At 64.8% G+C, this 110,348-nt stretch carries 115 protein-coding genes and 1 tRNA gene (1 of these 116 running past the window's edge); 60 read left to right on the forward strand and 56 right to left on the reverse strand.

All coding sequences use genetic code 11. The annotated features are described in order from the left end of the window. The first annotated feature begins 83 nt into the window (after nt 1–83). Nucleotides 84–1,214, forward strand: coding sequence for an IS481 family transposase (locus F3H96_RS18030; RefSeq protein ID WP_149791570.1), 1,131 nt, complete (start codon nt 84–86; stop codon nt 1,212–1,214). A 488-nt stretch (nt 1,215–1,702) separates the two neighbouring features. Beyond that, nucleotides 1,703–2,089, forward strand: a complete 387-nt coding sequence (locus F3H96_RS18035; protein ID WP_149803084.1) for a DUF2794 domain-containing protein — start codon at nt 1,703–1,705, stop codon at nt 2,087–2,089. Nucleotides 2,090–2,186: 97 nt separating this feature from the next. Here the strand turns inward: F3H96_RS18035 and F3H96_RS18040 are convergent, their stop codons facing one another. The 4 genes from F3H96_RS18040 to F3H96_RS18055 form a co-directional block, all read right to left on the reverse strand. After that, nucleotides 2,187–2,783 (reverse strand): GNAT family N-acetyltransferase, encoded by a 597-nt coding sequence (locus tag F3H96_RS18040; protein WP_149803085.1) that lies wholly within the window; start codon nt 2,781–2,783, stop codon nt 2,187–2,189. Between the two features lie 116 nt (nt 2,784–2,899). Next, nucleotides 2,900–3,640 carry a Bax inhibitor-1/YccA family protein gene (locus F3H96_RS18045; protein WP_149803086.1) on the reverse strand — a complete coding sequence of 247 codons (741 nt, stop codon included), beginning with the start codon at nt 3,638–3,640 and terminating at the stop codon, nt 2,900–2,902. Nucleotides 3,641–3,883: 243 nt separating this feature from the next. Next, nucleotides 3,884–6,424 carry an ABC transporter permease gene (locus tag F3H96_RS18050; protein ID WP_149803087.1) on the reverse strand — a complete coding sequence of 847 codons (2,541 nt, stop codon included), beginning with the start codon at nt 6,422–6,424 and terminating at the stop codon, nt 3,884–3,886. Next, nucleotides 6,424–7,122, reverse strand: coding sequence for an ABC transporter ATP-binding protein (locus tag F3H96_RS18055; protein ID WP_149803088.1), 699 nt, complete (start codon nt 7,120–7,122; stop codon nt 6,424–6,426). The genes F3H96_RS18050 and F3H96_RS18055 overlap by 1 nt, the downstream gene beginning before the upstream one ends. Before the next feature lie 82 nt (nt 7,123–7,204). On the opposite strand from F3H96_RS18055, the gene F3H96_RS18060 reads away from it, so the two are divergent. Both F3H96_RS18060 and thpR read left to right on the forward strand, forming a co-directional pair. Beyond that, nucleotides 7,205–7,849, forward strand: coding sequence for an arylesterase (locus tag F3H96_RS18060; RefSeq protein WP_149803089.1), 645 nt, complete (start codon nt 7,205–7,207; stop codon nt 7,847–7,849). Nucleotides 7,850–8,001: 152 nt separating this feature from the next. Beyond that, the gene (gene thpR / locus F3H96_RS18065) at nt 8,002–8,595 is read left to right on the forward strand and encodes an RNA 2',3'-cyclic phosphodiesterase (protein WP_149803090.1); all 594 of its coding nucleotides are present in this window, start codon (nt 8,002–8,004) and stop codon (nt 8,593–8,595) included. Here thpR and F3H96_RS18070 read toward each other — a convergent pair. Next, nucleotides 8,502–9,017 (reverse strand): low molecular weight protein-tyrosine-phosphatase, encoded by a 516-nt coding sequence (locus tag F3H96_RS18070; RefSeq protein ID WP_149803091.1) that lies wholly within the window; start codon nt 9,015–9,017, stop codon nt 8,502–8,504. The genes thpR and F3H96_RS18070 overlap by 94 nt on opposite strands. Before the next feature lie 48 nt (nt 9,018–9,065). On the opposite strand from F3H96_RS18070, the gene F3H96_RS18075 reads away from it, so the two are divergent. From F3H96_RS18075 to F3H96_RS18085, 3 genes are all read left to right on the forward strand, one after another. Further along, nucleotides 9,066–9,359, forward strand: coding sequence for a 4a-hydroxytetrahydrobiopterin dehydratase (locus F3H96_RS18075; RefSeq protein ID WP_149803092.1), 294 nt, complete (start codon nt 9,066–9,068; stop codon nt 9,357–9,359). A gap of 423 nt (nt 9,360–9,782) precedes the next feature. After that, nucleotides 9,783–10,145 (forward strand): YkvA family protein, encoded by a 363-nt coding sequence (locus tag F3H96_RS18080; RefSeq protein WP_149803093.1) that lies wholly within the window; start codon nt 9,783–9,785, stop codon nt 10,143–10,145. 258 nt (nt 10,146–10,403) lie between these two features. After that, nucleotides 10,404–10,910, forward strand: a complete 507-nt coding sequence (locus F3H96_RS18085; RefSeq protein ID WP_149803094.1) for an invasion associated locus B family protein — start codon at nt 10,404–10,406, stop codon at nt 10,908–10,910. A 57-nt stretch (nt 10,911–10,967) separates the two neighbouring features. Here the strand turns inward: F3H96_RS18085 and F3H96_RS18090 are convergent, their stop codons facing one another. Together F3H96_RS18090 and F3H96_RS18095 are read right to left on the reverse strand one after the other, a co-directional pair. Continuing rightward, nucleotides 10,968–12,308 carry a chloride channel protein gene (locus F3H96_RS18090; protein ID WP_149803095.1) on the reverse strand — a complete coding sequence of 447 codons (1,341 nt, stop codon included), beginning with the start codon at nt 12,306–12,308 and terminating at the stop codon, nt 10,968–10,970. Between the two features lie 143 nt (nt 12,309–12,451). After that, the gene (locus F3H96_RS18095) at nt 12,452–12,751 is read right to left on the reverse strand and encodes a hypothetical protein (protein WP_149803096.1); all 300 of its coding nucleotides are present in this window, start codon (nt 12,749–12,751) and stop codon (nt 12,452–12,454) included. A gap of 227 nt (nt 12,752–12,978) precedes the next feature. On the opposite strand from F3H96_RS18095, the gene rlmN reads away from it, so the two are divergent. Further along, nucleotides 12,979–14,208, forward strand: a complete 1,230-nt coding sequence (gene rlmN / locus F3H96_RS18100; protein WP_149803097.1) for a 23S rRNA (adenine(2503)-C(2))-methyltransferase RlmN — start codon at nt 12,979–12,981, stop codon at nt 14,206–14,208. Next, a complete protein-coding gene (locus F3H96_RS18105; protein WP_149803098.1) occupies nt 14,205–14,672 on the forward strand; it encodes a hypothetical protein in 468 nt (155 codons plus the stop codon). The genes rlmN and F3H96_RS18105 overlap by 4 nt, the downstream gene beginning before the upstream one ends. Before the next feature lie 79 nt (nt 14,673–14,751). Here the strand turns inward: F3H96_RS18105 and F3H96_RS18110 are convergent, their stop codons facing one another. Continuing rightward, the gene (locus F3H96_RS18110; protein WP_149803288.1) at nt 14,752–15,393 is read right to left on the reverse strand and encodes a LysE family translocator; all 642 of its coding nucleotides are present in this window, start codon (nt 15,391–15,393) and stop codon (nt 14,752–14,754) included. Between the two features lie 167 nt (nt 15,394–15,560). Here F3H96_RS18110 and F3H96_RS18115 point away from each other — a divergent pair, with 167 nt between their 5' ends. Further along, nucleotides 15,561–16,784: an argininosuccinate synthase gene (locus F3H96_RS18115; RefSeq protein WP_149803099.1), complete on the forward strand. Its 1,224-nt coding sequence runs from the start codon at nt 15,561–15,563 to the stop codon at nt 16,782–16,784. Between the two features lie 285 nt (nt 16,785–17,069). On the opposite strand, the gene F3H96_RS18120 is transcribed toward F3H96_RS18115, so the two are convergent. Further along, a complete protein-coding gene (locus F3H96_RS18120; protein ID WP_149803100.1) occupies nt 17,070–17,873 on the reverse strand; it encodes a lytic transglycosylase domain-containing protein in 804 nt (267 codons plus the stop codon). A gap of 456 nt (nt 17,874–18,329) precedes the next feature. On the opposite strand from F3H96_RS18120, the gene F3H96_RS18125 reads away from it, so the two are divergent. From F3H96_RS18125 to rpsP, 5 genes are all read left to right on the forward strand, one after another. Further along, the gene (locus tag F3H96_RS18125) at nt 18,330–18,935 is read left to right on the forward strand and encodes a DUF1236 domain-containing protein (protein WP_149803101.1); all 606 of its coding nucleotides are present in this window, start codon (nt 18,330–18,332) and stop codon (nt 18,933–18,935) included. Nucleotides 18,936–19,207: 272 nt separating this feature from the next. After that, a complete protein-coding gene (locus F3H96_RS18130; RefSeq protein ID WP_149803102.1) occupies nt 19,208–20,158 on the forward strand; it encodes a type II CAAX endopeptidase family protein in 951 nt (316 codons plus the stop codon). Nucleotides 20,159–20,442: 284 nt separating this feature from the next. Then, complete coding sequence (gene ffh, locus F3H96_RS18135) at nt 20,443–22,035, forward strand: signal recognition particle protein (protein ID WP_149803103.1); 1,593 nt, start codon at nt 20,443–20,445, stop codon at nt 22,033–22,035. A gap of 8 nt (nt 22,036–22,043) precedes the next feature. Beyond that, nucleotides 22,044–22,370 carry a chorismate mutase gene (locus F3H96_RS18140; RefSeq protein WP_149803104.1) on the forward strand — a complete coding sequence of 109 codons (327 nt, stop codon included), beginning with the start codon at nt 22,044–22,046 and terminating at the stop codon, nt 22,368–22,370. Nucleotides 22,371–22,482: 112 nt separating this feature from the next. Then, complete coding sequence (gene rpsP / locus F3H96_RS18145; protein ID WP_149803105.1) at nt 22,483–22,884, forward strand: 30S ribosomal protein S16; 402 nt, start codon at nt 22,483–22,485, stop codon at nt 22,882–22,884. 93 nt (nt 22,885–22,977) lie between these two features. Here the strand turns inward: rpsP and F3H96_RS18150 are convergent, their stop codons facing one another. Both F3H96_RS18150 and F3H96_RS18155 read right to left on the reverse strand, forming a co-directional pair. Next, entirely contained in the window at nt 22,978–23,241 is a 264-nt protein-coding gene (locus F3H96_RS18150; protein WP_149803106.1) for a YMGG-like glycine zipper-containing protein, read from the reverse strand. Between the two features lie 111 nt (nt 23,242–23,352). After that, a complete protein-coding gene (locus F3H96_RS18155; protein WP_149803107.1) occupies nt 23,353–23,763 on the reverse strand; it encodes a DoxX family protein in 411 nt (136 codons plus the stop codon). Nucleotides 23,764–23,905: 142 nt separating this feature from the next. On the opposite strand from F3H96_RS18155, the gene F3H96_RS18160 reads away from it, so the two are divergent. Then, a complete protein-coding gene (locus F3H96_RS18160; protein ID WP_149803108.1) occupies nt 23,906–24,313 on the forward strand; it encodes an ACT domain-containing protein in 408 nt (135 codons plus the stop codon). 2 nt (nt 24,314–24,315) lie between these two features. On the opposite strand, the gene F3H96_RS18165 is transcribed toward F3H96_RS18160, so the two are convergent. Both F3H96_RS18165 and F3H96_RS18170 read right to left on the reverse strand, forming a co-directional pair. Further along, entirely contained in the window at nt 24,316–24,837 is a 522-nt protein-coding gene (locus tag F3H96_RS18165) for a GNAT family N-acetyltransferase (RefSeq protein WP_244620058.1), read from the reverse strand. 95 nt (nt 24,838–24,932) lie between these two features. Next, complete coding sequence (locus F3H96_RS18170) at nt 24,933–25,967, reverse strand: aspartate-semialdehyde dehydrogenase (RefSeq protein ID WP_149803109.1); 1,035 nt, start codon at nt 25,965–25,967, stop codon at nt 24,933–24,935. Nucleotides 25,968–26,396: 429 nt separating this feature from the next. On the opposite strand from F3H96_RS18170, the gene F3H96_RS18175 reads away from it, so the two are divergent. Beyond that, on the forward strand, nt 26,397–28,241 hold the full coding sequence (locus F3H96_RS18175) for a DEAD/DEAH box helicase (protein ID WP_149803110.1): 1,845 nt from the start codon (nt 26,397–26,399) through the stop codon (nt 28,239–28,241). Between the two features lie 342 nt (nt 28,242–28,583). Here F3H96_RS18175 and leuB read toward each other — a convergent pair whose 3' ends face one another. The 6 genes from leuB to leuD all read right to left on the reverse strand — a co-directional run bounded on the left by leuB (nt 28,584) and on the right by leuD (nt 32,999). Further along, nucleotides 28,584–29,687: a 3-isopropylmalate dehydrogenase gene (gene leuB, locus F3H96_RS18180; RefSeq protein WP_149803111.1), complete on the reverse strand. Its 1,104-nt coding sequence runs from the start codon at nt 29,685–29,687 to the stop codon at nt 28,584–28,586. 260 nt (nt 29,688–29,947) lie between these two features. Next, nucleotides 29,948–30,298: a VOC family protein gene (locus F3H96_RS18185; RefSeq protein WP_149803290.1), complete on the reverse strand. Its 351-nt coding sequence runs from the start codon at nt 30,296–30,298 to the stop codon at nt 29,948–29,950. A gap of 61 nt (nt 30,299–30,359) precedes the next feature. Continuing rightward, a complete protein-coding gene (locus tag F3H96_RS18190) occupies nt 30,360–30,743 on the reverse strand; it encodes a RidA family protein (protein WP_149803112.1) in 384 nt (127 codons plus the stop codon). A 108-nt stretch (nt 30,744–30,851) separates the two neighbouring features. Then, complete coding sequence (locus F3H96_RS18195; RefSeq protein ID WP_149803113.1) at nt 30,852–31,133, reverse strand: hypothetical protein; 282 nt, start codon at nt 31,131–31,133, stop codon at nt 30,852–30,854. Between the two features lie 244 nt (nt 31,134–31,377). Further along, entirely contained in the window at nt 31,378–32,328 is a 951-nt protein-coding gene (locus F3H96_RS18200) for a hypothetical protein (RefSeq protein WP_149803114.1), read from the reverse strand. A gap of 65 nt (nt 32,329–32,393) precedes the next feature. Continuing rightward, the gene (gene leuD, locus F3H96_RS18205; protein WP_149803115.1) at nt 32,394–32,999 is read right to left on the reverse strand and encodes a 3-isopropylmalate dehydratase small subunit; all 606 of its coding nucleotides are present in this window, start codon (nt 32,997–32,999) and stop codon (nt 32,394–32,396) included. Between the two features lie 272 nt (nt 33,000–33,271). Here leuD and F3H96_RS18210 point away from each other — a divergent pair, with 272 nt between their 5' ends. The 4 genes from F3H96_RS18210 to F3H96_RS18225 all read left to right on the forward strand — a co-directional run bounded on the left by F3H96_RS18210 (nt 33,272) and on the right by F3H96_RS18225 (nt 35,097). Next, nucleotides 33,272–33,697 carry a GNAT family N-acetyltransferase gene (locus F3H96_RS18210; protein ID WP_149803116.1) on the forward strand — a complete coding sequence of 142 codons (426 nt, stop codon included), beginning with the start codon at nt 33,272–33,274 and terminating at the stop codon, nt 33,695–33,697. A gap of 105 nt (nt 33,698–33,802) precedes the next feature. Beyond that, complete coding sequence (locus tag F3H96_RS18215; RefSeq protein ID WP_210248157.1) at nt 33,803–34,117, forward strand: metalloregulator ArsR/SmtB family transcription factor; 315 nt, start codon at nt 33,803–33,805, stop codon at nt 34,115–34,117. Beyond that, nucleotides 34,114–34,563 (forward strand): SRPBCC family protein, encoded by a 450-nt coding sequence (locus F3H96_RS18220; RefSeq protein ID WP_149803118.1) that lies wholly within the window; start codon nt 34,114–34,116, stop codon nt 34,561–34,563. The genes F3H96_RS18215 and F3H96_RS18220 overlap by 4 nt, the downstream gene beginning before the upstream one ends. Nucleotides 34,564–34,656: 93 nt before the next feature. Beyond that, nucleotides 34,657–35,097, forward strand: coding sequence for an SRPBCC domain-containing protein (locus tag F3H96_RS18225; RefSeq protein ID WP_244620059.1), 441 nt, complete (start codon nt 34,657–34,659; stop codon nt 35,095–35,097). A 46-nt stretch (nt 35,098–35,143) separates the two neighbouring features. Here the strand turns inward: F3H96_RS18225 and F3H96_RS18230 are convergent, their stop codons facing one another. From F3H96_RS18230 to F3H96_RS18240, 3 genes are read right to left on the reverse strand one after another with little or no spacing between them, the layout of a single operon-like run. Further along, the gene (locus tag F3H96_RS18230; RefSeq protein WP_149803120.1) at nt 35,144–36,310 is read right to left on the reverse strand and encodes an FAD-binding oxidoreductase; all 1,167 of its coding nucleotides are present in this window, start codon (nt 36,308–36,310) and stop codon (nt 35,144–35,146) included. A 28-nt stretch (nt 36,311–36,338) separates the two neighbouring features. Next, nucleotides 36,339–37,910, reverse strand: coding sequence for an ATP-binding protein (locus F3H96_RS18235; RefSeq protein WP_149803121.1), 1,572 nt, complete (start codon nt 37,908–37,910; stop codon nt 36,339–36,341). Then, entirely contained in the window at nt 37,898–38,596 is a 699-nt protein-coding gene (locus F3H96_RS18240; RefSeq protein ID WP_149803122.1) for a response regulator transcription factor, read from the reverse strand. The genes F3H96_RS18235 and F3H96_RS18240 overlap by 13 nt, the downstream gene beginning before the upstream one ends. A gap of 481 nt (nt 38,597–39,077) precedes the next feature. On the opposite strand from F3H96_RS18240, the gene F3H96_RS18245 reads away from it, so the two are divergent. Together F3H96_RS18245 and F3H96_RS18250 are read left to right on the forward strand one after the other, a co-directional pair. Further along, the gene (locus tag F3H96_RS18245) at nt 39,078–39,956 is read left to right on the forward strand and encodes a CoA ester lyase (RefSeq protein WP_188131447.1); all 879 of its coding nucleotides are present in this window, start codon (nt 39,078–39,080) and stop codon (nt 39,954–39,956) included. A 76-nt stretch (nt 39,957–40,032) separates the two neighbouring features. Then, entirely contained in the window at nt 40,033–40,239 is a 207-nt protein-coding gene (locus F3H96_RS18250) for a DUF1737 domain-containing protein (protein ID WP_149803124.1), read from the forward strand. Nucleotides 40,240–40,324: 85 nt separating this feature from the next. On the opposite strand, the gene F3H96_RS18255 is transcribed toward F3H96_RS18250, so the two are convergent. Next, nucleotides 40,325–40,762, reverse strand: coding sequence for a metallopeptidase family protein (locus F3H96_RS18255; protein ID WP_149803125.1), 438 nt, complete (start codon nt 40,760–40,762; stop codon nt 40,325–40,327). 183 nt (nt 40,763–40,945) lie between these two features. Between F3H96_RS18255 and F3H96_RS31145 the strand changes: the two genes are divergently transcribed. From F3H96_RS31145 to F3H96_RS18270, 3 genes are read left to right on the forward strand one after another with little or no spacing between them, the layout of a single operon-like run. After that, the gene (locus tag F3H96_RS31145; RefSeq protein WP_149803126.1) at nt 40,946–42,025 is read left to right on the forward strand and encodes a hypothetical protein; all 1,080 of its coding nucleotides are present in this window, start codon (nt 40,946–40,948) and stop codon (nt 42,023–42,025) included. Continuing rightward, complete coding sequence (locus F3H96_RS18265) at nt 41,967–43,457, forward strand: DUF6504 family protein (RefSeq protein ID WP_149803127.1); 1,491 nt, start codon at nt 41,967–41,969, stop codon at nt 43,455–43,457. The genes F3H96_RS31145 and F3H96_RS18265 overlap by 59 nt, the downstream gene beginning before the upstream one ends. Continuing rightward, entirely contained in the window at nt 43,454–46,780 is a 3,327-nt protein-coding gene (locus F3H96_RS18270; protein WP_149803128.1) for an error-prone DNA polymerase, read from the forward strand. Before F3H96_RS18265 ends, F3H96_RS18270 begins: the two co-directional genes overlap by 4 nt. 215 nt (nt 46,781–46,995) lie before the next feature. Here F3H96_RS18270 and F3H96_RS18280 read toward each other — a convergent pair whose 3' ends face one another. The 4 genes from F3H96_RS18280 to F3H96_RS18295 all read right to left on the reverse strand — a co-directional run bounded on the left by F3H96_RS18280 (nt 46,996) and on the right by F3H96_RS18295 (nt 50,040). Then, nucleotides 46,996–47,241, reverse strand: a complete 246-nt coding sequence (locus tag F3H96_RS18280) for a Trm112 family protein (protein WP_149803129.1) — start codon at nt 47,239–47,241, stop codon at nt 46,996–46,998. 231 nt (nt 47,242–47,472) lie between these two features. After that, complete coding sequence (locus F3H96_RS18285) at nt 47,473–48,144, reverse strand: LON peptidase substrate-binding domain-containing protein (protein WP_149803130.1); 672 nt, start codon at nt 48,142–48,144, stop codon at nt 47,473–47,475. Between the two features lie 307 nt (nt 48,145–48,451). After that, complete coding sequence (trxA, locus tag F3H96_RS18290; RefSeq protein ID WP_149803131.1) at nt 48,452–49,444, reverse strand: thioredoxin; 993 nt, start codon at nt 49,442–49,444, stop codon at nt 48,452–48,454. A 95-nt stretch (nt 49,445–49,539) separates the two neighbouring features. Then, nucleotides 49,540–50,040 (reverse strand): prolyl-tRNA synthetase associated domain-containing protein, encoded by a 501-nt coding sequence (locus F3H96_RS18295; RefSeq protein ID WP_149803132.1) that lies wholly within the window; start codon nt 50,038–50,040, stop codon nt 49,540–49,542. Nucleotides 50,041–50,249: 209 nt separating this feature from the next. On the opposite strand from F3H96_RS18295, the gene F3H96_RS18300 reads away from it, so the two are divergent. From F3H96_RS18300 to F3H96_RS18315, 4 genes are all read left to right on the forward strand, one after another. Further along, nucleotides 50,250–50,324: transfer RNA gene (locus F3H96_RS18300), tRNA-Gly, on the forward strand. Nucleotides 50,325–50,684: 360 nt separating this feature from the next. After that, nucleotides 50,685–50,885: a type II toxin-antitoxin system VapB family antitoxin gene (locus F3H96_RS18305; protein ID WP_149803133.1), complete on the forward strand. Its 201-nt coding sequence runs from the start codon at nt 50,685–50,687 to the stop codon at nt 50,883–50,885. Next, complete coding sequence (locus F3H96_RS18310; protein ID WP_149803134.1) at nt 50,882–51,262, forward strand: type II toxin-antitoxin system VapC family toxin; 381 nt, start codon at nt 50,882–50,884, stop codon at nt 51,260–51,262. The genes F3H96_RS18305 and F3H96_RS18310 overlap by 4 nt, the downstream gene beginning before the upstream one ends. 207 nt (nt 51,263–51,469) lie before the next feature. Continuing rightward, nucleotides 51,470–51,865 (forward strand): hypothetical protein, encoded by a 396-nt coding sequence (locus F3H96_RS18315; RefSeq protein WP_149803135.1) that lies wholly within the window; start codon nt 51,470–51,472, stop codon nt 51,863–51,865. A 212-nt stretch (nt 51,866–52,077) separates the two neighbouring features. Here F3H96_RS18315 and F3H96_RS18320 read toward each other — a convergent pair whose 3' ends face one another. Beyond that, nucleotides 52,078–52,374, reverse strand: coding sequence for an adenylate cyclase (locus tag F3H96_RS18320; protein ID WP_149803136.1), 297 nt, complete (start codon nt 52,372–52,374; stop codon nt 52,078–52,080). 163 nt (nt 52,375–52,537) lie between these two features. Continuing rightward, nucleotides 52,538–52,978, reverse strand: a complete 441-nt coding sequence (locus F3H96_RS18325; RefSeq protein ID WP_040987948.1) for an Lrp/AsnC family transcriptional regulator — start codon at nt 52,976–52,978, stop codon at nt 52,538–52,540. A gap of 132 nt (nt 52,979–53,110) precedes the next feature. Here F3H96_RS18325 and rocF point away from each other — a divergent pair, with 132 nt between their 5' ends. Continuing rightward, complete coding sequence (gene rocF, locus F3H96_RS18330) at nt 53,111–54,043, forward strand: arginase (RefSeq protein WP_149803137.1); 933 nt, start codon at nt 53,111–53,113, stop codon at nt 54,041–54,043. Between the two features lie 2 nt (nt 54,044–54,045). Then, complete coding sequence (locus F3H96_RS18335) at nt 54,046–55,104, forward strand: ornithine cyclodeaminase (protein ID WP_149803138.1); 1,059 nt, start codon at nt 54,046–54,048, stop codon at nt 55,102–55,104. Between the two features lie 210 nt (nt 55,105–55,314). Here F3H96_RS18335 and F3H96_RS18340 read toward each other — a convergent pair whose 3' ends face one another. From F3H96_RS18340 to F3H96_RS18360, 5 genes are all read right to left on the reverse strand, one after another. Beyond that, nucleotides 55,315–56,316 carry a substrate-binding domain-containing protein gene (locus F3H96_RS18340; RefSeq protein WP_149803139.1) on the reverse strand — a complete coding sequence of 334 codons (1,002 nt, stop codon included), beginning with the start codon at nt 56,314–56,316 and terminating at the stop codon, nt 55,315–55,317. A 66-nt stretch (nt 56,317–56,382) separates the two neighbouring features. Further along, nucleotides 56,383–57,399, reverse strand: coding sequence for an ABC transporter permease (locus F3H96_RS18345; RefSeq protein ID WP_149803140.1), 1,017 nt, complete (start codon nt 57,397–57,399; stop codon nt 56,383–56,385). After that, nucleotides 57,396–58,898, reverse strand: a complete 1,503-nt coding sequence (locus tag F3H96_RS18350) for a sugar ABC transporter ATP-binding protein (RefSeq protein ID WP_149803141.1) — start codon at nt 58,896–58,898, stop codon at nt 57,396–57,398. Before F3H96_RS18350 ends, F3H96_RS18345 begins: the two co-directional genes overlap by 4 nt. Before the next feature lie 131 nt (nt 58,899–59,029). After that, nucleotides 59,030–60,001 (reverse strand): sugar ABC transporter substrate-binding protein, encoded by a 972-nt coding sequence (locus F3H96_RS18355; protein WP_149803142.1) that lies wholly within the window; start codon nt 59,999–60,001, stop codon nt 59,030–59,032. 106 nt (nt 60,002–60,107) lie between these two features. Then, the gene (locus F3H96_RS18360) at nt 60,108–60,962 is read right to left on the reverse strand and encodes a LysR family transcriptional regulator (protein ID WP_188131449.1); all 855 of its coding nucleotides are present in this window, start codon (nt 60,960–60,962) and stop codon (nt 60,108–60,110) included. A gap of 121 nt (nt 60,963–61,083) precedes the next feature. Here F3H96_RS18360 and F3H96_RS18365 point away from each other — a divergent pair, with 121 nt between their 5' ends. Together F3H96_RS18365 and F3H96_RS18370 are read left to right on the forward strand one after the other, a co-directional pair. After that, entirely contained in the window at nt 61,084–61,728 is a 645-nt protein-coding gene (locus F3H96_RS18365) for an NAD(P)H-dependent oxidoreductase (RefSeq protein ID WP_149803144.1), read from the forward strand. After that, nucleotides 61,725–62,051, forward strand: coding sequence for a multidrug efflux SMR transporter (locus F3H96_RS18370; RefSeq protein ID WP_210248158.1), 327 nt, complete (start codon nt 61,725–61,727; stop codon nt 62,049–62,051). Before F3H96_RS18365 ends, F3H96_RS18370 begins: the two co-directional genes overlap by 4 nt. A gap of 3 nt (nt 62,052–62,054) precedes the next feature. Here the strand turns inward: F3H96_RS18370 and F3H96_RS18375 are convergent, their stop codons facing one another. Beyond that, entirely contained in the window at nt 62,055–62,930 is an 876-nt protein-coding gene (locus F3H96_RS18375; RefSeq protein WP_149803145.1) for an SDR family oxidoreductase, read from the reverse strand. 141 nt (nt 62,931–63,071) lie between these two features. Further along, on the reverse strand, nt 63,072–64,091 hold the full coding sequence (locus F3H96_RS18380; RefSeq protein WP_149803146.1) for an LLM class flavin-dependent oxidoreductase: 1,020 nt from the start codon (nt 64,089–64,091) through the stop codon (nt 63,072–63,074). A 242-nt stretch (nt 64,092–64,333) separates the two neighbouring features. On the opposite strand from F3H96_RS18380, the gene F3H96_RS18385 reads away from it, so the two are divergent. Beyond that, nucleotides 64,334–65,089, forward strand: a complete 756-nt coding sequence (locus tag F3H96_RS18385) for a COG4280 domain-containing protein (protein WP_149803147.1) — start codon at nt 64,334–64,336, stop codon at nt 65,087–65,089. Beyond that, nucleotides 65,086–65,301: a hypothetical protein gene (locus F3H96_RS18390; RefSeq protein WP_149803148.1), complete on the forward strand. Its 216-nt coding sequence runs from the start codon at nt 65,086–65,088 to the stop codon at nt 65,299–65,301. Before F3H96_RS18385 ends, F3H96_RS18390 begins: the two co-directional genes overlap by 4 nt. 194 nt (nt 65,302–65,495) lie before the next feature. On the opposite strand, the gene F3H96_RS18395 is transcribed toward F3H96_RS18390, so the two are convergent. Then, nucleotides 65,496–66,128, reverse strand: coding sequence for an isoprenylcysteine carboxylmethyltransferase family protein (locus tag F3H96_RS18395; protein ID WP_149803149.1), 633 nt, complete (start codon nt 66,126–66,128; stop codon nt 65,496–65,498). A gap of 341 nt (nt 66,129–66,469) precedes the next feature. Here F3H96_RS18395 and F3H96_RS18400 point away from each other — a divergent pair, with 341 nt between their 5' ends. The 5 genes from F3H96_RS18400 to F3H96_RS18420 all read left to right on the forward strand — a co-directional run bounded on the left by F3H96_RS18400 (nt 66,470) and on the right by F3H96_RS18420 (nt 70,686). Continuing rightward, entirely contained in the window at nt 66,470–67,255 is a 786-nt protein-coding gene (locus tag F3H96_RS18400; RefSeq protein ID WP_149803150.1) for a hypothetical protein, read from the forward strand. A gap of 127 nt (nt 67,256–67,382) precedes the next feature. Next, on the forward strand, nt 67,383–67,748 hold the full coding sequence (locus tag F3H96_RS18405) for a metalloregulator ArsR/SmtB family transcription factor (RefSeq protein ID WP_149803151.1): 366 nt from the start codon (nt 67,383–67,385) through the stop codon (nt 67,746–67,748). Next, the gene (locus tag F3H96_RS18410) at nt 67,726–68,220 is read left to right on the forward strand and encodes an SRPBCC domain-containing protein (protein ID WP_188131450.1); all 495 of its coding nucleotides are present in this window, start codon (nt 67,726–67,728) and stop codon (nt 68,218–68,220) included. The genes F3H96_RS18405 and F3H96_RS18410 overlap by 23 nt, the downstream gene beginning before the upstream one ends. A gap of 363 nt (nt 68,221–68,583) precedes the next feature. Next, the gene (locus F3H96_RS18415) at nt 68,584–69,261 is read left to right on the forward strand and encodes a winged helix-turn-helix domain-containing protein (RefSeq protein ID WP_149803152.1); all 678 of its coding nucleotides are present in this window, start codon (nt 68,584–68,586) and stop codon (nt 69,259–69,261) included. A gap of 45 nt (nt 69,262–69,306) precedes the next feature. After that, nucleotides 69,307–70,686, forward strand: coding sequence for a HAMP domain-containing sensor histidine kinase (locus F3H96_RS18420; RefSeq protein ID WP_149803153.1), 1,380 nt, complete (start codon nt 69,307–69,309; stop codon nt 70,684–70,686). Between the two features lie 314 nt (nt 70,687–71,000). On the opposite strand, the gene F3H96_RS18425 is transcribed toward F3H96_RS18420, so the two are convergent. After that, entirely contained in the window at nt 71,001–71,870 is an 870-nt protein-coding gene (locus F3H96_RS18425; RefSeq protein WP_149803154.1) for a helix-turn-helix domain-containing protein, read from the reverse strand. A 106-nt stretch (nt 71,871–71,976) separates the two neighbouring features. Here F3H96_RS18425 and F3H96_RS18430 point away from each other — a divergent pair, with 106 nt between their 5' ends. The 5 genes from F3H96_RS18430 (at nt 71,977) to F3H96_RS18450 (ending at nt 78,259) form a co-directional block, all read left to right on the forward strand. After that, a complete protein-coding gene (locus tag F3H96_RS18430) occupies nt 71,977–73,245 on the forward strand; it encodes an ABC transporter substrate-binding protein (RefSeq protein ID WP_149803155.1) in 1,269 nt (422 codons plus the stop codon). A gap of 137 nt (nt 73,246–73,382) precedes the next feature. Beyond that, the gene (locus F3H96_RS18435) at nt 73,383–74,243 is read left to right on the forward strand and encodes a sugar ABC transporter permease (protein WP_149803156.1); all 861 of its coding nucleotides are present in this window, start codon (nt 73,383–73,385) and stop codon (nt 74,241–74,243) included. After that, complete coding sequence (locus F3H96_RS18440) at nt 74,240–75,076, forward strand: carbohydrate ABC transporter permease (RefSeq protein WP_149803157.1); 837 nt, start codon at nt 74,240–74,242, stop codon at nt 75,074–75,076. Before F3H96_RS18435 ends, F3H96_RS18440 begins: the two co-directional genes overlap by 4 nt. A gap of 12 nt (nt 75,077–75,088) precedes the next feature. Further along, nucleotides 75,089–76,174 (forward strand): sn-glycerol-3-phosphate ABC transporter ATP-binding protein UgpC, encoded by a 1,086-nt coding sequence (gene ugpC, locus F3H96_RS18445; protein ID WP_149803158.1) that lies wholly within the window; start codon nt 75,089–75,091, stop codon nt 76,172–76,174. 54 nt (nt 76,175–76,228) lie between these two features. Then, nucleotides 76,229–78,259 (forward strand): aldo/keto reductase, encoded by a 2,031-nt coding sequence (locus F3H96_RS18450; protein WP_149803159.1) that lies wholly within the window; start codon nt 76,229–76,231, stop codon nt 78,257–78,259. Between the two features lie 383 nt (nt 78,260–78,642). Here the strand turns inward: F3H96_RS18450 and F3H96_RS18460 are convergent, their stop codons facing one another. Then, nucleotides 78,643–79,071 carry an Lrp/AsnC family transcriptional regulator gene (locus F3H96_RS18460; RefSeq protein ID WP_149803160.1) on the reverse strand — a complete coding sequence of 143 codons (429 nt, stop codon included), beginning with the start codon at nt 79,069–79,071 and terminating at the stop codon, nt 78,643–78,645. Between the two features lie 122 nt (nt 79,072–79,193). Here F3H96_RS18460 and F3H96_RS18465 point away from each other — a divergent pair, with 122 nt between their 5' ends. Beyond that, nucleotides 79,194–80,297, forward strand: coding sequence for a saccharopine dehydrogenase family protein (locus tag F3H96_RS18465; protein WP_149803161.1), 1,104 nt, complete (start codon nt 79,194–79,196; stop codon nt 80,295–80,297). A 100-nt stretch (nt 80,298–80,397) separates the two neighbouring features. On the opposite strand, the gene lpdA is transcribed toward F3H96_RS18465, so the two are convergent. The 4 genes from lpdA to F3H96_RS18485 all read right to left on the reverse strand — a co-directional run bounded on the left by lpdA (nt 80,398) and on the right by F3H96_RS18485 (nt 85,654). Continuing rightward, nucleotides 80,398–81,795 carry a dihydrolipoyl dehydrogenase gene (lpdA, locus tag F3H96_RS18470; RefSeq protein ID WP_149803162.1) on the reverse strand — a complete coding sequence of 466 codons (1,398 nt, stop codon included), beginning with the start codon at nt 81,793–81,795 and terminating at the stop codon, nt 80,398–80,400. Nucleotides 81,796–82,032: 237 nt separating this feature from the next. Then, nucleotides 82,033–83,394, reverse strand: coding sequence for a dihydrolipoamide acetyltransferase family protein (locus F3H96_RS18475; protein ID WP_149803163.1), 1,362 nt, complete (start codon nt 83,392–83,394; stop codon nt 82,033–82,035). Between the two features lie 11 nt (nt 83,395–83,405). Continuing rightward, nucleotides 83,406–84,419 (reverse strand): alpha-ketoacid dehydrogenase subunit beta, encoded by a 1,014-nt coding sequence (locus F3H96_RS18480; protein WP_149803164.1) that lies wholly within the window; start codon nt 84,417–84,419, stop codon nt 83,406–83,408. Between the two features lie 2 nt (nt 84,420–84,421). Next, nucleotides 84,422–85,654 carry a 3-methyl-2-oxobutanoate dehydrogenase (2-methylpropanoyl-transferring) subunit alpha gene (locus F3H96_RS18485; protein ID WP_149803165.1) on the reverse strand — a complete coding sequence of 411 codons (1,233 nt, stop codon included), beginning with the start codon at nt 85,652–85,654 and terminating at the stop codon, nt 84,422–84,424. 548 nt (nt 85,655–86,202) lie between these two features. On the opposite strand from F3H96_RS18485, the gene holA reads away from it, so the two are divergent. Together holA and F3H96_RS31150 are read left to right on the forward strand one after the other, a co-directional pair. Then, a complete protein-coding gene (holA, locus tag F3H96_RS18490; RefSeq protein ID WP_149803166.1) occupies nt 86,203–87,249 on the forward strand; it encodes a DNA polymerase III subunit delta in 1,047 nt (348 codons plus the stop codon). Nucleotides 87,250–87,521: 272 nt separating this feature from the next. Continuing rightward, complete coding sequence (locus F3H96_RS31150; RefSeq protein ID WP_244620060.1) at nt 87,522–87,662, forward strand: GIY-YIG nuclease family protein; 141 nt, start codon at nt 87,522–87,524, stop codon at nt 87,660–87,662. 104 nt (nt 87,663–87,766) lie between these two features. Here the strand turns inward: F3H96_RS31150 and F3H96_RS18500 are convergent, their stop codons facing one another. Then, nucleotides 87,767–88,543, reverse strand: a complete 777-nt coding sequence (locus tag F3H96_RS18500; protein ID WP_149803167.1) for a DUF2182 domain-containing protein — start codon at nt 88,541–88,543, stop codon at nt 87,767–87,769. 13 nt (nt 88,544–88,556) lie between these two features. Further along, complete coding sequence (locus F3H96_RS18505) at nt 88,557–89,183, reverse strand: DUF1326 domain-containing protein (RefSeq protein ID WP_149803293.1); 627 nt, start codon at nt 89,181–89,183, stop codon at nt 88,557–88,559. A gap of 277 nt (nt 89,184–89,460) precedes the next feature. Here F3H96_RS18505 and F3H96_RS30595 point away from each other — a divergent pair, with 277 nt between their 5' ends. Beyond that, nucleotides 89,461–89,598, forward strand: coding sequence for a hypothetical protein (locus F3H96_RS30595; RefSeq protein ID WP_188131451.1), 138 nt, complete (start codon nt 89,461–89,463; stop codon nt 89,596–89,598). A 384-nt stretch (nt 89,599–89,982) separates the two neighbouring features. Here F3H96_RS30595 and F3H96_RS18510 read toward each other — a convergent pair whose 3' ends face one another. The 5 genes from F3H96_RS18510 to mnmE form a co-directional block, all read right to left on the reverse strand. Next, nucleotides 89,983–90,876, reverse strand: coding sequence for a ParB/RepB/Spo0J family partition protein (locus tag F3H96_RS18510; RefSeq protein WP_149803168.1), 894 nt, complete (start codon nt 90,874–90,876; stop codon nt 89,983–89,985). Nucleotides 90,877–90,942: 66 nt separating this feature from the next. Continuing rightward, nucleotides 90,943–91,740, reverse strand: coding sequence for a ParA family protein (locus tag F3H96_RS18515; RefSeq protein ID WP_149803169.1), 798 nt, complete (start codon nt 91,738–91,740; stop codon nt 90,943–90,945). Between the two features lie 4 nt (nt 91,741–91,744). After that, nucleotides 91,745–92,392 (reverse strand): 16S rRNA (guanine(527)-N(7))-methyltransferase RsmG, encoded by a 648-nt coding sequence (rsmG, locus tag F3H96_RS18520; protein WP_149803170.1) that lies wholly within the window; start codon nt 92,390–92,392, stop codon nt 91,745–91,747. Then, on the reverse strand, nt 92,389–94,263 hold the full coding sequence (mnmG, locus tag F3H96_RS18525; protein WP_149803171.1) for a tRNA uridine-5-carboxymethylaminomethyl(34) synthesis enzyme MnmG: 1,875 nt from the start codon (nt 94,261–94,263) through the stop codon (nt 92,389–92,391). Before mnmG ends, rsmG begins: the two co-directional genes overlap by 4 nt. Before the next feature lie 160 nt (nt 94,264–94,423). Beyond that, nucleotides 94,424–95,731, reverse strand: coding sequence for a tRNA uridine-5-carboxymethylaminomethyl(34) synthesis GTPase MnmE (gene mnmE / locus F3H96_RS18530; RefSeq protein WP_149803294.1), 1,308 nt, complete (start codon nt 95,729–95,731; stop codon nt 94,424–94,426). 80 nt (nt 95,732–95,811) lie between these two features. On the opposite strand from mnmE, the gene F3H96_RS18535 reads away from it, so the two are divergent. Continuing rightward, complete coding sequence (locus F3H96_RS18535) at nt 95,812–97,830, forward strand: thioredoxin domain-containing protein (RefSeq protein ID WP_149803172.1); 2,019 nt, start codon at nt 95,812–95,814, stop codon at nt 97,828–97,830. 145 nt (nt 97,831–97,975) lie between these two features. Here the strand turns inward: F3H96_RS18535 and rho are convergent, their stop codons facing one another. The 3 genes from rho to hemE all read right to left on the reverse strand — a co-directional run bounded on the left by rho (nt 97,976) and on the right by hemE (nt 100,986). Next, nucleotides 97,976–99,241 (reverse strand): transcription termination factor Rho, encoded by a 1,266-nt coding sequence (gene rho / locus F3H96_RS18540; RefSeq protein WP_149803173.1) that lies wholly within the window; start codon nt 99,239–99,241, stop codon nt 97,976–97,978. 165 nt (nt 99,242–99,406) lie between these two features. Next, nucleotides 99,407–99,961, reverse strand: a complete 555-nt coding sequence (gene hemJ, locus F3H96_RS18545; protein ID WP_149803174.1) for a protoporphyrinogen oxidase HemJ — start codon at nt 99,959–99,961, stop codon at nt 99,407–99,409. Continuing rightward, the gene (gene hemE, locus F3H96_RS18550) at nt 99,958–100,986 is read right to left on the reverse strand and encodes a uroporphyrinogen decarboxylase (RefSeq protein WP_149803175.1); all 1,029 of its coding nucleotides are present in this window, start codon (nt 100,984–100,986) and stop codon (nt 99,958–99,960) included. Before hemE ends, hemJ begins: the two co-directional genes overlap by 4 nt. 501 nt (nt 100,987–101,487) lie before the next feature. Between hemE and F3H96_RS18555 the strand changes: the two genes are divergently transcribed. The 5 genes from F3H96_RS18555 to dnaQ all read left to right on the forward strand — a co-directional run bounded on the left by F3H96_RS18555 (nt 101,488) and on the right by dnaQ (nt 105,601). Continuing rightward, nucleotides 101,488–102,309 carry a pyruvate, water dikinase regulatory protein gene (locus F3H96_RS18555; protein ID WP_149803176.1) on the forward strand — a complete coding sequence of 274 codons (822 nt, stop codon included), beginning with the start codon at nt 101,488–101,490 and terminating at the stop codon, nt 102,307–102,309. Between the two features lie 384 nt (nt 102,310–102,693). Next, nucleotides 102,694–103,293, forward strand: coding sequence for a Maf-like protein (locus tag F3H96_RS18560; RefSeq protein WP_149803177.1), 600 nt, complete (start codon nt 102,694–102,696; stop codon nt 103,291–103,293). Continuing rightward, nucleotides 103,286–104,119, forward strand: coding sequence for a shikimate dehydrogenase (locus F3H96_RS18565; protein WP_149803178.1), 834 nt, complete (start codon nt 103,286–103,288; stop codon nt 104,117–104,119). Before F3H96_RS18560 ends, F3H96_RS18565 begins: the two co-directional genes overlap by 8 nt. Before the next feature lie 4 nt (nt 104,120–104,123). Continuing rightward, a complete protein-coding gene (gene coaE / locus F3H96_RS18570; protein ID WP_149803179.1) occupies nt 104,124–104,717 on the forward strand; it encodes a dephospho-CoA kinase in 594 nt (197 codons plus the stop codon). A gap of 179 nt (nt 104,718–104,896) precedes the next feature. Continuing rightward, the gene (gene dnaQ, locus F3H96_RS18575; protein ID WP_149803180.1) at nt 104,897–105,601 is read left to right on the forward strand and encodes a DNA polymerase III subunit epsilon; all 705 of its coding nucleotides are present in this window, start codon (nt 104,897–104,899) and stop codon (nt 105,599–105,601) included. 114 nt (nt 105,602–105,715) lie between these two features. Here the strand turns inward: dnaQ and secB are convergent, their stop codons facing one another. Further along, nucleotides 105,716–106,216: a protein-export chaperone SecB gene (gene secB, locus F3H96_RS18580; protein WP_149803181.1), complete on the reverse strand. Its 501-nt coding sequence runs from the start codon at nt 106,214–106,216 to the stop codon at nt 105,716–105,718. A 292-nt stretch (nt 106,217–106,508) separates the two neighbouring features. Further along, complete coding sequence (locus tag F3H96_RS18585) at nt 106,509–107,003, reverse strand: FxsA family protein (protein ID WP_149803182.1); 495 nt, start codon at nt 107,001–107,003, stop codon at nt 106,509–106,511. A gap of 201 nt (nt 107,004–107,204) precedes the next feature. Here F3H96_RS18585 and F3H96_RS18590 point away from each other — a divergent pair, with 201 nt between their 5' ends. The 4 genes from F3H96_RS18590 to F3H96_RS18605 are packed head-to-tail and all read left to right on the forward strand — an operon-like array spanning nt 107,205 to nt 109,947. Further along, nucleotides 107,205–107,912 (forward strand): Tim44/TimA family putative adaptor protein, encoded by a 708-nt coding sequence (locus F3H96_RS18590; RefSeq protein WP_149803183.1) that lies wholly within the window; start codon nt 107,205–107,207, stop codon nt 107,910–107,912. Between the two features lie 22 nt (nt 107,913–107,934). Further along, a complete protein-coding gene (locus F3H96_RS18595) occupies nt 107,935–109,038 on the forward strand; it encodes a murein transglycosylase A (protein WP_149803184.1) in 1,104 nt (367 codons plus the stop codon). Further along, nucleotides 109,035–109,559: a Smr/MutS family protein gene (locus F3H96_RS18600; RefSeq protein WP_149803185.1), complete on the forward strand. Its 525-nt coding sequence runs from the start codon at nt 109,035–109,037 to the stop codon at nt 109,557–109,559. Before F3H96_RS18595 ends, F3H96_RS18600 begins: the two co-directional genes overlap by 4 nt. Before the next feature lie 25 nt (nt 109,560–109,584). Continuing rightward, on the forward strand, nt 109,585–109,947 hold the full coding sequence (locus F3H96_RS18605; protein WP_149803186.1) for a helix-turn-helix transcriptional regulator: 363 nt from the start codon (nt 109,585–109,587) through the stop codon (nt 109,945–109,947). Between the two features lie 200 nt (nt 109,948–110,147). On the opposite strand, the gene F3H96_RS18610 is transcribed toward F3H96_RS18605, so the two are convergent. After that, nucleotides 110,148–110,348, reverse strand: partial view of a hypothetical protein gene (locus F3H96_RS18610; RefSeq protein ID WP_149803187.1) — the 3' portion only. 51 nt of this gene lie beyond the right edge of the window; only the last 201 of its 252 coding nucleotides appear in the window; its start codon lies off the right edge, out of view; it ends in the stop codon at nt 110,148–110,150.

Genomic DNA, 110,348 nt, shown 5'->3' on the forward strand with positions numbered 1-110,348 from the left:
GGGTGTTTGGACCGGGGACATCGCGAACAGGTGTGCGAGGACATCGCGAACAGTTTTGCGCGTTTTGCGCGAGGGGGTTCGGGATGCCATTCGAGGCCAAAAGCGTGATGAGCCAGAAAGAAGAGTTCGTGAGATTGGCGCTGGCGCCTGGCGCTAATGTGAGCGCGTTGTGCCGACGCTTCGGCATTGGTCGGACCTGTGGTTACAAGTTGCTTTCGCGCTATCGGATGGAAGGCGCGGCAGGCCTGGCGGAGCAGTCTCGGCGACCACTGTCGAGTCCGGCACGCAGTGCGCGGGAGGTGGAAGCAGCAGCCGTTTCGGTGCGTGTGGCGCATCCAGCCTGGGGTGGGCGCAAGATCGCGCGGGTGCTTGCCCGCGAAGGTATCGGCACGCCGGCGGCTTCGACGGTCACCGGGATCCTGCGCCGCAACGGTATCGAGCTGGGGGCTTTGGGCGGCGGAGCCCAGCCTTTCATTCGCTTCGAGCATGCCGCCCCCAACCACCTGTGGCAGATGGACTTCAAGGGCCACGTTGCCTTGCGCGCCGGCCGGCTGCATCCGCTTACCGTGCTCGACGACCATTCGCGCTTCTCGATCGCGCTGTCGGCCTGCGCCGACCAGACCACCGAGACCGTAAAAGCCCGGCTGATCGCCGCCTTCCGTCGCTATGGCCTGCCATGGCGCATCGCCACAGATAATGGCCCGCCCTGGGGCGATGGCGGCCGCAACGACTTCACCTTGCTCACCGTCTGGCTGATCGAGACTGGCATTGCCGTCAGCCACTCCCGGCCTTGCCATCCGCAGACGCTCGGCAAGGACGAGCGCTTCCATCGTTCGCTCAAGGCCGAGGCATTGCAGGGACCGCCCTTCGCCAATCTCGCCGAGGCTCAGGATGCATTCGACCAGTGGCGCCACGTCTACAACGCCCAGCGTCCCCACGACGCGCTGGACGGCGGCGTGCCGCTCGATCGCTACCAGGCCTCGCCACGCCAGTATCGCGAAACTGTCGAGCCGTTCGAATATGCCAAGGACGATCTCATCCGCCGCGTTCAGCAGCACGGCTTCGTCTCCATTCTCGGCCGAACCATACGCTTGCGCCGGGCCTTCGCCGGAAAGTCTGTCGCTTTCCGCCCCACCGCCACCGACGGCGTCTTCGACGCCTGGTTCAGACATCAGAAAATAGAAACCATCGACCTCAACACCTTGGTCCGATAGCATGCAAAACTGTTCGCGATGTCCTCGCACACCTGTTCGCGATGTCCCCGGTCCAAACAAAGGGGAGAAGGAAAGGGAGCGCCCGCCACGCAATAAAAAACCGGCGTCAGCTTGCTTCTGACGCCGGTCATTCAGGTTTTGGGATCGTCGCACCTGATTTTTCCAAGGAAAAACCGAGGTTGGTTCGATCCGACGCTGACCCGTGGGCGGGGGGCTTGGGGTTTACGAGCCGGTGCCGGACCGAACCGTCTCAGGCAACGCGGGTAAATTCGTCGGACATTGGGGCATGAGCGCGGATAATTTGTGGCGAGATTGTGGCGGAGCATCACCAATTCCAACACATGTTTCGCAAACGTGACTGGACGTTTGGGAAATCGCGCGACGGCGGCGTGCTTCGCCCGGACCCCTGCAATTCCATCGCGCCCTTGCAATTCCATCGTGAAAGCGCGAACCTTGGCCGGCGCATGATTCAATCGAAGGATCAAGGCATGACCGATCACGGCAGCGGGACGGAGGATGGGGAAGCATCCGGAATATTGATCCCGCTGCACGAGGCGCGCAGCGCACGCCTCGACCAGCCGGTGCGGTTCGATCGGCGCGAGCTCGACCAGATCCTGAGGCTTTATGGACGCATGGTGGCGGCCAATGAATGGCGCGACTACGCCATCGATCATCTGACGGATCGCGCAGTCTTTTCCGTCTTCCGCCGGGCCAGCGAAGTGCCGCTGTTCCAGATCGTCAAGGATCCCAGGCTGGCGCGCCGGCAAGGCGCTTTCGCCGTCATTGCCGCTGGCGGCCGCATCCTGAAGCGGGGCCAGGAACTTGGCCGCGTGCTTGGCGTGTTCGATCCCAAGCTGAAGCTTGTCGAGGCGTGAAGGGAACTGGGGAATTGAAGAACTGAGGAACTGAAGAACCAGAGGGCGGCCATTACGTCAGGCGCTGAACGCCTTTTTTCCTCAGTTCCTCAGTTCCTCAGTTCTTCAATTCCTCAGTTCCCCAATTCCACTCCCCACGAAACTTCCGTTCCGGCAGCGAATCACGGTCCGGCGGCAACTCCGCGCCCCCGTTGAGCGGCAGTTGCATGAACACCGTGTCCAGCCAGCGACCGTGCTTATAGCCCGACCCTTCCAGGCGCCCGCAATGGCGGAACCCGAGCTTCTCGTGCAGCCGCACCGAGGCGTTGGCCGGGTGGCCGTCGCCGATGACCGCGATGATCTGGCGGAAGCCCGCCGCGCGCGCCGTCTTGATCAGCGCCTGCATCAGCAGCAAGCCGACGCCTTGGCCCTTGGCCTCCGGCGCGACATAGACCGAATCCTCGATGACGAATCTGTATGCCGGACGCGGCCGGAACGGCCCGGCATAGGCATAGCCGAGCACGACGCCGTGCCTTTCCGCCACAAGGTAGGGAAAGCCGCCCGCCGCTAAGGTCTCGAATCGATTGCCCATTTCGGCGCGGCTGGGCGGCTCCAGCTCGTAGCTCGCGGTGCCGTGCGTGACCGCATCGGCATAGATTTCGGTGATTCGGTCGAGGTCGGCAGCGGCGGCGGCTCGGATCGCAATATTGCTCATAATTTGTGCAGTCTGTTTTGCTGCCTCGATAACAGCAGAGGAGCGTTCAAAAGGAAAGGGCGGCCGTTGGGCCGCCCTTTCCGAAGTCTATGGTCCAGTGAAGCCAGGTAACGGCCTTAGCGGCGGTCGCCCATGAACTGCAGCAGGAACATGAACAGGTTGATGAAGTCGAGGTAGAGCCGCAGCGCGCCCATGATCGCCTTGCGACCGGCCACGTCGGCGACGTCACCCTCGAAATACATCTCCTTGATCTTCTGCGTGTCGTAGGCGGTGAGGCCGGCGAAGACCAGCACGCCGATCGCCGAGATGGCGAAGCCGAGCGCCGACGACTGCAGGAAGATGTTGATCAGCATCGCGATCAGCAGGCCGATCACGCCCATGATCAGGAACGAGCCGAACGCCGTCAGGTCGCGCCTGGTCGTGTAGCCGTAGAGCGACAGACCGCCAAAGGCCGCGGCCGTGGCGAAGAAGGTCTGGGTGATGCTGGTGCCGGTGTAGACGAGGAAGATCGTCGACAGCGACAGGCCGACCAGGCCGGCATAGACCCAGAACGTGGTCTGCGCCGCCGCCACGCTCATCGACTGGATGCGGAACGACAGGAACATCACGGCGGCAAGCGGCGCCAGGATGACGACCCAGCGGAACGCGCTTGCATAGATGAGCTGGCCGAAGCCGGTCAGCTGTCCGTCGCCGGTGACGGCGAGATGGAAGGCGCCCCAGGCGGCAAGGCCGGTGATGAGCAGGCCAAGCCCCATGAGGTTGTAGACTTTGATCATATAGGCGCGCAGGCCCTGATCGATATCGACGCGCGCGCCGGAGGCGGCGGACGTCTGGTAGTTGCGAATGGGATCAGCCATTGGAAATCCTCTGTTGCTTCTGCCCCGTCCGGTGACAGGTCCCCCTCGGGTGACCCCGTCGGGACCAGGCGCCGCTGGCGGAACTCCAGCATGCCTAGCGCGAAATATGATGGTTCTTGACGTCAAGAACAAGACGATAACGGGCCGTAACCCTTTGTGAGAAGGCAAAAGGCCGATTTTCGGGCCTTCCGGCCGGCAATCTTACAAAGATTTAACCGGACGGGCGGCTGGACGACACCTTGCTCAAAGGTTGCGCAGCACCGGCGCCGCCTTGTGGCCGAGCACTCGCCAGGTGCCGGCAAGGCCGATGCCGACGGTGACCGCCAGCGAAGCCAGGATCGTTGCCACCGCCACTTCCGGCATGAAGTGCGACGGCAGCGTCATGATATGCGCGACCACGAACCAGGCAGCTATGCCGCCGGCGGCAAGCGCGAACAGCGCCGTCGCAAGGCCGATCAGCATATATTCCAGCGAGAAGGCCGCGATCAGGGTGCGCCGCGTCGCGCCGAGCGTCTTCAACACCACCGCATCGTGGATGCGCGCCCGGTTGCCGGCGGCCAGCGCGCCGGAGAGCACAAGCACCGAGGCAATCAACGCCACGCCGGCGGCGGCGCGGGTCGCCGCGCCCAGCTGCGCGACCAGCCGGTTGACGATGTCGAGCGCGTCCTTGACGCGAACCGTCGTCACCGCCGGAAAGGCCCTCGTGACGGCATTGAGCAGCCTTGCGTCGTCGGCCGTGGTGGCGCTCTTGTTTGTCAGCGTCGCCAGCCAGCCATGCGGCGCGCCGGCGAAGGTGTTGGGCGAGAACACCATGACGAAGTTGATGCCCATCGTTTCCCATTCGACCTGGCGGAAATTGGCTATCCTTGCCGTAACGTTGCGGCCGAGCACATTGACGGTGACGGTATCGCCAAGCTTCAGCCCGATCGCCTTGCCTTCCTCGGCCGAGAACGACACCAGCGGCTCGCCGGAATAATCCGGCGGCCACCAGGTGCCCTCTGTCAACGTCGCATTTTCCGGCTGCCTCGCGTCATAGGTCAGGCCACGGTCGCCACGCAGCACCCAGGCGCCGTCGGCGGGGATCTTCACCTTGTCGACGTCGACGCCGTTGAGCGCCATGATGCGGCCGCGCAGCATCGGCACCTTCACCAGCGTCCCTTGCGGCGCCTGCCTGCCGACGAGGCTGGCGAAGGCATCGACGTCGTTGCTCTGGATATCGACGAAGAAGAAGTTCGGCGCCCGCTCCGGCAGGTTGCCGGAGATTTGCCGCCGCAGATTCCCGTCGATCAGCGCCAACGTCACCAGAAGCGTCAGCCCGAGCCCGAGCGAGAGCACCACCGAGGGCGTCAGCGCGCCGGGACGGTGAATGTTGCCCAGCGCAAGTCGCAGCGGAACCGAGCGCACGCGCGGGCTCTTCCTGGCGGCCCATTGCACCAGCACCGCCACCAGCCGCAGCACCAGGAAGGCAAAGACCGTAGCGCCGACGAAGATCGAGGCGATGCGGTAATCGTTGGCCGAAAGGATCGCCAGCGCCGCCAGCGTCACGACGATCGCCAGCGCCCCGCCGGCATAGGGCAGGCGCGGCAGGCCGCGGCTCTCGAACCCCATTTCGCGGAACAGCGCGGTTGCCGGCACGTCGCGGGCGCGGCCGAGCGGCAAGAGCGCGAAGGCCAGCGTCACCAGCAGGCCGAAGAGTGCCGCCATGGCGAGCGCGCCGGGATAAAAGCCGCCTTGCGCCGGCACCGGGATGACCGACTGCAGAAGCGCGCTCGCTACGAAAGGCATCGCGGCGCTCAGGATGAGCCCGAGCACGATGCCGAGGCCCGCAATCAAAAGGATCTGCACGAGATAGACCGTGAAGACGAAGCCGCCCGAGGCGCCGAGGCTCTTGAACGTGGCGATGACCGCGCGCTTGCCGTCGAGATAGGCGCGCACGGCGTTGGCCACGCCGACGCCGCCGACCACCAGCGCCGTCAGCCCGACCAGCGTCAGGAACTGCGAGAAGCGCTCGATGTTGGCCGAGAGCGCGGGGGCCGCGTTGCTGCGCGTGCGGATCGACCAGCCGGCCTGCGGAAAGTCCTTCGCCGCCTGCGCCTGGATTTCCTTGATCCCCGCCTCCGACGTGCCCTCGGGCAGCCTCACCTTATAGGCGTTCTCGACCAGGCTACTCGGCTGCACCAGGCCGGATGCGGCAAGCCCGGCGCTCGAAATCATCAGCCGCGGCGCGAAGCCGAAACCGTCGGACACCGCATCCGGCTCGCTGATCAGCCTGGCCCTCAGCTCGAAAACGGCGCTGCCGAGCTTCAGCCTGTCGCCGATATGAAGATTGAGCCGGTCGAACAACAGGTCGGGCGCCGCGGCGCCGAACACGCCGGACCTTTCGCCGAACAATTGTTCCTTCGGCAGCGCCGGATCGGTCTCCAGCGCGCCGTAGAGCGGATAGGCGTCGTCGACCGCCTTTGCCTCGACAAGCGCCTGGTCGGAGCCGTCCTCCAGTCGCGCCATCGAGCGCATGCCGGAGTTGAGCGACACCATGCCGAGGCTCTTGATGAAGCCGAGCTCGGCGTCCGCAGCGCTGCGCTGGTTGATCTGGAAGCGCAGGTCGCCGCCAAGCAGCGTCTGGCCCTGATTGGCGACACCGGTCGAGATCGCCTGCGCCACCGAATTGACGCCGCCGATCGCCGCGACGCCGAGCGCTATGCAGGCAAGGAAGATCATGAAGCCGGACAGGCCGCCGCGCATCTCGCGCAGCGAGAAGCGGATGGCGAGCTTCAATGTCCGCATCAGGCCGGCACCTTCACCGGCTGCGGCGCGTCCTCGATCCGCCCCGAGCGCATCGACACCTGGCGCGCGCAGCGGGCGGCGAGCGCCGCGTCATGCGTGACCAGCACCAGCGTCATGCCGCGCTCGGCCGCCTTGGCGAACAAAAGGTCGGCGATCTGCTTTCCCGTTGCCTGGTCGAGATTGCCGGTCGGCTCGTCGGCGATGAGGATGCGCGGCGACGGCGCCAGCGCCCGGGCGATCGCCACGCGCTGCTGCTCGCCGCCGGAAAGTTCGCCCGGATAGTGCGTCACACGGTCGCTCAGCCCGACTGCCGCGAGCTCGCGCGCGGCCACGCCGAACGGATCGGCATGGCCGGCAAGCTCCAGCGGCACCGCGACGTTCTCGAGCGCCGTCATGTTGGGAATGAGATGGAAGGATTGGAAGACGATGCCAATGTTTCGTCCGCGAAACGATGCAATCTGGTCCTCGCTTTTGCCGTCGATGAGCTCGCCGGCAATTCGAACCGTACCCGAATCGACCCTTTCCAGGCCGGCAAGGACCATCAGCAAAGTGGACTTGCCGGAACCCGACGGACCGACGATGCCGGTGGCTTCGCCGGCCGCCACGTCGAGGCTAACGCCCTTCAGCACATGGACGGAGGACGCGCCCTCGCCGAGCGTCAGCGATACGTCTCTCAGCGCGATGACGGCTTCTGTCACAATGAAAGCGCCCTATATGTGGAAAAAGGAGACCACCCGTGTCTCCTCCCTTGGATTGTACCGGTCATATGGGGCTCGCCGCATGGCTTTCAAACACCGTTTTGCCGCAGCCCTCTTCCTTTTCCTCGCCATTTGCGGCGCCATTTCGTCGGCGCGCGCCGCCACCTTCACCATCGTCGGCTTCGGCGACAGCCTGACGGCGGGCTTCGGTCTCGGACCCGGTCAGGGCTTCACCGACAGGCTGCAGGCGGCGCTGAAAGCCAAAGGCCTCGACGTTGCCGTCGCCAATGCCGGCGTCTCGGGCGACACCACGAGCGGCGGGCTGGCACGGCTCGATTGGTCGGTGCCGGACGGCACCAGGCTCGTCATTCTCGAGCTCGGCGCCAACGACATGTTGCGCGGCCTTTCGCCCGACATTGCCGAGAAGAACCTCGACGCCATGCTGGGCAAGCTCAAGCAGCGCAACATCCCGGTGCTGCTGGCCGGCATGCGCGCCGCGCCCAACCTTGGCGCCGGCTATCAGAAGACCTTCGACGCGATCTATCCGAGGCTCGCGGCGAAATACGGCATTCCGCTCTATCCGTTCTTTCTCGACGGCGTCGCCGGTCACCCCGACCTGCAACTGGAGGACGGACTGCATCCCAATCCCAAGGGCGTTGACGTCATCGTCGAGCGCATTCTGCCCGCCGTCGAGAAGGCGATCGCCGACAATGGCGGCCCGTCATGAGGAGGCGTCCGTCATGAGGGGCGGTCCGTCGTGAGTCCGGAATGCAACGGTTTCCGTTGCGGAAACCTTGTGGACAACAAACCGCTTGCCCCGCGCGGATATCGATGATTCGCTAAGGGCCGAGAGTTCGATTCGAGGACAGGAGGCTTCACATGCCACGTCTTTTCACCGCCCTCGAAATTCCGCGTGATGCTGCTCTTTCGCTGTCCCTGCTCCGGGGCGGTCTGCCCGGAGCGCGCTGGATCGATGTCGAAAACTACCATCTGACGCTGCGCTTCATCGGCGATGTCGAAGGCCATGTCGCCGACGAGATCGCCAACGCCCTCGACCGGGTTCACCGCCCCACTTTCCAGATGACGCTCTCCGGCGTCGGCGCCTTTGGCGGCAAGAAGCCGCATGCCGTGTGGGCAGGTGTCTCCGCCTCGCCGGACCTGACGGCGCTGCAGGGCGAGATCGACCGCATCTGCCAGCGGCTCGGCCTGCCGGCGGACCCGCGCAAATTCACGCCGCACGTGACGCTGGCGCGCCTGCGCAATGCGAGTCCGCTCGATGTCGCGCAATATCTTTCGGCGCGCGGCAATTTCGCCGCGCTGCCCTTCCGCGTCGGCCGCTTCGTCTTGATGTCGTCGCGCGATTCGGTCGGCGGCGGCCCTTACATCGTTGAGGAGGCCTGGCCGCTGGTCGGCGAAGCGCTGGCATCGAGCCGCTTTGCCAGCGCCTCCGACGCCTCGCGAATCATGCGGTAGACTGAAGCGAAGGCCTCGGCGCCGTCGTAATAGGGATCGGGCACGTCCCGGGCGTTTCCCGTCGCGAAGTCCAAATAGAGCCCGACCCGGTCGCGCGCGCCGGGTGGCGCCAGCGCCTCGAGGTCGCGTACATTCGCCTTGTCCATGCCGAGGATCAGGTCGAAGCGCGAAAAATCCTCCGGCAGCACCTTGCGCGCCCTCTGGCCTGAAATGTCGACGCCGTGCTCGGCGGCAACCGCGATCGAGCGCCGGTCGGGCTGCTCGCCGGCATGCCAGCCGCCGGTCCCGGCCGAATCGAGCACGATGTCCCGGTCCTTGCCGCGCTCGGCGAGGATCGCATGGAGCACGCCTTGCGCCAGCGGCGAGCGGCAGATGTTGCCGAGGCAGACGAACAGAATGGATTTTATGGGCTTTGCGCTCATCGATCCGGCGCTATGGTTGGCTATCGTCGAATAGCACAGGGACCGGACATGAACAGGGAAAAACTGAACAAGGACGCGATCGCGGCCGCGCTTGCCGAGCTCGACGGCTGGTCGCTCGCCGCCGACGGCGCGTCCATCAAGCGCAGCTTCGTCTTCAAGAATTTCTCCGAGGCGTTCGCCTTCATGACCCGCGTGGCGCTGGCCGCCGAGAAGATGGACCATCATCCGGATTGGTCGAATGTCTACAAGACCGTCGACGTGACGCTGAACACGCATGACGCCGGCGGCGTGACGGCGCTCGACATCGAACTCGCCAAGCGGATGAACCGGTATTTCGGCTGAGGGCGAACAGATTCGCTTTTCAAGGGTGGTAACCTTGCTCTACGGGCGATAGCCTGACTTCGTCATCCTAGGGCGGAGCGACGCGAAGCGGAGCGTAGACCCTAGGATCCATGCCGTTACTTTGGCCGAAGAGCGCAGCGGAGCAGAATTCTGCACCGTGAGCGGCGCCCGGGCGTAACGGCATGGATTCTATGGTCTGCGCGCGTCGCTTCGCTCCTTGCTCCGCCATAGAATGACGATGCGAGGAACGTTCCGGCCAATCTCCAACGTTGGCGATTGCCAACTCGGCTTACCCACCGCCAGCGCTGCCGAGTTCGATTTTCCCGGCCAAGCGACCATCGAACACTTGCAGCAGGCCGGTGCTTTCACCACATCTCGTGCGGCAGGCGCCGTGCAAGGACACGCGCGGCCAAGGAGTGGTTGATGGCGCAAGGTGCCGGTTTCGATTTCTTCGGTTTCGGCGACAAGCTCGCCGGCGAGGGCGAGGTTCGCGAGAAATTCTGGCGCACCGCCAAGAAGGCGGCGCGGCAGGTTCCGTTCATGGACGAAGTGGTCGCCGCCTATTACTGCGCCATGGACAAGGACACGCCGCTGCGCGCAAAGGGCATCCTGCTTGGCGCCCTCGGCTACTTCGTCCTGCCGTTCGATTTCATTCCCGACTTCGTTGTCGGCCTCGGTTTCACCGACGACCTTGCCGTGCTGACCGCCGCGATCACCGCCGTCAGCGCCCATATCACCCCTGCCCACAGGCAGGCCGCCAAAGACGCGCTGGCCGACAGGACCTGATCGCGGCTCGGTTTCACGCCCGCAAACAGGCGCGCGCGAAAAGACAAACTCTTGCCGTTTTCGTGGCCTCCAACTCCGCGCCGGGACGTTGCGCCAGAAGCTTTCAACGGTGGCGGCGCGAATGGTGGCGGTTTCCTGGGGTGAGTTCCTTTTCTTCGAGGACAATTCACCGTTTGGTAACCCTGATTAAATCAAAATGAAGCGACGGCAGGACGCCAGGCGCCCCGCCCCCGCACCATTTGGAATACGGGAAGAACGATGCGCGGATTGATTGCTACAGTTTCCAGCCTGGTCGTGATGGCCGCCTTCGCGGCGCCGGCGCTGGCACAGCAGGCGACCAAGATCGGCCAGCACAACGCCTGGGGCACCTACAGCTATCAGTCGCAGGCAGGCAAGGTTTGCTACGTGCTGACGGTGCCCACCGACAAGCAGCCGAAAACGCTCGACCATGGCGACATGTTCTTCTTCGTCAGCCAGCGGCCCGGGCAGCAGGTCTCCTACGAGCCGCAGTTCATCGCCGGCTACAATTTCCAGGAAGGCTCCAAGGCCACCGTCACCATCGACAAGAAATCGTTCTCGATGTTCACCCGCGGCAAGTCGGCCTGGGTCGAGAACGCCGCGGAAGAGCCGGTGCTGATCGCCGCCATGAAGACCGGCACCGACATGAAGGTGCAGGCGAAGTCCGGCCGCGGCAACCCCACCTCCTATGTCTTTTCGCTGAAGGGCATCTCGGCCGCGCTGGCCTCGATCGCCAAGTGCAAGTAGCCGAGGGCAGCATTCGGATCTGATGCAAAGCCGGACCGCAAATCCGGCTTCTTTCAGCTATGCGCCTGCCTCCGCCCTGCGCCGCCTGATCGCCTCGGCGATGAACACGCGCGACAGCGCGTGGTAGAGCGGCTCGTTGGAGATCATCCGCGCCGTGCCGTAACCCAGCACCGCCGCGCACATCAGCGCGATGACATTGTCGTGATTGCCGGTCATTTCGAGGATGATCACGAAGGCCGTCATCGGCGCCTGCACGACACCGGCGAAATAGCCGGCCATGCCGAGCAGCGCGGCCAGGCCGGTGGCGGTGCCGAAGACAAGCCCTAGCGTGCTGCCGAGACCGGCGCCTACGGCAAGCGACGGCGCGAAGATGCCGCCCGGAATGCCCGACACCATCGACAGCACGCCGGCCGCGAATTTTTCGAGGAAGAAGAATGCCGGCAGCGGCGCGCCTTCGATGGCGCCCCGCGCCTGCGTATAGCCCGTGCCGAAGGTGAGGCCGCCCGAGGCAAGACCGATCAGGGCCACCGCCAGGCCGCAGATGCCTGCCACGAGCAGCGCGCGCCACAATGGCTGCAGCGCGTTCCAGCGCCGGATGCGCCGCGTGATCCTCAGCGCCAGCAGCGAGAACAGCGCGCCGAAGCCGCCGCCGATGACGCCGCAGGCGATCACCAGCGGCCAGTCGGCGGCGAAGGCCACCGTATCTCTGGCGACGCCGAAATAGGTGTAGTTGCCGAGCAGGCCCAACGAGGCGAGACCGGCGAGGATCACCGCCGTCAGCACCAGCCCGTTGGTGCGCGATTCATAGGCTCGGCCCATCTCCTCTATGGCGAAGACGATGCCGGCAAGCGGCGTGTTGAAGGCGGCGGCGATGCCGGCCGCCGAGCCGGCCAGGATCAGGCCGCGCGCCTGCGCCATGCCGCCCCAGCGCGCCGCCTGCAGCATCAGCGAGGCGCCGACCTGCACCGTCGGACCCTCCCGGCCGATCGAGGCGCCGCAGGCGAGGCCGATGACGGTAAGCGCGATCTTGCTGGCCGCCAGGCGCAGCGAAAGCAGATGCCCGCGATCCTCGTCGTCGCGCAGGTGGCGCGCGGCGATCGCCTGCGGAATGCCGCTGCCCTGCGATCCAGGGAAGAAGGAATTGGCAAGCCAGGCGCAGACGACGAAGCCGAGCGGCGTCATGATCAGCGGCAGATAGAAGCGCCAGCCGCCATCGTCGCCGGTGACGCTATGGAACAGCGCCTGCGCCCGGTCGGCCAGCATGGCGAACAGCACGCTGATCAACCCGATCGAGACGGCGCCGGCCCAGAAGACGAGCCGCGGCTGCCAGACGCGGCGCGAGGCCCACATCGCCTGCGAGCGCCGCAGCATCGGGTATTTTCGCGATATGCCGGCCATGCCCGCCCTCGTGATCGAAGCTCCAGCCCTATCACAGGCGAAGAGTCGATCAAGGCTTCGGGGCCAAGCCCGCGATCACAGGAGCGTTCACGATCCCGCCGGCTTCTGCGCCGGCGGGAATGTCAGACGAGATCGGGGCAGCCTCACATCGCCATTTTTTCACATTCGGCCTGCGCCTTCTTGGTCGACGTGTCGACCATGTAGGCTTTGCCCTTGGCGTCGGTGATCATCATCATGCAATGCTTGATCGGCTTCGCCATCTTCATCATTTCGGCGCTCATCTTCGCGTCGGGCATCATGGTGCCCATATGCCCGTCGGGCATGATCGCCGTCACCTGCCCACCCTTCATCATTGTCATCGTGCCCATCGTATCCTCGGCAAATGCCTGCGAGGCGCTAAGACCGACAACGACGCCAACGACGGCAAGCTTGATCGAATGCATTTCCGGTTCTCCCATTTTGGAGGGGCATAGTCGCCCCTTTCAGATTTCGCGGATGCATTGCGAGCCGTTACGCCAACACGAATATGTGATCGGTTTCCGCGGCGGGAATGGCGACACCGGCCGCATGTGCCGCCCACATGACTCCGCCTGCAACCTGTGCTATGCGCCGCGCTTCATTTCGGGCACGATGCTGAAATCGGCCGCAAACCGCTTATATTGGCGCAACCATGACCCTTTCATTCGATCTGACCGCCGAGGGCGCACGCAACGCCTTGCGCGCCCGCGCTGCCGAGAAGCCGTCGCTGATCGGCCTGACCCGCGCCGAGCTCGGCGAAGCTCTTGTCGGCGCCGGCATCGTTCCGGAGCGCCAGGCGAAGATGCGCGCCCAGCAGCTCTGGCACTGGATGTATGTGCGCGGCGTCTCTGACTTCGCGCATATGTTCAACATCTCCAAGGATTTGCGCGCCGAGCTCGACAAGCATTTCACCGTCGCGCGGCCGGAAATTGTCGAGGAGCAGATCTCCGCCGACGGCACGCGCAAATGGCTGTTCCGCTTTCCGCCGCGCGGCGCCGGCCGCCCGGTCGAGATCGAGACCGTCTACATTCCCGAGGAAGGCCGCGGCACGCTCTGCATTTCCTCGCAGGTCGGCTGCACGCTGACCTGCTCCTTCTGCCACACCGGCACGCAGAAGCTGGTGCGCAACCTCACGGCCGAAGAAGTCCTGGCGCAGTTGCTCACCGCGCGCGATCGTCTCGGCGACTTCCCCGACCGCGACACCCCCGATGGCGCCATCGTGCCGGCCGAGGGCCGCAAGGTGTCCAACATCGTCATGATGGGCATGGGCGAGCCACTCTACAATTTCGAGGCGGTGAAGAAGGCGCTCTTGATCGCTTCCGACGGCGACGGGCTGTCGCTTTCGAAGCGCCGCATCACGCTGTCGACCTCGGGCGTGGTGCCGGAGATTTTCCGCACCGGCGAGGAGATCGGCGTCATGCTGGCGATCTCGCTGCACGCCACCAATGACGATTTGCGCGACCTGCTGGTGCCGATCAACAAGAAGTTCCCGCTGAAGGAGCTGATCGCCGCCTGCCGCGCCTATCCGGGCCTTTCCAACGCCAGGCGCATCACCTTCGAATATGTGATGCTGAAGGACGTCAACGATTCGCTCGAGGATGCCAAGGCGCTGGTCAAGCTGCTCAAAGGCATTCCGGCCAAGATCAACCTGATCCCGTTCAATCCCTGGCCCGGCACCAACTACCAGTGCTCGGACTGGGAGACGATCGAGAAGTTTGCCGACTACATCAACAATGCCGGCTACGCCTCGCCGATTCGCACGCCGCGCGGCCGCGACATCCTCGCCGCCTGCGGCCAGCTGAAGTCGGAATCGGAGCGCATGCGCAAGGTCGACCGGCTGGCGCTCGAAGCCATGATGATCGCAGGACACGGCGAGGCGTGAGGCGCATCATCGCCTATCTCGTCCGCTTCGCCGTCATCCTGGTCGGCTATGTCGCCGCCGCGCTTGCGGCAAGCGCTTTCCTCAACATCCTGGTCCTCGCGCATCTGGGCTTCACGCCGGCCGATCCGGAGCCGACGGCCACCGCCTCGCTCTATTTCTCGGTGCCCTTCGTGGCTCTGTTCGTCGCCTATTTCGCCTTCATGCCGGCCGCCGTCGTGATCTTGATCGCCGAGATGCTCGGCCGGCGCGACTGGTTGTTCTACGCGCTGGCCGGCGCCGTCATCGCCGTCGTCTTCCTCGGCTTCGTGCATAATGTGGGCGATGCCGACTTCGATGTCACCGAGACCAACGCCCGGCTGGCCGTGATCGGCTCCGGCATGGTCGGCGGCATCATCTATTGGCTCTTTTCCGGCCGCTGGGCCGGAAGCTGGCGCCGCGCGCCGCTGCTCGACCCCGAACCCTGAACTATCTTCTTGGTTTGATGCAATTCCACACGGCGAAGACGCCGAGCAAGCCTGCGTCACAACTTTTCCCGGAATTGCTTTATTTGGCCTGCGCCGTCAGGATCTTGAGCGCGAAGGCCGAGAACACGCCGCCGAACAAATAGTCGACCACCCGCGTGACGCGCGGGCTTGCCTTCATCGCCGCCGAAAACTTCTCCGCAGCCAGCACCATCGGCGCCGTCACCGGGATCGACAGCACGATGAACATCATGCCGAGGAAGAACAATTTTCCGGACGCGTTCGGATCATGCGCGGAAACGAATTGCGGCAGGAAGGTCATGAAGAACAGGATGATCTTGGGGTTGAGCAGGTTGACGCCGAGCCCGGCTGCCCAGCTGCGGAACAGCGAGACCTGCGGTCCCGTCCTCTTCTCCGGCGAGAAGGCCGAACCTTTGGTCACCGCCTGCCAGGCCAGGAACACCAGATAGCCGGCGCCGAAGATCTTCAGCGCGAAGAAGGCCATCGGCGAGGCGACGATCAGCGCCGAGATGCCGACCACCACCAGCGTGGTGTGGATCAGCGTGCCGGTGAGCGCGCCGGCCATGGAAGCGAAACCGGTGGCGCGCCCCTGGCTCAACGTGCGCGAGACGAACAGCGTCATGTCAGGCCCCGGCGTGAGAGCCAGGATGACGGTGGCTATGGCGAACTGGATCAAAGTCGAAGTGTCGGGAATGAAGGACATGGAAGACCCGGGATCGTGATGGCTTGCGAGTTTATAACGCGGCCGCTCCAGTCGCGCCAGCCGCGGGCGTGGCGATTGGCTTCTCCTGCGCACCTTCTTCTCTTGCGCCGCCCGGAAACCCCGTGATACTCGCCCGCGAAGCCTCTTTACCTGCGGAACCGCCAACAATGTCCAAGACCAAAGCCGTGAAGAAAGTCGTGCTCGCCTATTCCGGCGGCCTCGACACCTCCATCATCCTGAAATGGCTGCAGACCGAGCTCGGCGCCGAGGTCGTCACCTTCACCGCCGATCTAGGCCAGGGCGGCGAGCTCGAGCCGGCGCGCCGCAAGGCCGAGATGATGGGCATCAAGGACATCCGCATCGTCGACGTGCGCGAGGAATTCGTCGCCGACTTCGTCTTCCCGATGTTCCGCGCCAACGCCGTCTATGAAGGCACCTACCTGCTCGGCACCTCGATCGCCCGGCCGCTGATCTCCAAGCACCTGGTCGAGATCGCCAAAGAGACCGGCGCCGACGCCATCGCGCACGGCGCCACCGGCAAGGGCAACGACCAGGTCCGCTTCGAATTGTCCGCCTATGCGCTGAACCCCGACATCAAGGTCATCGCGCCATGGCGCGACTGGTCCTTCAAGTCGCGCACCGACCTTCTGAATTTCGCCGAACAGCACCAGATCCCGGTGCCGAAGGACAAGCGCGGCGAAGCGCCGTTCTCGGTCGACGCCAACCTTCTGCACTCCTCTTCCGAGGGCAAGGTGCTGGAGGATCCGTGGAGCGAGCCGCCGGAATTCGTCCACCAGCGCACCGTCTCGCCGATGGACGCGCCCGACGTCGTCACCGAGATCGAGATCGAGTTCCTGAAGGGCGACCCGGTCGCGCTGAACGGCAAGAAGCTGTCGCCGGCCACCATGCTGGCGGCGCTCAACGACCTCGGCCGCGACAATGGCATCGGCCGCCTCGACCTGGTCGAGAACCGCTTCGTCGGCATGAAATCGCGTGGCGTCTATGAGACCCCCGGCGGTACCATCCTGATCGCCGCGCATCGGGCGATCGAATCGATCACGCTCGACCGGGGTGCGGCCCACCTCAAGGACGAGTTCATGCCGCGCTATGCGGAGCTCATCTATAACGGCTTCTGGTTCTCGCCCGAGCGCGTCATGCTGCAGGCGATGATCGACAAGAGCCAGGATGACGTCGAAGGCACGGTGCGGCTGAAGCTTTACAAGGGCAATGTCATTGTCACCGGCCGCAAGTCGAAAAAGACGCTCTATTCCGATGCGCTGGTCACCTTCGAGGACGACCGCGGCGCCTACGACCAGAAGGACGCCGAGGGCTTTATTCGCCTCAATGGATTGCGGCTGCGCACACTGGCGGCAAGGAACCGCAAGGGTTGAAGCTGCTGATCTCCCCCCTCGCGGGGGAGATGTCCGGCAGGGCAGAGGGCGCTGTCCGCCAACCTCTCCTTCGTCATTCTAGGGCGGAGCAAGGAGCGGAGCGACGCGCGCAGACCCTAGAATGACGAAGGATAAGGTCGCCACTTCACGCGCAAGGCCTCCTCTCCTCCTCGGCGACATCTCCCCCGAGGGGGAGATTCCCACTTCCTGGCTTTCGCCAATCTCGAAGCCGAACAACAAAAAGCCCGGCGCATGGCCGGGCTCTCTGTGGAACGGAAATGTCCATCAATCGCCGTCGATCGCTTCGGCGATGCGGGCGATGGCCTGCTGATAGACGCTTGCCGAATTCCAGCCGGCGATTGCGCCCATATTGGCGTCATAGCTCGCGCCGGCCCGCCAGCCGTGTCCCTTGAGGAAGTTGGCGGTTGAGGCGAGCGCCGTGTTGCGGTCGCGCAGGTTTCCGCTGCCGACGCCATATTTCAGCACGTTTCCGGGCAGGAACTGCGTGTGGCCGATCTCGCCATGCATGGCGCCGACCGAGGAGGCGCTCAGCGCGCCGCGATCGACCAGCTTGAGCGCGGCAATGGCATGGGGGGTGAAATAATCCGGGCGGCGGCAGTCATAGGCCAGCGTCAGGATGGCGGACACCGTGTTCTGGTTGCCCATCGAGGCGCCGAAGCCGGTTTCCATGCCCCAGATGGCAAGCAGCACGCCCGGCGGCACGCCATAGTCGCGCTCGATATTGGCGAACATCGCCGCATTCGCCTTCTTCAGCGCACGACCTCTCGAGATGATCGCGGAGGCGCCGCGGCGCTGCATGAAGGCATCCACCGAGCCGCTGAAAGCCTTGTGGATGGCGCGGTCGGCGGCGATCGTCCTTGTCGCGTAGGTCGCCCCGGCCAGGGCCGACAGGCCCCTTTGGCCGACGCCGTTGGCTTTCGCCTCGGCGGCAAAATCCTGCTTCCAGGCTTCGAAGCCGGCCCCATTCTTGCCACAGCTGGCCGCGGCTTCAGCGCCCGTCGCCAGCCCAAGCATCGCCACCACCGCTGCGGCGGCCACGAAAATCCTTCTTTTGGCAAAAAATGCCATCTCGTCGTTCTCCTGGTTGGCTGAATCACGTCCCGGTTGTGAATTTGCCAGCGAAACGCCCGGTTGTCACCGCCCCGCGGGGACGCGCCGCTCGATGCTGGCGAATGGCGTGGAATTTGCTTACGATCAAGCCCTAACTGTGGCGGGCTTGCCTCATCCAGGACGATGATGTCGACGATGACCGGTGTCGATGCTGCTTGCCAAGGGCCAGCCGCCGCGCTGCGCCGCCTCGGTCTGGCCGTCTGTCGCACACCTTGGCTTCGAGTGCCGGCCGGCCTTGCGATGCCGACGTGCCGGGAAATGTCTTTCAATATTAAGCCTGCTCACGCCCTTTTGACCGCTGCGCCGCAAAACCGTGGAACAATTCGTGACGATGCAAAGGGCGGTTTAGCCGGAACGCACAAGCCTCTGTTTTCGTTTCCGAGCCCGAGGGAGCGTTGAAAACGGAGAGAAATCATGAAACGCATGTTGTTTCCGGCGCTTGCCGGTGCGTTGCTCGCCATGTCGGGCGCCGCTTTCGCCGATACCCCCGTCCAGGCGGTGACCGACTTGAACGTGCGCGCCGGTCCCGGTCCGCAATATCCTGTCATCGGCGTGCTGGCGGCCGGCCAGTCGGCCACGCTTGATGGCTGCATCCAAGGCAGCAAATGGTGCACGATCGCCGAAGCTGGCGGCAAAGGCTGGGTCTATTCCGACTATGTGACGGGTGATTTCGGCGGCAGCCGCATCATCGTGACACGCCGCCCGGCCAACGCCGACATCGCAATCGTGGCCCCGCCGACCGACGATGTCTACACCACCGACACCTACACCGGCGCCATCGTTTCCGGCGACGACGCCATCGAGCCGATCGTCAGGCCGCCGGCCGAGGTCGGCACGTATGTCACCACCCACCGTGTCGATCCGGTCTATCTCGAAGGCGAGGTGGTGACGGGCGCCACGCTGCCCGATACGGTCGAGCTGCGGGAAATCCCGAACTACAACTACCGCTACGTCTATGTGAACAACCAGCCGGCGCTGGTCGATCCGGACACCCGGCGCATCGTCTACGTGATGCGCTGACCGTGCTTGTTTGCCGTGAGAAGAGCGGCCGCCAGCGCTGGCGGCCGTTTTGCTTACGCGCCGACGGCTCGGTCTTGCATTTGTTCAACACTCCATCATCGCTTGCGTTCGAGGTTGGCCGAAGCCTTCCAACGTCGTCATTCCGGGGCGGAGCAGGGGCGAAGCTCCGTCGCGAAGCGGTCCATTCAGCCGCGAACTTGATGGCGTAATTGCGCGGTAACCACTGATCCGCATAGATCATGCGGCCTGAAAGCGTTCGGCAGGGGAGCCGCGTGACGATCGAAAATGCAGCCTTCGAGCGCTATCGCCGCTCGCCGAACGAAAAGACCACCTTGCCGCGGCTGCTGTGCGGAACGGCAATCGTCATCGCCTTCTGGATGGCCGCAACGGCCGTGGTGCTCTTTGCCGGCACCTATGCCTACATCGTCTGGCGCCTCCCCGGCCCGTCGACCGGGAAGTACATGCAGGATTTTTTGGCATCGCCGATCGGCATCCTCAGCGCCCTGACCTCCTTCGCCGGCATCTGGATCGGTCTGTTGGTTGCGATGCGGTTGATGCATGGCGAGCCGCTCTCGGCGCTTTTCGGCGCCACCCGCCGCGTCGCGCGCGGTGATTTTCTCAAGGGCCTCGTCGCGGTCCTGATCACCTCGCTCTTCTCCGAGGTGCTGCTCTACTGGCTGCAGCCCGAGATCGCTCGGGGACCGATCGCGCTGTCGTCCTGGCTGCTCTTCCTCGTCCCCATCGTGCTGCTCGCCTTGCTGCAGACGTCATCGGAAGAAATGCTGTTTCGCGGCTATCTGCTGCGCGCTCTCGCCTATCGCTTCAGGAGCCCGCTGATCTGGGCGGCGCTGCCGGGACTGCTGTTCACGTCGCTGCACTGGAGCTCGGCCTCGACGCTCGCCATCAATGCCTGCGTCCTGGTCTCGATCGGCGCCTTTGCCCTGTTGCTCACGCTCCTGGTCTATGCGACCGGAAATCTCGGCGCCGGGCTCGGCGCCCATCTCGGCAACAACCTGACCGGCTTCCTGCTGATCTCGCACCAGGAGGGCTACAATTCCTTCGCGCTGCTCAACGCCAAGCCTCTCGAAGGCCCCGGCTGGACCAACTGGGACGCCGTTCTCATCGCCGCGATCGGCATCGTCAGCACGCTTTTGACGATGTTGCTGCTCTTGCATCGGCGCTCGCCGCTGAAGGTCGGGGCGAGCGGGCAAAGCCTGCCGTGAGCAACCTCGTAGCGCAGCGTTTTGGCCTGGTTTCCAGCCCGAGCCTTGACTCTGCGGCCGATTTCCTGTCTAGACCCGCTGAATTCCGCGACGAACAACTTTCGCGAAAGCCGACCAGGACGCCGAAACCTCTTTTCGAGGCGGTGCTGTAAACAGATCCTGGAGGCCAACACCCGGCAGCGCGATGCGCCCCCGGGTGCTTTTTGGCTTTGCGCTTTTGCTTGGCGACCCGGCGCGAACGCACTACCTCTCGGTCGAAACCGAACCGAGATCAAGGACCGCAGATGTTTGAATCCCTCCAGGAGCGTCTTGGCTCCATCCTGAACGGCCTGACCGGTCGCGGCGCGCTGTCCGAGGCGGATGTCTCGGCGGCGCTGCGCGAGGTGCGCCGCGCGCTGCTCGAGGCTGACGTCGCGCTGGAAGTGGTGCGTTCCTTCACCGACAAGGTGCGCGAGAAGGCGGTCGGCGCCGCGGTGCTCAAGTCGATCAAGCCCGGACAGATGGTCGTCAAGATCGTCCATGACGAGCTCGTCGACATGCTCGGCGCCGAAGGCGTGGCCGTCGACCTCAACGCGCCGGCCCCGGTCGTCGTCATGATGGTCGGCCTGCAGGGCTCCGGCAAGACGACGACCTCGGCCAAGATCGCCAAGCGGCTGACCGAGCGCCAGAACAAGAAGGTTCTGATGGCCTCGCTCGACACGCGGCGTCCCGCCGCGCAGGAGCAGCTGCGCCAGCTCGGCGAGCAGACCAAGGTAGCGACGCTGCCGATCATCGCCGGCCAGAACCCGGTCGACATCGCCAAGCGCGCCGTCCAGGCGGCCAAGCTCGGCGGCCATGACGTCGTCATCCTCGACACCGCTGGCCGCACTCATATCGACGAGCCGCTGATGGTCGAGATGGCCGACATCAAGAAGGTGTCGTCGCCGCACGAGATCCTGCTGGTCGCGGACTCGCTGACCGGCCAGGACGCCGTGAACCTGGCCAAGAGCTTCGACGAGCGCGTCGGCATTACCGGCCTGGTGCTGACCCGCATGGACGGCGACGGTCGCGGCGGCGCCGCCCTTTCGATGCGCGCCGTCACCGGCAAGCCGATCAAGCTGATCGGCACCGGCGAAAAGATGGACGGGCTGGAGGAATTCCACCCCAAGCGCATTGCCGATCGCATCCTCGGCATGGGCGACATCGTCTCGCTCGTCGAGAAGGCCGCCGAGACCATCGACGCCGAGCAGGCGGCAGCGATGGCCAAGAAGATGCAGTCGGGCAAGTTCGATCTGAACGACCTTGCCCAGCAGCTTCAGCAGATGTCGAAAATGGGCGGCATGGGCGGCATCATGGGCATGATGCCGGGCATGGGCAAGATGAAGGACCAGCTGGCCGCCGCCGGCCTCGACGACAAGATGTTCGGCCGCCAGCTCGCCATCATCTCCTCGATGACCAAGGCCGAGCGCGCCAACCCCGATATCCTGAAGCATTCGCGCAAGAAGCGCATCGCCGCCGGCTCCGGCACCGACGCGGCCGAGATCAACAAGCTGTTGAAGATGCATCGCGGCATGGCCGACATGATGAAGGCGATGGGCGGCAAGGGCAAAGGCGGCGGCCTCATGCGCGGCATGATGGGCGGCCTTGCCTCGAAAATGGGCCTTGGCGGCATGATGCCGGGCGGTGGCATGCCGGATCTCTCCAAGATGGATCCGAAGCAGCTGGAGGCCTTGCAGAAGCAGGCCCAGGCCGCCGGTCTCGGCAAGGGCTTGCCGGGCGGGTTGCCCGGTGGGCTTCCCGGCGGAGGCGGTCTGCCGGGCCTGCCCGGCGGCATGAAGCTGCCGGGTCTTCCCGGCCTCGGCGGCGGCGGACTGCCGGGTCTGGGCAAGAAGAAGTGAGGGGGGCAATGAACGAGGAGAAAGACATGGCCGACGCACGCGCCATCCTGGCTGGCTACCGCGCCTCGATCGACAATATCGACGCCGCCCTCATCCATATGCTGGCCGAGCGCTTCCGCTGCACCAAGGCGGTCGGCGTGCTGAAGGCCGAGCATGGCCTGCCGCCCGCCGATCCGGCGCGCGAGCAGCAGCAGATCGCCCGCCTTCGCCAGCTGGCGAAGGATGCGAACCTCGATCCCGATTTCGCGGAGAAGTTTTTGAACTTCGTCATCCGCGAGGTCATCCGTCATCACGAACAGATCGCCGCCAACAACGGCGCTGCAAAAGCCGGCTAACCGGCGCATGTCGTTATCCCAAAAGTGCTTCGCGGTTTTGGGATAACGACATGCGCAAAACAAAGACTCAGCCGCAACCACATCAACGAAATCAGAGCTTTAGGAGAAAACAATGGCACTGAAGATCAGACTGGCCCGCGCGGGCTCGAAGAAGCGTCCCTACTACCACGTCGTCGTCGCCGACGCCCGTTCGCCGCGCGACGGCCGTTTCATCGAGTCGCTCGGCTCGTGGAACCCGCTGCTGCCGAAGGACGGCGAGCGCGTCAAGGTCGACGCCGACCGCGTCAAGCACTGGCTGTCGCACGGCGCCCAGCCGACCGACCGCGTGCTGCGCTTCCTCGACGAGGCCGGCCTCGCCAAGCGCGAAGCCCGCGCCAACCCGAACAAGGCACTGCCCGGCAAGAAGGCGCAGGAACGCGCGGCCCTGCTGAAGAAGGCCCAGGAAGAAGCCGCCGCTGCGGCCGCCGCTGCGACCGCCGCGCCGGCCGAGGCCGAAGCCGCGACCGCCGAGTAATCACGGTCCCTTTCGCTTGCAGAAGCGGCGGGCACGTGCCCGCCGTTTTTCTTCGTCGTATCCGGATTGCGTCGAAACAAGCGACTGGATACCTCAATAACCGGACGGACAGCGCGCCACGTAGACGCGCCCGTATCGGTCGCGATAGCGGCACTGGCCGCTTTCGCTGGCATGGCCGATCAGCGCGCCGGCCACCGCGCCGACCGCGCCGCCGACAACCGCGCCCTGTACCGGATTGTTGGCAACCGCGGCGCCGACCGCAGCACCGCCCAGGCCGCCGACGGCCGCGCCTTTCTCCGTTTGCGAGCAGGCGCCGAGAGCCATCGTCAGCACCAGGATGGTAATTGCTTTCTTCATGGATGTTCCTCTCTCACGCGGATCGCCGTCCTCGCCGCCATGGTCTAAACTCACAGACGGCTAATTTGATCCCGAGAAGAACCAAAATTGCGGGTTGCGTCTCGGCCCGCTCTATCGGCTGAACGGGATCAGTGCCCGCACTCTTGCGTCGCGCAGATAGAGCCCGCCCCACAGGACAACGCCGAGATAGACGCCGAAAAGCGTGTGCGAGAACAGCGGGTTGCCGATCCGCACATGGGTCGAAATCGCGCCGCCCATATAGCCGGTGAGCAGGATGGCGCCGAGCACCGAGGTGCGCGGCAAGGCATAGAGCGCGGTCGAGATCAGCCCGATGACCCCGATCAGCCGCGCGACATTGGCGTCGGCCGGCCAGCCGAGTTCGGTCATGGTCTGGGAGACGACATCTAGCGGCGGCAGCTTGATGACGCCGTCGAAAATCATGAACAGGACGACGGCGGCGCTGAGCACGCGCCCGGTCCACAAGGCGCCTTTTGAAACAGGCGCGGCTTCGGAAATGCTCATTGGTTTCCCTCCGGTTGATTAAGCGCTCGGCTTTCTGCCAAGTTCGAACCAAGGACGCAGAACCACGCGGCGATCCTACAGGGTCCGGTTCGCTTTTTTCAAAGGCGCGGGCCGGAGATTGCGTGGAGTGGAGGGGGGCAAGATGGCCGGCGAGACTGACCTGCAGAGATTGCTCGCGTCGATGACGCCGCGACTGCTTCCCGAAACCTATGTCTTCGCCACGCTGGCGCCGGACGCTGCAGTGCCGGATGGACTGAAACCCGTCATGCAGTTTCGCGAGCGGGAAGGCCTGACGCTGATCGTGACCGAGGCCGAGGCGAAGGCCGCCAGCCTCGCCGGCACGTTCCGCTGCCGGATGATCACGCTCAACATCCACTCCTCGCTGGAAGCCGTCGGCTTCCTCGCCGCCATCACGACGCGGCTCGCGGCAGCCGGCATGGGCATCAACCCGGTCTCGGCCTTCTATCACGATCATCTGTTCGTGCCGGCGGAGCGGGCGGAGGAGGCGCTCGCGATATTGCGCGAGCTGGTGGCGGAAAGCGGTGCCTGAACTCAGCGCCTCATCACATAAAGGATATCCGGCAGACCTTCCTCATTGGTCGAGCCGTCGCCAAAAGCCTCGGCGCGAAAGCCATGGCGTTCGTAGAATCGGCGTGCGCCGGTATTGGCCTGGAAGCAATGGAGCTTGACACTAGGCATGCCGGCCGTGGCCTCGGCAAGCAGCCGGCTGCCGATGCCTCGTCCTGTCCAGTTCGGGTCCAGATAGAGCTGTTCCACCCATTCGCCACTGACGGCGATGAAGCCGACAATCGCTTTGCCGGCTTCGGCCACGATCACCCGCCGGCCGGGCAGGACGATTTCGCGGATGAAGAACAAGTCTTCCTCCGGAGTGTGCAGCACCGGCATCCACTCAAATGTATTGAGCGACGCGCGCATCATTTTGGCGATGGCGGATGCGTCCGAACCGATGGCCGGGCGCAGCAGGATTTCAGGAAAACTGGACATGCCGGCGCCGCCCTCATCCGCCCTTCGGGCACCTTCTCCCCGTAAACGGGGAGAAGGAAGAAGCGCCACAGCCGAAGGCCGCGCCCGCGGCTGCGGACCGCCGGTCGTCCGGCGCGCCCGCGCAGGGCCAGCCGCGATAACGGCGGTGCGGCCCGCGAGCGAGATTAAGCCGCCTTCTTCTTCGGCTGGATCAGGCCGCGCTCGACCAAAAGCTCGGCGATCTGCACCGCGTTCAGCGCCGCGCCCTTGCGCAGATTGTCGGAGACGACCCACATCGACAGGCCGTTGTCGACCGTCGAATCCTCGCGGATGCGCGAGATGAAGGTGGCGTCCTCGCCGGCCGATTCGAGCGGCGTGATGTAGCCGCCGTCCTCGCGCTTATCGAGCACCTGGCAGCCTGGCGCCTCGCGCAGGATGTCGCGCGCCTCGTCCGCCGTGATCGGCTTCTCGAACTCGATGTTGACCGCTTCCGAATGGCCGATGAACACCGGCACGCGCACGCAGGTCGCCGTCAGCTTGATCTTGGGGTCGAGCATCTTCTTGGTCTCGGCGACCATCTTCCACTCTTCCTTGGTGAAGCCGTCGTCGAGGAAGACGTCGATATGCGGGATGACGTTGAAGGCGATGCGCTTGGTGAACTTCTTGACGTCGACCTGGTCGGCGACGAACACCGCGCGGGTCTGGGTGAAGAGCTCGTCCATGCCTTCCTTGCCGGCGCCGGACACCGACTGGTAGGTGGCGACGACGACGCGCTTGATGGTGGCCACGTCGTGCAGCGGCTTCAGCGCCACGACGAGCTGCGCCGTCGAGCAGTTCGGGTTGGCGATGATGTTCTTGCGCGAGAACAGCGCGATCGCGTCAGGGTTCACCTCCGGCACGATCAGCGGCACGTCCGGGTCGTAGCGGAAGGCAGACGAATTATCGATGACGACGCAGCCCTGCTTGCCGATCTTGGGCGACCATTCCTTCGACACGTTGCCGCCGGCCGACATGACGCACAGGTCGGTGTCGGAAAAGTCATAGGTGTCGAGCGACTTGACCTTCAGCGTGCGGTCGCCGAAGGACACTTCGGTGCCCTGGCTGCGCCGCGAGGCCAGCGCCACCACTTCGCTCACCGGGAAGCCGCGCTCGTCCAGAATGTTGAGCATTTCGCGGCCCACATTGCCCGTGGCGCCGACTACCGCAACCTTGAAACTCATAAGGATCTCCTGTCCCTCTCCGCTTGGTTGTTGGAGAAAACCCGCCGGCCTCATGCGGGTTTCGTCCCCCGGGCCGTACCCGGGAGAGGGTGGTTAGGCCAAGGGAATCACACCGTTTTGGTGGTGGTTTTTTTGGCCGTGGTTTTGCTGGAACGGACGGACGCGTCGAGGCGCCCGGCCCAATGGTTCGCATTGAGGCTGGGGGCATCGAATGCAAGAAGAGCCATCAAAAGGCCGCGCATCGAAAAACGATCCCGTTCGACGCGGGCTTTTACGCGGTTTGGTAAAAGAGTCAATTGGCGCCGCCCTGTACAATGCCGGCGTCGCGAAGTAGGAACGGCTGAATTGCCCGCTGATGCGGCGCCGCAGCGCCCTCCGGCAGAAGCCCGTTGCCGGGCCGTAGAAGACTCCTGATTCCGAAAGCGAGAAATGTCCAGTTTCGAAAAGATCGTTCCCGCGCTGGCAGAGGCGCTGGAAAAACGCGGCTATGCCGAGCTGACGCCGGTGCAGAAAGCCGTCCTCGACCTCGGCGGAGCGGATGCGCTGGTTTCGGCCCAGACCGGCTCCGGCAAGACCGTTGCCTTCGGTCTCGCCATGGCGCCGACGCTGCTTGGCCAGGCCGGCCGCTTTGCCGCTGCCGCCGCGCCGCTGGCGCTGGCCGTGGCGCCGACGCGCGAGCTGGCGTTGCAGGTGAAGCGCGAGCTGGAGTGGCTCTATGAGCCGACCGGCGCGACCGTTGCGTCCTGCGTCGGCGGCATGGACATGCGCACAGAGCGGCGCGCGCTGGAGCGCGGCGCCCATATCGTCGTTGGCACGCCCGGACGGCTGCGCGACCACATCATGCGGCAGTCGCTCGACATGTCGGCGCTGAAGGCGGTGGTGCTCGACGAGGCCGACGAGATGCTCGACCTCGGCTTTCGCGAGGACCTCGAATTCATCCTCGACGCCGCGCCCGCCGAGCGCCGCACGCTGATGTTTTCGGCCACCGTGCCACGCTCCATCGCCACGCTGGCCCAGGGCTACCAGCGCGATGCGGTGCGCATCTCGGCCGCCGGCGAGGAAAAGCAGCATCTAGACATCGAATACCGGGCGTTGAACGTCGCCCAGGCCGATCGCGAGAACGCCATCATCAACGTGCTGCGCTTCTATGAGGCCAAGAACGCGCTGGTGTTCTGCAACACGCGCGCGGCCGTCAATCATCTGACGGCGCGCTTCAACAACCGCAATTTTTCCGTCGTGGCGCTGTCGGGCGAGCTCAGCCAGAACGAGCGCAGCCACGCGCTGCAGGCGATGCGCGACGGCCGCGCCAAGATCTGTATCGCAACCGATGTCGCGGCGCGCGGCATCGACCTGCCGAACCTCGAACTGGTGATCCATGCCGACCTGCCGACCAACCCGGAGACGCTGCTGCACAGGAGCGGGCGGACGGGCCGAGCCGGACGAAAGGGCGTCAGCGCGCTGATCGTTCCGAACAATGCCCGCCGGCGCACCGAACGGCTATTGCAGAACGCCGGGCTGACGGCGACCTGGGCAAGCCCGCCATCAGCCGACGACGTACTGCGCCGCGACGACGAACGCATCCTGGCCGACCCCGCTTTCGAAGAGGCGGTGCGCGAGGAGGAACGCGGATTCATCGACACACTGCTCGAAAAGCACGGCGCCGAGCAGGTGGCCGCTGCCTTCGTGCGGCTCTGCCGCTCCAGCCGCTCGGCGCCGGAGGACCTGCTCGACGTCGCGCCGTTCGCGCCGTCGCGTGAGAAATTCGCGCGCGGCGAAGAGGCGCCCGCCCGCCGCGACGATTTCGGCGACAGCGTCTGGTTCTCGCTCTCGGTCGGCCGCCGGCAGAACGCCGAGCCGCGCTGGCTGATCCCGATGCTGTGCCGCACCGGCGGCATGTCCAAGCGCGAGATCGGCGCCATCAAGATGCAGCCGGAAGAAACCTTCGTGCAGATCGCCGCCGACTGGGCCGACCGGTTCCTCGCCGCTATCGGCCCCGACCGCAAGCTGCAGGGCAACATCGCGGTCAGGCGGATCGACGGCACGCCTGACCTGTCGCGCGCCGGCTACCAGCCGCCGAGGCCGGAGAAGAAGCCGCACCGTGGCAAGCGCGCTTTCGACCAGAGCGCCCCCAGATTCGAGAAGCGGACGCCAGGCGAACGACAGCCCGGTGGCGAGGCAAAACCCTGGGCGAAGAAGCCGGGTAAGGCGAAGTTCGACAAGCCAAAATTCGACGGCCCGGCAAAGCACAAGAACGCAAAGAAGCGGCCGGCGTAGGATTGCGACGGGAGTTGGAAGCCGACCCGTGGCGAGCGCCGGCGTTCTCTTTCGGTGGCAATCGCAACCTTCGAGATTGGCCGAAGCGCCCGAACTTCGTCATCCACGGGGAGCGGGAGCGAAGCGGACGCGCAGACCCGAGGGATCCATGCCGTGACCTCGCGCGAATTGTAAAGGCGGTGCAGAACGAGGGCTTTCTGCACCGCTGCGACGCTCACTGGCCACGGAATGGATTCTATGGTCTGCGCTCGTCGCTTCGCTCCTCACTCCGCATAGAATGACGAAGGCGCGGGGTGCGCAATTGCCATCGAGGCGAGGCCGGCTACGTCGACGGTGCCGGGATCAGCCGAGGAACTTGGCGATGATGGCGTCGCCCATTTCGGTGGTGCCGACCTCGGTCATGCCCGGGGAAGAAATATCCTTGGTGCGCAGGCCGTCGTCGAGGACGGCGGCGATGGCCGCTTCGAGCTTGTCGGCTTCCGCCACCATGCCGAAGGAATAGCGCAGGCACATGGCAAAGGAGGCGATCATCGCGATCGGGTTGGCGATGCCCTTGCCGGCGATGTCGGGGGCCGAGCCGTGCACCGGCTCGTACAGCGCCTTGCGCTTCTTGGTCTTGGCATCCGGCGCGCCGAGCGAGGCCGACGGCAGCATGCCGATCGAGCCGGTGAGCATTGCGGCGATGTCGGAGAGCATGTCGCCGAACAGATTGTCGGTGACGATGACGTCGAACTGCTTCGGCCAGCGCACCAGCTGCATGCCGCCGGCATCGGCCAGCATGTGGTCGAGCTTGACGTCGGAATAGCGCGCCTTGTGCGTCTGGGTGACCACCTCGTTCCACAGCACGCCCGACTTCATGACGTTGCGCTTTTCCATCGAGGTGACATGGTTGCGGCGCGTGCGCGCCAGCTCGAAAGCGACGCCCGAGATGCGCTCGATCTCGAACGTGTCGTAGACCTGCGTGTCGATGCCGCGCTTCTGGCCGTTGCCGAGATCGATGATCTGCTTCGGCTCGCCGAAATAGACGCCGCCGGTCAACTCGCGCACGATCAGAATGTCGAGCCCTTCGACCACGTCCTGCTTGAGCGAGGATGACGCTGCCAAAGCCGGGTAGCAGATCGCCGGGCGAAGATTGGCGAACAGCTCCATGTCCTTGCGCAGGCGCAGCAGGCCGGCCTCGGGGCGCACCTCGTAAGGCACCGCATCCCATTTCGGTCCGCCGACGGCGCCGAACAGCACGGCATCGGCCGCCATCGCCTTTTCCATGTCGGCGTCGGAGATCGCCGCGCCATGTGCGTCGTAGGCGCAGCCGCCGACCAGCCCCTCGTCGGTGGCGAAGTTGCTGCCGAGCTTGGCATTCATGGCGCCGATCAACTTCTTGACCTCGGCCATGGCCTCGGGGCCGATGCCATCGCCGGCGAGCAGGAATAGATTTTTCGAAGCCATGGAGAACCGTCCCGGGAGAGAAATTGAACCGGCGCCTTGCTAAACGCCAACTGATTGCGGCGCAAGGGGCGGCCTATCTCCCCCCTGAGATGTCGCCGAAGGCGACAGAGGGGTCGCCGCGCATGGAACGCCGACCTCCATCTGCAGAAGCAGGCTGAGCCCAGTCGGACCGACCCCCTCTGGCCTGCCCGGATATCTCCCCCTCGAGGGGAGAGATTACTCGCTGTCCCGCGAGCATCTCGCAAGAGACCGTAGCGCGCCTACCGGTGCGACAGAATATTCACCAGCCGGCCGAACGGATCGCGCACATAGAAGCGCCGCACGCGCCAGGGTTCGTCGGCCGGGCCGTATTCGATGGCGAAGCCGGCGTCCTTCATGGCCTCGAACGTCGCGTCGACATCGTCGACCTCGATCGACAGGTCCGGGACAGGCGTGCCCGAACCGCCTTCGGCCATGAAGCTGATCTGCACCTGCATCTCCTGCCCGGAACCATAGGTGGCGATCCAGCCCATATCCATGAGCAGATCGAGGCCGAGGACATCCTGATAGAAGCGCTTTGCCGCGGCAAAATCGCGGGTCTCGATATTGGCGACGATGCGCAGGACTTTCACCATGTGTCGATCCTCCATGTCCGCCGTTTGTCCCAACCGCTTTGCTGGCGGGCGACAGGAATCAGACCGTGCGCCTGAGCGCGGTGACCTCGATCTCGATCTTCATCTCCGGCTTGTTGAGCTGGCACACGATCATCGTCGCCGCCGGTCGGATGTCGCCGAACGCCTCGCCGAGGATCGGGAAGACCACGTCAACGAAAGCCTGGTCGGTGATATAATAATGCGCCCGCACCACGTCGGCCATGGCGAAGCCGCCATCGGCGAGCGCCTTGGCGATGGTGGCGAGGCAGTTGCGCGTCTGCGCCTCGACCGTCTCAGGCATCGTCATGGTGGCATAGTCGTAGCCGGTCGTTCCCGACACGAAGCACCAGTCGCCCTGCACCACCGCGCGCGAATAGCCGGCGGTTTTTTCGAAGGGGGAGCCGGTGGAGATGAGCTTGCGCATGGGGTGCCTCGCATTGGTGGGCATCTCCTCTAACCGGGAGGCGCAGTCCCGTCATGGGCCAGCGGGAATTGGCGGTTGTCACGTCAGCGTCGACGTTTGCACCATAAATTACCTTGGTATATCAAGAAGCCTCAATCTCTGAACGGCCTCGTCAATTGCGGCAAGAAAAACATCCAGCTCAATGCAGACACCCGGTATATTCTCGGTATTATAGAATTTTTCCTTGCCGTCCGACAAAAAGGAAAAGACCGAAATATCAATCTTCTCGAAGGAATTCTCCTGGCTAAGTATCAGTCCAATCTCTTTCGACTTGAATTTCACCTCTGCCACCAGGTTCTCATAAGAATTATCTGACATCACCGTAACCTCAAACGGCTCTTCCTTTTCCATCTTGTCCTTCTCACTTTTGCGGTTGTCGGCCTGTGATCCTCGCGCTTTCGTCATTCCTGGGCGGAGCAAGGAGCGAAGCGACGCGCGCAGACCCTGGAATCCATGCCGTGACGTCGAGGCGGCACGGCATTTCAGAATTCTGCACCGAGGCACTCTACGCCCACGGTCACGGCATGGATTCTAGGGTCTACGCTTCGCTCCGCCCTAGAATGACGAAGGCGCGATGGCAGAGTCTCGGCGAACCCTAATTCCCCGACGCTTGCGCGTCGTCATATGCCTTCTTGATATCGGCCGGCCAGTCCTTCATCGAGGGCCAGGCCTGCGGTTCGCCATTGTCGCCGCGGCGGGCGAAATAGACCTTGTGCCCGGCCGGGTCGACGGCCATGAAGCCGTCATTGCCGCCGCAGTCATGCGGCACGCAGCCGGTGGCGTAGAAGACGCCGGACGCCGTCTTTTCGGTGCCGCCGCCGACCAGCAGGCTGGTCGCCATGTCGGGCATGTCGTCGCCGAGCAGCGCCTGGCCGGCCTTGTAGACGGCCTCGTTGTGGAAGGCGTCGATGATGTTGTCGTATCTCGACGGATCGACATCCTTCCAGTCGGTGCCGGGCTCGGGCATGTAGGTCAGATTGCCGGAGGTCGTCAGCCCGGTGGTCGGCGACCATTGCAGCGCCGGCTTGGAGTCGCCCGGCAAAAGATAGGGCACGTAATAGATGGCGCTGTCGGAGATCGCGACCGGCGGCGCGCCGCACTCGTCCTGCTCGACGGTGGTGGTCTGGATCTCGCCGCCTTGCGGCTTCCAGGCGATCAGGCTCGCCGGGCCGCATTGGTTGCCGCCGTCGCCGACGTCGAACAGCGCCACGTTGACATCGCCGATCTTGACGATCTTTTCGAAGAAGACGTCGTAATTGCTGGCGAGCTGCTTGCCGTCATAGGCCAGCACCTTCTCGCCATACTGCTCTTGCTGGGTGACGGTGAACTGGCCGCCCTCGAAGGGGATCGGCGCCTGCTTTTCCTCGTCGGATGCGGCCTGGTCGCTGCCCGATCCCTGGTCTGTCGCGCCCTGGTCGGCCGCCGGCTGGTCGGACGCGGCCGGCGCCTGCTCGGCGGCCGGCGCGGCGGTCTGCGCATTGGCATCGATTGTGGCGAGAAGGATTGCCGCCGAAGCGCAGGCGGCGGCCAAAACCGAGCGTGTCATGACTGTCCCTCCATTCAGCCGCCACGAACCCGGCCGCCGACGGCCGGGCTTACTTGTTCAGCGTGTCAGGCCCAGGGGCGCAGCTCGGCGTTCTTCTTCTCGAAGGACGCGATGGCGCCGGCCTTTTCCAAGGTCAGCCCGATGTCGTCGAGGCCGTTCAACAGGCAGTGGCGCTTGAAGTCGTCGAGGTCGAACGTGACCACGCCGCCGTCCGGCCCACGGATTTCCTTGGCCTCGAGGTCGATCGACAGCGTCGCGTTGGAACCGCGCGAGGCGTCGTCCATCAGCTTGTCCAGGTCTTCCGGGCTGACGGTGATCGGCAGGATGCCGTTCTTGAAGCAATTGTTGTAGAAGATGTCGGCGAACGAGGTCGAGATCACGCAGCGGATGCCGAAATCGAGCAGCGCCCACGGCGCGTGCTCGCGGCTCGAGCCGCAGCCGAAATTGTCGCCGGCGACCAGGATCTGCGTCTTGCGGTAGGCCGGCTTGTTGAGCACGAAATCCGGATTCTCCGAACCGTCTTCGTTGTAGCGCATCTCGGCGAATAGGCCGGTGCCAAGCCCGGTGCGCTTGATCGTCTTCAGATAATCCTTCGGGATGATCATGTCGGTGTCGACATTGACGATCGGCATGGGCGCGGCGACGCCGGTGAGCTTGGTGAATTTATCCATGGTCCTTGCCCGTCTTGTTCTTGGCTTGCGGGGAATTTGCGGGACGGTTTACACAAAGCCGGCGGCAAATGAAAGGCAACTGTTCGTGCACTGCCCTTGGGCCAATGGCGGGCATGGCATGCGAATGTGGCCCGCCCCGTTTCGACCGGGCCTCCAGGCACAGAGCTGGCGCTCTTAGCCCAAGCTACGGGCCGCCGTATCATACCGCGCCGGAGTTTGGGACACTTCAAAAGCGGCTTCAAAATCCTGGCCGGCTGGTGCAGTCTGCGGCCATGGCTGAGCCTTCCAAAGTGCTTTACGCAAGCGAGCCCACGCTCGATGTCGCCGAATTCCGCCGCGTGCTGGTGGAATCCGGTCTCGGCGAAACACGGCCGGTCGATGATGTGGCGCGTCTGAAGACGATGCTGGCCAACGCCAACCTGGTGCTGACGGCGCGCCTCGATATCGAGGGCAAGCCGCTGATCGGCGTTGCCCGCGGCCTCACCGATTTTTCCTGGGTTTGCTACATATCCGAGCTCGCCGTTTCGAAGTCGGCGCAAGGGCTCGGCGTCGGCAAGGGCCTGATGGACGAGGCGCAGCGCCAGCTCGGGCCTTCGGTCGCCATCAGCCTGATCTCGATGCCCGACGCCGTCGGTTTCTACGAGCGCATCGGCATGAGGCGCATGACCGACGCCTTCTGGTTCTCCCGCAAGCGCTGACCTTCCTGACGAGCCAGACCCTCCATGTGGCTGTGGCTGCGGCCGCGCTAATTCTCTTTTTGGACTTGACATGCAACCAAATGGTTGCATATTAGAGAGATGAGCATGGATGCCGTCTTTCGCGCCCTGGCCGACCCAACCCGTCGGCAGTTGCTGGACAGCCTCCATGCCAGGAACGGGCAGACGCTGAACGCGCTCTGCGAACACATGGATATGACGCGCCAGGCGGTGACCAAGCACCTGGCGATCCTCGAGGAGGCGAACCTCGTCACCACGATCCGACGGGGCCGCGAGAAGGAGCACTATCTCAACCCCGTTCCGATCAACGAGATCGCCGAGCGCTGGATCGGCAAGTTCGAGCGCCATCAGCTGGATGCACTGAGCGATTTGAAGAAACGCCTCGAAAGGAAAGAGCCGTGAGCGAGAACAGCTTCGTCTATGTCACCTACATCCGCACCACGCCCGAAAAGCTTTGGACGGCATTGACCGACCCGGAGTTCAACCGGCAGTTTTTCCTCTGCTCCTATCAGGAGAGCGACTGGAAAGTCGGCTCCAGCTGGAAGCTGTTCTTCCCGGACGGCCGCATCGCCGACTCGGGCGAGATCCTGGAGATCGACCCGCCCAAGCGCCTTGTCATCAAATGGCGCAACGAATGGATGCCCGAGGTGAAGGAGGACGGCTACACGCGCTGCACCTTCACCATAGAGCCCGATGGCGAGCTGATGAAGCTTGCGGTCACCCACGAGGCCGACGGCCCGCACAGGCTGATCGCCAACGTCGCCAAGGGCTGGCCGCTGGTGCTGGCGAGCCTCAAGAGCCTGCTTGAGACGGGCAAGGGTTTCGAGCGCCCGCCGACAAAGAACTAAGATTCGTTTCGGATACGAGACAATCTCTGGCAGAGGTGGGTCGTGATGTTTCAATGGTCTTTACCGCAAGCCATGGCGAATGCGGACACGGTCATGGCCTCGGCCGACCTTGCCGCCTCGCCGGCGCAGGTGTTCGCAGCGCTCGTCACCGATGAGGTCGAGCGCTGGTGGGGCTCGTCCGACACTTACCGCATGACCGATTGGACGGCGGATCCTCGCGCCGGGGGAAGCTGGAATGTCCTCGTGAGAACGGCGGATGGTCAAACCCTGCCCGCCAGCGGGACCTTCCTCGAAATAGAAGCGCCGCGCCGGATCGTGCAGACAAGACGTTACGACTGGGACCACCCAACACTCGGCCGAAAGGAAACGACAGTTGCCTATCTGCTGGAGCCGACGGCCGACAGGACGCGCCTCACTATCTGCCACGGCGGGTTCGCGGGGTTCGCGGATGCGGCGGCGGAACATGCCGAAGGCTGGGCGCGCGTGCTTGGCTGGCTGCAGGCGTATTTCGGGGAGCGGCGGCAAGCAGCCTAAGCAACGCGGAGATCCTTCCCGCTGGCGTCGAAGGGAAACTCCAGCCCTAGATCACATTCAACTCCCGGAACGCCCGCCCCTCCGCCACGCGCTCATAGCCGAACGCCCTGCAATCAACCGTCCGGTACTCGCCATGCATGATGAGCTCGGCCAGCGCCTTGCCGACCGCCGGCGCCTGCTGCAGGCCGTGGCCGGAAAAGCCGTTGGCGAAGAGGAAGTTTTCGACCTCCGGATGCGGGCCGATCACCGCGTTCTGGTCGAGCGTGTTGTAGTCGTAGTGCCCGACCCAGGCGCGGGTCGGCTTGATCGCCTCGAAGGCCGGGATGCGGGTGGCTAAAACCGGCCAGATCACCTCTTCGAACAGCGGCCACTCGACTTCGAAATCCGTTGGATCGGGTGCACGATCGCCTTCCTCCGGCTCGGCGCCACCGGTGATGTAGACCGAGCCTTCGGGCCGCACATAGATGCCGGAGGGATCCACCAGGAGCGGCATGTCGGGGAATTTATCGCGCGCCTCGAAGACGAAGACGTTGCGCTTGCGCGGCTCGACCGGCAGCGCCAGCCCGGCCAAGGCGGCCACCTTGCCGGCGTTCGGGCCGGCGGCGTTGACGATGGTGCCAGCTTCCAGCGTCTCGCCATTGTCGAGGGAGAGACTGGTGACGCTGTTGCCGTCGCGCGCAATGCCGGTGACCGACGCCGTGATGAAATCGATCTTCTTGTCACGCAGCGCCTTGCGGAACAGCATCAGCATCGCATGCGCGTCGAACCAGCCCTCGCCGGTCCGGCCAAAGGCGCCGGCGGAAATGCTTTCGACCGATAGCCAGGGGAAGCGGCGCGCCAGCTGCTCGGCGTCCTCGAGCACGATGTCCGCGCCCTCGGCGACCTGCGCCTCATGATTGGCTTTGAGGATCGGCAGCCCGGCCTCGCCGGCGAGGATGAGATAGCCGCCCTCGCGGAAGCCGATATCCGCGTCGGCGCCGAAGGTTTCCTTCAGCCGCCGGAACAGTTTCAGCGTGAACTGCGACAGCCGGATGTTTTCAGGGATCGAGAATTGCTGGCGGATCGAGGCGCAGGACAAGGTCGTCGCCGCGTGAGAAAACTGCGGATCGCGCTCGATCAGCGCGATCGAGCCGGTGAAACCTTCCTCACGCAGGTAATAGGCGACCGAGGATCCGACGATGGCTCCTCCGATGATGACGATGTCGTAGCGCATTTTTTCTCCGATCAATCCGCCCGCGTCTTCACGCAACCGGCAAATCGATCTCGAAGCGCGTGCCGCGTTCGGAGTCAACCAGCCTGATCGTACCATCATGCGCTTTCAGGAGGGCCAGCACGATGCCGAGCCCCATGCCGGTGCCGCCGGTCTCGCGCCGCGTGGTGAAGAACGGCTCGAAGATCTTGGCGCGGTTGGCGGCCGAGATGCCGTCGCCATCGTCGCCGACACGGATCGCCGCCCTGTCGCCGGCGCTTGCCGCGTCGAGCGAGACCAGCCTGGCGCCGTGCCTTGCCGAGTTGTCGATGAGATTGGCAAGCACGATGCCGAGATTCTCGCCCGAGATGCCGAGCCTGATCTCGCCGCCGGCCTCGATGCGCGCCTCCAGCCTGGCGTCGACCGGCAGCAATGCCAGCGCCGCGACGAGCGTCGTGCTTTCGCCGCTGGGCGCCAGGTTTTCGGCGCGCGCCAGGTCGAGCAGCCGGCGCACCAGGAGATTGAGCCGGCCGGCATCGGTGACGATGTTGTTGGAGAAGCGGCGGCGCTCGGCTCCATCCATGGCGTCGCCGGAGTCCCTGAGCAATTCCGCCGCGCCCTGGATCGCCGTCAGCGGCGATTTCAGCTCATGCGAGACATGGGTGGCGAAGGTCTGGATGCTGTCGGAGCGTGCCTGCAGCTTGGTAGCCATGTCGAGGAAGGCCGAGGACAGTTCCGCCATCTCGCGCGTGCCGTGATGGGCGAGCGGCCTGATCGCCTCGCGGTCGCCGGCGGCGATGCGTTTCGTCCGCTCGATCAGCGCATAGATCGGCCGACTGACGGTGCGGATGAACACCAGCGCGATCAACAGCGTGCCGCCAACGATGGCGATCGCCGCCAACGTCACCTTGCCGCGTTCGCCATAGAGATGCTTGACGATGTTGTTCGGCGTTCTCGACAGATAGACGACGCCCGCGACGCGGCCGTCGACTTCGACCGGCATGGCGACGAACACCCGCACCTTGGTGCCGCGGCTCACCGAATAGAGCGGCGGCGTCGGCTGGTCGGGTATCCGCAGCCGAAGCTCGCTGGCATAGGTGCCTGAAAGCGCGGTCCGGACTTCCTCTACCCCGCCGAGCGACCGGCCGATCTCGTCGCCGCCGGCAATCACCACGCCACGCGGGTCGAGCAGGCGGAAGCCGGCGAGCGTCGTCTTCTGCGTCTCGTCGAGGATGCCGTCGAGCTTTGCGCCAATGGCAGCGAAGGCCGGATCGGAGGTGGCCGGAACGGCGGCCGGCCGCATCGGCATCACGTCATCCGAGGCGAGATCGAGGCGCGGCTCGATTGGCTCATAGGGGTAATTGCTGTCCCGCGCGGGATCGGCCGAGATCGGCGAACCAAGCTTGTCCTGGGCAATGCCGGCGGCGCGCACCTCCTGGGCATAGGCGGCCGCGACGACCGCGCCTTGCGCGATCAGCTCGCCCTCTGTCTGGCGGATCAGTTGGTTCTCATAGAGCCGGAAGAAGAACAGGCCGACCAGAGGCAGCGCCATGACCACGATCAGGATGGCGATGACGACGGTGGCGAGCCGCGGCCGCCACCTTTCCTTGCTCAACCACCGCATCGGCCGAGCCGGAAGCCGACGCCATGCACCGTGGCGATCGCATCGAGACAACCGACCGCCGCCAGCTTGGCCCGCACGTTGCGGATGTGGCTATCGACCGTGCGTTCCGAGACATGGATGTTCGAGGCATAGGCATTGGCCATCACCGCGTCACGGCCAAGCACATGCTGCGGACGGGCCAAAAAGCCTTTCAGGATCGCGAACTCGATCGCCGTCAGGGTGAGCGGCTTGCCGTCGAAACGCGCTTCATGGCTTGCCGGGACAAGCATGAGCTTGCCATGCGCGAACTCCCGGTCGTCCGCTTCCTGCTCCACCGCCGCCGGCCGCGCGCGCCGCAGGATGACGTTGACGCGGGCGACCAGTTCGCGCGGACTGAACGGCTTGGTCACATAGTCGTCGCCGCCCATCTCCAGCCCCAGCACGCGGTCGATCTCCTCGTCGCGCGCGGACAGGAACAGCACCGGCACGTCGGATTTTTGCCGCAGCCGCCGGCAGACTTCCAGCCCGTCCATCTCCGGCATGCCGATGTCGAGCACGATGAGATCCGGCGCGCGGCTTTCGACCGCCTGCAGCGCCGCGGCGCCGTCGGCGACGGCATTTGTCTTCATGCCGGCTTTTTCCAGCGCGAAACAGATGATCTCGCGGATATGCGGGTCGTCGTCGGCGACGAGGATGTTGTGCGGCATAGATCAATGGCCCGGCGCGTTGGGTTGGCTGACGGCAGGATTAACAAGCGAGCCGTTTCTGTCGAGATAGCGCAAAAACCGCCGATCGCGAAAGGCCGGATCGCCGATGCGGCGGCAGGAGCCTAAGCCGGGCGATAGCGTTTCATTGCCTCGCGCCCCTCGACAGGACCGGGTGGACGGCATGCGGCGATCTCGGAAGCAAGGGTACGACGCGCGCCGTGGAGCGCGGTTCTTGCGGCTCGACGAGCCACCAGCCTTCATAGCGGAGCCGGCGCGGCAGGGTCCGGCGGGACTTGTGATCTGTTTTCATGCCACCTGTTTCACCGGACGGCGCGGAGACCTCGCGGCGGATTGAAGGAGCTTTTCCGCAACGATGTGCAGATTTTGTGCAGGGCAGGCTGGCGCCAACATCCTCTCCCCCCTTGAGGGGGAGATTGCCTGCGCACTTGCCTCACCCAATCTCACTCGGCATAGATCGGCCATGACCACCGAAACCTACCGCCCGCGCCGCTCGGTGCTCTATGTGCCGGCCTCCAACGAAAAGGCGCTTGCCAAGATCGCCTCGCTTGCCTGCGATGCCGTCATCATCGATCTCGAGGACGCCGTCCTGCCTGCTGACAAAAAAGCGGCACGCGACAAGGTTGCCGGCATTCTCGCCAACCCTGAACGGCGCTGCGAGATGGTGGTGCGCATCAATCCGCTCGCCAGCGAGTGGGGCGACGACGACCTGTTGGCCGTGGCCAGGGCCGAGCCCGGCGGCATCCTTCTGCCCAAGATCGGCACGCCGCGCGACATCCTCGAGGCCGGCGATCTGCTCGATGACAATGCCGCGCCGGACAGTGTGAAACTATGGGCGATGGTCGAGACGCCCAGGGCGCTGCTCAACATCGGCGCCATCGCCGAGCTCGGCCGCGATCCTGCGTCACGTCTTAATTGTTTCGTGGCCGGAACCAATGACCTGGTGAAGAGCACCGGCATTCTGGCGACGCCAGACCGGCGCTATCTGACGCCCTGGCTGATGCAGCTGGTGCTCGCCGCCCGCGCCGGCGGCCTCGACGTCATCGACGGCGTCGCCAATAATTTTCGCGACCTCGACGGTTTCACCCGGGAATGCGCGGAGGGCGCTGCCATGGGTTTTGACGGCAAGTCGCTGATCCACCCCGCCCAGATCGAGCCGGCCAACCGCGCCTTCGCCCCGTCGGCCGGGGCGGTGGCCGAGGCGCAGGCGATCAGGGATGCGTTTGCGCGGCCCGAAAATGCCGGCAAGGCTGTCATTGCGCTCGACGGCAGGATGGTCGAGCGGCTGCATCTCGCCGCGGCCGAGAAACTTCTGGCGAAGGCCGCCGCTGTTCGCGCATGATGCGGGGGCGAGACAGAAACGATTTCCAGGACTGTGAGCGGCTTTTCGTCCGGTCACACCACGACAGGACAAGCCCATGAAACTCTACCGCTTCCTGACCGGCCCGGACGACGCCACCTTCTGCCACAAGGTGACGGCGGCGCTGAACAAGGGCTGGCACCTGTTCGGCTCGCCGACCTATGGCTATGACCAGGAGACGAAATCGATGCGCTGCGGCCAGGCCGTGGTGAAGGACGTCGAGGGCCAGGAATACGGACCCGACACCAAGCTCAGCGACTGGTAGGGATAGCGCGGCGGCCCTCTCACTCGTCATCCCAGGGCGGAGCGACGCGAAGCGGCGCGCAGACCCTAGGATGATGAGGTGCACCTCAACCTGGTGACACCTGATCGGCGGCTTCCTCGATCCGCTCCATGTCGTCGTCCGACAGGCCGAAATGGTGGCCGATCTCATGGATCAGCACATGGGTGACGATGTCGCCCAGCGTCTCGTCGTTCTCCGCCCAGTAATCGAGGATGGCGCGGCGGTAGAGCGTGACGCGGTTCGGGCCCTCGCCGGTCTGGGGGTTCCAGCGCTCGGCGATGCCGCGGCCCTCGAACAGGCCGAGCAGGTCGAACGGCGTCTCCAGCGACAGGTCGTCCATGATTTCGTCGGTCGGGAAATCGGCGATCTGGATGATGATCTCGCCGGTGAGCTTGCGGAATTCTTCCGGCAGGTGGGCATAGGTCTCCAGCGCCAGAAGCTCCATTTCGTCCATCGACGGCGAGAGCTGGTCGTGCCAGGTGCGTGTCTTGTAGATGCGGGCCATGAATTGTCCTTTGAACTCGGCATATAGGCTTTTGCGCGGATCGAGGCAAATGAGCCGGCTGGCCGTCCGCCTTCAGGGTAAAGGGCGAAGGAATAAATTCCTTGTGACTCTGCTTGACTCTTCCGGTCGCCTCTGGAATCTATAAGAACATAACAGGAACAATTGCTGCCGGAAGTGGACGTCATGGCGATGAGCGCCGTGGCGCGGGACACTGTTTTTGCCCTGCGCCGCCAGATCGCGAAGATCGAGGGAACGCTGCCCGAGCGCCTGCAAGCGCCCGGCGCGCTTAAAGCAATTCCAGGAAAAGTGCGAAGCGGTTTTCCGTCGGGAATTGCGGAAAAACAAATATCCACCGATGCCGCCGGCTCCGACCTCACCATCGTCCGGCACGGTCTTGCCGTGGCCTCGGCGGATGCCTTCCTGCAGACCGGCATCGAACGCCTCGACACCGCCCTTGGCGGCGGCCTGCCCAAGGCGGCGCTCAGCGAAATCCATGGCCTGGCAACCCGCGATGCCGGCGCGGTCGCCGGTTTTGCGCTGTCGCTCGCCAGCCTGATCCTCAAGCAGAAGCAGGGCCTGCCGATCCTCTGGGTCGGCACGGCGGAAATTTTTCATGAGGCCGGCCTGCCCTATGCCAGGGGACTCGACACCCTGTTCGGCATCGCGCCTGGGCAATTGCTGCTTTCCGAGGCGCCGAAACTGGTCGACGCGCTATGGATCGCCGAGGAGGCCGCCCGCATGACGGCCTTCGCCGCGGTCATCCTCGAGATCCGCGGCAGCCCGCAACGGCTCGACCTCACCGCCACGCGCCGGCTCCATGCCCGCGCGCGGAATGCCGACCGTCCGGTGCTTTTGCTGCGCCAGGCCGGCGAGGCCGACCCCACCGCCGCTCCGGTGCGCCTCATCGTTTCGGCGGCGCCCTCGGCAAGTCGCGCAACGATCGCCGGTCCGCTCGCCGGCTCGATCGGCCGCCCCGCCTTCAAAGTCGATATCGGCAAGAGCCGCACGGCCCTGCCCGGACAATTCATACTGGAGTGGAACCCCGATGAGCACGCTTTTGCACAAAGAACAGAGAATTCTGTCGCTGTGGTTCCCGCATCTGGCCGCAGAGCGGATCCTGCGCCAGCGTCTGGGGCGGTCCTGGCGTTCCCGGCCGGCGCATCACCTGCCGCCATATCACCCACCGCCATCCCACCCACCGCTCGTGATCAGCCATCGCGACAACAACACCCAGCGCATCGCGGCCCTCGACGAGCGGGCTGAGGCGCTCAAATTGAAACGCGGCATGGGCATTGCCGATGCGCGTGCCATGCATCCCTCGATCGATGTGGTGGAGGCCGACGCGGAAGCCGACCGCCGCCTGCTCGAAGGCCTCGCCGACTGGTGCGACCGCTACACGCCGCTGGTGGCGATCGACGGCGAGGACGGGCTGTTCCTCGACGTCACCGGCTGCACGCATCTCTTCGGCGGCGAGCGCGCCATGCAGGACGAGATCCTCACCCGCTTCTTCCAGCAGGGTTTCGATGTCCGCGCCGGTCTCGCCTCGACGCCGGGCGCCGCCTGGGCGGCGGCGCGCTTCCATGGCGACCGCATCGTGGCGGGCGGCGAGGAGGAGGCGCTTCTGGCGCCGCTGCCGTTGTCGGCGCTGCGCATCGCGCCGGAGACCCGCGCCAGCCTGGAGAGCGTCGGCCTGCGCACCGCCGGCGCGGTGATGGCCGCACCGCGCGCGCCGCTCGCCCGCCGCTTCGGCGCCACCTTGCTTCTGCGCCTCGACCAGGCGCTCGGCCGCCTCGACGAGGCGGTGTCGCCGCGCCTTCCCGTCGCGCCGCTCTCGATCGAGCGCCACCTTGCCGAGCCGATCATGCTCACCGACGACATCGAGCGGCTCATAAGCCGGCTCGCCGTCGCCCTGAAGAGCGACCTCGAACGTCGCGGCGAGGGCGCAAGGACGCTGGCGCTGCTTCTCTTCCGCGTCGACGGCGCCGTCAGCCGCATCGCCGTCGGCACCTCGCGCCCGATGCGCGAGCCGCGGCTGATCCAAAGACTGTTCCACGAACGGCTCACCGCGCTGGAGCAAAATATCGACGCCGGCTTCGGCTTCGATCTCGTGCGGCTGTCCGTGCTGTCGGTCGCCGCCTTCGACATGGCTCAGGGCGACCTCACCGGCGAGGTGGCCGACGATGACGCCGACGTCGCGCTCTTTGCCGACCGCGTCCGCGCCCGCCTCGGCGAAGCCGCCGTGCTGAAGCCGGTCGTCGTCGAGAGCCATCTGCCGGAACGCGCCGTCGCAAACGTGCCTTTCGCGGAAGCGCCGCAAAGGCGCGCGCCGGCGGCCGGCCGGGTGGCGCCGCCCCGAACGGCGCCGCCGATGACCATCTACCCGCTGGAGCGGCCGGTGCGGCTGTTCCGCTCGCCCGAGCCGATCGAAGTGCCGGCGACCGAGATCCCGGAAGGCCCGCCGATGAATTTCCGCTGGCGGCGCGCGCTTTACCGCGTTGCCCGCGCCGAGGGGCCGGAGCGCATCGCCGCCGAATGGTGGCGTCAATTGCCGGGTGAGGAGAAGGCGCCGACCCGCGACTATTACCGCATCGAGGACAGCGAGGGGCGCCGCTACTGGCTCTACCGCCAGGGTCTCTACAGCAGCGCTTCGCAAGCCGCGCCGCCGCGCTGGTTCATGCACGGAGTGTTCGCATGAACGCGCTGACCGCCATCCCCTATGCCGAGTTCGGCATCCAGTCGAACTTTTCCTTCCTGCGCGGCGCCTCCAAGCCGGAGGAGCTTGTGGTGACGGCGAAGTTCTACGGCTTTGCCTCGATCGGTCTCGCCGACCGCAACACCGTCGCCGGCGTCGTGCGCGCCTGGCAGCAGGCCAGGGTCGAGAAACTGGCCTATCACCCCGGCTGCCGCCTGGTTTTCGGCGACGGCACGCCGGACATCCTCGCCTATCCCCGCGACCGCCCGGGCTGGGGGCATCTCTGCCGCATGCTGACCCAGGCCAATCTGCGCGACGAGACCGATAAGGGCGCGACGCTGCTTGAATTGAGCGACCTTCTCGAATGGGGCGATCGGATGTCGCTGGCGGTTCTGCCCGATCTGTCTGGCGCAGACAGTTTGACGATCATTAGCCGGCTTAAGGATCGTTTCGGCCCGGCGCTCCGGCTCGCCGTGGCGCCGGACTATGGGGGCAATGACCGCTTCCGCATCGAGCAGGCCGCGGCGATGGCCGAACACGCGCATGTCCCGCTGATGGCGACCAACGACGTGCTCTATCATGCCGCCGACCGCCGCCCGCTGCAGGACGTGCTCACGGCGATCCGCCTCAATACGCCCGTCTCCGAGGTCGGGCTCGAGCTGACGGCCAATGCCGAGCGCCATTTGAAGCCGCCGCTGGAGATGGCGCGGCTTTTCCGCCGCCACCCGCAAGCGCTGGCCGAGACGCTGCGCTTTGCGGATGAACTCACCTTCGCGCTGAGCGATCTGGAATACAATTATCCGGACGAGCCGACCGAATCCGGCCTCGGCCCGCAGGCCGAGCTCGAACGCCTGGCGCGCGAAGGCGCGGCCATGCGCTATCCGGCAGGTGTCCCCGAGGAGGTGCTCAAACGCATCGACAGCGAGCTCGCCCTGATCGAGCGCCTGAATTACGCGCGCTATTTCCTGACCGTTCATGACATCGTCAAATTCGCGCGCAGCAAGGATATCCTTTGCCAGGGCCGCGGCTCGGCCGCCAATTCGATCATCTGCTTCTGCATCGGCATCACCGAGGTCGGCCCCGAGCGCATCGACACTTTGTTCGAGCGCTTCATCTCCGAGGAGCGCAACGAGCCGCCCGACATCGATGTCGACTTCGAGCATGAACGGCGCGACGAGGTGATCGCCTATATCTACGAGAAATACAGCGCCAAGCGCACCGCGCTCGCCGCCGCCGTCATCAGCTATCGCGGCCGCTCGGCCCTGCGCGAGGTGGCGAAAGCCATGGGCCTTTCCGAGGACGTCCGCAGCGCCCTGTCGAGCACCATCTGGGGCTGGTCGACCTCGGAGCTCGGCGAAAGGGAAGCCAATGCCGGCGGCCTCGACCGCACCGATCCGCTGTCGCGCCAGGTGCTGGAACGCGCCAACGAGATCATGGGCTTCCCGCGACACCTCTCCCAGCATGTCGGCGGCTTCGTCATCACCCGCGACCGGCTCGACGAGGTCGTGCCCATCGTCAAGACGGCGATGGAGGAGCGCAAGATGGTCGAATGGGACAAGGACGATCTCGACGCGGTGAAGATCCTCAAGGTGGACGTGCTGGCGCTCGGCATGCTGACCTGCCTGAAGCGCGCTTTCACCTTGCTCACGCATCACTATCCGCGGGCGCGGGATGCGTTTGGACAACCCTATGTGCTCGCCACCCTTCCGGAAGAGGACAGGCGCGTCTATGCCATGATCGACCGCGCCGACACGCTCGGCGTCTTCCAGATCGAGTCGCGCGCGCAGATGTCGATGCTGCCGCGCCTCAGGCCGCAAAATTTCTACGATCTTGTCATCGAAGTGGCGATCGTGCGCCCCGGCCCGATCCAGGGCGACATGGTGCATCCCTATCTGCGTAGACGGCAGGGCAAGGAGGCGGTCCATTACCCCAGCCCGGAGTTGCGGAAGATCCTCGGCAAGACGCTGGGCGTGCCGCTGTTCCAGGAGCAGGCGATGAAGATCGCCATCGTCGCCGGCGGCTTCAGGCCGGGCGAGGCGGACGAGCTTCGTCGCGCGATGGCGACCTTCAAGCGCACCGGCACGATCGGCAACTACCGCCAGCGGATGATCGACGGCATGGTCGGCAATGGCTATGAGAAGGACTTCGCCGAGCGCTGCTTCAAGCAGATCGAGGGCTTTGGCGAATATGGCTTTCCCGAAAGCCATGCCGCCTCTTTCGCGCTGCTGGTCTACGCCTCCTGCTGGTTCAAGACCTTCTTTCCCGACGTCTTCTGCGCCGCGATCCTTAACGCGCAGCCGATGGGTTTCTACCAGCCGGCCCAGCTCGTGCGCGACGCGCGCGACCACGGCGTCGAGGTGCGTGAGGTCGACATCAACCATTCCGTCTGGGATTGCACGCTGGAGGCGTCGGCCTTCGATCCCTCCCGCATCCTCGAGCGCCACGCCTCGATGCGCGGCGTCATCGAGACGGCGCATGCCGTGCGGCTTGGCTTCCGCCAGGTCAAGGGTCTCTCCGAAGAGCGCATGGATGCCGTCGTCGCCCGGCGCGGCGATGGCTATCGATCGGTCAGGGATGTCTGGCTGCGTTCGGGCCTCGATGTCGGCGAGATCGAAAAGCTGGCGCAGGCCGACGCCTTCCGCTCGATCGGCCTCGACCGCCGCGCCGCCCTTTGGGAGGTGCGCGCGCTCGACGGCAGAAGCGCCGCCGAGAAACTGCCGCTGTTCGATCGGCCGTCACTGGGTGGCCTGCGCGAGCTGGAGCCGGAAACGAAGCTGCCGACAATGCCGCTCGGCGAGCATGTCGTCCACGACTACCGTTCGCTCGGCCTGTCGCTGAAGGGGCACCCCGTCGCCTTCCTGCGCGAACGGCTCGACCGCGCCGGCGTCACGCCCAATGCCCGCCTGCCGTCGGTGCGCGATGGCCGTCGCGTCTCCGTCGCCGGCCTCGTGCTGGTGCGGCAGCGGCCGGGCAAGGGCAATGCGATCTTCCTCACGCTGGAGGACGAAAAATCGATTGCCAACGTCATCATCTGGCCACGGGTCTTCGACCGCTTCCGCTCCGTCGTCATGGGCGCGCGCTTCATCCGCGTCACCGGCAAATTGCAGCATGAATCGGATGTCATCCACATCGTCGCCGACAGGATCGAGGATCTGACGTCCTGGCTGGGCGTGCTGCTGCGCGAGCCGCCCACCATCGAACATCGACCCGCCGAACGTCCCGTACGACCCGCGACCGACACACGCGGCCTGCCGGTCCGCCAGGACATCGGAACCCTGTCGGGCGCCGCGCAACAGGTCATGCCCAAGGGGCGCAATTTCCAGTAGGAATGGAGCGAAAGGCGGGAGCGCTTCGTCATCCACGGGCGGACCAAGGAGCGGAGCGACGCAGCGCAGACCCGAGGATCCACGCCGTTACCGGCGAGCGCCGCCACGGTGCAGAATTCTGCCCTGTTGCACTTCGTGGCCAACGTCACGGCATGGATCCCAGGGTCTCCGCAACGCCGCTTCGCGGCTGCTTCGCCCTGAAAGTCGCAGCTCGCTCAGGACGGCCCGCTGAGCCGCGGCGGTGGGGTCAGCATATCCTCGGCCGAGATCGTGCGCGCCTCGGAAGGCAGCATGATCGGGATGCCGTCGCGAACCGGATAGGCGAGCTTCGCCACGCGCGAAACCAGCTCGTTGCGCTCGGGATCCCAGGTCAGCGGTCCCTTGGTCAGCGGGCAGGCCAGCAATTCCAGAAGCTTCGGGTCGACCGTGGCTTTTCGAGAGTCACGTCCGTCCGCTGACATCGCACTTTCCATTGTCCAATTCCCCGGCTCAAAGTGTGTTAGGTCAGGCCGAGCCGAAAATGGTGGCTTCCGAGAACCGGAGCGGAGCGTACTTAAAAGTACATGAGCACCGGCCTACGCCGACCGTAGCCTTAGTTTAGCTACCGCGCCACTCACGAGTGCTTCGGCCGGCGCAGGCCGGAAGCGCAGGAAGCCGCCATTTGCAGGCCGGCCTCATCTGAATATCAACACCTATTGCAGACTTGACCCAAATTCCTCGTCCTCGCGCGCCAGCGTCATTTCGGTGATGGCGATCAGCGTCTCCGCGCGCGTCTTGAGGTCCGGCGCTTCCAGCAGCGCCTGCTTCTCTGCCGGTCCGTAAGGCGCCATCATCGACAGCGCGTTGACCAGCATGCCGTTTTCGGCGCGGCTGACGCTTTCCCAGTCCGCCTCGAGGTCGTTGGCCTGCAGATAGGCGCGAAAGGCCTTGAGCAGCGCCGGCCGGTCGACCTCGGCGCCGGCCGAATCTTCCTCAAGGTCGGCGAGAAACGGCGCGATTCGGCACTGCCGGAACGGTGTTTTCGCCGCAAGCTCCTGCGTGATGCGAAACCGGCACACGCCCTGCAGCGAGATCAGGTAGCGGCCGTCGCCGGTCTCGGCGAGCGAGATGATGCGCCCGGCGCAACCGACGCTGCACAGCTCCGGCTCGCCATCAGCCCGCAATGCGCCGTCGAGGCTGGGCTGGATCATGCCGATCAGCCGCGAGCCGGCCATCGCCTGGTCGATCATCTGCAGGTAGCGCGGCTCGAAAATGTTGAGCGGCATGCGGCCGCCGGGAAGCAGCAGCGCTCCGGCAAGGGGGAACACCGGGATCGCCGGCGGCAGATCCTTGGCGCGCCGGTAGAGTGCGTTACCGACGCGCATCGCAACCCTCCGCAAGCAACGCCGGCAAGCCCATCAACCTGCAATCTCCTCTCGCGCCGGCAACCCGCCTTCATGGCAATGGGCCGCCAGCCCTGACCATATGTGGCGCCGGCGCGCCGTTGCTCAAGCCTGCCGGCCACGGCAGCCGGCAAAAAACTTCAATTCCAGGAACAAGCGTAGCGGTTTTCCGTCCGGAAACAAAACCTAGAGCACGATGCCGAAAAGGGTGCAGCGGTTTTCGCACGACATCATGCTCTATCTCTTTGATTCAGAGCAGTTCGGCGATTCTGTGAAACGCTGAACCGCTCTACGAGAACAGCAGCGACGACAGCTTGCGCCGCGCCGCCAGCGTCGCCTCGTCGGTCATTCCCCAGGCTTCGAAGAGCTTCAACAGTTGCGCCCTGGCGCCGTCGTCGTTCCACGTCCGGTCGGCCTTGACGATTGCCAGGAGATTGTCGGCGGCCAGCGTTCGCTCGCCGCGCGCATTCTGGATCATCGCCAGGTCGAAGCGTGCCTGATGGTCGGCCGGATTGGCGGCAAGCCGGCGCTCGAACTCGGCCGGGTTGCCCAGGGCCGCCGCTTCCGCCGCAAGCGCCATCTTGGCGCGCAGCGCGGCCAGCGCCGGCGCCTCCTTCTTGTCCTCGGGCGCCCGGGCCAGAACGGCTTCGGCGCCTTCCGCGTCCCCGGCATCGAACAAAATCTCGCCGAGGCCCGCGACCGCCTCGACGGTCTCCGGTGCCTGCTCCAGGATCGCCTCATAGATGTCGGCCGCGGTCTGGACGTCGCCGGCCGTGCGCGCCTCGGCCGCCGCGGCAAGCGCGTCCGCGACCTGCGGCGCGCCGCCGCCCTTGCCGCCGACCTTCTGGATGAACTGGTTGATCTGGCTTTCCGGGATCGCGCCCATGAAGCCGTCGACCGGGTGGCCGTCCTTGAAGGCGATGACCGCGGGGATCGACTGGATGCCGAGCTGGCCGGCGATCGAGGGATGGTCGTCGATGTTCATCTTGACCAGCTTGACCTTGCCGCCGGCGGCGTTCACCGCCTTTTCGAGCTGCGGCGTGAGCTGCTTGCAAGGCCCGCACCACGGCGCCCAGAAGTCGACAAGCACCGGCTGACGGCGCGATTCCTGGATGACGTCGGCAGCGAAGGTCGCGGTCGTCGTGTCCTTGATCAGGTCGGCGGCCGCCGGCGCATCGCCCAGCGAAAGCTTGGCGCGGTCGCCGCCGCCATATTGCACCGTCTGGGCATATGGGCCGCCATTGCCGCCAAACGAGCCGCTGAACGGATTGTTGTCACTCATCGTGTTCGCCCTTTCGGTCGCGCTCGGCATCGCCGCCCGGCGCGTCATTGTCGGATTTCGGAACCGCCCTCCATGTGGCGATCAGCCCCTGAGTTTCAAGATAACGAGACTTTCAAGATAACAGGATCATGGCCGGTTGCCTCGACGAATCTGATCAGATCGGCGGCGGCGATCGAGGTCGTCGCCTCGTTGGTCAGCGGATGGCCGTTGATGACGTCGTGGCTCATCAACTCCTGGTCGAGCACCACCTTGACCTTCGCCTGCGTGTCGTTGATCAGGCCGAACACGGTGACCGCGCCGGGAATGACGCCGAGCAGTTCCATCAGCATTTCCGGCTTGCCGAACGACACCCGCCCGGCGGCGCCGATCAGCTGATGGATCTGCTTCAGATCGACCACGGCCTCCTCGCCGACGGTGACCAGGAAATAATTGTCCTTCTTGTCCTTGAGGAACAGGTTCTTGGTATGGCCGCCGGGAATTTCGCCGCGCAAGGCCTGGGAATCGGCGACCGTGTAGAGCGGCGGATGCCTGACCGTCGAAACGGCAATGCCGAGACCGGCAAGAAAGTCATTGAGCTCGGCTTCGGTCTTCGGCATCGGTCCTCACGCGATCAAACAGGGGTGATGCCGTTTACGGCCAATGCTGCCTTCGGGGCAAGGCCGCCGAGATGGGCCAACGCGAATCCGCACCCCCGCAGCGAACTTCGCCGGGACGGAAGGCCGCTCCAAAAAGACCGTCATTTCCCTGTTGCAATCGCCGCGCTCTTCGGCCATATAGGCGCGGCTTGCGGCCCGAGGCCGCGCGAGCGGGTGTAGCTCAGGGGTAGAGCACAACCTTGCCAAGGTTGGGGTCGGGCGTTCGAATCGCCTCACCCGCTCCAGTTTCCTCAAGGAAGCAAGCGCTATGAAAATGGGCCGGATCGATCCGGCCTTTTTCATATCTGTCGGGCAGCACCTGGACAGCACGATCATTTCTTACCGCGTATGACCTGGAAATCCGGCTTGCCGCAACGTGCCTTGCGGGGCTCGAACGATACCCGACCGACCAGTGCGGGACGGAATTGCCAGGATCGGAGAAGCGCTGCCCGTTCCGCAAGCCGGGGGCCCGCCGGTGCGCTGGTGAGAGGGAGAACTGGGCAGGCCTGCCTCGAGGCAGTCGGCGGACAGGACCATCCGACCATCACATAGTGGCGTTGAAATCAGCACCAAATGATGCCATTTATGGTGCGAGGAGACAGGCCATGCGTTCCACCATCAACATCGACGACAGGCTCATGGAGAAAGCCCGGTCGCTGACCGGGGTGAAGGAAACGGCCGCCATCGTCCGGCAAGCGTTGGAAACGCTCGTGCGTGTCGAAGCCGGGAAGCGCTTGATCGCCCTTGGTGGCACGATGCCTGACGCCGAGGCGGCGCCGCGGCGCCGGAGCGAGGCAGCGGGGTGATTCTTGCCGACACGTCGATCTGGATCGATCATTTTCGTCATTCCGACGCGGAACTGCGCCGGGTCATCGAGGAGGACATGCTGCTTTCCCATCCATTCGTGATCGGCGAGCTGGCGTTGGGCAGCCTGCGCGAACGGACGGCGGTGCTGGCGTTTCTGGCGGCACAGCGGCAGGCTGCCGTCGCTGCCCATGACGAGATCATGACCATGATCGAACACCACCGGCTGTTCAGCATGGGCGTCGGCTATACCGACGCGCATCTGCTGGCGTCGGTATTGCTGGAGCGCGGGGCGGCGCTGTGGACGCGCGACAAGGGCCTGCAAGCAGCGGCGGCGAAAGCCGGCGCTGCCCTGCACGCGCCGACTGCCGCCTCCTGAAGCGACGGCAAGCGATTCAACGCCGGATCACATCGGATAACGTTTGCGTTCCATCTCCATTCCAACGCCGGAGCGGCCTCTATATGCCCTTTCCGGGGCCGAGAACCGCCGGCGGTGAATGGCCTGCACCGCGACACGACGCGACCGGACGGCCCTTTTCGGAAAAAGCGGTTTTGCCGCGTCTTTCCATCGCAGGGAGATGTCATCATGCATTCCTTCATCCCAAAAATCATCGCGGCCGCATCGATCTTCGCGGCCATACCGCTTTCGAGCGCCTATGCCGTGCACCGCCACCATAGGACGCAGGTCGACACCACGACCACCGCATCGGTGCCGGTCAATCCGGAAGCGAAAGCGGCGCTAGCCCAGTTGCTCGGCATCAAGCAGGGTATCCGCGCGGCCAGGGAGGCCGGCAAGATCACACAGGATCAGGCCCGCGAGTTGATGCAGCAGGCGGATACCATCCAGCACGCCGCGTTGACTTCCGGCGACCGTTCGACGCTCGGGCAGATCAATCAGCTGGATCAGCGGCTGCAAAGCGCCACCGGCCAAGGAACCTATATGGGCGACGGTGCCGACGGTGGTTACTATCCGAACGGCTGACAGATATACGCCGTTCGTCAAGCGGCGGCCGGTGTGATCAAACCTTGCTTGAGCAATTCCAGGAAAAGCGACACGGATCAGGCTCGGCGGCCTCGCCGTAGCCTTGCCCCAGGAATTGGGTCAAAACAAAGAGAGAGCGTTTCGCGTTTACGTGAAACGGTGAAAAGCTCCAGGCCTCACACCGGCGCTGCCGCTATGCGCGATCCCGTCGCTCAGTGATTGTGCGACTGCTGGAACCCGGCCACGTCGTACTGCGATACGCTCTTCGGGTTCTTCGAATTCTGCGGCTGGGTGCCCGCGTAATGCGTTCCCGCATTGCCGTCCGGGTTGAAGGCTGAACCCGGGGCCGAGGCGGCGTGACCCGGCGTGGCGTCCCCTGTCTGAGCGGTGCCGATGGTCTGGCTGGGTTGACCAGTGGTCCCGGTTACGGTGTGGACGTTGGCGGCCAGGGCCGTGCCGGCAGAGGCCATGAACAAGCCGGCAATCATGGGCGTGAGGAGATGCTTCATCGTGTTCTCCTAAAAGCATCGGGTTTCAGGAGGGGCTCTCGGGTCCTTGGGAGCGCCCGGCGAGTAGACATGCCCCACAAACGCTTTCGCGCCGCGAATCATCCAGACCTCGCGAAACCGTGATGTCACGCGGGCCGGCCGACCGCCCTCGCCGACCATGCACCTACGCCAGCCGCGCCCTGGTCGTGCGCGGTGTCGCCAGCAAGAGGCTGGTCTCGCTGCCCGTTATGCCGGGGATCAGCCGGATGCGGCGCAGCACGGCGTCGAAATCGGTCAGCGTGGCGGTGCCGAGCTCGACCACCAGGTCCCAGCGGCCGTTGGTGGTGTGGATGGTCGAGACCTCGGCGAGGCCGCCAAGCGCCTTGACCACGCGGTCAGCGGCATGGCCTTCGATCTCGATCATCATCACGCCGCGTATGCGTTGATCGACCGCATCGGCGCGCAGCACCACCGTATAGCCGATGATCTCGCCGGACTTTTCCAGTCGCTCCATGCGTGCCCTGACCGTCGCGCGCGAAACGCCGAGGTCGACTGCGAGATCCGACACACTGCGCCGCGCATCGTGCCGCAGAAGCGTGACCAGTCTTTCGTCAAGCGCATCCATGATTGCTCACTTTGGTCAAATTGCCTGCTCGAAATGATAAATCAGCCTTTTCGAAAAGCCAATTTTGCCTGTTCAAACCGCCAGCGGCTGATGATCCAATCCACTCAGTCAATCTAAAGGGCAAAGAGAATCATGCGCTGCAGGATCGTTGGTGCGCCGGTGCAGGATGGCGCGGGCAGGATGGGATGCGAGATGGGGCCGAGCGCGTTGCGCACGGCGGGCCTTGTCTCGGTGCTGGCTGAACTCGGCCATGAGGTCGAGGATTGGGGCGCGGTCGAGAAGGCCGCGGCGCGCCCGGTGGCCCATGGCAACCTCGCCTTGAAGGCGCTGCCGGAGATTTCCGCCTGGACGGCGGCGATCGCCGAGACGGCCTACGCGGCTTCGATGGAAGCGATGCCGATCTTCCTCGGCGGCGACCATTCGATCTCCGCCGGCACGGTCTCCGGCGTTGCGCGCCGCGCTGCCGAACGTGGCCGGCCGCTCTTCGTGCTGTGGCTCGACGCGCATCCGGATTTCCACACGCTCGACACCACCACCAGCGGCAATCTGCACGGCGTGCCGCTCGCTTATGCCAGCGGGCAGCCGGGTTTCACGGGCTATTTCCCGGACCTGCCTTCGGCCGTCGACCCGGCCCGCGTCTGCGCGCTCGGCCTGCGCAGCGTCGATCCGGCCGAGCGTCGCGCGCTCACCCAGGCCGGCGTCACGGTGCACGACATGCGCGCCATCGACGAGCACGGCATCGCGCCCTTGCTGCGCGCCTTCCTGGCCCGCGTCGAGAAGGAGAACGGGCTCTTGCATGTCAGCCTCGATGTCGATTTCCTCGACCCCTCGATTGCGCCGGCCGTCGGCACCACCGTGCCCGGCGGCGCCACCTTCCGCGAGGCGCATCTGGTGATGGAGATGCTGTCCGACAGCGGCCTGGTTTCCAGCCTCGACCTGGTCGAACTGAACCCGTTCCTCGACGAGCGCGGCCGCACCGCCACCCTGATGGTCGACCTCGCCGCCAGCCTGATGGGCCGCCGCATCATGGATCGCCTGACCCGCAGCCATTCCGGAAGCCTCTGACCATGACCCAGCCGTCTCGCCTTGCCATCGTCCCCTTCGTCAGCGTCGACCGCATGATGAAGCTGGTGCTCGCCATCGGCGTCGAGCGCTTCCTGACCGAGCTTGCCGCCTATATCGAGGAGGATTTCCGCCGCTGGGAACTGTTCGACAAGACGCCGCGCATCGCTTCGCACAGCCATGACGGCGTCATCGAGCTGATGCCGACCAGCGACGGCAAGATGTACGGCTTCAAATATGTCAACGGCCACCCGAAGAACATGCGCGAGGGCCGCCAGACGGTCACCGCCTTCGGCGTGCTTGCCGATGTCGGTTCCGGCTATCCGATGCTGCTCACCGAGATGACCATCCTGACGGCGCTGCGCACCGCGGCCACCTCCGCCGTCGCCGCCAAATATCTGGCGCCGAAGGGCTCGCGCGCCATGGCCATCATCGGCAACGGCGCGCAGTCCGAGTTCCAGGCCGTCGCCTTCAAGGCGCTGCTCGGCATCGACCGGTTGCGGCTTTACGATATCGATCGTTCGGCCTCCGAAAAATGCGCCCGCAACCTCGCCGGCAAGGGTTTCGACATCACCATCTGCTCGACCGGACAGGATGCGGTGGAAGGCGTCGACATCATCACCACGGTGACGGCCGACAAGCAGTACGCCACCATCCTCACCGACAACATGGTCGGCTCCGGCGTCCACATCAATGCGGTCGGCGGCGACTGCCCCGGCAAGACGGAGCTGCATCGCGACATCCTGTTGCGCTCCGACATCTTCGTCGAGTTCCCGCCGCAGACGCGCATCGAGGGCGAGATCCAGCAACTCGACGCCGACCATCCGGTGACCGAGTTGTGGCAGGTGATGACCGGCCAGGCGCAAGGCCGCAGGGCGCCGGAACAGGTCACGCTGTTCGATTCCGTCGGCTTCGCCACCGAGGATTTTTCGGCGCTGCGCTATGTCCGCGACCAGCTGCAGGCGACCGGCCTCTATGAGGAGCTCGATTTGCTCGCCGACCCTGACGAGCCGCGCGACCTGTTCGGCATGCTGCTCAGGGCCGCCATCGAGCCGGCGGCGTGACCAGAGTTCGGATGGATAGACGCAAGCTATCGGCAGTGCCGAAGACTTCGCTCTCCGCTTGCTAGAGCATGATGCCGAAAAGTGTGAAGCGGTTTTCGGACGACATCATGCTCTATCTCTTTGATTTAGAGTCGGATTCAGATTTCAGGTCGACTCGACCTGAAATCATCCGGCTCTAGCCCAGCGCGCCAGCGCCGGCAACTACCCACCCTATCGGCGCGGCGGCGCGCAGCTTTCCCTTTCCACCAGCACCGGCGCCAGCACCTCGCGGCGCGAGGGCGCTTCCGGCTCGCTGAGGCGCTCGAGCAGCAGGCTCACCGCCCGCGTGCCGATCTTTTCGACCGGCTGCGCGATCGTCGTCAGCGGCGGCCAGGTGGTGACGGCGTAAGGGATGTCGTCGAAGCCGATCATCGACATGTCGTCGGGGACCCGCAAGCCGCGCGAGCGCAGCAAAGTCAGTGCGCCCATGGCCATCAGGTCGTTGCAGGCAAACAGCGCCGTGATGTCCGGCGCCTGCGCCATCAGCTGCTCCATCGCCAGGCGGCCACCGGCGAAATGATAGTCGGAATCGACGATCGAGGATGGCCGCAGCTCGAGTCCTGCCTCCTCGAGCGCGCGCACGAATCCACGCAGGCGGGCCGGGCTGGAGCTCGAGTCGCGCGGGCCGCCGATGACGCCGATCTTTCGATGCCCGAGCCCGACCAGATGCTTCCCGGCGAGATAGCCGCCATGGACATGGTCGACCAGCACCGAATCGACATTGACCGACTGGATCTCGCGGTCGAGCAGCACCGCCGGCACGCTGGGCAACAGGCGGGCGAACACCCGCGCATGGTCGGACGAACCGGCGAAGATCAGCCCGTCGATCTGCTTGGCCATCAGCACCGAGAGATAGCGCTCCTCCTTTTCGGCGTTGCCGTCGGAGTTGCACAGGATCACCGTGTAACCGGAAATGAAGCCGGCATCCTCGATCTGCCTGGCCACGCTGGCGAAGAACGGGTTGGAATTGTCGGGCAAGAGCAGGCCGATGGTCTTGGTCTCGCCGCGCCGCAGGCTCCGCGCCACCGAGTTCGGGCTGTAACGCAGCGCCGCGATCGCCGCGCGCACGCGCTCGGCCGTTTCCGGCTCGACATGGCGCGTGCGGTTCATCACATGCGAGACGGTTGCGACGGACACCCCCGCATGGCGCGCGACATCGGCAATCGTCGTCATAGGCTATCTCTTTGACTTAGAGACGGATTCAGATTTCAGGTCGAATCGATCTGCAATCATCCGGCTCTAGCGAATCTTGCGCAACAGCCTCTCCCGGTACGCGTCTAGGATGACCGCGAGCACGATGACAAGGCCGATCACGATGGGTTTGAAATTGTCGCCGACGCCGAGCAGCTGCAATCCGGTGCTCAGCACCTGCAGGATGCAGGCGCCGACCAGCGTGCCGATGATCGAGCCCTTGCCGCCGCTGAGGCTGGTGCCGCCGATGATGACGGCGGCAATCGCATTGAGCTCGTAGCCGACGCCGGCGATCGGGCTGCCGATGTTGAGGCGCAACAGATAGACCATCGCCGCGACGCCGGCGGTCAGCCCGCTGATGGTGAAGGCCGCCACCTTGTAGTAATCCGGATTGTGGCCGGACAGCCGCACCGCTTCGTCATTGGTGCCGACGGCGAAGATCATGCGGCCGAAGACGGTGAAGCGCAGCACGAACCAGCCGGCCGCGATCACCAGCACCGCGACCAGGAAGATCGACGGCAGGAAGCCGCCGATGATCAGGTTGCCGAAATCGACGAAGCTCTGCGGCAGGCCGGTGATGGTCGAATTGTCGCTGACGACACGGGCGGCGCCCGCGGCCATGTTGAGCATGCCCAGCGTGACGATGAAGGAGGGGATCTTCCAGCGCGTCGAGATCCAGCCGTTGAGGAAGCCGCAGGCAGCGCCCGTCGCCATGCAGGCGAGCAGCGCCAGCGTGATCGCCACCGCCGGCGACAGGTTTTCGTCGATCATGACGGTCGCGCCGACCACGGTGCAGAGCGCCAGCACCGAGCCGACCGAAAGGTCGATGCCCCCGGTGAGGATGACGAAGGTCATGCCGGCCGCGAGCACCGTGTTGATGGCGATCTGCACGAAGATCTTCAGCGCGTTGCCGGGCGTCGCGAAATACGGCGCGCTGACCGAGAAGAACAGCGTGATCAGCACCAGCGCCAGAAGCACGCCGGCATCGCGCACGAGGAAGCGCAGGAACTTCGCCTTGGCCGGTGAAACAGGCGCCGAAACGATGGGTTCGGACGTCTCGCTCATGGTCGCACATACTCCTGATAGGCGAGCGACAGGATGCGCTCCTGGTCGAATTCGGAGCGCGGCACCTCGCCGACGATCTTGTTCCTGGAAAAGACGATGATGCGATTGCACATGCCCATCAGCTCGGGCAGGTCTGACGATACCATGATGATGCCCTTCTGCTGCGCCGCCAGCATCCACAGAAGCTGGTAGATCTCGCGCCGCGCGCCGATGTCGACGCCGCGCGTCGGCTCGTCGAGGATCAGCGTCGAGGTGCCGCGGAACAGCCACTTGGCCAGCACCACCTTCTGCTGGTTGCCGCCGGAGAGATTGCGCACCGCCTGCTCGATCGAGGCCGCCTTGACGCGCAGCTGGCTGACCAGGTCGTTGGCAGCCACTGCCTCCGCCCTTCGGTTGACCAGCCCGTGGCGCGAGACCTTTCCGAGATCGGTGATGGTGATGTTCTTGTCGACGGCCATGTCGAGCAGCAGGCCCTGGCCTTTGCGGTCCTCGGTGAGTAGGCTCAGCCCATGCCGCACCGCGTCCTTGGGTGCGGCGATCGCCACCGGCCTGCCGTCGATCTCGATGACGCCGTCGAGCTTGGGATCGGCGCCGAACAGCGCCCGCATCGCTTCCGTGCGGCCGCTGCCGACGAGGCCGGCGACGCCAAGGATTTCGCCACGCTTGACGTCGAAGGAAATGGCGGGCGTCGCCGCATCGCGCTTCAGATTGGCGACGCTGAGCGCGACCTTGCCGGGCACGATCGAGGCATCGAAACCATATTCATCGGCGATGTCGCGGCCGATCATCATGCGCACCAGGTCGGGCACGGTGAGGCCCCCGAGATCGCGGCTCGCGACCAGCCTGCCGTTGCGCAGCACCGTGACCCGGTCGCCGATCTCGAACACTTCATGCAGCCGGTGCGAGATGTAGATGATGGTGACGCCTTTCGCCTTCAGCCGCTTGATGATGGCGAAGAGCCGCTCGATCTCGGGCGGCGTCAGCGTCGCCGTGGGCTCGTCGAGCACCAGCACCTTCGAGTCATAGCTCAGCGCCTTGGCGATCTCGACCAGTTGCATCTGCGCGACGCCCAGTGCCTCGACCCGCGTCCTCGGGTCGATGTCGAGGCCGACTTCCTTCAACAGCGCCACGGCGCGGCTGTTGAGCGCCTTTCGGTCGACGATGCCGAAGGCGCGGCGCGGCAGGTTTTCCAGCATCAGATTCTCGGCGATGCTGAGATAGGGCAGAAGGTTGAGTTCCTGATGCACGATGCGGATGCCGCTCTGCTGCGCGTCATGCGGCGTCCTCGGCTGGTAGGGCTGGCCGTTGAAGGCGATCGCGCCCGAGTCCGGCTGGTAGATGCCGGCGAGCAGCTTGATCAGCGTCGACTTGCCGGCGCCGTTCTCGCCCAGGATGATGTGGGTTTCGCCGCGCGCGATCGACAGCGACACCTCGCTCAGCGCGACGGCGCCGGGAAAAATCTTTCCGACCCCTTCAAGGGAAAGAATCATGTCGGTCATGCGGCAATCCTGAACGGCGCTCTTCTACCGCAACGGCGATACGGGCACGCGGCCATCGCCGCCGGCAGCTTGCCGGCGACGATGGCGAGACGAGCGAAACGCCGGAGGGAGTGCCGGCGCCCATGCTCGCCTCAGGCGGTGATCAGCTTGACGTCGGTCTTGACCCAGCCGGAGAATTTCTCGCCGGCAAGCTCGCGCAGGCCGTAGTCGATGCCCATGGCCGCCATCTGCGCGCCATACTGCTCGACGGTGGCAAGCATCTTGCCGCTCTTCAGCAGCGGGCCGACGGCCGGGATGTTGTCGAAGCCGACCACCTTGATCTGGCCCGACTTGCCGGCCGCGTCGATCGCCTTGACGACGCCGAGGGCCATCGAATCGTTGGCCGCCATCACGCCCTGGATGTCGGGATGCTGGGTGAGGAAGTTGGTCATCAGCGTGTTGGCTTCCTCGGTCTCCCAATGCGCCGTCTTGGAGTCGAGCAGCTTCAGTCCGTACTCCTTCACCGAATCGTCGAAGCCGAGTTTGCGCTGCTTGGCGTTGTCGGCCTCCGGATTGCCCTCGAGGATGACCACCTTGCCGCCCTTGCCCAGCGCCTTGCCGAGCGCATCGCCGGCGAGCTTGGCGCCGGCGCGGTTGTCCGGACCAAAGAAGGCGAGGTCGATGCCGGCCTTCTTTTTGGCTTTCTCGTCGAGCGCGACGTCGATGTTGATGACCTTGATGCCGGCCTTCAGCGCCTTGGCGATCGGCGTGACCATCGCCTTGGAATCGGCCGGCGCCACGACGATGATGTTGTACTTCTGGGTAATGAAGTTCTCGATAGCATCGACCTGCGCTGCGAAATCGCGCTCGTCCTTCATGCCGACGGCAGCGAAATCGAACTTGTCCTTGTTCTTTGCGGCATACGCCTCGGCGCCGGCTTGCATCTGCTTGAAGAACTCGTTTGCCAGGGACTTCATGACCAGGCCGACCTTCGGCTTGTCGGCGGCGAGAACCGGGCCGAGCGGCAAAGCGAGCGCGCCGGCGGCGAGCGCGCTGGTCTTCAGGAATTGGCGACGCGAGAACGAACCCAGGTCGAGCCCATGCGTAGTTGAAACCTTGCTCATGCTTTCCTCCTCTTTGGCTGAGCCGTAATCGGTTACGCAACCGATTACGCGGGAGGGTATGCCCCTCATTTGGCGAGTGTCAATATCAGCCCGGAGGCGACCTGGATCAGCCCGGCGGTGGGCCGGCCGAGTTCAGCCGTCCCCGCAACCACTTGGCCGAAAAATCGCTGAAGGCCCGCACCCGGGGATTGCCCTTGAGGTCAGGGTGGTAGAGCACCCACACCTCCGAGGCGAGCGCGTCGATGGTATCGCCGACGCGCAACAGCCGGCGCGTGGCGCCGAGATAGTCGGGCAGCAGCGCCTGCCCCCAGCCGGCCTCGGCCGCCGCGGCGGCGGCGGTGAGGCTGTTGACCCTGAGCCCGATCTCGCCCTCTGCGACATTGGCCTTCAGCCATTGCGCCGCCGGCAAGGCGGACAAGGTCGCGTCGAAACCGATCCAGCCGGCGGCGGCCGACATATCGCTGGCGTAGGCCGCGTAGGAAAAGCGCGCCACACGCCGCCCGGCCAGCGTCTCCGGCGGCGCCAGCGTCGGCCGGATGGCGACGTCGGCTTCGCGCCGGCCGAGATCGGCAAAGCTGTTGTTGACCTCCAGCGACAGCGCGATGCCGGGATGCGCGGCGCTAAACGCTTTCAGGCAGGCGCAGGCGATGGCGAGGAGGGTGTCGGCCGTCGTTACGGTGAGCGGCCCGACCAGGCGATCGTCCTGTGCCGCCACGCGCCGTTCCACTTCGGCGAGGCGGTCGCGCAATTCCTCCGCCGCCTCGAGGAAGGGCTCGGCCCTGCCGGTCGGCACGAGAGCGTCGCCGGCGCGTTCGAACAGCACACCTCCCGTACGCTTCTCCAACTCCCTGAGTTGCCTGTAGATCGTCGCGATATGCGTGCCGAGCCTTGCCTGCGCGCCGCGGACCCCGCCCGCCGCCGCGATCGCTGCCACCAGCCGCACATCGTCATAGTCGATCATCTTCGCATCCATGCGAATGAGAGTGGCACGATTGCTGAATGCGCTCGCACAATTGCGAACATATATCGCACTCAGCTGACACCACCAGCCCGACCGGGGCCAGCCTGACTGGAGAACGACATTGAGCCGCATCCTGCACATCGAAGCCTCGCCGCGCGCCGACCGCTCCTGGTCGAGCAAGGCGGCGGCAAATTTCCTCGCGCAGCTGAAGGAACGACTGCCAACGGCCGAGATCGACCATTTCAACATCTGGACCGCCATCCTGCCAAGCTTCGACGGCGCGGCGATCGACGCCAAATACGCCAGGCTGTCCAACACGCCGCTGACCGATGCGCAAAGCCGGGCGTGGAAGCTGATCGGCCATTATGTCGCCAGGCTCGACGCCGCCGATGCGATCCTGATTTCGACGCCGATGTGGAATCTCGGCGTTCCTTATCGGCTGAAGCACCTGTTCGACCTGGTGACCCAGCCCGGCCTCAGCTTCTCCTTCAACCCGGCGACCGGTTACACGCCGCTGCTGCGCGCCCGCCCGACCGCCGTGCTGATGGCGACCTCCGGCGACTTCACCGAAGGCCCGAGCTACGGCCGGCCGGACCTCGCCACGCCCTATCTGCGCACCGCGCTTGCCTTCATCGGGCTGAAGGACGCGGCAATCGTCCATGTCTCGCCGACCATCGGCCAGCCGGAAGCGATGGATGCCGGTGCCAGGCGGACCGAAGGCGAAGTGCGCCGGCTCGCCGCAAGCTTTGCCGGGAGGCTCGCATGAGCCCGTCCATGGCATGGCTGCTGCTGATCGTCTCCGGCATCACCGACGTCGCCTGGGCGCTGGCGACCAAGAAGTCGGCCGGCTTCTCCGAGCCGCTCTGGGCCGCCGTCTCGCTGGTGCTTTTGGTCGTCTTCACAGCACTTTTGACCAAGGCGCTGACCGTCCTGCCGCTCGGCACCGCCTACGCGGTGTGGACCGGTATCGGCGCGGTCGGCTCCTTGGCCGCCGGCGTCGTGCTGTTCGGCGAAAGCACCGACGCCGTGCGCCTCACCTTCGCCGCCGTGACCATCCTCGGCGTGGTCGGCCTGAAGGTGAGCTCGTGAAACCTATCCGGAAAATGCCCGCGCATAGGTCCGGGCAAATTCCGCGAAACTGGTCGGCCGCACCCCGAAGGCGTCGTGCGTCGCGAGATGGACACGCGACTTCGGCCGCCTGAGACGCTCTTGCAGCTGCTCGCCGAGCGCATCGACGAAATCCGCAGGGGCGCCGCTAGCGAGCAACGCGCGGCGGCGTTCGTCCCAGCTGATCGGGACATATCTGACGGGCCTTCCCGTGGCGGCCGATATCCGTTCCGCCACCTCGTGCATCGTCAGCGCTTCCGGCCCTGTCATGTCCAGGCTCTCGCCCTGGTGGCCTCCATCCCGCAGCAGCCGGCAGGCGACCTTTGCGATGTCTTCGATGGCCACTGGCGCGAGCTCGATGTCGGCCAAGGGCAGCCGCAACTCGCCATCCCGGCTCATCGTCGAGGTCTCCCTGAGATAGACCTGCATGAACTGCGAAGGCCGAAGATGCGTCCACGCCGGGCCGGCGGCTTCGAGATGGTCTTCGATCTCTTCATGCATGCGCGTGAAGCGGAACATGGCTGGATCGAAGCCGACCCCGGACTCCGCCCCGGAGAATTTGACGACGTGCTGGACACCGACCTGCCGGCACAGGTCGATGAAGCCGCATTGTGTTTCGCGCATGTCCGGTGTCCCCGACGAGATCAGCAGCACCCTCGTGACGCCCCCTAACGCTGCCTTGACGTCGTCTCCACCCCGCATGTCGCCTTCGATGGCGTCGATGCCCGCCAACTTGTCGAGCCCGGTGGCCGACGCCTTGCGAGCGCTTCTTATCAGCGCCCTTGCCGGCACATGGTTCTGCGCCAGCTCACGAACAATCATCTGACCGCTCAAGCCGGTCGCGCCCGTCACCAATATCATTCGTCTTTCCTTTTCGCGGCCGGCCGAATGCGGCAGGCAGAACGCCTCGCCTTGCCAAGACGCTATGGCGAATGAAAAGGATTCTCGACTGCGGAAAATTTTCCAGCCGCGGCCCCAGCCGGCCGCGGCTGGATCAGCGGATCACCGCCAGCCCAGCGCCGGCGCGACGTGCTTCAGGATCGACTCGATGACATGGGCGTTGTAGTCGACGCCCAACTGATTAGGCACGGTGAGCAGCAGCGTGTCGGCCTCGGCGATCGCCTCGTCCTGCTTGAGCTGCTCCACCAGCTCGTCCGGCTCGGCGGCGTAGGTGCGGCCGAACACGGCGCGCTTTTCCGGCTCGATATAGCCGAAATGATCCTGGCCCTCGCTGCCGCCGAAATAGGCGCGATCCATGTCGTTGACGAGAGCAAAAATGCTGCGGCTGACCGAGACGCGCGGCTCTCTCGCGTGGCCGGCTTCCTTCCAGGCGGCGCGGTAGGCTCTTATTTGCTCGGCCTGCTGGATGTGCAGCGGCTGGCCGCCCTCGTCGAATTTCAGCGTCGAGCTCTGCAGGTTCATGCCGAGCTTGGCCGCCCATACGGCCGTGGCGTTGGTGGCCGCGCCCCACCAGATGCGTTCGCGCAAGCCGGCCGAGAACGGCTCGAGCCGAAGCAGGCCGGGCGGATTGGGAAACATCGGCCGCGGGTTGGGTTGCGCAAAGCCTTCGCCGCGCAACAGGTCGAGGAAGATCTCGGCGTGGCGGCGCGCCATGTCGGCGTCGCTCTTGCCCTCTTCCGGCACGTAGCCGAAATGACGCCAGCCGTCGATGACCTGCTCGGGCGAGCCGCGGCTGATTCCCAACTGCAAACGCCCGCCGGCGATCAAGTCGGCCGCGCCCGCATCCTCCGCCATGTAGAGCGGGTTCTCGTAGCGCATGTCGATGACGGCGGTGCCGAGCTCGATGCGCTTGGTCTTCGCGCCGGCCGCGGCAAGCAGCGGAAAGGGCGAGGCGAGCTGCCGGGCAAAATGGTGGACGCGGTAATAGGCGCCGTCTGCGCCGAGTTCCTCGGCCGCGACCGCGAGGTCGATCGACTGCAAGAGCGCATCGGCGCCCGAACGTGTGCCCGACTGCGGCGAGGGCGACCAATGCCCGAAGGACAGAAATCCGATCTTCTTCATATGCTTCATTCCTGCTGGAGCGGCCCGTTGACTGCTCAAATTCATTGTTGCTCCAGCAGATAGCCAGGGCAGTGCCGCGATACAACGGACACCGAATGGATACAGACCGTCAATCAGTTCCTCGAAACGGCCGGTGCCGTCCTCGCGCCAGAGCGCGATCGGCTCGCCCGCGGCATTCCCGCTGCCGCCGGAGCGCTGTATCGTCCTTGCCAACCGATGATTCCCGAGCACAGGTTGCCTCCATGCATGGCCTGACACCTATACTGTCCACCGTGACGGCCTCTTTCCTGGCGTCCTTCGTCGAAGTCGTCGAAGCCTTCACCATCGTGCTCGCCGTCGGCGTGACGCGCAGCTGGCGCCCGGCGCTGACCGGCGCCGGGCTGGCGCTCGCCTTGCTCGCGGCGCTGGTGCTGGCGTTCGGCCCGCTGCTGGCGCTCGTCCCCCTCACCGTGCTGCAATTCGTGGTCGGCGTGCTCCTGATCCTGTTCGGCATGCGCTGGCTGAGGAAGGCGATCCTGCGCAGCGTCGGCGTCATCGCGCTGCATGACGAAGAGCGAACCTTTTCCCAGGAGACGGCTGCGTTGCAGCGGCAGGCCAACGACCGCCGCGCCGACTTTCTGGCGGCCGTCGCGTCGTTCAAGGCGGTGCTGCTCGAGGGCGTCGAAGTGGTGTTCATCGTCATTGCCGTCGGCGCCGCGCACGGGCAGACGCTTTATGCCGGCCTCGGCGCGCTGGCGGCCTTCGTGCTGGTGATGCTGATCGGCCTTGCCGTGCATCGTCCTTTGGCGCGCGTGCCCGAGAACGCGCTGAAATTCGTCGTCGGGCTGATGCTGACCAGCTTCGGCGTGTTCTGGACCGGCGAAGGCCTCGGCGCCGCGTGGCCGGGCGCCGATCTCGCGCTTCTCGCCATCTTCGCCATCATTGCCGCGGCGTCCTTCGCCATCGTGCGCTGGCTGCGCGGCGCTTATCCCGCACCCGCCGAAGGACTTGCCCGATGACCGTGATCCGTCTCGTCTTCAAGGAGCTCGTCGGCATGTTCGTCGACGACGGCAACCTTGCCCTGCTGGCGCTGATCCTGATCGCCCTGATCACCGCCGCGGTGAAGCTGATGGCGCTGCCGCCGCTCATTGGCGGCTTCGCGCTGCTGGTCGGCTGCCTGGCAATTCTTCTGGACAGCGCGCGCCGCGCCGCCCGTGGCAGGTCGCGCTGATCAGCGTTCATTTTCTGGGAAATCAGCGCAAACGCTGGAGACTGCCGGAAGCCTCTCACCTCGTCATCCACGGGCGGAGCGACGCGAGCGGAGCGCAGACCATAGGATGACGATCGCGATGGGCGTTTCGGCCAATCTCCAACGTATGCCGCCTGCCAGGCAAACATAGCCGTCGGTCATTCTGCGCCGGAGACCTAATAAACCGTGAAGAGCGTCGGCAGGTCGCCGCTGAGGCGCAAATACTCGACCGACTCGATGACTGGAAACAGCGCCAGGAAATAGAGCCCGTCGCGGAACGTTCTCCTTAGCGCGCCCGTCGAAACCAGCCACTGGTCCTCGTCGCGGTAAAGCAGCGGGTTCGGCCAGAAGCGGGGCGTGCGTGCGGCATAGGCCGCGTGCACGGCGCCGAACTTGCCGGCGAGGTACTCGGCCTCCTTGCGCGCCGTGAACCGGAACACGAGGAAGCTGGCCAGACCGAGCATCGCGGCCGCCAGCACCGAACCGAACATCAGCCCGATGCCGGCCGTGCCGACGGTCGAGAAGAAATAGAGCGGATTCTGCGTCATCGAGAACGGGCCGGACACGATCAGCTCGTCATTCTTCCGGCCGCCGACGAACAGGATGCTCCACAGCCGACCAAGGAAGCAGGCCAGCACCATCGCAAACCCGATCGTCTCCAAGGCTTCGTGCCCGTTCGATCCTTCGGCCAACGCCGGCTTGCTGAACAGGAGCAGGATGACGGCAAGTGCGGCCGCCACCTGCACGACGATCAGGCGCTTGCGCTGGCGGAACGCCTGCGGCACCGATTTGAGGGAGGTGTAAGCCATTCTCTGTCACCGCTCCGGCGCCGGTACGGCGCCGAGCCTGTCTAGCCCTTTCGCCGCGCGATGACGAGGCCCGGCCGAAGTTTTTGCCCGATCTTACGAATTTGTAAGGACACGGACAGGCTGCGGTGAATTCACCCGCCTAACCTGACGATCGCCGCGCCGAATTTGCGGCGGCTTGAAAGGGCGCCGATGGCCGGCCCCCAACGTCAGGATCAAGTCATGAACAAATTTGCCCTTGCCTTCGCCATTGCCGCCGCCGCGATCACCGCGCCGACGATTTCTTCGCCCAGGCCATGAAGAGCCTCGGCAAGGTAAGCCCCAGCCCAATGATGGATGCCGCCATGACCGCAACGATCTACGAGCACGAGTGCGAATTGAACAGGGTCCCGGAAGTCACCCTCGATTTCTGGCTGATCAAGATCATGGCGGTGACCATGGGCGAGACGGCGGCGGACTATCTTGCCGTCAATCTCGGCCTCGGCCTTACGGTCACGGCGTTGATCATGGGCGGCATCCTCATTGTCGCGCTCGTCCTGCAATTTGCCCGGAAACGCTACGTGCCCTGGGCCTACTGGCTGGCCGTCGTCCTGATCAGCATTGTCGGCACCTTGGTCACCGACAACCTCGTGGACGCTTTCGGCATACGGCTGGAGACCGCGACGATCGTCTTCTCGGTCGTGCTGGCACTGACTTTCATGGTCTGGTACGCGCGCGAAAAAACGCTCTCGATCCATACCATCTTCACCACCAGGCGCGAAATCTTCTACTGGCTGGCGATCCTCTTCACCTTCTCGCTCGGCACCGCCGCCGGCGATCTGGTCGCCGAGCGTTTCGACCTGTGTTATCTCACCACCGGCCTCATCTTTGGCGGCCTGGTCGCGGCGATCGCGTTCGCCCATTTCTTCCTCGGCCTGAACGGCATCCTCGCCTTTTGGCTCGCCTATATCCTCACCCGGCCGTTCGGCGCCTCCCTGGGCGACCTGCTCGCGCAGCCGGTCGAACATGGCGGCATGGGCTTCGGCACCACTTTCACCAGCCTGAGTTTCCTCGGCTGCATCGTTACCATCGTTCTTTACATGACGCTGAAAAGCCTGATCGACGAGGACGAACAGGCCCTGCTCGACTAGAGCCCGCTGAGATCTCCTTGAGTTTGAAGGCGGCGCGAGATGCGCTCGGTTTGGGAGGCGGCCGGCAACCCGGCGCGGCCGCTGCCCCCTTGCGCACCGTTCATCCGTGCGCTAGATACTGAACTATATGGTTCAGTATTCGAAAACCCATCTCGATGCCTCGTTCGCCGCGCTCTCGGACGCCACCCGGCGCGGCGTTCTGGAGCAGCTCGGACGGGCGGACGCCTCGATCACGGACCTCGCCGAGAAGTTCCACATGACCCTCACGGGTATGAAGAAGCACGTCGGCGTCCTGGAGCAGGCGGGGCTCGTCACCACGCGCAAGGTCGGGCGGGTGCGAACCTGCAAGCTCGGCCTGCGCCGGCTGGAGGAGGAGACGGCATGGATGGAGAGCTATCGCCGGCTTTGGGACGCACGCTTCGATGAGTTGGACAAGGTCGTCGAGGAATTGAAACGCAAGGAGGAAGTCGATGGAACAACGCAGGGAAAGTGAACCCGCCCGCACAACGGTGGCTCGGAAGTCCGATCGCGAGCTGGTCGTTACCCGAACCTTCAACGCGCCGGCGCGCATCCTGTTCGAGGCGTGGACCACGCCCGAGCTGTTCAAGCGGTGGTGGGTGCCGAAGTCGATGGGCATGGTCCTGCGTTCCTGCGAGATGGATGTTCGCGTCGGGGGAAGGTATCGTTTGGTGTTTGGCCACGATGCCTCGAGCACGGACGAGTTCTTCGGCAGATATATCGAAGTGATACCGCACTCGCGCCTCGTCTGGACCAATGACGAAGGCGGCGACGGTGGACCCGTCACCACGGTGACCTTCGAGGAAAAGGGCGGCAAGACGCTGCTGGTCATGCACGAGCTCTATCCCTCGAAGGAGGTTCTCGACGCTGCCGGCACAGGGGCGGCCGATGCGATGGGCGAGACGTTCGAGCAACTGGACGAGCTTCTCCTCACCCTGGAGCGCTAGAGCATGATGCCGAAAAGTGTGGAGCGGTTTTCGGACCACATCATGCTTCATCTCCTTGAACTGGAGGCGGATTCGGATTTCAGGTCGATTCGACCTGAAATCATTCGGCTCTAAGGTGACGGTCATCAGGTCATCGCTCTCGTGGTCGGCCGCCTGGCTCTTCGCGCGGCCTCGTCTGCTCGCGATGGATCTGGGGTCGCCTAAAACGCCTCTCGCAAAAATGTGTAGCGGTATTCGGTCTGGAAATGCGTAAAAACAGTTGGTTAGAGCCAATTCCTGGAAAAGCACGCGGCGATTTTCCGGCAGGAATTGCGGCAAAAGCCGCAGCCGTCGAGGCTGAGGCGGCAAGGACAGCACAGGGCGATGCGACTTCTGCTTGTTGAAGACGATCCGAGAACCGCCGACTATATCGTCAGGGGGCTGGCCGAGGCCGGCCATGTCTGCGATTTGCTGCGTGATGGTCATGACGGCCTCTTCGCCGCGACCCGCGAAGCCTACGACGTGATCGTCGCCGACCGCATGGTTCCGGGCCTCGACGGCCTGTCGATGATCAAGGCCGTGCGCGCCGCCGGCGTCCGCACGCCGGCGATTTTCCTGACCTCGATCGGCGGCGTCGACGACCGTGTCGAGGGGCTGGAAGCGGGCGGCGACGACTATCTGGTCAAGCCGTTCGCCTTTTCGGAACTGCTTGCCCGCATCCATGCGCTCGGCCGCCGGCCGGCGGCCCAGGAGCAGAAGACGACCCTGCGCGTCGGCGACCTCGAGATGGACCTGATCCAGCGCCGCGTGACTAGGCAGGGCCAGCTGATCGACCTGCAGCCGCGCGAGTTCAGCCTGCTCGAAGTGCTGATGCGCGGCGAAGGCCGCGTCATCACTCGCACCATGCTGCTGGAGCGCGTCTGGGATTTTCATTTCGACCCCAAGACCAGCGTCGTCGAGACGCATATCAGCCGGCTGAGGGCCAAGGTCGACAGGCCGTTCGAGGTGCCGCTGATCCACACCGTGCGCAACACCGGCTACAGCCTGCATGTTCCGGCCTGATCCTGCATCCGCAATGGCGCGGCGACCAACAGCGTTCGCGATCGGATGAGCGAGACACGCTCCCGCCTGCTGCGCAGCACGCCGTTCAGGTTGGCGCTGACCTTCGCCTTTCTGTTCCTGCTGGCCTTCATCCTGTCCGGCGCGATCGTTTATCAGTTGATGAGCGCCTCGCTCGCCAGGCAGCTCGATCAATCGATCAAGGAGACCTACTCCCTGATCGCCGCGACCTATGCCGAGAGCGACGAGGAGGATCTCGTCGCCACCGTCAGGGACCACGCCCAGTTCAGTCAGGATAAGGACGAGATCTTTTCCCTCACCGATCGGGACGGCAACCGCCTCGCCGGGGATTTCGCCGCCTCCAGCCTGCCGAACGGCTTTTCCATGTTCGCCGCCAACTTGCCGGGTGTGCCGCCCGATACCGAATATCGCGCCTATTCGGGCATGGTCGGCGCCAACAACCTGACGGTCGCCTTCTCGCTGTCGGAAACGGAGGATCTCGAAAGGATCGTGTTGATGAGCTTCGGCTGGGCGACGCTCTTCATCACCGGCCTGGCGATCGTCGGCGGCGCGCTGCTTGCCTCGCGGGTGCAGCGCCGCCTGGACGGCATCGCCGACACCATGGTCGACGTCTCGCATGGGCGCCTCGATACGCGCATTCCGCTGATCGGCAATGGCGACGACATCGACGCCGTCTCGGCCCAGGTGAATGCCGCCCTCGACCGCCTGTCGGCCCTGGTCGACGGCATGCGGGAAGTGAGCGCCAACATCGCCCATGATCTCAAGACGCCGCTCAACCGGCTGCAGATGATCCTGGAATCCGCCGCCGACAAGACGGCGTCGGGCGAAGATGTCTCCGCCGAACTGACCGACGCCCGCACTGAAAGCCAGCAGATCAACAGCACCTTCGACGCCCTTCTTCGCATAGCGCAGATCGAAGCCGGCGCCCGCAAGGCGCGCTTCGTCGATCTCGATGTCGGCCCGGTGGTCGAGACCATCGGGGAAGTCTACGCCGATGTCGCCGAGGATGACGGCAAGTCCCTTTCCACGAAGATTGTTCCGGATACGAAATGGTATGTTCACGGCGACCGGGACCTGCTGATGCAAATGCTCGCCAATCTGGTCGAGAACGCGCTCCGGCATTGCCCGCCGGGCACGGCGATCGAGCTTTCGGTGACCAGGGAGGGCGAAAGAATTCTGATGCATGTCCGCGACAACGGCCCCGGCATTCCGGCGGCGGAGCGCGAAAAGGTCTTCCAGCGGCTCTATCGGCTCGACACAAGCCGGACGACGCCCGGCAGCGGCCTCGGCCTGAGTCTCGTCAAGGCGGTTGTCGACCTGCACGGCGCCACCATCGCGCTGGAGGATCGCAATCCGGGCCTGGGCGTTACCGTCGGCTTTCCGGCCGTGCGAGTCCCAGAAGCCTGAGGCAGTACACGAAAGGTCGCAGCCGCCCAACGTCGTCATTCTAGGGCGGAGCAAGGAGCGGAGCGACGCGCGCAGACCCTGGAATCCATGCCGTGACGTTAAGGCGTTGCAGCGGTTACAGAATATTCTGCACCGTTGCGCTCCCCGGCAGAGGTCACGGCATGGATTCTAGGGTCTACGCGGTACGCTTCGCTTTCCGCTCCGCCCTAGAATGACGACGGGTGGGCGTTTTCGGCCAATCTCCAAGGCATGCCACCTGCCAATGCAAGGCGCGTCGGCAGGGAGACTCCTGCCGGCGACGACTGTTGGCCATCTTACCGCGCGACACCCGCCCGTCGGAAATCGGAAGGCGACATGCCGGCGAGCTTGCGGAACGATTTGTTGAAGGCGCTGAGCGAGCCGAAGCCCGACTCCATCGCCACCCTCAGCACATTGGCGTCCTCATGCATCAAGAGTGCTTGCGCGTAGCTCAAGCGCAGCAGACTGACATATTCGTTGAGCGTCATGCCGGTCGACTTCTTGAACAGGCTCATCGCGTATTTGGGGTGGATGTCGGCGGCCGAGGCGATGGTCACGCTGTCGATGTCGTAGAGGAAATTCTCGGCGATGAAATCGCACATGCGCCCGACATTGCGCGAGGATTGCTGGTCGAAGGCATTGCCGGTCCCTTGCCCGGCCGCGCTTTCCGGCACCAGGCGATAGGGCTCGAAGCGCACCCGCTCGAGTCTGAGCAACAGCTCGTTGACGGCGTGCTCGGCCCTGGCCGAATCGCCCGAGCGCGCATAGCCGTTCCAGCGTTTGAAATTATCGTTGTCTGACTGGTCGGTCGCGTTGGTCACCAGGGTCGCGCCGGTCATCAGCCGGTGGCGGATGTCGGCCGGCAGGTGCAAGCGGAAGAAATGCACCAGCGGCAGATGCGCTCCGGCGTAGACGGCGTCGTCGGTGAGGTCGTCCATCTGGTGCGGCAGGCCGCCCCAGAACAGGCACATCTCGCCGGCCGACAGCGAAATCTCATGATCGTTCATCAAGTAGTGCACGCTGCCGCGAACGATGAAATTCACTTCCACCTGGGCGTGCCAATGCGGCTTGAGCATAACCAGCGGCTGTGTGTGGAACATCTGCAGCTTTAGCGGCATGCCTTCCACGCTGCTCGCGCCAGGCTGGTAAAACGGACGCTCCGGCATCTTACTTTCCGCCAACTTCTTCTTCCCTCCGACGGGGACAAGCCTTCCGCGCCGCATAGTCTAGCCACGCTCACACTGAGAGAGCAAATGAAATGGGAGGATTTCAATGCGCACGACACTGACCTGCGCCGCGCTTATGCTTGGCCTGGGCTCCGGCCCGGCCCTGGCGCAGTCCGGCGAGATCACCATCTGGAGTTGGAACATCGCGGCTTCGTCGCTGAAGTCGACGGTCGAGGGTTTCAACAAGAAATACCCCGACATCAAGGTCACGGTTCAGGATCTCGGCAACCAGCCGACCTACGACAAATCGATCGCCGGCTGCGCCGCCGGCGGCGTCGGCCTGCCCGACATCGTCTCGATCGAGAACGGCGAGGCCGAGAACTACTGGAGCCAGTTCCCGGACTGCTTCGTCGACCTTCACACGCTGGGCTACACGGCGGAAGACCAGAAGAAATTCCCCGATTTCAAGCGCACCGAGCTCGAGGTCGGCGACAAGGCCTATGCCATGCCCTGGGATTCAGGCCCGGTCGCCGTCTTCTATCGCCGCGACTTCTATGAGAAGGCCGGCGTCGATCCGGCCTCGATCAAGACCTGGGACGATTTCATCGCCGCCGGCAAGAAGATCCAGGCCGCCAATCCGGGCGTTACCATGACCAATGCCGATTTCAACGGCGACACCGAATTCTTCCGCATGATCTCCAACGAGCAGGGCTGCGGCTATTTCGCCGAGGACGGCCAGTCGATCACCGTGGCTGAGCCGAAATGCGTCGACGCCATGACCAAGGTCAAGGAGATGAAGGACGCCGGCATCGTGTCCTCGGCCGACTGGTCGACCAAGATCACCAACAACACCGCCGGCACCGTCGCCAGCCAGGTCTATGGCGGCTGGTATGAGGGCACGATCCGCACCGAATCGCCGAAGGAGAGCGGCAAATGGGGCGTCTACCTGATGCCGAGCCTGACCGCCGACGGCCCGCGCGCCGCCAATCTCGGCGGGTCGTCCTTGGCCATCACCTCGGCCTCGAAGAACAAGGAGGCCGCCTACGCCTACCTGAAATACACGCTGGAGACCAATGAGGGCCAGATCACCATGCTGAAGGATTTCGGCCTGGTGCCGTCGCTGATCTCGGCGCTCGACGATCCTTACGTCGCGCAGGGCCAGCCCTATTGGGGCGACCAGGCGGTCTGGAAGGATATCCTGGCCACGCTGCCCAAGGTGGTGCCGAGCCGCGGCACCCAGTTCCAGAGCGACGCCGAGATCATCCTGCGCGCCGTGCAGACCAAATATCTGGCCAACGGCTATCCCGACGCCAGGGCGGCGCTCGACGACGCCGCCAAGCAGATCGCCGCGGCGACCGGCCTGCCGGTGAAGTGACGGCAGTTTCCTTCTCCCCTTGTGGGAGAAGGAAAGACAGGGCAGCGCCGAGATCGACAATTGGCGCTGCTCCAGCATTCGAAGCATGAACAACACCGCGCCCGCCAAGAAGGCGCCACCGGGAAAGGAGGAGGACGATGCGCACCCAGAACGCCACGGCGTACCGCTTCCTCACGCCTTACCTCCTGATCTTCGCTATCTTCTGGGTCTGGCCGATCATCTCCTCGTTCCTGATCTCCTTCCAGGCGACGCGCACCGTGCCGTGGCGCTTCGCGCCGACCTTCAACTGGGGCCGCCTGATCGGCGACCCCGCCTTCTACAATGCGCTGAAGAACACGCTGCTGATCCTGGTCATCCAGGTGCCGGTGATGATCTCGCTGGCGATCGTGATGGCGGTGCTGTTGAATTCGCCGCTGCTGAAGGCGCGCGGCCTATACCGTTTCGCCTTCTTCGCCCCGGTCGTGGTCGGCGAGGTGGCCTATTCGGCGGTCTTCCGCCTGATGTTCAGCCTCGATTTCGGCATCATCAACAAGCTCCTGAACAGTGTCGGCCTGCCCAAGGTCGACTGGTTCTCCAACGTCACGCCGGCCATGGCGCTGATCATGATCGCGGTGACCTGGCGCTGGGCCGGCTACAACGCCATCATCATCCTGGCCGGCCTGCAGTCGATTCCCGACGACGTCTACGAGGCGGCGACGCTCGACCGCGTCAGCAGGGTGAAGCAGTTCTTCCACATCACCTTGCCGCTGCTCAAACCCGTCATCGTGTTCTGCGCCGTGCTGTCGATCATCGGCACCATGCAGTTGTTCACCGAACCGTTCCTGATCACCGAACGCGGCGGGCCCGGCGGCGGCACCGAGACGCTCGGGCTGCTGCTTTACCGCCAGGGTTTTCGCTCGCTCAACTTCGGCTACGCTTCGGCCGTCGCCTACACCATGGCCGGCCTCGCCATCGCCATCACCCTGGTGCAGCTCTGGCTGACGAGGGAGCCGAAATGAGTTCGCGCTCGCAAGCCCGGCTCGGTCGCAGCCTTCTGCTGCATCTTGTCCTGACGCCGCTGGCGCTGATCTGGCTGTTCCCGCTGTGGATGATGGTGGTGTTCTCGACCATGCCCGACAACGGCATCTTCAGCCCGGACATCGAGCTTCTGCCGCACGGCAATTTCATCGACAATGTCAACAATCTGCAGCGCGACACCAATTTCGTCGGCGCCATCGGCATCTCGGTCTCGGTGGCGGTGACCTACACCTTCCTGTCGGTGCTGCTCACCTCGATGGCCGGCTGGGCGCTGGCGCGCTACGAGTTCCACGGCAAGGGCGCGGTGGTGGCGATCATCTTCGGCACCATCACGCTGCCCTATGCGGTGGTGCTGATCCCGCAATTCATCATGGTGGCGCGCGACTTCGCGCTTGCCAACACCTGGATCGCGCTGATCGTGCCGCCGCTGTTCAATTCGCTGGGCGTTCTCTTCATGCGCCAGGCTTTCTCGATGATGCCGGCCGAACTGTTCGACGCGGCGCGCGTCGAAGGCGTCAAGGAATGGCGCATCTTCCTGTTCGTGGCGCTGCCGCTGGCGCGCCCGATGCTGGCGGCTTTGGCCATCATCCTCTTCCTCGCCTCGTGGAACAATTATCTCTGGCCGCTGCTGATCAACAGCCAGCCCGGCGCGATGACCGCGCCGGTGGCGCTCGGCACGCTGATCGGCCTGACCAAGGTGTCATGGGGCGGCATCATGGCCGGCGCGGTGATGCTGACGGTGCCGATGCTCATCGTCTTCGTGCTCTTGCAGCGCCACTTCATCGCCGGCATCGCCGCCGGCGCGGTCAAATAGGTTAGGAGGCAGATGGCGGCCGTCACCCTCACCAATGTCGTAAAACGCTTCGGCGGCTTCGAGGTCGTCCACGGCGCCAATATCGACATCGCCGACGGCGAGTTCGTCGTCTTCGTCGGCCCGTCCGGCTGCGGCAAGTCCACGCTTCTGCGCATGGTCGCCGGCCTGGAGGACATCAGCGGCGGCAAGATCGCCATCGGCGGCAAGCTGGTGAACGATGTCGAGCCGGCCGACCGCGGCATCGCCATGGTGTTCCAGTCCTACGCGCTCTATCCGCACATGACCGTGGAGCAGAACCTCTCCTTCGGGCTGCGCATGAACGGCAACCCGAAAGCCGACACCGAACGGCGGGTCAAGCGCGCCGCCGAGATCCTGCGCATCGACGAATTGATGCAGCGACGGCCGAGGCAACTGTCCGGCGGCCAGCGCCAGCGCGTCGCCATCGGCCGCGCCATCGTGCGCGAGCCGCAGGTCTTTCTCTTCGATGAGCCGCTCTCGAATCTCGACGCCGAGCTGCGCGTCCAGATGCGGGTCGAGATCTCGCGCCTGCACAAGGAACTCGGCGTCACCATGATCTATGTGACGCACGACCAGACCGAGGCGATGACGCTGGCCGACAGGATCGTCGTACTGAAAGCTGGCAATGTCGAGCAGATCGGCGCGCCGCTCGACCTCTATGACGATCCGGCCAACCGTTTCGTAGCCGGCTTCATCGGCTCGCCGAAGATGAATTTTCTCAGCGCGAAGGTCGTCGAGATATCCAACAGCGCCGCGATCGTCGAGCTCGTCAACCACGGCGGCGCGCGGCTGCGCAAGCCGCTCTGCGAGGCGTCGCCGGCCGTTGGCGCTGAGGTCGTGCTCGGCGTCCGGCCGGAGCATTTCTTCGAGGCCGGCGAGGGCGATTGCGACATTCCGGTCAAGGCCGACGTCGCCGAGCATCTGGGCTCCGTCAGCTACGTGTATGCCAATGCCGGGCCCGAGGAACTGATCGTCGAACGCGAGGCCTCGCGGCAGCGCGCCAGCGGCGATCACTTCGCGGTATCGATCAAGGCGGAACGCGCGCTGCTCTTCGACAAGACAGGCGCAAGGATCCGCTGACCTTGCATCCCGCCCGATCGCGAAGGCGTGGCGGCGACCCATGGAGAATTCGACATGACATCTAAGGGAAAAATCCGCTGGGGCATTCTCGGACCCGGCAGCATCGCCAAATCCTTTGCCGGCGGCGTGGCGCAGTCGCGCACCGGCGAACTGGTCGCGCTCGGCGCTCGCAATCCTAGCAAGCCGGGCCTCGCCGAAGCTTTTCCGGGCGCCCGCATCCTCGACGGCTATGACGCGCTGCTTGCCGACAAGGAGGTCGACGCCGTCTACATCTCGATCCCGCATCCCGGCCATGCCGAATGGGCGATCAAGGCGGCGGAAGCCGGCAAGCATGTCTTATGCGAAAAGCCGCTGGCGCTGACCGCCTTCGAGGCCGACGCCATGATGCATGCGGCGCGCAAGGCCGGTACCTTCTTGGGCGAAGCCTTCATGTACCGGCTGCATCCACAGACCCTGAAGCTGGTCGAGCTGATCCGGTCCGGCGCCGTCGGCGAGGTCCGCATGATCAAGTCCAGCTTCGGCTTCGCCATGCCGGGCTTCATGCCCGAGCACCGGCTCTATGCCAACGAGCTTGCTGGCGGCGGCATCCTCGATGTCGGCGGCTATCCGGTGTCGATGGCGCGGCTGATCGCCGGCGCTGCCGCGGGGCAGCCTTTCCTCGAGCCCGACAAGGTGGTCGGAACGGCCCATCTCGGCCAGTCCGGCGTCGACGAATGGGCCTCGGCTTTGCTCCACTTTCCCGGCGGCATCGTCGCCGAAGTCTCCTGCAGCATTTCGCTCAACCAGGACAATATGCTGGGCACCTTCGGCACCAAGGGTCATATCGAGGTGCCGGATTTCTGGTTCGCCGGTGGCAACCGCGATGTCGGACCGGGCCGGATCGAGGTGATCCGGTCCGGGGCTGCTCGAGAAGTGATCAGCCTCGACGAGACCCGACACCTTTATTCCTTCGAGGTCGACGCCGCCGGCGAGGCGATCCTGGCCGGCCGGCAGGAATTCGCCTGGCCGGGCATGGGCTGGGCCGACAGCCTCGGCACGCTGCGCGTGCTCGACAGATGGCGCGCGGCGGTCGGGCTGGAATACGAGATCGAGAAGCCGGCCAGGCGCGTCAACACCATCTCCGGCCGGCCGCTGCGCACCGATGGCAAGGCCATCGGCAAGCGCGCCATTCCCGGCCTGCCGCGGCAGGCCTCGCTTCTGGCGCTCGGCTTCGAGGACTTCCGCACCTTCTCCTCGGGCTCGATCCTGCTCGACGCCTATTTCGAGGCCGGCGGCAATCTGTTCGACACCGGCTTTGTCTATGGCGGCGGCTATACCGAGGCGCTGCTCGGCCAGTGGCTGACAAATCGCGGCGTGCGCGAGCAGTCGGTTGTCATCGCCAAGGGCGCGCACTCGCCGCTCTGCTATCCCGATGTGATCGGCAAGCAGCTCGCCCAGTCGCTCGACCGGTTGCAGACCGATCATGTCGACATTTATTTCATGCACCGCGACAATCCGGACGTGCCGGTCGGCGAATTTGTCGACGCGATGGACGCAGAGGCCAAGGCCGGGCGCATCCGTGGCCTGTTCGGCGGCTCCAACTGGACGATGGAGCGCATGGACGCGGCGATTGCCTACGCTGAAAGGAACGGCAAGCAGAAGCCCGGCGCGCTTTCCAACAATTTCTCGCTGGCCGAGATGCTGGAGCCGATCTGGGCCGGCTGCGTCACCTCCTCCACCGACGCCTGGAAGGCCTGGCTGACGGCAAGGCAGATGCCGAACTTCGCCTGGTCGAGCCAGGGCCGCGGCTTCTTCACCGAACGCGCCGGCCGCGACCGGACCGACAATGAGGAGCTGGTGCGGGTCTGGTATTCGGAAAAGAACTTCGGCCGCCGCGAGCGGGCGATCGAACTGGCGCGAAAGCTCGGCAAGAGCCCGATCCACGTCGCGCTGGCTTACGTGCTGGCGCAGCCTTTCCCCTCCGTGCCGCTGATCGGCCCGCGCACGTTGGACGAATTGGAGGACAGCCTGAAGGCGCTGGATATCAAGCTGACGCCGGAGGATGTGGCGTGGCTGGACAATGGGCCGGAGCGGAGAAGGGCTTAGATCAGGAGGAAAAACGCGAACGCCTCGTTCCTTCGCGCCCCCCTCTGGCCTGCCGGCCATCTCCCCCACTTGGGGGGAGATCAGACGTCGCCGGCGATTTCGCCAACTACCAACGTTGGAAGATACGGCGGGGCGCCGAAACAGCCAATCTCCCCCCAAGTGGGGGAGATGCCCGGTAGGGCGGAGGGGGCGCTGTCCCGCCAACCTTTCCTTCGTCATTCTAGGGCGGAGCAAGGAGCGAAGCGACGCGCGCAGACCCTAGAATGACGAAGGATACGCCGCAGCTTCACGCGCGCGAACCCTCTCTGTCACCTTGGCGACATCTCCAGGGTGCTGGCGCCGCCATATGCGATTGCCCTACCCGCAAGGGGAGATTTGGCCCCTCACCGATCCACCCGTGTCGACAGAATGATCGACGAGGACGTCCGCTCCACCCCGTCCATCGCGCCGATCTGGTCGAGCAGCGAATCGAGGTCCCTGATCGACGGCGCGTCGACGATGACGATCATGTCGAAATTGCCGCTGACCGAATGCACGGTGCGGACCGGCGGCATCGCCTCCAGGCTGCGCACCACTTTGTCGGCGAGTTTCGGCGTGACGGTGAGCAGCACATGCGCCTTGACCAGCCCCTGCTCGTAGTCGGACGCCAGCCTGACCCCGTAGCCGGCGATGATGCCGCGCTGCTCCAGCCGCTCGATGCGGCTCTGCACCGTCGTGCGCGATACGCCGAGCTGTCTGGCGAGTTCGGCCGTCGAGGCGCGGGCGTTGGCGCGCAGCAGGGTAAGCAGGGCCTGTTCGGCGCTTGTCAGCATTTCGACGAATCCTTTCGTCATATCGCTCGAAGATTGACGTCAGTCTGCCAGATTCCACGCTTCCTTTCGACAGGCAAGCTGCGATGATTCCCGCCAACGCGAAATTGGCAGGGGTATTGACCATGAAGAACATCGTTGTCGTCGGCGTCGGCAAGATCGGCTCGACCATCGCCGAAATGCTTAGCGCCACGGGCGATTATCAAGTCACGCTCGTCGACCGCTCGGCCGCCCAGCTTGCCGCCGCCGAATTGCCGGCCGGCGTCGAGACGCAGGAGCTCGACATCGCCGCCGCCGGTGAACTCGAGCGAGTCCTTGCCGGCAAGTTTGCGGTGCTGAGCGCCGCACCCTTCCACCTCACCACCCGCATCGCCGAGGCGGCCGCCGCGACCGGCGTGCATTATCTCGACCTGACCGAGGACGTCGTCTCGACCCGCCGCGTCAAGGAGCTGGCGCGTGAGGCCAAGAGCGCCTTCATCCCGCAATGCGGCCTGGCGCCCGGCTTCATCTCGATCGTCGCCAATGATCTCGCCAGCCGCTTCGATACGCTGGAAAGCGTGCGCATGCGCGTCGGCGCGCTGCCGCAATATCCGTCGAACGCGCTGAACTACAACCTCACCTGGAGCACCGACGGCGTCATCAACGAATATTGCGAGCCCTGCGAGGCGATCGTCGAGGGCGAGCTGATCGAGGTGCCGCCGCTGGAGGAGCGCGAGGAATTCTCGCTCGACGGCGTCACCTACGAGGCCTTCAACACCTCCGGCGGGCTGGGCACGCTCGCCGAAACGCTGAAGGGCAAGGTGCGCACGCTGAACTACCGCACCATCCGCTATCCCGGCCACGCGGCGATCATGAAGGCGCTGCTCAACGACCTCGGGCTGCGCCACCGCCGCGACGTACTGAAGGACATCTTCGAAAGCGCGCTGCCGGCGACACTGCAGGACGTGGTCATCGTCTTCGTCACCGTGTCGGGCCGCAAGAACGGCAGGCTGCTGCAGGAAACCTACGCCAACAAGATCTATGCGCAGCGCGTCGGCACGATTGTGCGCAGCGCCATCCAGATCACCACCGCCTCCGGCATCTGCGCCGTGCTCGACATGCTGGCCGACGGCTCGCTGCCGTCGAGGGGTTTTATCCGCCAGGAAGACATTGCCCTCGACGCCTTCCTCGCCAACCGCTTCGGCCGCGCCTATGCCCAGCATGAGATGGTGAGCCGGCTGGCGAGCTGAGCTGCACAGCTCCCCCTTCTCCCCTTGCGGGAAGGGGAGACGCCCGGAGAAATAAGTTCGCACCCTTCCTCTCCCCCTCGAGGGGGGAGATTACGTGCCGCTAAACATGCAGCGCGTGACCCAACGCCTTCAGCGCCGCTTCCTGGAAGCCTTCGCCCTGCGTCGGATGCGCGTGGATGGTGCCGGCGATGTCCTCCAGCCGCGCGCCCATTTCGAGTGCCAGCCCGAAGGCGGCCGACAGTTCCGACACGCCCTGGCCGACCGCCTGGATGCCGAGCACCAGATGGTTGTCGGCCCGCGCCACGACCCGCACAAAACCATCCTCGCCTTGCTTCGTCATCGCCCGGCCGTTGGCGGCGAAGGGAAACTGGCCGATCTTGATCTCGCCGGCGAGCGCCTTCGCCTCTTCCGGTGACAGGCCGGCGGTGACCAGCTCCGGATCGGTGAAGCAGATCGCGGGAATAGCGCGCTTGTCCCAGCTTCTTTTGTGGCCGGCGACGATCTCGGCCACCATCTCGCCCTGCACCATGGCGCGATGCGCCAGCATCGGCTCGCCGGTGACGTCGCCAATCGCATGGATGCCGCGCATCGACGTCCGGCACTGGTCGTCGATGCGAATGAATTTGCCGGCCATGTCGAGGTCGATCTGCTCCAGACCCCAGCCTTCGGTGAGCGGCTTGCGCCCGACCGTGACCAGGATCTTGTCGGCGGCAACCTTGGCGTTCTTGCCGTCCGCCGTCTCGACCAGCAGCGCATCGCCCTTGGTCGACAGGCCCTTGGCCGTGGCGCCGGCCATCACCTCGACGCCGAGCTCGCCGAGTCGCTTCAGCACCGGCCTTGTCAGCTCGGCATCGTATTGCGCGAGCACACGCGGCAAGGCCTCGACCACGGTGAAATGAGAGCCCATCTTGGCGAAAGCCATGCCGAGCTCGAGCCCGATATAGCCGCCGCCGACGACGGCGAGCTTCTTCGGCACGTCGCCGAGCGCCAGCGCCTCGGTGGACGAGATGACGGGACCGCCGAAGGGCAGGAGCGGCAGTTCGACCGGCGCCGAGCCGGTGGCGATGACGATCGTCTCGGCGCGGATGACCTGCGTGCCGGTCTCGGTCTCGACCTCGACCGTCTTGCCGTCCCGGAACGTCGCCCAGCCCTGTACGGTCTTCACCTTGGCCTTCTTGAGCAGTCCGGCGACGCCGCTGTTGAGCCGGCTAACGATGCCGTCTTTCCAGCTGACCGTTTTGGCCAGGTCAAGCGTCGGCGCGGCGACGGCTATGCCGAGCGCGCTTTTGCCGCCGGCCATATGCGCGACCTTCTCGAACTCCTCCGCGGCATGGATCAGCGCCTTGGAGGGAATACAGCCGACATTGAGGCAGGTGCCGCCCGGCTTGCCAGCCTCGACGATGACCGTATCGACGCCGAGCTGGCCGGCGCGGATGGCGCAGACATAGCCCCCCGGCCCGGCGCCGACGACAAGCAGCTTGCAGGAGATTTCTTTCATGGGCTTACGCTCTTCTTGATGGCGAAGGTCGCGGCGCGCCTCCTCCTTCTCCCCTTGTGGGAGAAGGAGGATCGGCGCGATAGCGCCGAGACGGATGAGGGGTGTTCCAGCGGAGTGAGACGATGGCTTTCCCTGGAGCACCCCTCATCCGTCGCCTTCGGCGACACCTTCTCCCACAAGGGGAGAAGGGGGAGCCCGTATCCCGGCGCCGCGACGTTCGAGACCAACCCCATCACCTCAATCCACGAAAATCAGCGCCGGCGTTTCCAGCAGCGCCTTGATCCGCTGCACGAAGACCGCGGCATCCCAGCCGTCGATGACGCGATGGTCGAAGCTGGACGACAGGTTCATCATCTTGCGCGGGATAAACTGGGTGCCGTCCCACACCGGCCGCACCATCATCTTGTTGACGCCGACGATCGCCACTTCCGGGTGGTTGATGACCGGCGTCGTCGCCACGCCGCCCATGGCGCCCAGCGAGGTGATGGTGATGGTTGAGCCGGAGAGCTCGTCGCGTGTCGCCGTGCCGGACTTGGCCGCCTCGGCCAGCCGGTTGACCTCGGCAGCGCTATCCCACAGGTCGCGCGCCTCGGCATGCTTGACCACCGGCACCACTAGCCCGGTGGGCGTCTGCGCGGCGATGCCGATATGGATGCCTTCATGCTGGTGGATGATGCCGGCATCGTCGTCGAACAAAGCGTTGAGGTTCGGCTGGTCGGCGATCGCCTTGACCATCGCCCGCATCAGGAACGGCAGCAGTGTCAGCTTCGGGCGGTCTTGCCGCTTCTCCTTGTTGAGCGCGGCGCGCAGCTCTTCCAGCGCGGTGACGTCGATCTCCTCGACATAGGTGATGTGCGGAATGCGCGATTTGGCGAGCGACATTTTTTCGGCGATCTTGCGCCGCAGACCGACGACCTTGATGTCCTCGACGCCGTCCTTCGGCGCAAGCCCGGTCGCGCGGGCAAGCTGCGGGCCGCGCGCGAGGAACGCGTCGATGTCCTCATGACTGATGCGCCCGGCCGGGCCGCTGCCCCCAACCTGGCGCAGATCGATGCCGGCTTCCCTGGCGCGCAGCCGCACGGCGGGCGAAGCCAACGGCTTTTCCCCTTCGGTGCGCGGCGCGCCCGACGTCGCTACACCCCGGGACATCGGCGCCGTGCCCCCGCCCCTGGCCCCTCCCGACAAGGGGGATTGCGGCGCAGGCTCACTCTTGGACGCAGACGGTTTTGCCGGCGACGATGACACCGGTTTCGCTTCGGCGGCCGTGGCGCCTTCTCCTCCCCCTTGTGCGGAGCGGTTAGGAGTAGGTGCCGCCATGCCTTGCGGCGGTTTCGCACCGCTCACGACATTGCCTTCGCCGGCTACCTTCAGCCGCACGATCGGCGAGCCGATCGCCACCGTGTCGCCGATCTCGGCGCCGAGCCACAGGATTTCACCGTCGACCGGCGACGGGATCTCGACCGTCGCCTTGTCGGTCATGACGGCGGCCAGCACCGCGTCCTCGCGCACCAGGTCGCCGATCTTGACATGCCATTCGACGAGCTCGGCCTCGGCGACGCCTTCGCCGACATCGGGAAGCTTGATCACATATTCGCCCATCGTCAATTTCCTCAGGCTTCCATGGTCTCGACGAGCGCGCGCCCGACCCGCGCCGGGCCTGGGAAATAGTCCCACTCCTGCGCATGCGGATAGGGCGTGTCCCAGCCGGCGACCCGCGCCACCGGCGCTTCCAGGTGATAGAAGCAGTTCTCCTGCACCAGCGCGACCAGCTCGGCGCCGAAGCCGGAGGTGAGCGTCGCCTCATGCACGACGACGCAGCGCCCGGTCTTCTTCACCGAGGCGACGATCGCGTCGAGGTCGAGCGGCAGCAGCGTCCTCAGATCGATGATCTCGGCATCGATGCCGGTCTCCTCGGCCGCCGCCTGCGCGACATAGACCATGGTGCCGTAGGCGAGCACGGTGACCGCCGCACCCGGCCTGCGGATCGCCGCCTTGCCGAGCGGGATCGTGTAGTGGCCGTCGGCCACCTCGCCGAGTCGATGCTTGGACCATGGCGTCACCGGCCGGTCGTGATGGCCGTCGAAGGGGCCGTTGTAGAGCCGCTTCGGCTCGAGGAAGATCACCGGGTCCGGGTCTTCGATCGCCGCGATCAGCAACCCCTTGGCATCATGCGGATTGGAGGGCACGATCACCTTCAGGCCGGAGACATGGGTGAACAAGGCTTCCGGGCTCTGGCTGTGCGTCTGGCCGCCGAAGATACCGCCGCCGGTCGGCATGCGCACCACGATCGGGCAGGTGAAATCGCCGTTAGAACGGTAGCGCAGCCGCGCCGCCTCCGAAACGATCTGGTCGTAGGCCGGATAAACATAGTCGGCAAACTGCACCTCGACACAAGGCTTCAGTCCATAGGCGGCCATGCCGATCGCCGAGCCGACAATGCCGGATTCGCTGATCGGCGCATCGAAGCAGCGGTTCTTGCCGTATTTGGCCTGCAGGCCTTGGGTGCAGCGAAAGACGCCGCCGAAGAAACCGACATCCTCGCCATAGACGATGACGCGCTCGTCGCGCGCCATGGAGACGTCCATGGCGTCGCGGATCGCCTCGATCATGGTTTTTCTCGGCATGGTCAGACCCCGGCCTGCTGTCGCTGGCGCCTGAGATGCGGCGGCATCTCGGCATAGACGCCCTCGAACATGTCGCGCGTCGACGGCTTGCCGCCGGCATGCAGCGTGCCGTGGCTCTCGGCCTCCTTCTGCGCCGCGATCACCGTTTCGAGGATCTCGGCTTCGGCCTGGGTGTGGCGATCCTCCGACCAGACGCCCTGGTGGATGAGATGGTTCTTCAACCGGATGACCGGGTCGCCGAGCGGCCAGGCGTCGGATTCCGCCTTGGGGCGGTAGGCCGACGGATCGTCCGAGCTCGAATGCGCGCCGGCGCGATAGGTGACATATTCGACCAGCGTCGGCCCGAGATTGGCGCGCGCCCGTTCCGCCGCCCATTTCGCCACGGCATGGACCGCGAGGTAGTCATTGCCGTCGACGCGCAGCGAGGGGATGCCGAAGCCGAGGCCGCGCGCGGCAAAGGTGCCCGAGCCGCCGCGCGCAATGCCCTGGAAGGTCGAGATCGCCCACTGATTGTTGACGACGTTGAGGATGACCGGCGCCTTGTAGGTCGAGGCGAAGACCAGCGCGGAGTGGAAATCCGACTCCGCGGTCGAGCCGTCGCCGATCCAGGCCGCGGCGATCTTGGAATCGTTGGAGATCGCCGAGGCCATCGCCCAGCCGACCGCCTGGATATACTGCGTCGCCAGATTGCCGGAAATCGAGAAGAAGCCGTGCTCCTTCGACGAATACATGATCGGCAGCTGCCGCCCCTTCAGCGGGTCGGCCTCGTTGGAATAGATCTGGTTCATCATCGTGACCATCGGGTAGCCGTCGGCGATCAAAAGGCCGGCTTGCCGATAGGTCGGGAAATTCATGTCGCCCGGCTTGAGCGCCTTGCGGAAGGCGCAGCTCACCGCCTCCTCGCCGAGATGCTGCATGTAGAAGGAGGTCTTGCCCTGGCGCTGCGCCATCTGCATGCGCGCGTCGAAGGTCCTGAGCGTCATCATGTGGCGCAGGCCTTCGAGCAGTTCCTCGTCGGTGAGCAGCCCGGCCCATGGCCCGACGGCTTCGCCGGCGCGGTTGAGCACCCGGATGATGGAAAAAGCCATGTCGCGGATGCTGCGCGGATCGACGTCGATCTGCGGGCGCGGCACCGAGCCCGCCTTGGGGATGGTCACATTCGAGAAGTCGGGCGTGCCGCCAGGCCGCACCTCGGGCTCGGGCACGTGAAAGCGCAACATTCCAGCATCGGCCATGAGCTCACGTCCTCCAATGTTGCCGGTGCGATATTTGCACATCCGCGCCGCCACACCAGTGCCAATTCGCACGGTCAGGGGCACGGCCGTCCTCCCGGCCCTCGGCTCTGTGGAGCCGCAGCGCCACGCGAGCGACAAGATGCAGATATGGCAACGAAATTTCTTGTCGATGTTTTCGCGCTGCGCGCAATTTGGCGGAAGTTTGTGGGGCGATTGCCGCCAGATAAGATAATTGAGATAGGCGCGGTGGCCGAAGCGGCTAATCTCCCCCCTCGTGGGGGAGATGCCCGGCAGGGCAGAGGGGGGCGTGACAGAACGGCCACCTCTCCGTTGTCATCGTTGGGTGCAAGCAGGAACTGAGCGACACGCGCGAACCTCAGACCCAGCAGCCGACGTGTCGGTCAGTGCTAAGGATCAAGCACGAATATGCCGGCGGGACAGCGCCCCCCTCTGGCCTGCCGGCCATCTCCCCCACGAGGGGGGAGATCACGCTCCTTGCCGCCGCTTCTCCGTTCACTCTGCCCCCGCCCCATGCTAACTCACCCCGCATGGCACAGAAGAAAGGATACGAGGTCGATTCGTGGCTGGCCCGGCCTGACCCGGCCATGGCGATCGTTCTCTTTTACGGTCCCGACCGCGGCCTTGTCGCCGAGCGGGCGAAAACCTTTGCCGCCAAGACCGGCCTGCCGCTCGACGACCCTTTCTCGGTGGTCAAGCTGGGTGGAGCGGAGGTCGATCGCGACGAGGGCCGCCTGCTCGACGAGGCGCGCACGGTGCCGATGTTTTCAGACCGGCGGCTGCTTTGGGTGCGCAACGCCAGCGGCCAGAAGGGCCTGGCCGACGACATCAAGGCGCTGACGGCAGAGCCCGCGCGCGACGCCATCATCCTCATCGAGGCCGGCGACCTGAAGAAAGGCACGGGCCTGAGGGCCATCGTGGAGGCCGCCGGCAACGCCATTGCCTTGCCCTGCTACGCCGACGAGGCGAGGGACCTCGACACGGTCATCGACGACGAATTGCGCAGGGCCGGCATGTCGATGACATTGGACGCAAGGCAGGCGCTGCGACGCAATCTCGGCGGCGACCGGCTGGCCTCGCGCGGCGAGATCGAGAAACTGGTGCTCTACGCCCACGGCCGCAAGGAAATCGGCATCGAGGACGTCGACGCGATGTCCGGCGATGTCTCCGGCGCCTCTTTCGATGCCGCGGTCGACGCCATGCTCGACGGCAAGGTCGGCGATTTCGACATCTCCTTCAACCGCCACTGCCAGTCCGGCGGCCATCCTTTCCTGGTGCTGTCGTCGGCAATGCGGCAACTGCAGGCGATCCAGGTGATGCGCGGCCAGATGGAATCACAGGGCCGCAACGCCGCTTCGGTCGTCGCCGGAGCGCGTCCGCCGGTTTTCTTCGCGCGCCGCAAGCTGGTGGAAAAGACGCTCGAGCGCTGGAACGTCGAGGCGCTTGGCCGGGCGCTGAACCGGCTGCAGACGGCGGTCCTGCAGACGCGCAAACGTCCGGATTTGTCGGAGGCGCTGGCTCGACAGGCGCTGCTCGGCATTGCGGTGGAGAGCGCGCGGCTGGGACAGCGTGGCTGATCTCCGCCGTGAGAGACCTTTGAGGGGGAGATATTCGGCGGGACAGAGGCGCGAAGGAGGGCGGACCTATCCCATTCGTCATTCTAGGGCGGAGCAAGGAGCGAAGCGACGCGCGCAGACCCTAGAATCCATGCCGTGACAAGTGGCCGTAGAATGCAACGGTCGAGAATAGCCGTTGGCGATAGTGCTTAGGTAAGAGCGGAACATGACAGGTTACGTCTACATGACCGCAAGCCGGAAGGCGGCACGATCCCAACGACCTTGCTCGTCGGATGCCCTGGCACAAGACCGGCCAAGGCTCCAACTGCACCAGCCGCTACGGTGTGCAGCGTCTGGTCTGGTACGAGGAGTATTTCGACATCGCCGATGCCATCCAGCGTGAGACGTCATTGAAGCGCTGGCCACGCCAATGAAAGGTCGAATTGATCGAGAAGGCCAATCCGGAATGGTTCGAGCTGTTTCGCGGAATTGGCTGGTAAACGTCCTCGCGTCTTGGGCGCGAACGCTGCCTTCCTGGTCAGTTCATCGTCATGGCGCCGGCCGCCTGGAAGGTTGGCAGCGCCTGGGGAAAGACCAGCACCGCCACGCCGTAGAGGAGCAGGGCGACACCCGACGCCTTGGCGATCCGATTTCCCGACGGGAAGGTCTTTTCCGCAAAGATCAGCAAGGTGACCACGGCCATTGCGGCGACGTTCATGATGCCGAGAGGAAAAAGGGCGAGAAACAAGAGCCAGCAGCAGCCAAGACAAAAGACCCCATGCTCGAGGCCCATCCGCGCCGCGCCCCAACGACCGTCGCGCCATGAGGTCAGCACGAAACCAATGGGCGTCCGGCATTTGGCCAGACAGAGATCTTTCAATGGGGAGAGCTGGTAGGCGCCCGCAACGATCAGCAGCGCGCCGCCGATGCGCGCAGCCGTCGTGGCAGACATTCCCATGCCAATCCTCTCGGCGCCTGCCGCGCCGGCAAAGGCGAGAACGCCGATCACGCTCCAAACCAACATGTAGCCGGCTACGAATACCCAGGTGGAGACGAAAGTCTCGCCGCGCCCCCGCTTGGCGGCCTGAACGTGGTGAAACGTCAGGATCATGGGCGCGGCCGCCGGAAACATCATGGCAATCATCATGACTATCCAGACGACAAGAAACAGCGGCGCCTTCATGCCCATGGTGGGCGAGTACATTTCCATGCCCGCGCTGGTGCCGATCTGCTGCCGGATAAGCACGGTCCACGACGCCGCAGCCAGGGCGATCAGCAGCGCCAGAATGATGTTTCGCTGCAATGTCATCGCCATGGCCGAGTGCGGTCTATGCCTGGCCTGACCAACTGATCGGAGCGTAGTGCGCGTTTCGGCGGGAATTGTCCCAGCTCATGCCATGATCGCTGAACGTGCTGCCTTCCGCCCCCATCGCCAGAGCGAGCCAGTCGGGGTTGACGGGGTGTCCGGTGGCCGCCCACATCTGCCCGTCCTCGCGCATTGTCGGCAGCGGCTCGACCGCCATCTGCATGACGCCCGCAATTTCCGCCGACCGCTTCTTGCCGTCTATCCGGTAGCTTATCGGCACCTTCTTGGCGCCGAGATTCGTGCCGATCATGGGCGCCAACACCGCCATGGGGCCACCCGCGGCGCCGGTGAAGATCGTGCCCAGCGCCTCGGTTTGCCTGTCATCGGCCCGTTCGTCGATATAGGCGGCGGCCGTCCAATTGCCGTCAGCCATCGGACCCGGCGTGTGAGCAACCATCGCGACATTGAGCCCGTCCAATCGAACGTCGCCGTAAGTGCCGGTATCGATATGAAAGACCAAACCGACGTCGCAAACGCCTTTCGTCGGCTTCGATGTCAGCTGCGCGTTGGTTGACAGCAGGCAAGGACATACGACATCGCAGCTACAATTTTCGAAGTAACTTCCGGACAATTGCCAACGGACTGCCATTTGCACCTCCCGATTCGTCAGGCGCGTCGGCATATCGCTTTGGCGAGGCGGTGCCATTTCACGACTATTGGATGAATGGCAATGGGCCCTCGCCGCGACTGATCGGCACGCCAGGGCATGACTTAACTTAAGTTGTACCTAATGGAGGGTACGCCGTTGCCCTGCACTGTCAAGCAGCGGGCTCCAGGAGGGGCGCTCTGTTCGATGTCGCCAATCGCCGGAATCGCCGGCACGGCAAAGACGGCAGCTCGCCGGTTTTCGTCTTCGCGGCAAGCTGATGGAGAAGACGCTGGAACGCTGGAACAGCGAAGCGCTTGGGCCGCGAATTGAACCGCCTGCGATCTGCGTGCTGCAGATCCGCATACGGCGGGCAGGCATTTCTGTCGAGCGCGCGAAAGGTGGCTGTGACAGCTGATCTCACTTTCTCGGACCGCTTACGGGGACAAATGCCCGGCAGGGCAATGAGGGGCGCAGGGGACGCAATTCGCCTCGGTCATCATTCTAGGCCGGAGCAAGGAGCGGAGCGACGCGCGCAGACCCTAGAATCCATGCCATGACGCTAAGGCATTGCTGCGGTTACAGAATTCTGCACGGCCGCACTCTTTGTGGAAGGTCACGGCATGGATCCTCGGGTCAGCTAATCACTTACCACCGCGTCAGCCTTGCCAATCGCCACTGCCAACAAAAAAGGCCGGCACAGCGCCGACCCTTCGTTGTCTATCACCGATATATCAGGCATATCCAACCTTCAGGCGGAACCTTATGTCCGGATAAAATACCCATACGCGCCCCCAACGACCTACCGCTCGTCTTTCAACCGCCGGCACAGCTCGTCCAGCTGCTCCAGCGAGCGATAGTTGACCCTGAGCGTGCCGCCCTTGGCCTTGTGCTCGATGCTGACGATCATGCCGATCGTGTCGGTCATCAGCTTCTCCAGCGCCAGCGTGTCGGGATCCTTGTCGGGCGCGCTCGGCGCGGACTTCGTCTTGGCCGGCGTCGGCCCGGCCGGCATCTGCGCCAGCGCCTCGGCCTGGCGCACCGAAAGCCCTTCCTTGACGATACGCTTGGCGAGCCCGGCCGGGTCTTCCGCGGTGACCAGGGTACGGGCATGACCGGCCGACAAATCGCCGTCGACCAGCATGTCGTGGATCACATTGGGCAGCTTCAACAGTCGCAGCGTGTTGGCGACATGGCTGCGGCTCTTGCCGATGACCTGGCCGAGATCGGCCTGCGTGTAGCCGTGCTCGTCGATGAGCTGCTGGTAGCCTTGCGCCTCTTCGACCGGATTGAGGTCGGCGCGCTGCACGTTCTCGATGATCGCCAGCTCCAGCGCCGTGCGGTCGTTGACGTCGCGCACGATGAGCGGAATTTCGGTCAAGCCCGCGCGCTGCGCCGCCCGCCAGCGCCGCTCGCCGGCGATGATCTCGTAGCGGCCGGGCTGCGACGGCGACGGCCGCGCCACTACCGGCTGCACCACGCCATGCTCGCGGATCGACTGGGCAAGATCGGTGAGCTCGGCATCGCCGAAATGCCGGCGCGGGTTCTTCGGGTTCGGGCTGACGAACTCGATCGGCACCTTGCCGTCGGCCGCCACCGCCGCGCTTGGCTTTTCCGGAGCGGCCGGACGGTCGATTTCGCCGATCAGCGCCGCGAGACCACGGCCCAGTCTTTTTCTTGATTGGTCTTCGCTCATCAGTTTATCCAGATCGTTTCGGAATCGAATCGGCTAATTTACCAAAGCAGTCGGGATCGCCCGAGCTCAGGCGGCGCGCAGCTTGCGCTCGCGTCGGATCACCTCGGAGGCAAGCTGCAGATAGGCCTGGCTGCCCGAGCATTTGAGATCGTAGAGGATCGCCGGCTTGCCGTAGGACGGCGCCTCGGAGACGCGCACATTGCGTGGAATGATGGTCTCGTAGACCTTGTCGCCCATATGGGTGCGCACGTCCTGCACCACCTGATTGGCGAGGTTGTTGCGCCCGTCATACATGGTCAGCACGATGCCCTGGATGGTGAGGTCCGGATTGATCGTGGCGCGCACCTGCTCGACAGTCTCCAGCAACTGGCTGAGACCCTCGAGCGCAAAGAACTCGCATTGCAGCGGCACGAGAACCGAATCGGCGGCCGCCATTGAATTCAAAGTCAAAAGATTGAGCGAGGGCGGGCAGTCGATCAGCACATAGCCGAACGGCGCCGAGCGCTCGGTCGCCGCCCGCAACGCGTTCCGCAATTTGAGCACCCGATCCGGCGCCGAAGCGATCTCCATCTCGATGCCGAGCAGGTCGAGCGTGGAGGGAATGATCGACAGTCCGGGAACAGCTGTCGGCACGGCGGCCGCCTCCAGCTCGAGCTCGCCGGTCAGCACGTCGTAGGACGACGTGGTGCGATCCTTGCGGTCGATGCCGAGGCCGGTGCTGGCATTGCCTTGCGGGTCGAGGTCGACGATCAGCACGCGCTCGCCGATCGCGGCCAGAGCCGTGGCCAGATTGATAGCCGTCGTGGTCTTGCCGACGCCGCCCTTCTGGTTGGCAACGGTGATGATACGCGGTCCAGTTTTCATGGGTTTATGCCAGTGATTCATGCGGTTTCGCCGGGCGCAAGTCGCTGATTTCGAGGATGACGCCGTAGGGGTCGGTCATACTCGAATGTTCTACCAGATCGAAGGCCCAGCGGTGAGTGCTTTCTTCCACTTCGGCGCGGTAATCCCGGCCTTTGTGGAAAAGCCCACGCGCGCCCTTGGTCAGCCAGGGCGCCGCGAGATCGAGCAGATCCGGGAGCGCCGCCAGCGCCCTGGCCGTGACGATTTCCGGCGCGGAAACAAGGACATAGCTGTCGTCGATGCGCTTGGCCACGACCCGCGCCGGCAGATCGAACTGGCCGATGACGGATTGCAGGAACGAGGCTTTCTTGCGGTTGCTTTCGACCAGATCGACCGACGCGCCTGGGCGCTCGACGAGCAGGAATGCGAGCACCAATCCGGGAAAACCGCCGCCCGAGCCGAGGTCGACCCAGCGCGTTGCGGCGGGTGCGATTCGTGCGAGCTGGGCGCTGTCCAGGATGTGGCGGCGCCAGACGTCGTCGAGTGTCGACGGCGCCGCCAGATTGATGCTGCGATTCCATTTCAGGAACAGCTGCTCGAAGGCCTGCAGACGCTCGAATGTTTCACGTGAAACTGGACCCGCCGTCCTTTGCAGGTCTTCCCAGGCGCTCACGCCACATCCCTTCGCGCCGCGAGCTCGGCATTGCGGACATGCGCGACGATGATGGCAAGCGCCGCCGGCGTCATGCCTTCCATGCGCTGCGCGTCCGCAATCGAACGCGGCTGGCGCATTGTCATCTTCTGCTTGAGCTCGTTCGAAAGTCCCGGGACATCCGAGAAGTCGATGGTCTCGGGGATGAGCCGCGACTCCTCATGCCTGATTTGCGCGACATCGGCCTGCTGGCGTTCGAGATAGACGGAATATTTCGCCTCCGTCTCGAGCCGCTCCGCCGTCTTGGCGTCAAGCTCGGCGAAGCGGGGCTCGACCCGCGCCAGCCAGGCTATATCGACGCTAGGATGCGCCAACAGATCATAGGCCGAACGGCGCACGCCATCGCGGTTGATTTCCAGTCCGTGCCGCGCTGCTTCGTTCGGAGTCAACGTGACCGATTTCGCCAAGCTGCGCGCATCGTCGAGCTTGCCGGCAATTGCATTGAACCGCTGCAAGCGCCCCGACGAGGCAATGCCAAGCCCGGCGGCGAGCGGTGTCAGCCGCTCATCGGCATTGTCGGCCCGCAGCGACAGCCGGAACTCGGCCCGCGAGGTGAACATGCGATAAGGCTCGGTGATGCCGCGGCTGGTCAGGTCGTCGACCATCACGCCGATATAGGCTTCCGTGCGGCTGAGCACGACAGGCTCGCCCGACCCTGCCAGGCGCGCGGCATTGATGCCGGCGAGCAGGCCTTGCGCGCCGGCCTCTTCATAGCCGGTCGTGCCGTTGATTTGCCCGGCCAGGAACAGGCCGCCGACGCGCTTCGTCTCCAGCGTCGTCTTCAGCTCGCGCGGATCGACATGGTCGTATTCGATCGCATAGCCCGGCTGCAGCATCGCCGCCTTTTCCAGCCCGGGAACCGTTTTGAGGATATCGCGCTGGACGTCTTCCGGCAGTGAGGTCGAGATGCCGTTCGGATAGACGGTGTCGTCATCGAGGCCCTCCGGCTCGAGGAAGATCTGATGGCCTTCCCGGTCGCCGAACTTGACGATCTTATCCTCTATCGACGGGCAATAGCGCGGCCCGACGCCTTCGATCGAGCCGGAATACATGGCCGAGCGGCCGAGATTGGCCCGGATCAGCTCATGCGTGGCAGGCATGGTCCGCGTGATGCCACAGTGAATTTGTGGGTTGGCGATGCGATCGGTCATCAAGGAGAACGGCACCGGATCTGCATCCGCTGCCTGGCTTTCCAGCGACGCCCAATCGATGGTTCGGCCGTCGAGGCGAGGGGGCGTTCCTGTCTTCAACCGTCCCAGCTGGAAGCCTGCCCGGGCCATCGTTGCCGACAAGCCCATGCTTGCCTGCTCGTTCATGCGGCCGGCGACGATCTTCTTTTCGCCGATATGGATCAGCCCGCGCAGGAAGGTGCCGGTGGTCAGCACCACGGCGCCGCAGGCCAGCCGCCGATCGCCGGAAACCAGCACCGCCGCCACGCGCCCATCTTCGATTTCGAAATCGAGGACCTCGCCTTCGACCACGTCGAGATCGGCCTGTTCGCCGATCGCCGCCTGCATGGCGAGGCGATAGAGCTTGCGGTCGGCCTGGGTACGCGGACCGCGCACCGCAGGGCCTTTGCGGCGATTGAGCAGGCGGAACTGGATGCCGGCGGCATCGGCGATGCGCCCCATCAATCCGTCCATGGCGTCGATCTCGCGCACGAGATGTCCCTTGCCGAGCCCACCGATCGCCGGGTTGCAGGACATCACGCCGATTGTGTCGAAACGCAGCGTCACCAGCGCGGTCCTGGCGCCGGCGCGCGCGGCGGCACTCGCCGCCTCGCATCCGGCATGGCCGCCGCCCACCACCACCACGTCATAGTGACTGGTCATTTTGAGAATCCGTTTTCAGAGATTGCCAGACACATGTCCCTGGCGCCGCGTGCTGTCAAGGATGAACAGCCAAACTCGTTTCACGTGAAACATCATTCGGCGCGTCCATCAGTATTCACGTGAGTCACCACAGCGGAGGCGCCACGGTGTTTCACGTGAATCACTTACCGATGCAGAACTGCGAAAAGATGACGTCGAGCAGGTCCTCGACATCGACCGCGCCGATGATCCGGCCGAGCCGATCGGCGGCCAGGCGCAGTTCCTCCGCGCGCAACTCCTGACTCCGCCCCGATAGCGCGGCCCGCAGGAAACCCGTCGTCTTGGTGAGCAGCTCGACATGCCGCAGCCTCGACGGCAGGACGTCGCCCGACCCGCCAACTGCCGCCGCCGCGCGGCTTCCGATCTGCGCGAGAAGAGGGTCCAACCCGGTGCCGTCCTTCGACGATATCACCAAGTCGTAGTCACCGGCGCCGGCCGCGGCGATATCCGCCTTCGTCCCAATCCTCAGCAATGGCGCCCCGCTCGGAACATCGCCAACGGCCACCGGGTCGGCCATATCCTCCAGCAGCAGAACCAGATCGGCCGCGCCCGCCTTTGCCCGCGCCCGCTCGATGCCGATCGACTCGACCTTACCCGCGGCGTGGCGCAGGCCGGCCGTGTCGACGATCCGGACTTTCAACCCGTTGAGGTCCATGACGACCTCCAACAAATCGCGGGTCGTGCCCGGCTCGTCGGTGACGATCGCCGCCTCGCGTTGCGCCAGCGCGTTGAACAGGCTGGACTTGCCGGCATTCGGCGCCCCAACAATCACGACTTCAAAACCGTCGCGAATGATCTCCGCCGCCTTGAACCCTTCGATATGCCTCTCGATCTCGCCGATCATAGCGGCAACGTCCGACCAGACCGCATCCGAAACGGAGCCCGGCACATCCTCTTCGTCGGCGAAGTCGATTTCCGCTTCGATCATCGCCCGCGCATGGATCAGACGACGGCGCCAATTCGCATAGAGGTCGCTCTGCGCGCCTTCGGCGTTCCTCACGGCGAAACGGCGCTGCGCTTCCGTCTCGGCGTTGACCAGGTCGGCGATTGCCTCCGTCTCGACCAGGTCGAGCTTGCCGTTGAGAAAGGCGCGCCTTGTGAACTCGCCGGGCTCGGCATGCCTGACGCCTTCGAAGCCGGTGATGGTCTCCAGCATCTTCGCCGCCACGGCGCGGCTGCCGTGGACATGAAACTCGGCGACGTCCTCGCCAGTGAAGGAGGCGGGACCGGGAAAGAAAAGCACAAGGCCGTGGTCGATGGTCGAGCCGTCCGGCGCTCTGAGCTTTCGCAACGTGGTAAACCGATCCTTAACCGACCCCGCAATCGTTTCGACCACGAATCGAGTCTTCGGGCCGGAAATGCGGATCACGGCAATGCCGGCGGGCAGGCGGCCGCTCGAAAGCGCTACGATTGAATCCTTCGAGGTCATCATCTGGGAAACCATTTGCCGGACCTGGTGAAGCGCCCTAGCCTTTACCTGTCAAACCCAAACATGCCGAGAGGCCCATAGTGACCTTGCCCGCGCGTAACCTGCTTGCCGAAGAGGCCAGCCCCTATCTGCAGCAGCACAGCGACAATCCCGTGCATTGGCGGGGCTGGTCGCCCGCGGCCCTTGCCGAAGCCAAGGAACTGCGGCGGCCGATCCTGCTCTCCATCGGCTACGCCGCCTGCCACTGGTGCCATGTCATGGCGCATGAAAGCTTCGAGAACGATGCCGTGGCGGCCGTCATGAACCGGCTCTACGTGAATATCAAGGTCGATCGCGAGGAGCGTCCCGACATCGACCAGATCTACATGGCGGCGCTGCACGCCATGGGCGAGCAGGGTGGATGGCCGCTGACCATGTTCCTGACGCCGGACGGCAAGCCTTTCTGGGGCGGTACTTACTTCCCGCGCGAGGCGCGCTATGGCAGGCCAGGCTTCATCCAGGTGCTGGAGGCTGTCGATAAAGCCTGGCGCGAGAAGCAGCGGAGCCTCGCCGAAAGCGCCGACGGCCTGACCACCCATGTCGAGCAGCGGCTCGCTGGCGCCAAGGGCAAGGCGGTGCTCGATCGCGACGCGCTTGCCGATCTCGCCGGCCGCATCGACGGCATGATCGACCGCGATCTCGGCGGCCTGCGCGGCGCGCCGAAATTCCCCAATGCGCCTTTCATGCACACCTTATGGCTGTCCTGGCTGCGCGACGGCCACGCGGCCCATCGCGACGCCGTGCTCTTCAGCCTCGAAAAAATGCTCGCCGGCGGCATCTACGACCATGTCGGCGGCGGCCTCAGCCGCTACTCGACCGACGCCGAATGGCTGGTGCCGCATTTCGAGAAGATGCTCTATGACAACGCCCAGCTCATCCGCCTGTGCAATTGGGCTTATGCGGCTACGGGCGACGGCTTGTTCCGGATACGAATCGAAGAGACGGTCGCCTGGCTGCTGCGCGAGATGCGGGCAGACAGCGGCGCTTTCGCCGCCAGCCTCGACGCCGACAGCGATGGCAAGGAGGGGCTTTTCTACACATGGAGCCGCGACGAGGTCGAAACCGCGCTCGGCGATGATTCAGCCGCCTTCTTCAGCTGGTTTGAACTGGCGGCCCCGGATGGCTGGGAGGGCAAGCCGATCATTTGCCAGAGCCAGGCGCAGCAGCGCGCGGGCGTTGCCGGCTACGCTCAGGTCGCGCCGCTCAAGGCAAAACTGCTGGCCGTCCGCGAGCAGCGCGTCAGGCCAGGCCGCGACGGCAAGGCGCTCACCGACTGGAACGGCCTGATGATCGCGGCGCTGGCCGAGGCCGGCCGTTCCCTTGCAAGGCGCGACTGGATCGATGCCGCTGCCAAAGCCTTCGCCCATATCGTCGAGGCAAGCCGGGACGGCCGCCTGCCGCACTCCATGCTTGGCGCGAAGAAGCTTTTCCCGGCGCTGTCGAGCGACTACGCCGCAATGATCAACGCCGCGATCGCGCTGTTCGAGGCGACCGGCGATCCGGCCTATTCGGACCGCGCCAGGCACTTCACCGACGCGTTGGACCGATGGCACCAGGACGCCGACAAGACCGGCTACTGGCTGACGGCGTCGGACAGCGGCGACGTTCCGATCCGCATCCGCGGCGATGTCGATGAAGCAATCCCCTCGGCGACAAGCCAGATCGTCGAAGCGCTGGTGCGACTTTCCTCGCTCACCGGCGATCTCAATCTTTGGCAAAAAGCCTGGACGACCGCCGAGCACGCTATGGGCCGCGCCGCGCAACATGCCTACGGCCAGGCCGGGATCGTCAATGCCTGCGCCGTGGCGCTCGAACCGCTAAAGCTCGTCGTCATCGACAAGCCGGATTCTTCAAGCCTCGTTCCGGTCGCGAATCGAAATCCCGACCCGCGCCGGGTCGACATCGTCGTGCCGCTTGGTGCGGGGACGAATCGACCGTCATTGCCGGGTGGCGTGCTGCCGCCGACGGACAAGCCGGGCGCCTGGTTCTGCACCGGGCAAGTATGCCTGCCGGTTGTCACGGATGCGAGCGAACTGGAGAAGCTGTTGCGGCGAAACTAGCGCTCACCCTCCTCCTTGTGGGGAGGGTCGGCTCACGATCGCAGCAAAGCGTAAATCGTGAGGCGGGTGTGTTGAGGCGAAAGAGTCTTTGGACCCCCATCCGCTTCGCGGATCGACCCTCCCCACAAGGGGGAGGGTAGGCCAATCACGTATTCATCGAATCGAAGAAATCGGCGTTGGTCTTGGTCTGCTTCAGCTTGTCGATAAGGAACTCGATCGCGTCGGTGGTTCCCATCGGCGCCAGGATTCGGCGCAGGACGAAGATCTTCTGCAGGTCCGAGCGCGGCACCAGAAGGTCTTCCTTGCGGGTACCCGACTTGAGGATGTCGATCGCCGGATAGATGCGCTTGTCGGCCACCTTGCGGTCGAGCTGGATTTCGCAGTTGCCGGTGCCCTTGAACTCTTCGAAAATGACTTCGTCCATGCGGCTGCCGGTGTCGATAAGCGCGGTCGCGATGATGGTGAGCGAACCGCCTTCCTCGATGTTGCGGGCGGCGCCGAAGAAGCGCTTCGGGCGCTGCAGCGCGTTGGCGTCGACACCGCCGGTCAGCACCTTGCCGGATGACGGCACCACGGTGTTGTAAGCACGGCCGAGGCGGGTGATCGAATCGAGCAGGATGACGACATCGCGGCCATGCTCGACCAGGCGCTTGGCCTTTTCGATCACCATTTCGGCGACCTGCACGTGGCGCGCCGCCGGCTCGTCGAAGGTCGAGGAGATCACTTCGCCCTTAACCGAGCGCTGCATGTCGGTCACTTCTTCCGGACGCTCGTCGATCAGTAGCACGATCAGGTAGCATTCCGGGTGGTTGGCGGTGATCGAGTGCGCGATGTTCTGCAAAAGCACCGTCTTGCCGGTGCGCGGCTGGGCGTTGATCAGCGCGCGCTGGCCCTTGCCGATCGGCGCGACCAGGTCGATCACACGCGGCGAGATGTCCTTGGTGGTCGGAGGGTCGACCTCCATCTTCAGCCGCGATGTCGGATAGAGCGGCGTCAGGTTGTCGAAGTGGATCTTGTGCCGTATCTTTTCCGGATCGTCGAAATTGATGGTGTTGACCTTGAGCAGCGCGAAATAGCGTTCGCCCTCTTTCGGGCTGCGGATCGGCCCTTCGACAGTGTCGCCGGTCTTGAGCGAAAAGCGCCTGATCTGCGACGGCGAAATATAGATGTCGTCGGGACCTGGCAGGTAATTGGCATTCGCCGAGCGCAGGAAGCCGAAGCCGTCCTGCAACACCTCGACCACGCCGTCGCCGATGATTTCGATGTCCTGGGCGGCGAGCTTCTTCAGGATCGCGAACATCAGCTCCTGCTTGCGCATGACGCTGGCGTTCTCCACCTCGAGCGATTCGGCATAAGCGATCAGCTCTGGCGGCTTCTTGTTCTTGAACTCTGCGAGTTTCATTTCTTGCATTAGATAGACTCTGGGTAGGCTTTGGGGAGGAAAATCGGCTGAATACGACAAATGCCGGGCGCGGCCGAAGCGAGAAAAAGGGGCGGCGCATGACGGGAAGGAAGACCCGTCTTTTATCGTCGGTCGCTTGAAAGAGCAAGCCGCCTTTTGCTGGGATGGGGAAGCTTAAAACGGCTTCACGACAACCAGGATGACGATGACGATCATCAGCAATGTGGGGATCTCGTTGACGATCCGCCAGTGCCTCGCCGGTTTTTCGTTCTTGTCCTCGGCGAATTTCCGCACCGCGCCGGCGAGATAGCCGTGCAATCCCGAAAGCAACAGCACCGCGAGGATCTTGGCGTGCAGCCAACCGCCCTGGAATCCGAAGCCCTTCCAGGCCAGCCACAGCCCGAACACCCAGGTCGCGATCATCGCCGGATTGATGATGCCGCGCAGCAGCCGGCGCTCCATCACCTTGAAGGTCTCGGACTGGGCCGAGCCTTTCTCGGCGTCGACATGATAGACGAAGAGCCGCGGCAGATAGAGCATGCCAGCCATCCAGGCGATGACGGCGATGACGTGAATGGCCTTCGCCCAGGGATAGAAGCCGTCGCCGGCCACAAAGTAGAGGAGCGCCGTCAGCGCGACGAGCGCGCCGATGCCGACCGCCATGCGCTTCATCGCCTGGCCGGTGCTGTTGTCATTGCCGGTCCTGAGGTCCTTGCTTGCCTCGCTCATCGGTGGCTTCTCACCATTTTCACCATCGCCTCGACATGCGCCACAGGCGTTTCCGGCGTGATGCCATGGCCGAGATTGAAGATCAGCGGCCCGCCGCCGAGGCTTCCAAGAATTGCCTCGACGCCGTCGGCCAGCGCCTTGCCGCCGGCGACCAGGCGCAGCGGATCGAGATTGCCTTGCACCGCGCCTTCGCGCTGCAGCGTCTTTGCCATCGACAACGGCACCGTCCAGTCGAGGCCGAGACCGGCAATGCCAGTCTTCTTCCTGTAGTCGCGATAGCGGTCGCCGGCGCCTTTTGGAAAACCGATCACCGGCACGTCGGGATGAGCCGCCTTCACCTGCCGGACGATTTCGGCCACCGGCTCGACGCAGAACGCCTCGAAGGACGGCTCGTCCAATACGCCCGACCATGAATCGAAAATCTGCACCACATCGGCGCCGGCTTCGATCTGGCGGATGAGATAGGCGGCCGAATGATCGGCCAGTATCGTCAGAAGCCGTGCGAAGGCCTCGGGCTCGCGATAGGCGAAAAGCCGCGCCGGTCCCTGGTCCGGCGTGCCATGGCCCGCGATCATGTAGGTCGCCACCGTCCAGGGCGCGCCGCAGAAGCCGATCAGCGTCGTCGGCCCGGGCAGTTTCACGCGCAACCGGCGCACGGTCTCGTAGACCGGTTCGAGATTCACGTGAAACGTTTCGCTGTTCAACGCCGAAATCTCGGCAGCCGTGATCGGCTTCAGGATCGGCCCGCGGCCCTCTTCGAAACGCACATCCCGCCCCAAGGCATTGGGCACGACGAGGATGTCGGAGAACAGGATCGAGGCATCGAAGCCGAAGCGCTCGATCGGCTGCAGCGTCACTTCGACGGCAAGGTCCGGATCGTAGCAGAGATCGAGGAAGGATCCCGCCCGCTTCCTCGTCTCCCGATATTCAGGAAGATAGCGGCCTGCCTGACGCATCATCCAGAGCGGCGGCGGTGAGACGGTCTCGCCCTTGAGGACGTCGAGCATGATCCGCTTCTCAGGCATTTCGGCGTTAGCCCCTTCCTGCAGCGCCGCGCATCCTTGGGGCGAGCAAGGACGCTGCAGCGCTTTCATGTGGTGCATGGTTCCCTTCCGAGCCCTGGGTTCGGCGGTCATGCACGGCCCCTCTTAAATCAAATATCTATTTTAAAAGAGTCTTCTGATTCTAAGAGTCTGTTGGTTGTGGTGGTTGCGACCTGTCCCGCCTGCGGCTCGAAAAGGCCAGTCAGCATATTGTCGCGTACTCACTTTCGCTATTTGGAGCGATCTGGGGACGACGCGGATTCGGGCTTTGGAGTCAAAAGCTTGGCCTTTGCCGTTGCGGGCCGTCGACTGTGGATGAAACCGGCCGGGAAAAGTTGATCCCCGGTTTTGTCCCCAGCGCCGCGACAAAGCCTACAGCGGGGCGAATTGTGGACAAGCAGCCATCTGATACAGTCGCTTTCTTAGCCAAGGCCCTCCCATCCAGCCTTGTCCACAATTGCCCACAGCCTGGACCCATCCCCTGTGAACAAACCTCAGAGCTTCTTTCACCTGCACCTGATTTCCGACGCCACCGGCGAAACGCTGCTGGCGGCGGGTCGCGCGGCCTCCGCCCAGTACAAGGACGCGCGCGCCATCGAGCACATCTATCCGCTGATCCGCACCGAAAAGCAGGTCGCCAAGGTATTCGAGGATATCGAGGAGGAGCCCGGCATCATTCTCTATACCGTCGTTGACCAGAAGCTCGCGCGCTCGATCGACGAGCGCTGCGCCACCATGGGCCTGCCTTGCGTCTCGGTGCTGGAGCCGGTGCTGACCGTCTTCCAATCCTATCTCGGCACGCCCGCAGGCCGCCGCGTCGGCGCCCAGCATGTGCTCGACGCCGAATATTTCCGCCGCATCGATGCTCTGAACTTCACCATGGAGCATGATGACGGCCAGCTGCCCGCCAACATGGACGACGCCGACATCGTGCTGATCGGCATCTCGCGCACCTCCAAGACGCCGACCAGCATCTATCTCGCCAATCGCGGCATCAAGACCGCCAACATCCCGATCGTGCTCGGCGTGCCGCTGCCGGAAAGCCTGATCGCCGCCAAGACGCCGCTTGTCGTCGGCCTTATCGCCACGGCCGAGCGCATCTCGCATGTCCGGCAGAATCGCGTCCTCGGCAACAGCGCCGCCTTTGTGTCGACAGACTATGTCGATCGCGCCGCGATCAACGAGGAACTCGCCTATGCGCGCCAGCTATGCACCCGGCATGGCTGGCCGATGATCGATGTCAGCCGCAGGTCGATCGAGGAAACCGCGGCGGCCATCGTTGCCCTAAGGGGAAAGAACAGATAATTGGGGACGCGTGAGCTGCCGCTTAGCCATGCAGCGTTGCGAAGTGTGAAGGTAACGGCATGGATCCTAGGGTCTGCGCCGCGTCGCTTCGCTCCTTGCTTCGCCCTAGGATGACGACGGCGTCATGACCTGCTGCTAATCGCAAGCCTTGGCGCCTGGCAATTGTGCGACCAAATAGCGAGCAGCCGATGGCATACGAAAACTTTGGAGATTGGCCGAAACAACCCTCCCGTTCGTCATCCTAGGGCGGAGCAGTCGCGAAGCGACCCGGCGCAGACCCTAGGATCCATGCCGTTACCGTCGCCGAGGAGCGCAGCGGTCCAAGACATTGCTCGCTGCGGCGCCCATCTCCTGTTCGGTTCAACCTTTAGGCAACCACAAACCATGCCCGAAAAAATCGTCCTCGCCTCAGGCAGCCCGTTCCGCAAATCGATGCTGGTTGACGCCGGGCTCGACATCGAGGCGGTGCCGGCCAAGGTCGACGAGCGCGCGCTCGAGGCGCCCCTGCAGGACAGCGGCGTTTCGCCGGAGGATGTCGCCTCGATCCTTGCCGAAGCCAAGGCGGTCGAGGTCAGCGAACGCAAGCCCGGCGCGCTGGTGCTGGGCTGCGACCAGACCTTGTCGCTCGGCGACGAGATTTTTCACAAGCCGGGCGACATGGAAGGCGCCCGCCGCCACCTGCTCGCGCTGTCCGGCAAGACGCATCAATTGAACAGCGCCGTCGTGCTCTGCCGCGATGGCGAGGTGCTGTGGCGCCATGTCGGCGTCGCCAGCCTGACGATGCGCAAGCTCGACCCGGCCTTCATCGGCCGGCATCTGGCCCGCGTCGGCGCCAAGGCGCTGTCGAGCGTCGGCGTCTATCAGATCGAGGGCGAGGGCATCCAGCTGTTCGAGAAGATCGAGGGCGACTATTTCACCATCGTCGGCCTGCCGTTGCTGCCGGTGCTGGAGGAACTGCGCGCTCTGGGAGCGATCGATGGCTGAGAGGCGGGCCTTTGTCACCGGACATCCGATCGCGCATTCGCGCTCGCCGAAGATCCACGGCCATTGGCTGGCGAAATACGGCATCGACGGCAGCTACCAGGCGATCGACGTCCGCCCGGAAGATCTCGCTTCCTTCCTGGGATCGCTGAGCGGCAGCGGCCTTCGCGGCGGCAATGTCACCATTCCGCACAAGGAAACCGCCTTCGCCCTGGTCGACAGTCGCGACGAAGCGGCCGAGACGATCGGCGCGGTCAACATGCTGTGGCTGGAAGACGGCCGGCTGTGGGGCAGCAATTCGGACTGGATCGGCTTTGCCGGCAACCTCGACCAATATGCGCCCGGCTGGGCGGCGAATGGCCCGGCCGTGGTGCTGGGCGCGGGCGGCGCCTCCCGCGCCGTGATCCATGCGCTGAAGCAGCGCGGCGTCAAAGACATCCGCATCGTCAACCGCACGCTGCCGAGAGCAAAGGAACTCGCCGGCCGGTTCGGCGCCGGGGTTTCCGCACATGGCGCTGATGCGGTCGGCGGGCTGCTTGCCGATGCCGGCCTGCTCGTCAACACCACCTCGCTCGGCATGCACGGCGATGCGACCCTTGCCGCCGATCCGGGCGGCTTGCCGGACCACGCCATCGTTACCGACATTGTCTATGTGCCGCTCGAGACGCCTTTGCTTGCCGCGGCGAAGGCGCGGGGCCTCAAGACGGTCGACGGGCTTGGCATGCTGCTGCATCAGGCGGTGCCCGGCTTCCAACGCTGGTTCGGCAGGAAGCCCGAAGTCACGCCCGAACTGCGGCGCATGATCGTCGCCGACATCGAAGGCCATTGACGGCATGATCGTGCTTGGCCTCACCGGATCGATCGGCATGGGCAAGTCGACCACGGCAAGGATGTTCGCCGATGCGGGCGTACCGGTGCATGATTCCGACGAGACCGTGCATCGGCTTTACTCGGGCAAGGCGGCGCCGCTGGTCGAGGCGGCTTTTCCGGGCACGACGCAAGCGGGCGTGGTCGATCGCGACAGGCTGGCCGAGAAAGTGCTGGGTGATCCCGCAGCGCTGAAGAAGCTGGAGGCGATCATCCATCCGCTGGTGCGCGCCGACGCCGACGCGTTCCTGGCGAGGCACCGAGCCGCCGGCGTGCCGGTCGCCGTGCTCGACATTCCGCTCTTGTTCGAGACCGGCGGCCGCAACCGCGTCGACAAGGTCGTGGTCGTCACCGCGTCGCCCGAAATCCAGCGGGCCCGCGTGCTGGCGCGGCCCGGCATGAGCGAGGCGAAATTTGACGCCATCCTGGCCAAGCAGGTGCCGGACGCCGAAAAGCGCCAGCAGGCCGATTTCATCGTCGACACCGGTCAAGGCTTCGATGTCGCCCGCCGCGCTGTGGGGGCGATCATTGCCGAACTGCAGGAGCCGGATGTTTCCTGAATCCGCGTCTAAATCCAGGAAATAGAGCTGGTGTCGTCCAAAACCGCTTCACAATTTTCGGCATCATGCTCTGGGGATAACGGGGGCGGCCCGGCTCCTGACTCTTGCTGTCAGCAGCACCCATTGCCATTTCCCGCCAGGGCATCATGCTGTGCGCTTGCAAAGGCCAACTGATTCGAATGCGTGAGATCATCTTCGATACGGAAACCACGGGCCTCGATCTGCGCGACGATCGCATCATCGAGCTCGGTGGCGTCGAGCTGGTCAACCGCTTCCCGACCGGCCGCACCTTCCACAAATTCATCAATCCGCAGGGACGCGCCATCCATGCCGAGGCGCAGGCCGTGCACGGCATCAGCGCCGCCGACCTGGTCGGCAAGCCGACCTTCGCCGAAATCGCCGAGGAGTGGCTGGCCTTCACCGACGGCGCCAAGCTGATCGCCCACAACGCCACCTTCGATATCGGCTTCCTCAACCTCGAGTTCAGCCGGCTCGACCGCCCGGCCATCGATCCCGGCCGCATCGTCGACACGCTGGCGCTGGCGCGCCGCAAGCATCCGATGGGTCCGAATTCGCTGGACGCGCTCTGCCGCCGCTACGGTATCGACAACGCCCGCCGCACCAAGCACGGCGCGTTGCTCGATTCCGAATTGCTGGCCGAGGTCTATATCGAGCTCATTGGCGGCAAGCAGGCGGCGCTGGTTCTGGAGGCCGTGGCGGTGCAGATGAACGGCAACGGCGAGGTGGCCGATATCGACATCTCGATCGGCGCCCGACCGATCGCCCTGCCGCCGCGGTTGACGGAGGTCGATCGCGCAGCGCATGCCGGGCTTGTCGCGACGCTCGGCGAAAAGGCACTGTGGCTGAAGGTGGCTGTGGGTTGAGCGGACTACTGGCCCGGTAGCGATCCTTCGCGCCCCCCTCTGGCCTGCCAGCGTCTCCAACAAAAAAGCCCGGCGCGAAGCCGGGCTCTCGATACGATGTGGCGCCAGTTAGCCTCAGCTCACCTGGACCTTGCTCGCGGCCTGGTCCTCGGCAATCCTCTGCTGGAACATCTGCGCGAAATCGATCGGGTCGAGCATCAGCGGCGGAAAGCCGCCATTGCGGGTGGCATCGGCGACGATCTGGCGGGCAAAGGGGAACAAAAGCCGCGGGCATTCGATGAACAGGATCGGCAGCATGTGCTCCTGCGGGAAGCCGCTGATGGCGAAGACGCCGCCATAGACCAGCTCGACATTGAACAGCACTTCCTGGTCGAAGGAGGCCTTGGCGTTCAGCGTCAGGTTGACGTCGAACTGCTTGTCCGAAAGCGGGTTGGCGTTGACGTTGACGTTGATGGCGATGCCCGGAGCCTTGTCGCGGCCGCGCAGCGAATTCGGCGCGCCGGGGCTTTCGAAGGACAGGTCCTTCACATACTGGGCAAGCACATTGAGCGAGGGCTGGTTCTGGTTGCCGTTACCGTTGGCGGCGCCCGTCGCGGCGTCATCGTTGCTGGCCATGAGCCTTTAGTCCTTTTGCCTGGGCAGCGTTGCTGACCGGATTGAAATCGCGGGTTCGCTACCATGGCCGGCCAGACAAAACAAGTTTTGCCGCCCTTATCGGCAGATGGAACAGGACAGCGCAAACGCTGGGGATTGGCGAACCGCCCCCAACCTCGTCATCCTAGGGTCTGCGCTACGCTACGCGTCGCTCCGCCCTAGCATGACGATCGCTATGGGCGTTTCGGCCAATCTCCAAGGCATGCCACCTGCCAACGCAAACAGAGCCGACCGGTCAGAATCCGGTCCGGGACTAATCGTTTTTCAGCCGCCGCCACGGGGAATTGTGATCCGGCCGGTCCGGATAGTCGTCGCGCGAATAGTCGCTGTCGTCGAGGTCGATGACGTCGTCGCGCCGGCGGGCCGAAAAGCCGCGGCTGAAGCTGGTCGCCATGACGATGCGGTTCTTGAGCAGCCGCCAGGCAAAGTCGCGCACCGGCGGCAGAAGCAGGAGAATGGCGAAGATGTCGGTGATGAAGCCGGGGATGATCAGCAGGATCGCCGCCAGCACGATCATCGCGCCATGCGCGAGCTGGCGGCTCGGGTCGCGTCCGGCATCCATTTCCGTCCGCACCCGCGCCATGACGCCAAATCCCTGATGCCGCAGAAGCAGGCTGCCGGCGACGCTGGACAGGATGACCAGCCCGACCGTCGCCAGGGCGCCGATTTCGCGGCCGACAACGACGAAGCCGGCGATCTCCAGCAGCGGCAGCAGCAGCAGGAACAGCGGGATGAACGAAATGCGCAAGTCTTTGACCGATCGCTTTCTTCTTTTGCGGCGCTTGCGGACAATCGCCGCTGGCCTTGGCGCCCTTAGATAGGTATGGCTGCCTTTGATTTGAATGATTGCGCCTGCCGTTCTATATGCTTTGAATGTTGAACGCTATGCGACCGCGGTCCCCAGGGGCTAAGCCGGTCCGCAAGGACAGGGATCGAGTTGGCGGAAAATATGGGTTTCTTCGACTTCGGCACGATTTTCTTCCTGATTGCGGCGGTTGTGATTTTTTTCCAGCTGCGCAACGTGCTTGGACGTCGCACCGGAAACGAGCGTCCGCCCTTCGATCCCTATTCGGCGAGCCGCGCGCGCGAGGCTGATACGGCGCAGAAGCCTGAAAATGTGGTCTCGCTGCCGCGCAAGCGCATGCCGGGCGAAACCGCGGCCGAGACCTATGCCGATATCGACGCCTTCGCCAAGCCGGACACCGACCTCAACAAAGGCCTGCGCACGATCAAGGACAATGACGCGTCCTTCGAACCGAAGAGCTTCGTCGACGGCGCCAAGATGGCCTATGAGATGATCGTCATGGCCTATGCCGATGGCGACCGTAAGACGCTGAAGAACCTCCTGTCGCGCGAAGTCTATGATGGTTTCGTAGCCGCGATCGGCGAGCGCGAGGCGAAATCGGAAAAGATCCAGTCGTCCTTCGTCGGCATCGACAAGGCCGACATCGTCGCCGCCGAGATGAAGGGTTCGGAGGCGCATATCACGCTGCGTGTCGTCTCCGAACTGATCTCGGCGACCCGCGACAAGGCCGGCGCCGTCATCGACGGCGACCCGGAAACCGTGGCCGAGGTCAAGGATGTCTGGACCTTCGCCCGCGACACCCGCTCGCGCGACCCGAACTGGAAGCTCGTCGCCACCGAAGAAGAAGACTGAGACATAGCGGCGGGGCCCAGTCGTGCCGCTCTCTCCCACATTCAGCCGGAAATCCTTCAGCGACTTGCCCGGTTGGGGCGAGGATGACCACCGCGCTGCATTCGCCGCCTTTCGCCGCTCGGCCTTCCAGGCTCCGGTGAAGCCTTACCGCTCCGGATCGCTCGGCGTCGATTTCAATGCTTTTGCCGAGGCCTATGCCGAGGCGCGTGCCGTTTCGGAGCCGAATCGGTCCGCGGCGCGATCCTTCTTCGAACGGCATTTCGTTCCGATGCTGGTGGAGGCTGAAGAGGGCGCCGGTCTGGTCACCGGCTTCTATGAGCCCGAGGTCGAGGCCTCGCCGGTCAGGACCGAGCGGTTCGTCGTGCCGCTGCTTTCCCGCCCCGCCGACCTGGTCGACATCGACGACGACAACCGACCCACCGGTATGGACGCCTATCTCGCCTTTGCCCGCCGCACGGATCATGGCCCGGTCGAATATTTCGATCGCGGCGCGATCGAGCGCGGCGCGCTGTCCGGGCAAAATCTCGAAATCGCCTGGCTCGCCGAAAAGGTCGACGCCTTCTTCATCCATGTGCAGGGCGCGGCGCGGTTGAAGATGACCGACGGCAGGCTCGCCCGCGTCACCTATGCGGCGAAATCAGGCCAGCGCTTCACCGGTCCCGGCAAAACCTTGAGCGACCTCGGCGAAATCCCGCTGGAAAAGGTCACGATGCAGTCGATCCGCGCCTGGTTCAAGGCGCACCCGGATCGCGTCGATGAGATCCTGTGGCGGAACCGTTCCTACATCTTCTTCCGCGAGGCAGCGGTCGACGATGCCTCGCTCGGACCGATCGCCGCCGCCAAGGTGCCGCTGACGCCCGGCCGCTCCGTCGCGGTCGACCGCCTGCTGCATACTTTCGGCACGCCTTTCCATATCGACGCGCCGACGCTCACCGCCTTCGACCGGAAACCGTTCCGGCGGCTGATGATCGCGCAGGACACCGGCTCGGCCATCACCGGGCCCGCGCGGGGCGATCTCTTCGCCGGCTCGGGCGACGCCGCCGGCGAGATCGCCGGCGTGGTCCGCAACGCTGCCGACTTCTACGCGCTGGTGCCGCGCGCATTGATCGATGGAGCGCGCCGGTGAGCCGCCGCGACGATCATCTCAGCGACGACGACCGCATCCTGTGGAACCTGGTGGCGCGTTCGGCCCGGCCGCTGAAAGGCAAGGCCGTCGTCGAGATCCCCGACATCGTCGAGCCCAAGCCGGCACCGGCGGCCGCTGCGGCCAACGGCGTTCCGGCGACAGCCGCAAAACCCAAGCCGCAGCATGTGGCGCACGTGCTGGACGACCAGACGCTGCAGAAGCTGAAGAAAGGCCGGCTGCCGATCGAAGGCCGGGTCGACCTGCACGGCATGACGCAGGACGAAGCCTATTCGCTGCTGCTGACTTTCCTGCACCGCGCGCATGCCGGCGGCATACGCTATGTGCTGATCATCACCGGCAAGGGGTCGTCCTCCGGCGGCGACGGCATCCTGCGCCGCGCCGTGCCGGCATGGCTGTCGACCCCGGCCTTCCGGCACCTGGTGTCCAGCCACGACCACGCCGCCCGCAACCATGGCGGCTCGGGCGCGCTCTATGTGCGGTTGCGGCGGATACGCTCATGAGCAGGCCGGCCAAGAGGACGCGCCGGTGACCCCGTTCGGCGAGAAGCTCAGGGCGTTGCGCGCAGAGCGCGGCGTCAGCCAGAAGGCGATGGCTGAGGCCATCGGCGTCAGCGCCGCCTACCTGTCGGCGCTCGAGCATGGCCGCCGCGGCGCCCCGACCTGGACGCTGATCCAGAAGATCATCGGCTATTTCAACATCATCTGGGACGATGCCGAGGACCTCGCGCGGCTCGCCGAAAGCTCGCATCCAAGGGTCCGGATCGACACGTCCGGCCTGTCGCCGGCGGCGACCGAGCTGGCCAACCTGCTGGCCGAAAGCATCGAAAGGCTCGACGAGGCGGAACTCCGGAAAATCACCGCATCGGTCCGGGCCGCGCTGAGGCGATAGTTTGCCCGGATGAAATGGGTGCGGTTAGGGCAATTGCAGGAAAGTGTGACACGGTTTTCCGTCGGGAATTGCGTCAAAACAAAGAGATAGAGCGTTTCACCGTTTCCGTGAAACGGTGAAAAGCGCTAGCCGAAGCCGCGAGGGCCGAGGGTCTCGCGTTCCACAGCGCAGGCAGCCCTCGCGATTTCTCACTCTTGAGATCACGGCTTGCCGGCGCCGGCGCCGTTGGTGCTGCCACGGCCGCCATTGCCGCCATTGTCGCCGTGATGGTCGCGGCCGCCGTTTCCGCCGCCCAGGCAATTGGCGCTGCTGACGCTGCAGCAGCGACCGCTCCACAGGTCGTTGAGGTTGCTCTTGGCGCAGCTTTTGACGGTGTCGTCGGCCAGGGCCGATCCGGTCAG

The organism is Mesorhizobium sp. NFR06 (assembly GCF_900115245.1).
Classification (GTDB): domain Bacteria; phylum Pseudomonadota; class Alphaproteobacteria; order Rhizobiales; family Rhizobiaceae; genus Mesorhizobium.

Coding starts and splice junctions, on each gene's coding strand:
- F3H96_RS18030 (WP_149791570.1), top strand. CDS start 84: ATGCCATTCGAGGCCAAAAGCGTGATGAGCCAGAAAGAAGAGTTCGTG.
- F3H96_RS18035 (WP_149803084.1), top strand. CDS start 1,703: ATGACCGATCACGGCAGCGGGACGGAGGATGGGGAAGCATCCGGAATA.
- F3H96_RS18040 (WP_149803085.1), bottom strand. CDS start 2,783: ATGAGCAATATTGCGATCCGAGCCGCCGCCGCTGCCGACCTCGACCGA.
- F3H96_RS18045 (WP_149803086.1), bottom strand. CDS start 3,640: ATGGCTGATCCCATTCGCAACTACCAGACGTCCGCCGCCTCCGGCGCG.
- F3H96_RS18050 (WP_149803087.1), bottom strand. CDS start 6,424: ATGCGGACATTGAAGCTCGCCATCCGCTTCTCGCTGCGCGAGATGCGC.
- F3H96_RS18060 (WP_149803089.1), top strand. CDS start 7,205: ATGGCTTTCAAACACCGTTTTGCCGCAGCCCTCTTCCTTTTCCTCGCC.
- thpR (WP_149803090.1), top strand. CDS start 8,002: ATGCCACGTCTTTTCACCGCCCTCGAAATTCCGCGTGATGCTGCTCTT.
- F3H96_RS18070 (WP_149803091.1), bottom strand. CDS start 9,017: ATGAGCGCAAAGCCCATAAAATCCATTCTGTTCGTCTGCCTCGGCAAC.
- F3H96_RS18075 (WP_149803092.1), top strand. CDS start 9,066: ATGAACAGGGAAAAACTGAACAAGGACGCGATCGCGGCCGCGCTTGCC.
- F3H96_RS18080 (WP_149803093.1), top strand. CDS start 9,783: ATGGCGCAAGGTGCCGGTTTCGATTTCTTCGGTTTCGGCGACAAGCTC.
- F3H96_RS18085 (WP_149803094.1), top strand. CDS start 10,404: ATGCGCGGATTGATTGCTACAGTTTCCAGCCTGGTCGTGATGGCCGCC.
- F3H96_RS18090 (WP_149803095.1), bottom strand. CDS start 12,308: ATGGCCGGCATATCGCGAAAATACCCGATGCTGCGGCGCTCGCAGGCG.
- F3H96_RS18095 (WP_149803096.1), bottom strand. CDS start 12,751: ATGCATTCGATCAAGCTTGCCGTCGTTGGCGTCGTTGTCGGTCTTAGC.
- rlmN (WP_149803097.1), top strand. CDS start 12,979: ATGACCCTTTCATTCGATCTGACCGCCGAGGGCGCACGCAACGCCTTG.
- F3H96_RS18110 (WP_149803288.1), bottom strand. CDS start 15,393: ATGTCCTTCATTCCCGACACTTCGACTTTGATCCAGTTCGCCATAGCC.
- F3H96_RS18115 (WP_149803099.1), top strand. CDS start 15,561: ATGTCCAAGACCAAAGCCGTGAAGAAAGTCGTGCTCGCCTATTCCGGC.
- F3H96_RS18120 (WP_149803100.1), bottom strand. CDS start 17,873: ATGGCATTTTTTGCCAAAAGAAGGATTTTCGTGGCCGCCGCAGCGGTG.
- F3H96_RS18125 (WP_149803101.1), top strand. CDS start 18,330: ATGAAACGCATGTTGTTTCCGGCGCTTGCCGGTGCGTTGCTCGCCATG.
- ffh (WP_149803103.1), top strand. CDS start 20,443: ATGTTTGAATCCCTCCAGGAGCGTCTTGGCTCCATCCTGAACGGCCTG.
- F3H96_RS18140 (WP_149803104.1), top strand. CDS start 22,044: ATGAACGAGGAGAAAGACATGGCCGACGCACGCGCCATCCTGGCTGGC.
- rpsP (WP_149803105.1), top strand. CDS start 22,483: ATGGCACTGAAGATCAGACTGGCCCGCGCGGGCTCGAAGAAGCGTCCC.
- F3H96_RS18150 (WP_149803106.1), bottom strand. CDS start 23,241: ATGAAGAAAGCAATTACCATCCTGGTGCTGACGATGGCTCTCGGCGCC.
- F3H96_RS18155 (WP_149803107.1), bottom strand. CDS start 23,763: ATGAGCATTTCCGAAGCCGCGCCTGTTTCAAAAGGCGCCTTGTGGACC.
- F3H96_RS18160 (WP_149803108.1), top strand. CDS start 23,906: ATGGCCGGCGAGACTGACCTGCAGAGATTGCTCGCGTCGATGACGCCG.
- F3H96_RS18170 (WP_149803109.1), bottom strand. CDS start 25,967: ATGAGTTTCAAGGTTGCGGTAGTCGGCGCCACGGGCAATGTGGGCCGC.
- F3H96_RS18175 (WP_149803110.1), top strand. CDS start 26,397: ATGTCCAGTTTCGAAAAGATCGTTCCCGCGCTGGCAGAGGCGCTGGAA.
- leuB (WP_149803111.1), bottom strand. CDS start 29,687: ATGGCTTCGAAAAATCTATTCCTGCTCGCCGGCGATGGCATCGGCCCC.
- F3H96_RS18190 (WP_149803112.1), bottom strand. CDS start 30,743: ATGCGCAAGCTCATCTCCACCGGCTCCCCCTTCGAAAAAACCGCCGGC.
- F3H96_RS18195 (WP_149803113.1), bottom strand. CDS start 31,133: ATGGAAAAGGAAGAGCCGTTTGAGGTTACGGTGATGTCAGATAATTCT.
- F3H96_RS18200 (WP_149803114.1), bottom strand. CDS start 32,328: ATGACACGCTCGGTTTTGGCCGCCGCCTGCGCTTCGGCGGCAATCCTT.
- leuD (WP_149803115.1), bottom strand. CDS start 32,999: ATGGATAAATTCACCAAGCTCACCGGCGTCGCCGCGCCCATGCCGATC.
- F3H96_RS18210 (WP_149803116.1), top strand. CDS start 33,272: ATGGCTGAGCCTTCCAAAGTGCTTTACGCAAGCGAGCCCACGCTCGAT.
- F3H96_RS18215 (WP_210248157.1), top strand. CDS start 33,803: ATGGATGCCGTCTTTCGCGCCCTGGCCGACCCAACCCGTCGGCAGTTG.
- F3H96_RS18225 (WP_244620059.1), top strand. CDS start 34,657: ATGGCCTCGGCCGACCTTGCCGCCTCGCCGGCGCAGGTGTTCGCAGCG.
- F3H96_RS18230 (WP_149803120.1), bottom strand. CDS start 36,310: ATGCGCTACGACATCGTCATCATCGGAGGAGCCATCGTCGGATCCTCG.
- F3H96_RS18235 (WP_149803121.1), bottom strand. CDS start 37,910: ATGCGGTGGTTGAGCAAGGAAAGGTGGCGGCCGCGGCTCGCCACCGTC.
- F3H96_RS18240 (WP_149803122.1), bottom strand. CDS start 38,596: ATGCCGCACAACATCCTCGTCGCCGACGACGACCCGCATATCCGCGAG.
- F3H96_RS18245 (WP_188131447.1), top strand. CDS start 39,078: ATGACCACCGAAACCTACCGCCCGCGCCGCTCGGTGCTCTATGTGCCG.
- F3H96_RS18250 (WP_149803124.1), top strand. CDS start 40,033: ATGAAACTCTACCGCTTCCTGACCGGCCCGGACGACGCCACCTTCTGC.
- F3H96_RS18255 (WP_149803125.1), bottom strand. CDS start 40,762: ATGGCCCGCATCTACAAGACACGCACCTGGCACGACCAGCTCTCGCCG.
- F3H96_RS31145 (WP_149803126.1), top strand. CDS start 40,946: ATGGCGATGAGCGCCGTGGCGCGGGACACTGTTTTTGCCCTGCGCCGC.
- F3H96_RS18270 (WP_149803128.1), top strand. CDS start 43,454: ATGAACGCGCTGACCGCCATCCCCTATGCCGAGTTCGGCATCCAGTCG.
- F3H96_RS18280 (WP_149803129.1), bottom strand. CDS start 47,241: ATGTCAGCGGACGGACGTGACTCTCGAAAAGCCACGGTCGACCCGAAG.
- F3H96_RS18285 (WP_149803130.1), bottom strand. CDS start 48,144: ATGCGCGTCGGTAACGCACTCTACCGGCGCGCCAAGGATCTGCCGCCG.
- trxA (WP_149803131.1), bottom strand. CDS start 49,444: ATGAGTGACAACAATCCGTTCAGCGGCTCGTTTGGCGGCAATGGCGGC.
- F3H96_RS18295 (WP_149803132.1), bottom strand. CDS start 50,040: ATGCCGAAGACCGAAGCCGAGCTCAATGACTTTCTTGCCGGTCTCGGC.
- F3H96_RS18305 (WP_149803133.1), top strand. CDS start 50,685: ATGCGTTCCACCATCAACATCGACGACAGGCTCATGGAGAAAGCCCGG.
- F3H96_RS18315 (WP_149803135.1), top strand. CDS start 51,470: ATGCATTCCTTCATCCCAAAAATCATCGCGGCCGCATCGATCTTCGCG.
- F3H96_RS18320 (WP_149803136.1), bottom strand. CDS start 52,374: ATGAAGCATCTCCTCACGCCCATGATTGCCGGCTTGTTCATGGCCTCT.
- F3H96_RS18325 (WP_040987948.1), bottom strand. CDS start 52,978: ATGGATGCGCTTGACGAAAGACTGGTCACGCTTCTGCGGCACGATGCG.
- rocF (WP_149803137.1), top strand. CDS start 53,111: ATGCGCTGCAGGATCGTTGGTGCGCCGGTGCAGGATGGCGCGGGCAGG.
- F3H96_RS18335 (WP_149803138.1), top strand. CDS start 54,046: ATGACCCAGCCGTCTCGCCTTGCCATCGTCCCCTTCGTCAGCGTCGAC.
- F3H96_RS18340 (WP_149803139.1), bottom strand. CDS start 56,316: ATGACGACGATTGCCGATGTCGCGCGCCATGCGGGGGTGTCCGTCGCA.
- F3H96_RS18345 (WP_149803140.1), bottom strand. CDS start 57,399: ATGAGCGAGACGTCCGAACCCATCGTTTCGGCGCCTGTTTCACCGGCC.
- F3H96_RS18350 (WP_149803141.1), bottom strand. CDS start 58,898: ATGACCGACATGATTCTTTCCCTTGAAGGGGTCGGAAAGATTTTTCCC.
- F3H96_RS18355 (WP_149803142.1), bottom strand. CDS start 60,001: ATGAGCAAGGTTTCAACTACGCATGGGCTCGACCTGGGTTCGTTCTCG.
- F3H96_RS18360 (WP_188131449.1), bottom strand. CDS start 60,962: ATGATCGACTATGACGATGTGCGGCTGGTGGCAGCGATCGCGGCGGCG.
- F3H96_RS18370 (WP_210248158.1), top strand. CDS start 61,725: ATGAGCCCGTCCATGGCATGGCTGCTGCTGATCGTCTCCGGCATCACC.
- F3H96_RS18375 (WP_149803145.1), bottom strand. CDS start 62,930: ATGATATTGGTGACGGGCGCGACCGGCTTGAGCGGTCAGATGATTGTT.
- F3H96_RS18380 (WP_149803146.1), bottom strand. CDS start 64,091: ATGAAGAAGATCGGATTTCTGTCCTTCGGGCATTGGTCGCCCTCGCCG.
- F3H96_RS18385 (WP_149803147.1), top strand. CDS start 64,334: ATGCATGGCCTGACACCTATACTGTCCACCGTGACGGCCTCTTTCCTG.
- F3H96_RS18390 (WP_149803148.1), top strand. CDS start 65,086: ATGACCGTGATCCGTCTCGTCTTCAAGGAGCTCGTCGGCATGTTCGTC.
- F3H96_RS18395 (WP_149803149.1), bottom strand. CDS start 66,128: ATGGCTTACACCTCCCTCAAATCGGTGCCGCAGGCGTTCCGCCAGCGC.
- F3H96_RS18400 (WP_149803150.1), top strand. CDS start 66,470: ATGACCGCAACGATCTACGAGCACGAGTGCGAATTGAACAGGGTCCCG.
- F3H96_RS18405 (WP_149803151.1), top strand. CDS start 67,383: ATGGTTCAGTATTCGAAAACCCATCTCGATGCCTCGTTCGCCGCGCTC.
- F3H96_RS18410 (WP_188131450.1), top strand. CDS start 67,726: ATGGAACAACGCAGGGAAAGTGAACCCGCCCGCACAACGGTGGCTCGG.
- F3H96_RS18415 (WP_149803152.1), top strand. CDS start 68,584: ATGCGACTTCTGCTTGTTGAAGACGATCCGAGAACCGCCGACTATATC.
- F3H96_RS18420 (WP_149803153.1), top strand. CDS start 69,307: ATGAGCGAGACACGCTCCCGCCTGCTGCGCAGCACGCCGTTCAGGTTG.
- F3H96_RS18425 (WP_149803154.1), bottom strand. CDS start 71,870: ATGCCGGAGCGTCCGTTTTACCAGCCTGGCGCGAGCAGCGTGGAAGGC.
- F3H96_RS18430 (WP_149803155.1), top strand. CDS start 71,977: ATGCGCACGACACTGACCTGCGCCGCGCTTATGCTTGGCCTGGGCTCC.
- F3H96_RS18435 (WP_149803156.1), top strand. CDS start 73,383: ATGCGCACCCAGAACGCCACGGCGTACCGCTTCCTCACGCCTTACCTC.
- F3H96_RS18440 (WP_149803157.1), top strand. CDS start 74,240: ATGAGTTCGCGCTCGCAAGCCCGGCTCGGTCGCAGCCTTCTGCTGCAT.
- ugpC (WP_149803158.1), top strand. CDS start 75,089: ATGGCGGCCGTCACCCTCACCAATGTCGTAAAACGCTTCGGCGGCTTC.
- F3H96_RS18450 (WP_149803159.1), top strand. CDS start 76,229: ATGACATCTAAGGGAAAAATCCGCTGGGGCATTCTCGGACCCGGCAGC.
- F3H96_RS18460 (WP_149803160.1), bottom strand. CDS start 79,071: ATGCTGACAAGCGCCGAACAGGCCCTGCTTACCCTGCTGCGCGCCAAC.
- F3H96_RS18465 (WP_149803161.1), top strand. CDS start 79,194: ATGAAGAACATCGTTGTCGTCGGCGTCGGCAAGATCGGCTCGACCATC.
- lpdA (WP_149803162.1), bottom strand. CDS start 81,795: ATGAAAGAAATCTCCTGCAAGCTGCTTGTCGTCGGCGCCGGGCCGGGG.
- F3H96_RS18475 (WP_149803163.1), bottom strand. CDS start 83,394: ATGGGCGAATATGTGATCAAGCTTCCCGATGTCGGCGAAGGCGTCGCC.
- F3H96_RS18480 (WP_149803164.1), bottom strand. CDS start 84,419: ATGCCGAGAAAAACCATGATCGAGGCGATCCGCGACGCCATGGACGTC.
- F3H96_RS18485 (WP_149803165.1), bottom strand. CDS start 85,654: ATGGCCGATGCTGGAATGTTGCGCTTTCACGTGCCCGAGCCCGAGGTG.
- holA (WP_149803166.1), top strand. CDS start 86,203: ATGGCACAGAAGAAAGGATACGAGGTCGATTCGTGGCTGGCCCGGCCT.
- F3H96_RS31150 (WP_244620060.1), top strand. CDS start 87,522: ATGCCCTGGCACAAGACCGGCCAAGGCTCCAACTGCACCAGCCGCTAC.
- F3H96_RS18500 (WP_149803167.1), bottom strand. CDS start 88,543: ATGGCGATGACATTGCAGCGAAACATCATTCTGGCGCTGCTGATCGCC.
- F3H96_RS18505 (WP_149803293.1), bottom strand. CDS start 89,183: ATGGCAGTCCGTTGGCAATTGTCCGGAAGTTACTTCGAAAATTGTAGC.
- F3H96_RS30595 (WP_188131451.1), top strand. CDS start 89,461: ATGGAGAAGACGCTGGAACGCTGGAACAGCGAAGCGCTTGGGCCGCGA.
- F3H96_RS18510 (WP_149803168.1), bottom strand. CDS start 90,876: ATGAGCGAAGACCAATCAAGAAAAAGACTGGGCCGTGGTCTCGCGGCG.
- F3H96_RS18515 (WP_149803169.1), bottom strand. CDS start 91,740: ATGAAAACTGGACCGCGTATCATCACCGTTGCCAACCAGAAGGGCGGC.
- mnmG (WP_149803171.1), bottom strand. CDS start 94,263: ATGACCAGTCACTATGACGTGGTGGTGGTGGGCGGCGGCCATGCCGGA.
- mnmE (WP_149803294.1), bottom strand. CDS start 95,731: ATGACCTCGAAGGATTCAATCGTAGCGCTTTCGAGCGGCCGCCTGCCC.
- rho (WP_149803173.1), bottom strand. CDS start 99,241: ATGCAAGAAATGAAACTCGCAGAGTTCAAGAACAAGAAGCCGCCAGAG.
- hemJ (WP_149803174.1), bottom strand. CDS start 99,961: ATGAGCGAGGCAAGCAAGGACCTCAGGACCGGCAATGACAACAGCACC.
- hemE (WP_149803175.1), bottom strand. CDS start 100,986: ATGCCTGAGAAGCGGATCATGCTCGACGTCCTCAAGGGCGAGACCGTC.
- F3H96_RS18560 (WP_149803177.1), top strand. CDS start 102,694: ATGCCCGAAAAAATCGTCCTCGCCTCAGGCAGCCCGTTCCGCAAATCG.
- F3H96_RS18565 (WP_149803178.1), top strand. CDS start 103,286: ATGGCTGAGAGGCGGGCCTTTGTCACCGGACATCCGATCGCGCATTCG.
- coaE (WP_149803179.1), top strand. CDS start 104,124: ATGATCGTGCTTGGCCTCACCGGATCGATCGGCATGGGCAAGTCGACC.
- dnaQ (WP_149803180.1), top strand. CDS start 104,897: ATGCGTGAGATCATCTTCGATACGGAAACCACGGGCCTCGATCTGCGC.
- secB (WP_149803181.1), bottom strand. CDS start 106,216: ATGGCCAGCAACGATGACGCCGCGACGGGCGCCGCCAACGGTAACGGC.
- F3H96_RS18590 (WP_149803183.1), top strand. CDS start 107,205: ATGGGTTTCTTCGACTTCGGCACGATTTTCTTCCTGATTGCGGCGGTT.